The sequence below is a fragment of the Parvibaculum lavamentivorans DS-1 genome, assembly GCF_000017565.1.
Lineage (GTDB): Bacteria > Pseudomonadota > Alphaproteobacteria > Parvibaculales > Parvibaculaceae > Parvibaculum > Parvibaculum lavamentivorans.
The window spans coordinates 2192443-2304679 of the sequence record NC_009719.1 but is presented as its reverse complement, the minus strand read 5'-3'; the positions used below and the strand labels follow the sequence as shown (position 1 = coordinate 2304679).

120 protein-coding genes and 1 other RNA gene (1 of these 121 cut by a window edge) are annotated in these 112237 nt (G+C 62.2%); 52 read left to right on the top strand and 69 right to left on the bottom strand.

What is annotated here, in order from left to right; all coding sequences use genetic code 11:
• Positions 1-98 precede the first annotated feature (98 nt).
• The 16 genes from pal to PLAV_RS10675 form a co-directional block, all read right to left on the bottom strand.
• Positions 99-599 carry a peptidoglycan-associated lipoprotein Pal gene (gene pal, locus PLAV_RS10745; RefSeq protein WP_012111041.1) on the bottom strand — a complete coding sequence of 167 codons (501 nt, stop codon included), beginning with the start codon at positions 597-599 and terminating at the stop codon, positions 99-101.
• Positions 600-943: 344 nt separating this feature from the next.
• Complete coding sequence (tolB, locus tag PLAV_RS10740) at positions 944-2236, bottom strand: Tol-Pal system beta propeller repeat protein TolB (RefSeq protein ID WP_041536626.1); 1293 nt, start codon at positions 2234-2236, stop codon at positions 944-946.
• Positions 2237-2308: 72 nt separating this feature from the next.
• On the bottom strand, positions 2309-3142 hold the full coding sequence (locus PLAV_RS10735) for a hypothetical protein (RefSeq protein WP_012111039.1): 834 nt from the start codon (positions 3140-3142) through the stop codon (positions 2309-2311).
• A 9-nt stretch (positions 3143-3151) separates the two neighbouring features.
• On the bottom strand, positions 3152-3610 hold the full coding sequence (tolR, locus tag PLAV_RS10730) for a protein TolR (protein ID WP_012111038.1): 459 nt from the start codon (positions 3608-3610) through the stop codon (positions 3152-3154).
• 4 nt (positions 3611-3614) lie between these two features.
• Positions 3615-4340 (bottom strand): protein TolQ, encoded by a 726-nt coding sequence (tolQ, locus tag PLAV_RS10725; protein WP_012111037.1) that lies wholly within the window; start codon positions 4338-4340, stop codon positions 3615-3617.
• 239 nt (positions 4341-4579) lie between these two features.
• Positions 4580-5056 carry a YbgC/FadM family acyl-CoA thioesterase gene (locus tag PLAV_RS10720; RefSeq protein ID WP_012111036.1) on the bottom strand — a complete coding sequence of 159 codons (477 nt, stop codon included), beginning with the start codon at positions 5054-5056 and terminating at the stop codon, positions 4580-4582.
• Complete coding sequence (gene ruvB / locus PLAV_RS10715) at positions 5053-6111, bottom strand: Holliday junction branch migration DNA helicase RuvB (RefSeq protein ID WP_012111035.1); 1059 nt, start codon at positions 6109-6111, stop codon at positions 5053-5055. Before ruvB ends, PLAV_RS10720 begins: the two co-directional genes overlap by 4 nt.
• Positions 6108-6725, bottom strand: coding sequence for a Holliday junction branch migration protein RuvA (gene ruvA / locus PLAV_RS10710; RefSeq protein ID WP_012111034.1), 618 nt, complete (start codon positions 6723-6725; stop codon positions 6108-6110). The genes ruvB and ruvA overlap by 4 nt, the downstream gene beginning before the upstream one ends.
• A complete protein-coding gene (gene ruvC, locus PLAV_RS10705; protein WP_012111033.1) occupies positions 6722-7249 on the bottom strand; it encodes a crossover junction endodeoxyribonuclease RuvC in 528 nt (175 codons plus the stop codon). Before ruvC ends, ruvA begins: the two co-directional genes overlap by 4 nt.
• A gap of 103 nt (positions 7250-7352) precedes the next feature.
• On the bottom strand, positions 7353-8099 hold the full coding sequence (locus PLAV_RS10700) for a YebC/PmpR family DNA-binding transcriptional regulator (protein ID WP_012111032.1): 747 nt from the start codon (positions 8097-8099) through the stop codon (positions 7353-7355).
• A gap of 356 nt (positions 8100-8455) precedes the next feature.
• Positions 8456-9481, bottom strand: coding sequence for a glycosyltransferase family protein (locus PLAV_RS10695; protein WP_012111031.1), 1026 nt, complete (start codon positions 9479-9481; stop codon positions 8456-8458).
• A gap of 6 nt (positions 9482-9487) precedes the next feature.
• Positions 9488-10300, bottom strand: a complete 813-nt coding sequence (locus tag PLAV_RS10690; protein WP_012111030.1) for a TIGR00282 family metallophosphoesterase — start codon at positions 10298-10300, stop codon at positions 9488-9490.
• Positions 10297-10896, bottom strand: a complete 600-nt coding sequence (locus PLAV_RS10685) for a 5-formyltetrahydrofolate cyclo-ligase (RefSeq protein ID WP_012111029.1) — start codon at positions 10894-10896, stop codon at positions 10297-10299. Before PLAV_RS10685 ends, PLAV_RS10690 begins: the two co-directional genes overlap by 4 nt.
• Positions 10897-10923: 27 nt before the next feature.
• A non-coding RNA gene (gene ssrS / locus PLAV_RS19350) (6S RNA) lies at positions 10924-11080 on the bottom strand.
• 66 nt (positions 11081-11146) lie between these two features.
• Positions 11147-11506 carry a cell division protein ZapA gene (locus PLAV_RS10680; RefSeq protein ID WP_012111028.1) on the bottom strand — a complete coding sequence of 120 codons (360 nt, stop codon included), beginning with the start codon at positions 11504-11506 and terminating at the stop codon, positions 11147-11149.
• A 25-nt stretch (positions 11507-11531) separates the two neighbouring features.
• Positions 11532-11798 (bottom strand): DUF4164 family protein, encoded by a 267-nt coding sequence (locus PLAV_RS10675; RefSeq protein WP_012111027.1) that lies wholly within the window; start codon positions 11796-11798, stop codon positions 11532-11534.
• 320 nt (positions 11799-12118) lie between these two features.
• On the opposite strand from PLAV_RS10675, the gene tkt reads away from it, so the two are divergent.
• From tkt to PLAV_RS10620, 11 genes are all read left to right on the top strand, one after another.
• Positions 12119-14173: a transketolase gene (gene tkt / locus PLAV_RS10670; RefSeq protein ID WP_012111026.1), complete on the top strand. Its 2055-nt coding sequence runs from the start codon at positions 12119-12121 to the stop codon at positions 14171-14173.
• A gap of 23 nt (positions 14174-14196) precedes the next feature.
• Positions 14197-15204, top strand: a complete 1008-nt coding sequence (gene gap, locus PLAV_RS10665) for a type I glyceraldehyde-3-phosphate dehydrogenase (protein WP_012111025.1) — start codon at positions 14197-14199, stop codon at positions 15202-15204.
• A gap of 18 nt (positions 15205-15222) precedes the next feature.
• Complete coding sequence (locus PLAV_RS10660) at positions 15223-16431, top strand: phosphoglycerate kinase (protein ID WP_012111024.1); 1209 nt, start codon at positions 15223-15225, stop codon at positions 16429-16431.
• Between the two features lie 33 nt (positions 16432-16464).
• A complete protein-coding gene (locus PLAV_RS10655) occupies positions 16465-17484 on the top strand; it encodes a class I fructose-bisphosphate aldolase (protein WP_012111023.1) in 1020 nt (339 codons plus the stop codon).
• An 86-nt stretch (positions 17485-17570) separates the two neighbouring features.
• A complete protein-coding gene (gene thiE, locus PLAV_RS10650) occupies positions 17571-18242 on the top strand; it encodes a thiamine phosphate synthase (protein WP_012111022.1) in 672 nt (223 codons plus the stop codon).
• Positions 18239-19312 carry a tetratricopeptide repeat protein gene (locus PLAV_RS10645; RefSeq protein ID WP_012111021.1) on the top strand — a complete coding sequence of 358 codons (1074 nt, stop codon included), beginning with the start codon at positions 18239-18241 and terminating at the stop codon, positions 19310-19312. The genes thiE and PLAV_RS10645 overlap by 4 nt, the downstream gene beginning before the upstream one ends.
• A 127-nt stretch (positions 19313-19439) precedes the next feature.
• Complete coding sequence (gene efp, locus PLAV_RS10640) at positions 19440-20003, top strand: elongation factor P (RefSeq protein ID WP_012111020.1); 564 nt, start codon at positions 19440-19442, stop codon at positions 20001-20003.
• Between the two features lie 10 nt (positions 20004-20013).
• Positions 20014-20817, top strand: a complete 804-nt coding sequence (locus PLAV_RS10635) for an inositol monophosphatase family protein (RefSeq protein WP_012111019.1) — start codon at positions 20014-20016, stop codon at positions 20815-20817.
• 140 nt (positions 20818-20957) lie between these two features.
• Positions 20958-21389: an OmpA family protein gene (locus PLAV_RS10630; protein ID WP_041535955.1), complete on the top strand. Its 432-nt coding sequence runs from the start codon at positions 20958-20960 to the stop codon at positions 21387-21389.
• A gap of 31 nt (positions 21390-21420) precedes the next feature.
• Positions 21421-22383 carry a hypothetical protein gene (locus PLAV_RS10625; RefSeq protein ID WP_012111017.1) on the top strand — a complete coding sequence of 321 codons (963 nt, stop codon included), beginning with the start codon at positions 21421-21423 and terminating at the stop codon, positions 22381-22383.
• A 6-nt stretch (positions 22384-22389) separates the two neighbouring features.
• On the top strand, positions 22390-23406 hold the full coding sequence (locus tag PLAV_RS10620) for a peptidoglycan -binding protein (protein ID WP_012111016.1): 1017 nt from the start codon (positions 22390-22392) through the stop codon (positions 23404-23406).
• A 1-nt stretch (position 23407) separates the two neighbouring features.
• Here the strand turns inward: PLAV_RS10620 and PLAV_RS10615 are convergent, their stop codons facing one another.
• Positions 23408-24499, bottom strand: a complete 1092-nt coding sequence (locus tag PLAV_RS10615; protein ID WP_012111015.1) for an SMP-30/gluconolactonase/LRE family protein — start codon at positions 24497-24499, stop codon at positions 23408-23410.
• Positions 24500-24518: 19 nt separating this feature from the next.
• Positions 24519-26369, bottom strand: coding sequence for an ABC transporter transmembrane domain-containing protein (locus PLAV_RS10610; protein ID WP_012111014.1), 1851 nt, complete (start codon positions 26367-26369; stop codon positions 24519-24521).
• A 316-nt stretch (positions 26370-26685) separates the two neighbouring features.
• On the opposite strand from PLAV_RS10610, the gene rpmE reads away from it, so the two are divergent.
• Positions 26686-26907 carry a 50S ribosomal protein L31 gene (gene rpmE / locus PLAV_RS10605; RefSeq protein WP_012111013.1) on the top strand — a complete coding sequence of 74 codons (222 nt, stop codon included), beginning with the start codon at positions 26686-26688 and terminating at the stop codon, positions 26905-26907.
• 71 nt (positions 26908-26978) lie between these two features.
• On the opposite strand, the gene rcdA is transcribed toward rpmE, so the two are convergent.
• Positions 26979-27569, bottom strand: coding sequence for a protease adaptor protein RcdA (gene rcdA / locus PLAV_RS10600; RefSeq protein WP_012111012.1), 591 nt, complete (start codon positions 27567-27569; stop codon positions 26979-26981).
• A 359-nt stretch (positions 27570-27928) separates the two neighbouring features.
• Positions 27929-28129 (bottom strand): DUF1192 domain-containing protein, encoded by a 201-nt coding sequence (locus PLAV_RS10595; RefSeq protein WP_012111011.1) that lies wholly within the window; start codon positions 28127-28129, stop codon positions 27929-27931.
• 97 nt (positions 28130-28226) lie between these two features.
• Here PLAV_RS10595 and PLAV_RS10590 point away from each other — a divergent pair, with 97 nt between their 5' ends.
• From PLAV_RS10590 to PLAV_RS10580, 3 genes are all read left to right on the top strand, one after another.
• Entirely contained in the window at positions 28227-29225 is a 999-nt protein-coding gene (locus tag PLAV_RS10590; RefSeq protein ID WP_012111010.1) for an NAD(P)H-quinone oxidoreductase, read from the top strand.
• A gap of 104 nt (positions 29226-29329) precedes the next feature.
• Positions 29330-29890 carry a lipid-binding SYLF domain-containing protein gene (locus PLAV_RS10585; protein WP_012111009.1) on the top strand — a complete coding sequence of 187 codons (561 nt, stop codon included), beginning with the start codon at positions 29330-29332 and terminating at the stop codon, positions 29888-29890.
• A 187-nt stretch (positions 29891-30077) separates the two neighbouring features.
• A complete protein-coding gene (locus PLAV_RS10580) occupies positions 30078-30806 on the top strand; it encodes a DUF1013 domain-containing protein (RefSeq protein WP_012111008.1) in 729 nt (242 codons plus the stop codon).
• A gap of 280 nt (positions 30807-31086) precedes the next feature.
• On the opposite strand, the gene PLAV_RS10575 is transcribed toward PLAV_RS10580, so the two are convergent.
• The 3 genes from PLAV_RS10575 to PLAV_RS10565 form a co-directional block, all read right to left on the bottom strand.
• Positions 31087-31917 carry an SDR family NAD(P)-dependent oxidoreductase gene (locus tag PLAV_RS10575; protein WP_012111007.1) on the bottom strand — a complete coding sequence of 277 codons (831 nt, stop codon included), beginning with the start codon at positions 31915-31917 and terminating at the stop codon, positions 31087-31089.
• Between the two features lie 196 nt (positions 31918-32113).
• Positions 32114-32560, bottom strand: a complete 447-nt coding sequence (locus PLAV_RS10570; RefSeq protein WP_012111006.1) for a PaaI family thioesterase — start codon at positions 32558-32560, stop codon at positions 32114-32116.
• Entirely contained in the window at positions 32557-32991 is a 435-nt protein-coding gene (locus PLAV_RS10565) for an SRPBCC family protein (protein ID WP_012111005.1), read from the bottom strand. Before PLAV_RS10565 ends, PLAV_RS10570 begins: the two co-directional genes overlap by 4 nt.
• A gap of 65 nt (positions 32992-33056) precedes the next feature.
• Between PLAV_RS10565 and PLAV_RS10560 the strand changes: the two genes are divergently transcribed.
• Both PLAV_RS10560 and PLAV_RS10555 read left to right on the top strand, forming a co-directional pair.
• Positions 33057-33524: a MarR family winged helix-turn-helix transcriptional regulator gene (locus tag PLAV_RS10560; protein ID WP_012111004.1), complete on the top strand. Its 468-nt coding sequence runs from the start codon at positions 33057-33059 to the stop codon at positions 33522-33524.
• 55 nt (positions 33525-33579) lie between these two features.
• Entirely contained in the window at positions 33580-34602 is a 1023-nt protein-coding gene (locus PLAV_RS10555) for a zinc-dependent alcohol dehydrogenase (protein ID WP_012111003.1), read from the top strand.
• A 138-nt stretch (positions 34603-34740) separates the two neighbouring features.
• Here the strand turns inward: PLAV_RS10555 and PLAV_RS10550 are convergent, their stop codons facing one another.
• On the bottom strand, positions 34741-36642 hold the full coding sequence (locus PLAV_RS10550; protein ID WP_143710313.1) for a propionyl-CoA synthetase: 1902 nt from the start codon (positions 36640-36642) through the stop codon (positions 34741-34743).
• A gap of 130 nt (positions 36643-36772) precedes the next feature.
• Here PLAV_RS10550 and PLAV_RS10545 point away from each other — a divergent pair, with 130 nt between their 5' ends.
• Positions 36773-38401 carry an acyl-CoA synthetase gene (locus tag PLAV_RS10545; protein ID WP_012111001.1) on the top strand — a complete coding sequence of 543 codons (1629 nt, stop codon included), beginning with the start codon at positions 36773-36775 and terminating at the stop codon, positions 38399-38401.
• Between the two features lie 83 nt (positions 38402-38484).
• Here the strand turns inward: PLAV_RS10545 and PLAV_RS19345 are convergent, their stop codons facing one another.
• Positions 38485-38664 (bottom strand): YdcH family protein, encoded by a 180-nt coding sequence (locus tag PLAV_RS19345; protein WP_012111000.1) that lies wholly within the window; start codon positions 38662-38664, stop codon positions 38485-38487.
• 135 nt (positions 38665-38799) lie between these two features.
• Here PLAV_RS19345 and PLAV_RS10535 point away from each other — a divergent pair, with 135 nt between their 5' ends.
• Entirely contained in the window at positions 38800-39432 is a 633-nt protein-coding gene (locus PLAV_RS10535) for a UbiX family flavin prenyltransferase (RefSeq protein ID WP_012110999.1), read from the top strand.
• Positions 39429-39635, top strand: coding sequence for a YdcH family protein (locus PLAV_RS10530; protein WP_012110998.1), 207 nt, complete (start codon positions 39429-39431; stop codon positions 39633-39635). Before PLAV_RS10535 ends, PLAV_RS10530 begins: the two co-directional genes overlap by 4 nt.
• 5 nt (positions 39636-39640) lie before the next feature.
• Here PLAV_RS10530 and PLAV_RS10525 read toward each other — a convergent pair whose 3' ends face one another.
• Positions 39641-40372 (bottom strand): GGDEF domain-containing protein, encoded by a 732-nt coding sequence (locus PLAV_RS10525; protein WP_012110997.1) that lies wholly within the window; start codon positions 40370-40372, stop codon positions 39641-39643.
• Between the two features lie 243 nt (positions 40373-40615).
• Between PLAV_RS10525 and PLAV_RS10520 the strand changes: the two genes are divergently transcribed.
• The 9 genes from PLAV_RS10520 (at position 40616) to PLAV_RS10480 (ending at position 48945) form a co-directional block, all read left to right on the top strand.
• Positions 40616-41062: an RrF2 family transcriptional regulator gene (locus tag PLAV_RS10520; RefSeq protein WP_012110996.1), complete on the top strand. Its 447-nt coding sequence runs from the start codon at positions 40616-40618 to the stop codon at positions 41060-41062.
• Between the two features lie 62 nt (positions 41063-41124).
• Positions 41125-42150, top strand: a complete 1026-nt coding sequence (locus PLAV_RS10515) for a sulfate ABC transporter substrate-binding protein (RefSeq protein ID WP_012110995.1) — start codon at positions 41125-41127, stop codon at positions 42148-42150.
• A gap of 170 nt (positions 42151-42320) precedes the next feature.
• Positions 42321-43613: an OprO/OprP family phosphate-selective porin gene (locus PLAV_RS10510; RefSeq protein ID WP_168713193.1), complete on the top strand. Its 1293-nt coding sequence runs from the start codon at positions 42321-42323 to the stop codon at positions 43611-43613.
• 24 nt (positions 43614-43637) lie between these two features.
• On the top strand, positions 43638-44486 hold the full coding sequence (gene cysT / locus PLAV_RS10505; RefSeq protein WP_012110993.1) for a sulfate ABC transporter permease subunit CysT: 849 nt from the start codon (positions 43638-43640) through the stop codon (positions 44484-44486).
• Between the two features lie 9 nt (positions 44487-44495).
• Positions 44496-45329 carry a sulfate ABC transporter permease subunit CysW gene (gene cysW / locus PLAV_RS10500; RefSeq protein WP_012110992.1) on the top strand — a complete coding sequence of 278 codons (834 nt, stop codon included), beginning with the start codon at positions 44496-44498 and terminating at the stop codon, positions 45327-45329.
• A gap of 49 nt (positions 45330-45378) precedes the next feature.
• Positions 45379-46431: a sulfate/molybdate ABC transporter ATP-binding protein gene (locus PLAV_RS10495; RefSeq protein ID WP_041536617.1), complete on the top strand. Its 1053-nt coding sequence runs from the start codon at positions 45379-45381 to the stop codon at positions 46429-46431.
• A gap of 172 nt (positions 46432-46603) precedes the next feature.
• Positions 46604-47143: a 5-(carboxyamino)imidazole ribonucleotide mutase gene (gene purE / locus PLAV_RS10490; RefSeq protein ID WP_012110990.1), complete on the top strand. Its 540-nt coding sequence runs from the start codon at positions 46604-46606 to the stop codon at positions 47141-47143.
• Positions 47143-48252, top strand: a complete 1110-nt coding sequence (locus tag PLAV_RS10485) for a 5-(carboxyamino)imidazole ribonucleotide synthase (protein WP_012110989.1) — start codon at positions 47143-47145, stop codon at positions 48250-48252. The genes purE and PLAV_RS10485 overlap by 1 nt, the downstream gene beginning before the upstream one ends.
• A gap of 57 nt (positions 48253-48309) precedes the next feature.
• Positions 48310-48945 (top strand): PAS domain-containing protein, encoded by a 636-nt coding sequence (locus tag PLAV_RS10480; protein ID WP_012110988.1) that lies wholly within the window; start codon positions 48310-48312, stop codon positions 48943-48945.
• Here the strand turns inward: PLAV_RS10480 and PLAV_RS10475 are convergent.
• Positions 48942-49637: a COQ9 family protein gene (locus tag PLAV_RS10475; RefSeq protein WP_012110987.1), complete on the bottom strand. Its 696-nt coding sequence runs from the start codon at positions 49635-49637 to the stop codon at positions 48942-48944. The two genes, PLAV_RS10480 and PLAV_RS10475, sit on opposite strands and share 4 nt — an antisense overlap.
• Complete coding sequence (gene def, locus PLAV_RS10470) at positions 49630-50253, bottom strand: peptide deformylase (RefSeq protein ID WP_012110986.1); 624 nt, start codon at positions 50251-50253, stop codon at positions 49630-49632. Before def ends, PLAV_RS10475 begins: the two co-directional genes overlap by 8 nt.
• Positions 50254-50438: 185 nt before the next feature.
• Between def and rpsU the strand changes: the two genes are divergently transcribed.
• Positions 50439-50660 carry a 30S ribosomal protein S21 gene (gene rpsU / locus PLAV_RS19965; protein ID WP_012110985.1) on the top strand — a complete coding sequence of 74 codons (222 nt, stop codon included), beginning with the start codon at positions 50439-50441 and terminating at the stop codon, positions 50658-50660.
• A 64-nt stretch (positions 50661-50724) separates the two neighbouring features.
• Here rpsU and PLAV_RS10460 read toward each other — a convergent pair whose 3' ends face one another.
• The 16 genes from PLAV_RS10460 to PLAV_RS10390 form a co-directional block, all read right to left on the bottom strand.
• Entirely contained in the window at positions 50725-50910 is a 186-nt protein-coding gene (locus tag PLAV_RS10460) for a hypothetical protein (protein WP_012110984.1), read from the bottom strand.
• Positions 50907-52067 carry a PepSY-associated TM helix domain-containing protein gene (locus tag PLAV_RS10455; RefSeq protein WP_012110983.1) on the bottom strand — a complete coding sequence of 387 codons (1161 nt, stop codon included), beginning with the start codon at positions 52065-52067 and terminating at the stop codon, positions 50907-50909. Before PLAV_RS10455 ends, PLAV_RS10460 begins: the two co-directional genes overlap by 4 nt.
• A gap of 22 nt (positions 52068-52089) precedes the next feature.
• Positions 52090-54294: a TonB-dependent receptor gene (locus tag PLAV_RS10450; protein ID WP_012110982.1), complete on the bottom strand. Its 2205-nt coding sequence runs from the start codon at positions 54292-54294 to the stop codon at positions 52090-52092.
• A gap of 173 nt (positions 54295-54467) precedes the next feature.
• On the bottom strand, positions 54468-54944 hold the full coding sequence (locus tag PLAV_RS18965) for a GNAT family N-acetyltransferase (protein ID WP_012110981.1): 477 nt from the start codon (positions 54942-54944) through the stop codon (positions 54468-54470).
• A 1-nt stretch (position 54945) separates the two neighbouring features.
• Positions 54946-55296, bottom strand: a complete 351-nt coding sequence (locus PLAV_RS10440) for a DUF6614 family protein (protein ID WP_012110980.1) — start codon at positions 55294-55296, stop codon at positions 54946-54948.
• A 4-nt stretch (positions 55297-55300) separates the two neighbouring features.
• A complete protein-coding gene (locus PLAV_RS10435; RefSeq protein ID WP_012110979.1) occupies positions 55301-55678 on the bottom strand; it encodes a DUF4345 family protein in 378 nt (125 codons plus the stop codon).
• A 102-nt stretch (positions 55679-55780) separates the two neighbouring features.
• Complete coding sequence (locus PLAV_RS10430; RefSeq protein ID WP_012110978.1) at positions 55781-57187, bottom strand: NAD(P)(+) transhydrogenase (Re/Si-specific) subunit beta; 1407 nt, start codon at positions 57185-57187, stop codon at positions 55781-55783.
• A gap of 13 nt (positions 57188-57200) precedes the next feature.
• The gene (locus PLAV_RS10425) at positions 57201-57518 is read right to left on the bottom strand and encodes a proton-translocating transhydrogenase family protein (RefSeq protein ID WP_012110977.1); all 318 of its coding nucleotides are present in this window, start codon (positions 57516-57518) and stop codon (positions 57201-57203) included.
• Positions 57518-58651 carry a Re/Si-specific NAD(P)(+) transhydrogenase subunit alpha gene (locus tag PLAV_RS10420; protein WP_012110976.1) on the bottom strand — a complete coding sequence of 378 codons (1134 nt, stop codon included), beginning with the start codon at positions 58649-58651 and terminating at the stop codon, positions 57518-57520. The genes PLAV_RS10425 and PLAV_RS10420 overlap by 1 nt, the downstream gene beginning before the upstream one ends.
• 127 nt (positions 58652-58778) lie before the next feature.
• Positions 58779-58922, bottom strand: coding sequence for an aa3-type cytochrome c oxidase subunit IV (locus PLAV_RS19340; protein WP_012110975.1), 144 nt, complete (start codon positions 58920-58922; stop codon positions 58779-58781).
• 151 nt (positions 58923-59073) lie between these two features.
• Positions 59074-60600, bottom strand: coding sequence for an amidohydrolase family protein (locus PLAV_RS10415; protein WP_012110974.1), 1527 nt, complete (start codon positions 60598-60600; stop codon positions 59074-59076).
• Between the two features lie 80 nt (positions 60601-60680).
• Complete coding sequence (locus PLAV_RS10410) at positions 60681-61649, bottom strand: alpha/beta fold hydrolase (protein WP_012110973.1); 969 nt, start codon at positions 61647-61649, stop codon at positions 60681-60683.
• On the bottom strand, positions 61646-62089 hold the full coding sequence (locus tag PLAV_RS10405; protein ID WP_012110972.1) for a PaaI family thioesterase: 444 nt from the start codon (positions 62087-62089) through the stop codon (positions 61646-61648). The genes PLAV_RS10410 and PLAV_RS10405 overlap by 4 nt, the downstream gene beginning before the upstream one ends.
• A 48-nt stretch (positions 62090-62137) precedes the next feature.
• Positions 62138-63523: an ABC1 kinase family protein gene (locus PLAV_RS10400; protein ID WP_012110971.1), complete on the bottom strand. Its 1386-nt coding sequence runs from the start codon at positions 63521-63523 to the stop codon at positions 62138-62140.
• The gene (locus PLAV_RS10395; protein ID WP_012110970.1) at positions 63520-65364 is read right to left on the bottom strand and encodes a M3 family oligoendopeptidase; all 1845 of its coding nucleotides are present in this window, start codon (positions 65362-65364) and stop codon (positions 63520-63522) included. The genes PLAV_RS10400 and PLAV_RS10395 overlap by 4 nt, the downstream gene beginning before the upstream one ends.
• A 123-nt stretch (positions 65365-65487) precedes the next feature.
• Entirely contained in the window at positions 65488-66327 is an 840-nt protein-coding gene (locus PLAV_RS10390; RefSeq protein ID WP_083762559.1) for an OmpA family protein, read from the bottom strand.
• Between the two features lie 359 nt (positions 66328-66686).
• Here PLAV_RS10390 and PLAV_RS10385 point away from each other — a divergent pair, with 359 nt between their 5' ends.
• Positions 66687-68222: a sigma-54-dependent transcriptional regulator gene (locus PLAV_RS10385; protein WP_012110968.1), complete on the top strand. Its 1536-nt coding sequence runs from the start codon at positions 66687-66689 to the stop codon at positions 68220-68222.
• Positions 68223-68674: 452 nt separating this feature from the next.
• Here the strand turns inward: PLAV_RS10385 and PLAV_RS10380 are convergent, their stop codons facing one another.
• The 5 genes from PLAV_RS10380 to PLAV_RS10355 form a co-directional block, all read right to left on the bottom strand.
• The gene (locus PLAV_RS10380; protein ID WP_202943979.1) at positions 68675-70513 is read right to left on the bottom strand and encodes an AAA family ATPase; all 1839 of its coding nucleotides are present in this window, start codon (positions 70511-70513) and stop codon (positions 68675-68677) included.
• A 53-nt stretch (positions 70514-70566) separates the two neighbouring features.
• Positions 70567-71076, bottom strand: coding sequence for an ABC-three component system middle component 5 (locus tag PLAV_RS10375; RefSeq protein WP_041535949.1), 510 nt, complete (start codon positions 71074-71076; stop codon positions 70567-70569).
• Positions 71073-72269, bottom strand: a complete 1197-nt coding sequence (locus PLAV_RS10370) for an ABC-three component system protein (protein ID WP_012110965.1) — start codon at positions 72267-72269, stop codon at positions 71073-71075. The genes PLAV_RS10375 and PLAV_RS10370 overlap by 4 nt, the downstream gene beginning before the upstream one ends.
• 321 nt (positions 72270-72590) lie before the next feature.
• Positions 72591-72947 carry an HVO_A0114 family putative DNA-binding protein gene (locus tag PLAV_RS10360; protein WP_012110964.1) on the bottom strand — a complete coding sequence of 119 codons (357 nt, stop codon included), beginning with the start codon at positions 72945-72947 and terminating at the stop codon, positions 72591-72593.
• Entirely contained in the window at positions 72944-73225 is a 282-nt protein-coding gene (locus PLAV_RS10355; protein ID WP_041535947.1) for a toxin-antitoxin system TumE family protein, read from the bottom strand. Before PLAV_RS10355 ends, PLAV_RS10360 begins: the two co-directional genes overlap by 4 nt.
• A gap of 426 nt (positions 73226-73651) precedes the next feature.
• Between PLAV_RS10355 and PLAV_RS19660 the strand changes: the two genes are divergently transcribed.
• The gene (locus tag PLAV_RS19660) at positions 73652-73810 is read left to right on the top strand and encodes a hypothetical protein (RefSeq protein WP_168713192.1); all 159 of its coding nucleotides are present in this window, start codon (positions 73652-73654) and stop codon (positions 73808-73810) included.
• Between the two features lie 31 nt (positions 73811-73841).
• On the opposite strand, the gene PLAV_RS10350 is transcribed toward PLAV_RS19660, so the two are convergent.
• Complete coding sequence (locus PLAV_RS10350; protein ID WP_012110962.1) at positions 73842-74720, bottom strand: ion transporter; 879 nt, start codon at positions 74718-74720, stop codon at positions 73842-73844.
• A 166-nt stretch (positions 74721-74886) separates the two neighbouring features.
• Here PLAV_RS10350 and PLAV_RS10345 point away from each other — a divergent pair, with 166 nt between their 5' ends.
• The 5 genes from PLAV_RS10345 (at position 74887) to PLAV_RS10325 (ending at position 78326) form a co-directional block, all read left to right on the top strand.
• On the top strand, positions 74887-75129 hold the full coding sequence (locus PLAV_RS10345) for a hypothetical protein (RefSeq protein ID WP_041535946.1): 243 nt from the start codon (positions 74887-74889) through the stop codon (positions 75127-75129).
• A gap of 88 nt (positions 75130-75217) precedes the next feature.
• Complete coding sequence (locus PLAV_RS10340) at positions 75218-76357, top strand: PAS domain-containing sensor histidine kinase (protein WP_012110960.1); 1140 nt, start codon at positions 75218-75220, stop codon at positions 76355-76357.
• Entirely contained in the window at positions 76354-76998 is a 645-nt protein-coding gene (fixJ, locus tag PLAV_RS10335) for a response regulator FixJ (protein ID WP_012110959.1), read from the top strand. The genes PLAV_RS10340 and fixJ overlap by 4 nt, the downstream gene beginning before the upstream one ends.
• A 72-nt stretch (positions 76999-77070) precedes the next feature.
• Positions 77071-77475: a response regulator transcription factor gene (locus tag PLAV_RS10330; RefSeq protein ID WP_012110958.1), complete on the top strand. Its 405-nt coding sequence runs from the start codon at positions 77071-77073 to the stop codon at positions 77473-77475.
• Between the two features lie 122 nt (positions 77476-77597).
• On the top strand, positions 77598-78326 hold the full coding sequence (locus PLAV_RS10325) for a helix-turn-helix domain-containing protein (protein WP_012110957.1): 729 nt from the start codon (positions 77598-77600) through the stop codon (positions 78324-78326).
• Positions 78327-78346: 20 nt separating this feature from the next.
• Here the strand turns inward: PLAV_RS10325 and PLAV_RS10320 are convergent, their stop codons facing one another.
• The 7 genes from PLAV_RS10320 to PLAV_RS10290 form a co-directional block, all read right to left on the bottom strand.
• Entirely contained in the window at positions 78347-78982 is a 636-nt protein-coding gene (locus PLAV_RS10320) for a GNAT family N-acetyltransferase (RefSeq protein WP_012110956.1), read from the bottom strand.
• Between the two features lie 161 nt (positions 78983-79143).
• Positions 79144-79740, bottom strand: a complete 597-nt coding sequence (locus tag PLAV_RS10315) for a hypothetical protein (RefSeq protein WP_012110955.1) — start codon at positions 79738-79740, stop codon at positions 79144-79146.
• Between the two features lie 115 nt (positions 79741-79855).
• Entirely contained in the window at positions 79856-81640 is a 1785-nt protein-coding gene (locus tag PLAV_RS18960) for a bifunctional helix-turn-helix transcriptional regulator/alpha/beta hydrolase (protein WP_143710201.1), read from the bottom strand.
• Positions 81641-81765: 125 nt separating this feature from the next.
• Positions 81766-83526, bottom strand: coding sequence for a bifunctional helix-turn-helix transcriptional regulator/alpha/beta hydrolase (locus tag PLAV_RS18955; protein WP_012110953.1), 1761 nt, complete (start codon positions 83524-83526; stop codon positions 81766-81768).
• Between the two features lie 71 nt (positions 83527-83597).
• The gene (locus PLAV_RS10300) at positions 83598-83855 is read right to left on the bottom strand and encodes a DUF2312 domain-containing protein (protein WP_012110952.1); all 258 of its coding nucleotides are present in this window, start codon (positions 83853-83855) and stop codon (positions 83598-83600) included.
• Between the two features lie 116 nt (positions 83856-83971).
• Positions 83972-84274 (bottom strand): DUF1244 domain-containing protein, encoded by a 303-nt coding sequence (locus PLAV_RS10295; RefSeq protein ID WP_041535945.1) that lies wholly within the window; start codon positions 84272-84274, stop codon positions 83972-83974.
• Positions 84275-84294: 20 nt separating this feature from the next.
• Positions 84295-85134 (bottom strand): N-formylglutamate amidohydrolase, encoded by an 840-nt coding sequence (locus tag PLAV_RS10290; RefSeq protein ID WP_012110950.1) that lies wholly within the window; start codon positions 85132-85134, stop codon positions 84295-84297.
• 20 nt (positions 85135-85154) lie between these two features.
• On the opposite strand from PLAV_RS10290, the gene PLAV_RS10285 reads away from it, so the two are divergent.
• Together PLAV_RS10285 and pyk are read left to right on the top strand one after the other, a co-directional pair.
• Positions 85155-86498: a glycerate kinase type-2 family protein gene (locus PLAV_RS10285; RefSeq protein WP_012110949.1), complete on the top strand. Its 1344-nt coding sequence runs from the start codon at positions 85155-85157 to the stop codon at positions 86496-86498.
• The gene (gene pyk, locus PLAV_RS10280) at positions 86482-87912 is read left to right on the top strand and encodes a pyruvate kinase (protein ID WP_012110948.1); all 1431 of its coding nucleotides are present in this window, start codon (positions 86482-86484) and stop codon (positions 87910-87912) included. Before PLAV_RS10285 ends, pyk begins: the two co-directional genes overlap by 17 nt.
• Positions 87913-87946: 34 nt before the next feature.
• Here pyk and PLAV_RS10275 read toward each other — a convergent pair whose 3' ends face one another.
• The 5 genes from PLAV_RS10275 to ykgO all read right to left on the bottom strand — a co-directional run bounded on the left by PLAV_RS10275 (position 87947) and on the right by ykgO (position 91633).
• Positions 87947-88918: an alpha/beta fold hydrolase gene (locus PLAV_RS10275; protein ID WP_168713191.1), complete on the bottom strand. Its 972-nt coding sequence runs from the start codon at positions 88916-88918 to the stop codon at positions 87947-87949.
• Between the two features lie 107 nt (positions 88919-89025).
• Complete coding sequence (locus PLAV_RS10270; RefSeq protein WP_041536603.1) at positions 89026-89607, bottom strand: tetratricopeptide repeat protein; 582 nt, start codon at positions 89605-89607, stop codon at positions 89026-89028.
• Positions 89608-89644: 37 nt separating this feature from the next.
• Positions 89645-90700 carry a saccharopine dehydrogenase family protein gene (locus PLAV_RS10265; RefSeq protein ID WP_012110945.1) on the bottom strand — a complete coding sequence of 352 codons (1056 nt, stop codon included), beginning with the start codon at positions 90698-90700 and terminating at the stop codon, positions 89645-89647.
• Positions 90701-90806: 106 nt separating this feature from the next.
• The gene (locus tag PLAV_RS10260) at positions 90807-91418 is read right to left on the bottom strand and encodes an HAD family hydrolase (RefSeq protein WP_012110944.1); all 612 of its coding nucleotides are present in this window, start codon (positions 91416-91418) and stop codon (positions 90807-90809) included.
• An 89-nt stretch (positions 91419-91507) separates the two neighbouring features.
• Positions 91508-91633, bottom strand: coding sequence for a type B 50S ribosomal protein L36 (gene ykgO, locus PLAV_RS10255; RefSeq protein WP_012110943.1), 126 nt, complete (start codon positions 91631-91633; stop codon positions 91508-91510).
• Between the two features lie 309 nt (positions 91634-91942).
• Here ykgO and PLAV_RS10250 point away from each other — a divergent pair, with 309 nt between their 5' ends.
• From PLAV_RS10250 to PLAV_RS10235, 4 genes are read left to right on the top strand one after another with little or no spacing between them, the layout of a single operon-like run.
• The gene (locus PLAV_RS10250) at positions 91943-93436 is read left to right on the top strand and encodes a sensor histidine kinase (protein ID WP_012110942.1); all 1494 of its coding nucleotides are present in this window, start codon (positions 91943-91945) and stop codon (positions 93434-93436) included.
• A complete protein-coding gene (locus tag PLAV_RS18950) occupies positions 93433-93912 on the top strand; it encodes a response regulator (RefSeq protein ID WP_012110941.1) in 480 nt (159 codons plus the stop codon). Before PLAV_RS10250 ends, PLAV_RS18950 begins: the two co-directional genes overlap by 4 nt.
• A 30-nt stretch (positions 93913-93942) precedes the next feature.
• The gene (locus tag PLAV_RS10240) at positions 93943-94938 is read left to right on the top strand and encodes an alpha/beta fold hydrolase (protein WP_083762556.1); all 996 of its coding nucleotides are present in this window, start codon (positions 93943-93945) and stop codon (positions 94936-94938) included.
• Positions 94935-95135 carry a hypothetical protein gene (locus tag PLAV_RS10235; RefSeq protein WP_041535944.1) on the top strand — a complete coding sequence of 67 codons (201 nt, stop codon included), beginning with the start codon at positions 94935-94937 and terminating at the stop codon, positions 95133-95135. Before PLAV_RS10240 ends, PLAV_RS10235 begins: the two co-directional genes overlap by 4 nt.
• Positions 95136-95144: 9 nt before the next feature.
• On the opposite strand, the gene PLAV_RS10230 is transcribed toward PLAV_RS10235, so the two are convergent.
• Positions 95145-96494, bottom strand: a complete 1350-nt coding sequence (locus tag PLAV_RS10230; RefSeq protein WP_012110938.1) for an MFS transporter — start codon at positions 96492-96494, stop codon at positions 95145-95147.
• Between the two features lie 97 nt (positions 96495-96591).
• Complete coding sequence (locus tag PLAV_RS10225) at positions 96592-97380, bottom strand: glutathione S-transferase family protein (protein ID WP_012110937.1); 789 nt, start codon at positions 97378-97380, stop codon at positions 96592-96594.
• Positions 97381-97544: 164 nt separating this feature from the next.
• Between PLAV_RS10225 and PLAV_RS10220 the strand changes: the two genes are divergently transcribed.
• The gene (locus PLAV_RS10220; RefSeq protein WP_012110936.1) at positions 97545-98780 is read left to right on the top strand and encodes an acyl-CoA dehydrogenase family protein; all 1236 of its coding nucleotides are present in this window, start codon (positions 97545-97547) and stop codon (positions 98778-98780) included.
• Here PLAV_RS10220 and PLAV_RS10215 read toward each other — a convergent pair.
• Positions 98777-100219: a hypothetical protein gene (locus tag PLAV_RS10215; RefSeq protein ID WP_012110935.1), complete on the bottom strand. Its 1443-nt coding sequence runs from the start codon at positions 100217-100219 to the stop codon at positions 98777-98779. The genes PLAV_RS10220 and PLAV_RS10215 overlap by 4 nt on opposite strands.
• 171 nt (positions 100220-100390) lie before the next feature.
• Here PLAV_RS10215 and PLAV_RS10210 point away from each other — a divergent pair, with 171 nt between their 5' ends.
• Both PLAV_RS10210 and PLAV_RS10205 read left to right on the top strand, forming a co-directional pair.
• Positions 100391-101416 (top strand): alpha/beta hydrolase, encoded by a 1026-nt coding sequence (locus PLAV_RS10210; protein WP_012110934.1) that lies wholly within the window; start codon positions 100391-100393, stop codon positions 101414-101416.
• Positions 101409-101801, top strand: a complete 393-nt coding sequence (locus PLAV_RS10205) for a helix-turn-helix transcriptional regulator (protein ID WP_012110933.1) — start codon at positions 101409-101411, stop codon at positions 101799-101801. The genes PLAV_RS10210 and PLAV_RS10205 overlap by 8 nt, the downstream gene beginning before the upstream one ends.
• Positions 101802-101806: 5 nt before the next feature.
• Here PLAV_RS10205 and PLAV_RS10200 read toward each other — a convergent pair whose 3' ends face one another.
• Both PLAV_RS10200 and PLAV_RS10195 read right to left on the bottom strand, forming a co-directional pair.
• Entirely contained in the window at positions 101807-103591 is a 1785-nt protein-coding gene (locus PLAV_RS10200) for an arylsulfatase (RefSeq protein WP_202943978.1), read from the bottom strand.
• An 11-nt stretch (positions 103592-103602) separates the two neighbouring features.
• Entirely contained in the window at positions 103603-104685 is a 1083-nt protein-coding gene (locus PLAV_RS10195) for a glutathione S-transferase family protein (RefSeq protein WP_012110931.1), read from the bottom strand.
• A 123-nt stretch (positions 104686-104808) separates the two neighbouring features.
• Here PLAV_RS10195 and PLAV_RS10190 point away from each other — a divergent pair, with 123 nt between their 5' ends.
• Complete coding sequence (locus PLAV_RS10190; protein ID WP_012110930.1) at positions 104809-105480, top strand: nitroreductase; 672 nt, start codon at positions 104809-104811, stop codon at positions 105478-105480.
• A 3-nt stretch (positions 105481-105483) separates the two neighbouring features.
• Here the strand turns inward: PLAV_RS10190 and PLAV_RS10185 are convergent, their stop codons facing one another.
• Positions 105484-105843 carry a hypothetical protein gene (locus PLAV_RS10185; RefSeq protein WP_012110929.1) on the bottom strand — a complete coding sequence of 120 codons (360 nt, stop codon included), beginning with the start codon at positions 105841-105843 and terminating at the stop codon, positions 105484-105486.
• A gap of 158 nt (positions 105844-106001) precedes the next feature.
• Between PLAV_RS10185 and PLAV_RS10180 the strand changes: the two genes are divergently transcribed.
• Genes PLAV_RS10180 through PLAV_RS10170 form a run of 3 tightly spaced genes read left to right on the top strand, consistent with a single transcriptional unit; the run spans position 106002 to position 108266 of the window.
• The gene (locus tag PLAV_RS10180) at positions 106002-106415 is read left to right on the top strand and encodes a Zn-ribbon domain-containing OB-fold protein (protein WP_012110928.1); all 414 of its coding nucleotides are present in this window, start codon (positions 106002-106004) and stop codon (positions 106413-106415) included.
• Positions 106416-106419: 4 nt separating this feature from the next.
• Positions 106420-107562, top strand: a complete 1143-nt coding sequence (locus tag PLAV_RS10175) for a thiolase C-terminal domain-containing protein (protein ID WP_012110927.1) — start codon at positions 106420-106422, stop codon at positions 107560-107562.
• Between the two features lie 17 nt (positions 107563-107579).
• On the top strand, positions 107580-108266 hold the full coding sequence (locus tag PLAV_RS10170) for a VOC family protein (RefSeq protein ID WP_012110926.1): 687 nt from the start codon (positions 107580-107582) through the stop codon (positions 108264-108266).
• 40 nt (positions 108267-108306) lie between these two features.
• On the opposite strand, the gene PLAV_RS10165 is transcribed toward PLAV_RS10170, so the two are convergent.
• Complete coding sequence (locus PLAV_RS10165; protein WP_012110925.1) at positions 108307-109692, bottom strand: DUF1329 domain-containing protein; 1386 nt, start codon at positions 109690-109692, stop codon at positions 108307-108309.
• 142 nt (positions 109693-109834) lie between these two features.
• Between PLAV_RS10165 and PLAV_RS10160 the strand changes: the two genes are divergently transcribed.
• Positions 109835-112174: an efflux RND transporter permease subunit gene (locus PLAV_RS10160; RefSeq protein WP_041535943.1), complete on the top strand. Its 2340-nt coding sequence runs from the start codon at positions 109835-109837 to the stop codon at positions 112172-112174.
• Between the two features lie 53 nt (positions 112175-112227).
• Positions 112228-112237 carry the 5' end (the start) of a glutathione S-transferase family protein gene (locus tag PLAV_RS10155; RefSeq protein ID WP_012110923.1) on the top strand. 599 nt of this gene lie beyond the right edge of the window, so only the first 10 of its 609 coding nucleotides appear in the window; it begins with the start codon at positions 112228-112230; its stop codon lies beyond the right edge, outside the window.

The window sequence follows — 112237 nt, the reverse complement described above, 5'->3', positions numbered from 1 at the left end:
ACGGCGCGTAAACAGCGGTCGTCATTGAACAAAAAGCGCCCTTCCGCGAGGCGGAAGAGCGCTTCATTGTTTCGCAAAACCGGATCTTGACGAACGGTTTAGCTCGCGGCGCCGGACGCTACGACCGTCACAGCGCGACGGTTCTGGGCCCAGCAGTTCTCGTTCGAGTCGAGGCACACCGGACGCTCTTTGCCGTAGGACACGGTGTTGAGACGGCCGCCATCGACGCCGAGGCTCACGAGGTAATCCTTCGCGGAGTTGGCACGACGGCCACCCAGCGCAAGGTTGTACTCGCGGGTGCCGCGCTCGTCGGCATGACCTTCGACGGTGAAGGTGAGGTTCGGGTAGAGCTGCATCCATGCAGCCTGACGCTGCAGGGTCGCACGGGCTTCGTCGCTCAGCGAGGACTGGTCCGTGTCGAAGAACACGCGGTCGCCAACATTGGCAACCAGGTCTTCCTGCGAACCAGGCGTGATCTGGCCGGAAGAAGACGAAGACGGATTGGCGTTGGCAGAATCATCGGTCGAGCTGCACGCGGCCAACATCAGAAAAGCAGCAGCCACAGCGGCGAACCGCAGGCCAGCATTCGGGGACTTCATTCGGGTGATCTCCTTTTGATCTCAGCGGCCATGGCGCCTCAGCGCTCAATTGATTTGACACTCTCGCACGTGCGGCCCCCGCAGTAAAACCGGGCTCTTCCCGATTACCCCGGAGGCGTGCCATGCATAAAACTTTCCCGAACCCGAATTCGTTCCGGTCCGGAACACGTCGCCCGCAATTGGCCGACGCTGGGGGTTGCTGTACCGCAACACGATATTAGCCACACCACCGAAGAATAGACAAGAACCAACGATAACACGGCACTTTTCGACCAAGGTCACGTGACATTTTTACATCATGCGACAAAGCAAAAACCGGGCTTCAGGCGCAACCGGCCCCGTTTCTACTGTATCCGCGGCGACCAGGCCGGGTCCGAGGCAAACGTCGGCGTTGGCGACGGGCGCTCGTTATATCCGGTAACATCGACCGACCAGAGGCTTGGCCCGCCCTGTGCGCCCCGCGTTTCACGGAAAAACATCAGAACACGGCCATTGGGAGCCCATGTCGGCCCCTCATTGTGGAAGCCATCCGTCAGCACGCGTTCGCCGGTACCGTCGGGCCGCATGACGCCAATCACGAACCGGCCGCCTGTTATCTTGGTGAAGGCGATGAGATCGCCGCGCGGCGACCAGACGGGCGTGGCATAGCTGCCCTGCCCGAAGCTGATACGGCGCTGATTCGAGCCACTCGCATCCATGACGTAAATCTGCTGCGAACCGCCTCGGTCCGATTCAAAGGTAATCTGCCGGCCATCCGGCGAATAACTCGGCGCCGTGTCGATGGCCGCCGTATTGGTGAGACGCACAACCTGGCGGCTCCGGAGATCCATGGTGTAGATGTCGGAATTCCCGCCGCGTTGAAGGCTCATGATGATGCGCTGTCCGTCCGGCGAAAAACGCGGCGCGAAGGTCATGCCGGGAAATTCGCCTACCACTTCCTGCTGCCCCGTCTCGATGTCGAGGACGTAAACTCGCGGCTGGTTGTTCCGGTAGGCGAGATAGGTGATTTCCTGGGAGTTGGGGCTGAAGCGGGGGGTCAGCACAAGCTCGTTGCCGCGCGTCAGCATGCGCGGGTTGTGCCCATCCTGATCCATGATCGTGAGGCGCTTCACACGCGCGTTTTTAGGTCCCGTTTCGGATACATAGACAATACGCGTGTCAAAATATCCATCCTCGCCCGTGAGCCGCTTGTAGATCGCATCGGAAATAAGATGTGCGACGCGGCGCCAGTTATCGGGCGTGGTGAAAAACTGTAGACCGGTAAGCTGCTGCTCGCCGAGCACATCCCAAAGCCTGAACTCCACGCGGAGACGGCCATCGGCTTCCATTCGCGTCTGCCCCGTCACCAGCGCCTGGGAATTGATGACGCGCCAGTCGCCGAAGCGCGGCTGGACATTGATGTCGGAAACTTTTTCGATGAAAGACGCTTTCGGCAAGGGCCGGAAGAGTCCCGAGCGCTCCAGATTGTTGCTTATGACAGCCGACATGTCGGCGCCGACAGACCCTTCACCGACAAAATCGGTGATGGCAATCGGCAACGGATCGACGTTGCCCTGGGTAATGTCGATCTGCAGTGCCGCCCGCGCCGGCAAAGCGAAAGCCACCGCCATGACCAATGGCAGGATGAGCTTCGACATGAGACTCTGAACCGCGTTTCCGCGCCGGACCGTCTGAACATCCATCATTGCATCTTCTCCCGGAGGTGGGGCCTAGCCGCCCAGCATTTCTCTTGGATCAAAATTGAGATCTATCTCACGCCAACTTGTGTATTTCTCTGCCGGCATCTTGAAAGGCTGGCAAAGCCGGATCGCACGCATCGCAGAGTCGGCGGCCGCCCTATAGTAGCTTCCACCCGTGACAAGCTTCGTCTTGTCCCGCAGTTCCGGCGGTGCGGCGAGCGATCCATCCTGGTTGAGATAGACCTTGATCTTGACGATCAGCTGTTCCGCATCGGGCGCGCCCGCCGGAACGCTCCAGCAGCGCCGCATTTGCACCTTGAACGCATCGATTTCGCTCATCGTCAGCGCGGCGCTCGGATCGTCGGTAACCGGCGAATCGAATTCTTCCTCGGCCTGTTCCTGCGGCTGCGGTTTCGACGACGTATCGGGCGTCTTGTCGAGCAACGCGGCTATCTGGTTCGGATCGAAAGCCTTTTTCGGCTCCGGTTGCTTCTGCGGAGGCTTCGGTTTTTCGACTTTCTTTTCCACCGGCTTCGGCGGCTCTTTTTTTTCAGCCTCCTTGTCCGGAATAGGTTCGACCTTTTCCTCGGGCGGAGGCGGTGGTGCCGGCGCGGGCTGCGGCTTCGGCTCGGCCTTCGGCTTTTCCGGTTCGACGGGCTTCGGCGGTTCCGGCTCTTCGACGGGTTTCGGCTTCTCGGTTTTCTGCAACCGTTTCAGGTTCGTCACCTCGTCGATCGTCACAAGCTCGACCGGCAACGCGCGCGTCTGCACCAGAGGCAGTTCCTCCGGAGAGGGGAACGCCACAAGCGCCAGCGCCACGACCAGAAAATGTGCCGCGACAGAGAGAAAAACCGAATTACGCATTCTCGCCGCTTAATTGGCGCCCGGCTTCTTCGCCGGCGCGGTGTCCGTCTCCGTTACGAGACCGACCTTTGAAAAACCCGATGAGCTTATACGGCCCATCACGTCCATGACCTTCCCGTAACTGATCCCGCTATCCGCGCGCACGAAGATGCGCTGCTCGTAGCCATTCTCCGCGATCGCCAGAAGTTGCTCCACCAGCGCATCCGCTTCGACCTGCGTTTCCTGCACGAAGATCGTTCCCTCACCGTTGATCGTGATCGTGAGCGGTTCGTTGTCGCCGGAAATGGGCGCTGCCTGTGTCTTCGGCAGATCGACGGGCACACCCACAGTGAGCAACGGCGCCGCCACCATGAAGACGATAAGGAGCACGAGCATGACGTCGACGACCGGCGTCACGTTGATCTCTGACATAGGCTGGCGTGCAAACCGTCCACGCCCAGACTTCTTGCCTCCGACGGACATCGCCATTGGATCAGCCTCTCTCGTCGAGCTGCCGTGAGAGGATCGCGGAGAATTCATCCGCGAAGCTCTCCATGCGCTGACCGATCCGCGACGACTGATTGGAGAAGCGGTTATAGGCGACGACGGCGGGAATAGCGGCAACGAGACCGAGAGCTGTCGCGAACAGTGCTTCCGCGATGCCCGGTGCGACCACCGCGAGATTTGTGTCGCGGCTGATCGCAATCGACTGGAAGGAATTCATGATGCCCCAGACCGTACCGAACAGGCCGATGAAGGGTGCCACCGATCCGACCGTCGCCAGAAAGAGAAGCCTGCTTTCGAGGTTCATCATTTCCCGGCTGATCGTGACCTGCATCACCTTGTCCACCCGCTCCTTGAGCCCGACAAAGGAACTTGCCACGACATCCTGCGAGCGGCGCCATTCCCGCATCGCGGCGATAAAGAGCGCGGATAGCGGATGCTGCGGGCGATGGCCCATTTCCTGATAGAGCTCATCAAGCGACCGGCCCGACCAGAAAATCCGTTCAAACTGGTCGGCGCGGCGCTCAACGCGCGCGAAACGCCACCATTTGTCGAAAATAATCGCCCAAGACCAGACGGAGGCGAAGAGCAACCCCAACATGACCAGCTTGACGACAAGGTCGGCGCGCAGAAACAAGCCCCACATGGAAAAATCCAGCGGGACGGCGTCAACCGTGGTTTCTGTAATCACCTGTGTAGTGGTGACGGGATCCATTTACTTGCCTCTCCGTGCTCTCGGACGCAATGCAGGGAGCGGCACATGACAGGCGCGGCTTAAGCAGCCGGGGTCCTACCCGTTGCGCCCCACTGTTGCATGTGTGCCCCCAAATTGAGGCCGAAGTTAGTCGTTCAATTATGTCATTACCGTGGCACAGCCTCGGATTCGGGTCGCGGACTCAAGAGCTTAGCGATCAGGTGTTGCAGAGCGGTTACGGTAATGGTGCCAGGAGCACGTCACCCCGGACCGGCGGCCGAAGCCACCACCAAAGGAGCCAAGGCCTCTCGTACAGCGGCTGGCAGCCGGCGCGGCCGTCCACCCACATCAAGCACCGCGGCAAGCACGCGAGCACGCCAGATCACGTCGGGAGCGTCGCCGCTCAGGCGCCAGATCTCCTGTTCCGCCTCAATTCGCGCGCCGCTCGCCCTGACATAGCGCGTATGCACCTCAAGCCGCTCGTCAATACGAGCCGGTTTGAGGAAATCGATCTCCATACGATGGATGGCAAAGGCGACGGGGTCTTCGCCCTCGAAAAGGTCGGTGTGATGAACGCCGGCGAGGCGCAGAAAATCCGATCGCCCCCGTTCCGCGAATTTCAGATAATTGGCGTGGTAAACGATACCGGAAAAGTCGGTGTCTTCGTAATAGACGCGGATCGGCAGCTTGTGCACCTGCCCCTCGATCCGGCCGGCAAGATCAGGCCAGTTGCTCATGCCGACCCATTCTCCTCATCGCCATCGAACAACCGGGCCTGCCCCGGCTCGCCTGACCGCCCGGCAGGTAGGGCAACGCCGATATGCGCAAAGGCAGCCGGTGTCAGCGTCCGCCCTCGCGGCGTACGGTTTACGAGACCCTGCTGAATAAGATAGGGCTCGATGATCTCCTCGATTGCATCTCGCGGTTCCGAAAGCGAGGCGGCAATTGTTTCCACTCCAACCGGCCCCCCGGAAAAGCTGACAGCGATGCAGCGCAGATAGCGATGATCCAGCGCATCGAGGCCGAGCTCGTCAACTTCCAACCGTTGCAACGCCTTGTCCGCCGCCTTTGCATCGATCGACTTCACACCTTCGACAGATGCAAAGTCGCGCACGCGGCGAAGAAGCCTTCCGGCGACACGCGGTGTGCCCCGCGCCCGGCGCGCAATTTCGTGTGCGCCATCCGGTGTCATCGCAACGCCAAGTACACTTGCTCCACGCCGCACGATGCCTTCCAGCTCTGCTACTTCATAGAAATGGAGGCGCACCGGAATGCCAAAGCGGTCGCGCAAAGGTGTCGTGAGAAGACCTGTGCGTGTCGTGGCGCCGATCAGTGTGAACGGCGCCAGTTCGATCCGGACGGACCGCGCTCCCGGCCCCTCGCCGATGATGAGATCGAGCTGAAAATCTTCCATTGCCGGATAAAGAATTTCCTCGACCGCCGGAGAGAGACGATGAATTTCGTCGATGAAGAGCACGTCGCGCGGCTCTAGATTTGTGAGCAGAGCCGCAAGATCGCCAGCCTTTGAGATTACCGGCCCGGAAGTCGCCCGGAAGTTGACGCCAAGTTCCCGCGCAACGATCTGTGCCAGCGTTGTTTTGCCGAGGCCGGGCGGACCGGCAAACAGCACATGATCGAGCGCCTCCGCCCTGGTCCGCGCGGCTTCGATAAAGACCGCAAGATTTTCCCTGGCGCGGGCTTGGCCAACGAAGTCGGAAAGAACCTGCGGCCGCAGCGAGCGCTCCAGTTCGTCTTCCTCGCGCTTCGCCGCCCCGACGATGCGATCCGTCATCGCGCCAGCTCCTTCAGACCATGACGGATCAACTGTTCGGTGCTGGCCGCATCATCCAGTCGCTTCGCTGCGGCTGCGACCGCGCCCATTGCCTGCGCCTGCGGATATCCGAGATTGACGAGTGCAGAGACAGCGTCCCGTGCCGGCGCGGAGACAGACGAAACGGCCTCGCCATTGACGCCAACTTCAAGTGCGGCTGAAAGGCCCATGCTGTCAGGCACCTTGTCTTTCAGTTCTGTCACAATCCGCGCAGCGACCTTAGGCCCTACACCTGGCGCCGCCGATACGGCTTTCTTGTCATCGAGTGCAATAGCACGGGCGAGGTCTGCAGGTGCCAGCGTGCCAAGCACGCCGAGCGCAACGCGGGTGCCGACACCTTGTACCGCGAGAAGCAGTCGAAACCATTCGCGCTCACTGTCGGTCGTGAAGCCGATCAGTCTTATAGCTTCATCGCTGACTTTGGTTTCGATCGAGAGCGTGACGGCGCCTCCGGCCGGTGGAAGATTGCGCAATGTCCGGCTGGAGCACGTAACGTGATAGCCAACGCCCCCCACGTCGATGACCGCCCAGTCCTCCCCTGTCGAGTCGACGATACCTCTGAGCTTGCCGATCATCGTCCGGCTCCTGCCCGCAGCAGCGCCGCGGCGATGCGCTCATTCGCAGAGCCCGAATGCGCATGGCAAATCGCCAGCGCAAGCGCATCGGCCGCGTGCTCGCTGCCGGCCTTCGCGCCTGGCAGCAGCATCTCGACCATCAAACGAATCTGGCTCTTGTCGGCATGACCGGCGCCGACGACGGACTTTTTCACATGGTTTGGTGCGTATTCCGCCACGGCGAGTCCCGCCCGCGCCGAAACGAGAAGCGCGATGGCTCGGGCCTGTCCGAGTTTCAATGCAGCCGACGCATCTCTGGCGACGAAGGCTTGCTCCACTGCCGCAGCGTCGGGCGCATGTTCATGGATGACCTGCACCAGCCCCGCTTCGATCTGCACCAGACGTTCGGCAAGGCTCAGCCGCGCGTTGGAGGTGATTGTTCCATTGGCGATGTGAGTAAGCCTTGAACCGGATATCCCTATCACACCCCAACCCGTGGCAGTGAGGCCGGGATCGATGCCGAGATATGTAAGCGAAACCGGCATGATCGGAAGGTCCTGCAGACCGGCACGCCCCCAAAGCTGGAGACCTGGCCCGTCGGGTTCAGTCATGTCCGGAAGCTGGAGCGTGACGCGCCGGGCAATTACCTCAGGCGGACATCTTCTCCATCAGCGAATCGGACATCTCGAAGTTCGCATAAACCTGCTGCACATCGTCGTTGTCGTCCAGCGCTTCGAGCATTTTTAGGACGGTCTCGGCCTTTTCGTCTTCGAGTGCGATCGTGTTTTGCGGCTTCCAGACGATGCGGGCCGCCCGCGCCTCGCCGAATTTCGACTCAAGGCCTTGCGCCACCTCATGCAGTGCATCGGGCGCACAATAGAGTTCGTGGCCTGCCTCGCCCGACTGGCAATCATCGGCTCCCGCCTCGATCGCGGCCTCGATCATGTCATCGGCACTGGCGGCGTCTGCCGGATATTCGATGAGGCCGAGCCGGTCGAACATGAACGAGACGGCGCCCGTTTCGCCGAGATTGCCGCCATTCTTGGTGAAGATCGACCGCACTTCGCCTGCCGTGCGGTTGCGATTGTCGGTCAGGGTCTCGACGATGACACCGATGCCGCCGGGCCCAAAGCCCTCGTACCGCACTTCTTCGTAGTTTTCTCCACCCTGGTCCGAGCTCTTTTTGATCGCGCGCTCGATATTGTCCTTGGGCATATTCTCGACACGGGCGGCCTGGATCGCCGCGCGCAACCGCGGATTGTACTCAGGGTCAGGCAGGCCCATCTTGGCCGCCACGGTAATTTCCTTGGCCAGCTTAGCGAACAGCTTGGAGCGCTTCTTATCCTGCGCGCCCTTGCGGTACATGATGTTCTTGAATTGTGAGTGGCCGGCCATTCCGCCTCCAAACGCCTAAGGACACGCTGAATTTCGGCGCCTTTATAGAAGCCGTCCCGGTCAAAATCCAGTATGCCGGATTGCGCAACCAGATACACGTATAAAGTGTGTGAACAACAATACACCCTTTTAACGTGTGTTTAACAAATCGCCGTCAGACTGCTCCCTGTCGCCGGAACCAAACGGAGGTCGCCCAACCTCCTTCACACCACCGGCGGCATTCGAAGTACCGGTCCGCGGTCTTGCCCAGTTCGCGCACCGGTCCGCCGACGCTGCCTAGCGAAGGCAAGCCGCCCCGTCCCCGCCGCCTCCACCCACCTCGGCTGCGCATGGACGGGGCGATGCTTTTCCAGAGGTCAGCGGTGAACTTCCGTGGGCCAGGCGTAATCTTCCGAAAGCGGGCGCCTCATCGCCACATCCTCTATGTAGCGCGCCACCAGCCGCTCGCTGAAAAAAGCGTGGTAACGCTCATACCCATTGCGGGCGATGCGCTGCCGCTCCCCATCGTTTTTCAGAAAGTAACGCAGCTTGTCCGCCAACTCGTCCAGATCGCGAAAAAAGACGAATTCTTCATCGGAGAAAATTTCGTCATAGCCTGTCGACCGCGCCACGAAGACGAGAAGTCCATTTCCGGCATATTGCGCAAAGCGATCGGACGAATAGAGATAATGATCGTCGGCCCGGTTGATGTTCAGCCCCATCTTCGCGGATGAAAGCGCCTCCAGATAATCGCGGCCCTGCAGATAGGGCCTGCCTTCGAGACCATGGAACGAATATCGCGCTTCGGGAACCCGCGCCTCTATGTCCCGCATCATCTGGCCGCGCCAGGGCGTCGTCCGCTCTGTGCCTATCGTGCACAGAAAATCGAACGGCTGATCCTCGCGCGCAAATCCCTTCAGCGTCTCTATGGAAGGATCGGCAGGGTTGGGAATGAACGCCACGCCATGCGTGGAGGTCGCAAATTCCTTCAGCCTCTCTCCGGCGGTCGTGATGAAGGTCGTATCCGCAACCTCGGCGAACCGCTTGATGCGCGGCGGGTTCTCGGGGAGGAAAATCGGATCGAGATTGACGACAGAAACGCTTAGCCCCGGAATTCTGCTGCGTATCTTGCGCACCGTGTCGTTGGATATTCTGTCGGCATGAAAAAGAATGAGGAGATGGGGTTCAAAATTATCGCAAAGGTCGACAAGGCGGCTGTTTGCATATGCATCGCCCCCCCGGCCGATGCCCCATCGATGCACTTCGCGCGCCACATCCCGGTCACTGAACGGCATGACATGATGCCCGTTGCGAATGAAGCCGTTGGTGAGCTTCCGCACCGTCGCGTAGTAGTTCGCGCCCGCCCGTTTCTCGTTATAGTTTCCTGCAATGACGATCCGCATGGGCAGTCAAACCTCCGGCAGGACCTGCTTGAGCCGTCCGCCGATGCGAACCGGCTCTATGCGTGTCGCCAGCCCGCCGGCATCCGTCTCCACGAAGACTCCGCAAAGTGTTGCCGGACCGAGAGCGGGCTGAAAACGTCCGCTCGGAATACGCGTGGTAAAGCGGTTGAGCGGCTCGTCCTTCTCCATGCCGATGACGGAGTTGTAGTCGCCGCACATGCCCGCATCCGTCTGATAGGCCGTGCCCCCCGGAAGCACCTGTGCATCCGCCGTCGGCACATGGCTGTGCGTGCCCACTACAAGCGAAACACGCCCGTCGCAGAAATGACCCATCGCCATTTTTTCCGACGTCGCCTCGGCATGCATATCGACAATGATCGCATCCGCGCCCTCGCCCAGCGGACAAGCGGCAATCTGCTTTTCCACGGCCTCGAACGGACAATCGAGTGCTTCCATGAAAACCCGGCCTAGCGCATTGACGACGAGGACGCGAGCGCCTGAGGCAGCCTCGACAAGCGTTGCGCCGCGGCCGGGCGTGCCTGCCGGATAGTTCGCGGGCCGGATGAGGCGCGGCTCGCGCTCGATATGGACGAGTGCCTCGCGCTGATCCCACGAATGATTGCCGAGGGTGATGACATCGGCTCCGGCATCGAAGATGTCGTCGCAGATCGCGCCGGTAATGCCGAAGCCGCCGGCTGCGTTCTCTCCGTTGATGACGACGAAATCGAGCGCGAGCTCTCGGCGAAGGACCGGCAGTTCCGCAACAAGCGCGTCACGTCCGCTCCGCCCCACGATATCGCCCATGAATAGAAGCTTCATGCCTGTCCTCTGGAAGACGCGCTGCCAAAGGCCTGCGCCCCTTTTTCCGTCACGACCCAATCGAGCCGTTCATCGAATTGTTCCTCGGGGAGGTCTTGGGCTTCCTGTGCGGAAAACGCAACCCCGACCGCCAGCACACCTGCCCTGTCCTCCCGTAGCGCCGCCAGCGTCCGGTCATAATAGCCGCCGCCATAGCCGAGGCGCCGGCCGACACTATCGAAGGCGAGGAGGGGAACAAGCACGATATCCGGCCGGCAGACCGGCGCATCGGGCTGGGGTTCCCTCGTTCCGTGAGCGCCCGGCAGCAGCACATTGCCGGCGCGCCAGCGATGGAATACCAGCGGCTCATTCATGGCCGCGACGCGAGGCAGCGCGCAAACGTGGCCTTGAGCGGAAAGACGTTCAATGAGTTCGGCCGGGTCTGCTTCGCCCATCATCGCGACATAACCCGCAATGCAGCTTCCGGTGGAGAGCGGGACATGGCGCAGGAAATGGCGGGCAATAAGGCCCGGCGCCGATGCCCCCAACGCGGCACTGGCCACGTCGCGCCGCTCCCGCGCCGCCCGCCGGGCAAGCTGCTTCGCTTCGGCCTTCATGAAACATAACCGGATAAATCGGGAGAAAGTGGGTCCGCCACGGCCGTCGGAACTTCGTTCCCCGGAGACCTACTAACGTAGGTGGGCGCCGTGTGAAGAAGACCACAGTCTCCCTCAGGGACAGCTCCCTTGAGGACCGTAAGGCCCCGAGAGTATGTGTTCCTAACGCGCCGGGCAGATCCCGTGACCATTCTATGTGGTCCAATGCCGGTGCAGGTCAAGGCCGCCTCGCAGGAACGGCGAAAGAAGATCACGCGGCCTCGATGCGTTTGGCCAGATCCTCGATGCGGCGGGCGGCAGTATCCAGCACTTCGGCGAGCGATTCCTCAGCCTCCCGCGTCCGCTCCTGCGCGGAGGCACGTGTGCCGGACAGGCTCTCGATTTCCTGTTCGAGAAGCTTTGTCTTTTGAAGGGCGTCCGACAGTTCATCCGCGACAAGCAGCCCCGCCATCAGCAGGAGCCGGGCGTCGCCCACCTGCCCGACTTCCTGAGCCAGGCTGACGACATGCCGGTTTATGTGGCTTGCCAGTTCCCGCACATGGGCTTCCTCGCCATCGCCGCAGGCGACGGAGTAGGATCGATCATTAATGGAGACCTTGACCTGTCCCATGCTTTTTCCTTTCCTGCCGGCCTGTTCAGCTTTCGGCGAGGACCTCGCGAATCCCCTCGATAGCATCGGCCAGCGTCTCGGACGCTCTTTCGTTGAGCTCGTTGAGCCGCCGTGCTTCCGACTTCAGCTGATCGAGCTCCTCCGCCAGCTCAGCCCTGTCTTCCTTCAGGGTTTCGACCTCCTCCTGAAGCCGCTTGGCCGCCTGTGCCCGCAGCACCTGCCGATTGATGGTGGCCTCCAACCGGTCCAGCGCGCTTGAGAAGCGGTCCATCGAAGCGTCGAGTTTGCTCATGCTTTATCCGGCTCTCTTGTCGTGGCCATCCGATCCATCGGAATGGCCGACACTCTCTCTGCGTCAAGATAGGCGCGCGTATGAAATCAGGTCAACGCCGACCCTGGATGCCGCCCCGCCCGGCCCTGCGCAAGCGCAATCGGATATGCGCGAAAACGGGGCCAAAGCGGCTATTCCGGCATTGACTCCCGGGGGTCCCGTGGTCATTGTGGCGCCGCTCTCGGGAGGGCCCGATTTGAGCCTCAGCGCGGCTTTCGCCCGGCGCGGACAACCCGCGATCTCCTGCCCGCTCAGCGCCCGTCTGGGCTATAGAGTGACACATGACGCCAACAGACAAGTCTGCCCTCGCCGAGAAGGCAAAATCCTCCGCCGCCGCCGACAAGGCGCCCGGCGCATCCCATGACGCCATGGCAAACGCCATCCGGGCGCTCGCGATGGATGCCGTCCAGAAGGCCAACTCAGGCCATCCCGGCATGCCGATGGGCGCAGCCGACATCGCAACCGTCCTTTTCACGAAGTTTCTCAAGATCGACCCGCGCCAGCCCGATTGGCCGGATCGCGACCGCTTCGTGCTCTCCGCTGGCCATGGCTCGATGCTTCTTTATGCCGTGAATTATCTGCTCGGCTATGAGGATATGACGATCGAGCAGATCAAGAACTTCCGCCAGCTCGGCGCCATCACTGCCGGCCATCCCGAATATGGCCATGTAGCGGGCGTGGAGACGACCACGGGCCCGCTCGGACAGGGCATTTCGACGGCCGTGGGCATGGCGCTGGCCGAGCGCCTGCTCGCCGCCCGTTTCGGCGATGAGGTCGTCGACCATTTTACCTATGTACTGGCATCCGACGGCGACCTGATGGAAGGCGTGAGCCACGAGGCCATCGGCCTTGCGGGCCATCTGAAGCTTTCCAAGCTCATCGTTCTCTATGACGACAATGAAATCACCATCGACGGCGCGCTTTCGCTGTCGGAATCGGGCGATGCACTGAAACGCTTCGAGGCCGCCGGCTGGAATGCCGTTCGGATCGACGGCCACAACCCCGCCGAGATCACGGCAGCTATCGAGAAGGCCCAGCAAGCGGACAGGCCAAGCCTTATCGCCTGCCGGACCGTCATCGGCTATGGCTCGCCCAATAAGCGCGGCAAATCCTCTTCTCACGGTTCGCCGCTCGGCGAGGAAGAGATTTCGCTCGCCCGCGAACTGCTGCATTGGCAGGCCGAGCCTTTCGTCATTCCAAGCGAAACCCTCGACGCCTGGCGCATTGCAGGTTTGCGCAACGTTAAAGCGCGAAAGGGCTGGGAAGACCGGCTCGCGGCGCTTCCGGCCGAAAAGCGGATCGATTTCGAGCGCCGCATCGCTGGCGACCTACCGGCCGAACTCGGCAAGGCGATCTCGGCCTTCAAGCAGAAACTCGTTGCCGAAAAGCCAAAATGGGCGACCCGCAAGTCGTCCGAAGAAGCGCTCAACGTAATCAACGCCGCCTTGCCCGACACGATTGGCGGCTCGGCGGACCTCACCGGCTCCAACAATACGCGTTCGAAGGGCCAGCAGCCGGTAACGGCCGAGGATTTCTCCGGTTCGTTCATCCATTACGGTATTCGCGAACACGGCATGGCAGCCGCCATGAACGGGCTGGCGCTGCACAAGGGCTTCATTCCCTATTCGGGCACCTTTCTCGTCTTTACCGACTATTGCCGTCCGGCCATTCGCCTCTCGGCCCTGATGGGCCAGCGCGTCATCTATGTAATGACGCATGACAGCATCGGTCTCGGCGAAGACGGCCCGACGCATCAGCCGGTCGAGCATCTGGCAAGCCTGCGGGCGATGCCGAACCTTCTCGTCTTCCGTCCGGCGGATGCCGTGGAAACGCTTGAATGCTGGCAGCTTGCGCTGGAATCGGCGGACGCCCCGTCGATCCTTGCCCTGTCGCGCCAGAACCTGCCCGCCATGCGTATCGAGAACTCCGAAAAGAACCTCTGCGCGCGCGGCGCCTACGAATTGGTGGCGGCTTCTTCCAAGGCAAAGGTTTCGCTCCTCGCGACCGGTTCGGAAGTTGAAATTGCCGTCGCCGCGCAGCAGATGCTGGAGAAGGAGGGCATTCCGGCCCGCGTCGTCTCCATGCCCTGCCTCGATCTCTTCGACCTGCAATCACCCGATTTCCAGAAGGAAATGCTCGGCGAAGGTACGGTGAAAATCGCGATAGAAGCCGCGGTTCGCTATGGTTGGGACCGTTACATCGGCCCTGATGGCGACTTTATCGGCATGACGGGCTTCGGCGCTTCGGCACCGGCGCCGGAACTCTACAAGCACTTCAACATTACACCCGAGGCGGCCGTTGCAGCGGCGAAAGCACGCCTCCAGGAAAAGTCCTAACTCACGCTCAGGAGACAGAAGAAATGGCAGTGCGCGTTGCGATTAACGGATTCGGTCGGATCGGGCGCCTTGTGCTTCGCGCCATTGCGGAATCAGGCCGCAAGGACATCGAAGTCGTAGCGATCAACGATCTTGGCTCTGTCGATGCGAACGCCCTCCTGCTGAAATATGACAGCGTGCACGGCCCCTTCCCCGGCAAGATCAAGACGACGAAGTCGACCATGGATCTCGGCCGCGGTCCGATCAAAGTGCTCGCCGAACGCGATCCCGCGAAGCTCCCCTGGAAGGACCTCGGCGTCGATATCGCGCTCGAATGCACGGGTCTCTTCACCGCCCGTGAAAAGGCGGCGGCGCACCTCACGGCGGGCGCCAGGAAGGTGCTGATCTCTGCACCGGGCGAAAATTCGGATCTGACGGTCGTATACGGTGTGAACCACTCGGCCCTGAAGAAGAGCCACAAGGTCGTCTCCAACGCCTCCTGCACCACAAACTGCCTCGCCCCCGTTGCTCAGGTCCTTCACAAGGCCTGTGGCATCGAACAGGGCTACATGACGACGATCCACGCCTATACGGGCGACCAGAACACCGTCGATACGCTTCACAAGGACCCGCGCCGGGCCCGCGCCGCCGGCGTCTCCATGATTCCGACATCTACTGGCGCCGCCAAGGCCGTCGGTCTCGTGCTGCCGGAACTCCAGGGCAAGCTCGACGGCACGTCGATCCGCGTACCCACTCCGAACGTCTCGGTGATCGACCTCGTCTTCACGTCCAAGAAAAAGACTACGGCGGAAGAAGTGAACGCCGCCATCATCGCCGCCGCGAAGGGCCCCTTGAAAGGCATTCTCGCGACGACGAACGAGCCGAACGTCTCGATCGACTTCAACCATAACCCGGCCTCCTCCACCTTCGATCTGACGCAGACGCAGGTGATCGACGGCAAGCTCGTGCGCGTGCTGAGCTGGTACGACAATGAGTGGGGCTTCTCGAACCGTATGGGCGACACCGCTGTCGCCATGGGCAAGCTTCTCTGACCGGAGCCGCGTGCGTTCATGGCCGACTACAAGACGCTAGACGACCTCTTCGCCGCCGTCGGCCTGGACGGTCTCCGGATTCTCATCCGCGCAGACCTCAACGTGCCCATGCAGGACGGCAAGGTTTCGGATGCGACGCGCCTTGAGCGCGTCGCACCGACCTTGAAAGAGCTGGCCGGCAGGGGCGCACGTGTGATCGTGCTCTCTCATTTCGGACGCCCCAAGGGCGCGCCGGAAGCCAAATATTCTCTCAAGCCGATTGCCGAGGCTTTGAGCAGCGTTGTCGGCAGCAAAGTCGGCTTCGCCGAAGACTGCATCGGAGACGTGGCGTCGCGGGCCGTTGAGGCCATGCAGCCGGGGACCATTCTTGTTCTCGAAAACACGCGCTTTCATGCGGGCGAGGAAAACAACGATCCGGCATTTGCCAAGGCGCTGGCGAGAAACGGCAATGTCTACGTCAACGACGCCTTTTCCTGCGCCCACAGGGCTCACGGCTCGACCGAGGGCATCACGCATTTTCTGCCCTCCTATGCCGGCCGTGCCATGGAAGCGGAACTCGCCGCGCTCGACGCCGCTTTGGGCAACCCGAAGCGCCCCGTTGTCGCCATCGTCGGTGGCGCGAAAATCTCAACCAAGATCTCGCTGCTCGGCAATCTCGTAAAAAAGGTCGATGCGCTGGTCATCGGCGGCGGCATGGCGAATACGTTCCTTGCCGCTCAGGGCAAGAAGGTCGGCAAGTCACTCTGCGAGCCCGACCTGTTCGATACCGCGCGCCACATCCTCGCGAATGCCCGCGCGGCCCATTGCGATATCGTTTTGCCGACGGATGTCGTGGTCGCCGCCGAGTTCAAGGCAGGCGCCGCGTCGAAGACGGTATCGGTAGACGCCGTGCCGGACGACATGATGATCCTCGATGTGGGGCCCGACACGGTCACCCATCTCGCCGGACGTTTCGAGACCGCAAAGACTGTCGTCTGGAATGGCCCGCTCGGCGCTTTCGAGGTGCCGCCTTTTGACCGCGGCACCGTGGAAGCCGCGCGCATCGTCGCGATGCGCAGCAAACAGGGTGAACTGATTTCCGTCGGTGGAGGCGGCGACACCGTGGCCGCCCTCAACGAAGCGGGTGCCGCCGAGGATTTCACATATGTTTCCGCCGCGGGCGGCGCGTTTCTCGAATGGCTGGAAGGCGTTGAACTGCCGGGTGTCGCGGCGCTGAGCCGCGGATAACCACGTTAAGACTGGTATCAAGAGGATAGACACATGACTGAGACGCTTGAATCGATTGCACAGGCGATGGTTGCGCCGGGCAAAGGCATTCTGGCCGCCGACGAAAGCTCCGGCACGATCAAGAAGCGCTTTGACAGCATCAAGGTGGAATCGACGGAGGATACGCGCCGCGATTACCGGGAGATGCTGTTTCGTACCGACGAGGCGATGCGGAACCACATTTCGGGCGTGATCCTTTACGACGAGACAATCCGCCAGAAGGCGAAGGACGGCACGCCGCTCGTCGACCTTATCAAAAAGGCCGGCGCCATTCCGGGGATCAAGGTCGATGCGGGCGCGAAAGATATGCCCGGCTTCCCCGGCGAAAAGATCACCGAAGGTCTCGACGGGCTCGATGCACGGCTCGCGGAGTACTACCAGCTCGGCGCCCGCTTTGCGAAATGGCGCGCCGTCATCGACATCGCCGACGGCATTCCGACGCGGACCTGCCTCGAAGCCAATGCTGAGGCTCTCGCGCGGTATGCGGCGCTTTGCCAGCAGGCAAAGATCGTTCCGATCGTGGAACCGGAAGTGCTGATGGATGGCGCACACGATATCGACCGCTGCTTTGAGGTAACCGAGGAAACCTTGCGCATCCTCTTCGACCGTCTCGGCGCGCACCGGGTAAATCTCGAAGGCACGATCCTGAAGCCGAACATGGTGATTGCCGGCAAGAAGTGCGGAAAGCAGGCGAGCGTCGAGGAAGTGGCCGAAAAAACCATTGCCTGCTTCAAGCGGACCGTTCCCGCCGCCATTCCGGGCATCGTCTTCCTTTCCGGCGGCCAGTCGGACGAGGATGCGACAGCGCATCTGAACGCGATGAATGCCATTGGCGGCTTCCCCTGGAAGATGTCCTTCTCCTATGGCCGCGCATTGCAGGCGGCTCCGCTGAAAGCATGGAGCGGCAAGCCGGAGAATGTTCCCGCCGGCCAGAAGGCATTCCTGCACCGCGCAAAAATGAACGGCCTCGCAGCGCTCGGCGACTGGAAGAGCGCCCTGGAAAAAGCCGCCTGAAGCCGGCATTACAGATACCGCAGACGCCCCGCTCGCCCGCGAGCGGGGCGTTTTGTTTTTGGCCCGCATCAAGCTAAAACACCTTCATGTCAGACCCAGATCAGCGCCCCGCCTGCCGCCTCTATCTCATAACGCCGCCTCGCTTCGAGCCGCGCGCCTTTGCCGACACCTTCAAGGCTGCGCTCGACGCCGGAGACGTGGCCTCCCTGCAGCTGCGCCTGAAGGGCGACAACGAGGCTCCGCCCGCCGCCGACGATATCCGCTATGCGACCGAGATACTGATGCCGCTGGCGCGAGAGCGCGACGTTGCCTTCATCATCAACGACCGTCCCGATCTTGCCGCCGAACTCGATGCGGACGGTGTTCATGTCGGACAGGACGATATGAGCTGCAGAGAAGCCCGCAAGCTTGTGGGTCCCGACAGGGCGGTGGGCGTCACCTGCCATTCGTCACGACACCTGGCTATGGAAGCGGGAGAAGCAGGCGCGGATTACGTGGCGTTCGGTGCCTTTTACGAAACCGACACAAAAATCCCTATAAGTAAGGCCGAACCTGAAATCCTCACCTGGTGGGCGAACCTCTTCGTCCTGCCATGTGTCGCAATCGGAGGCATCACGGTGGCCAACGCCGCACCGCTCGTTCGCGCCGGCGCAGATTTCCTGGCTGTATCTTCCGGCGTATGGGCGCACGAAGATGGTCCGGCGGCCGCCGTGCGGAAGCTGAACGTCATTATGGCGGAAGAGAGTGCTGCCCGATGAGACGGTTTTTGGTGGCATTGTCATTTGCAGTTGTCATGCCGCTCATCGCAACATCCGTCGCCGCCCAGGTAGCCCCTTCGCCGCGCGCCGAACGCACCGCAGCCGCCGACGACAAGATGGGCCCGGCGCTCACGGCCTACCGCGCGGGACAGTTCGAAGCCGCGCGGCTTGCCGCACTCCCCTTGGCCCGGCAGGGCAATGTGACGGCCCAGCTCATGCTCGGCTCGATCTACAACAATGGGGAAGGCATTGAGGCCGATCCGGAAGAGGCTGCAAAGTGGTTTGCCGAAGCAGCTGCCCAGGGCAATGCAGGCGCTCAATACGCGCTCGGCATGCTCATGGAATATGACCAGATCGCCGCCGGCAGCCCCGAAGCCGCGCGCCGTTACTTCGCAGCGGCGGCGGAGCAGGATCATCCCGCCGCCCAGGCCGAACTCGGCATGATGTATACGACTGGACATGGCGGTCCGAAGGACCTTGAGCGCGCGGCCAGCCTGTTCGAAAGCGCGGCGAAAAACGGCAATGCGGACGCGCAATATTATCTTGGCACCCTCTTTGCCGCAGGGCGAGGCAAGGAGAGAAACCTCGACGAAGCCGCGCGGCTCTTTACCCTCGCGGCAGACCAGGGGCACCCCCAGGCCGCCTATCAGCTTGGGCTGATGCATCAGGAAGGCATTGCGGTTGAGAAAAGCGCCGGCAAGGCCGCCCGCCATTTTGCTGCGGCCGCGGCCAAGGGCGTGCCCGGTGCCCAGACCTCGCTGGGGTTCGCCTATCTGGGCGGCGAGGGCGTCGAGCGCAACGACACGCTGGCGGCGAAATGGTTCGCCGAAGCAGCGATGCGCGGCGATCCGCTGGCACAGGACCGCCTCGCGCGCCTCTATTTCCTTGGCCAGGGCGTGGCACGGGATGTCGCAGCCGCACTCCTCTGGCTGTCGCTCGCGGAACGGGGCGGCTTTGAGGACGACACGCTGCGAAATGCGATGGAGCCCGAAATAACCCCGGAAATCCGCGCCAAGGTCGAGGCCGACCTTGCCAAATGGGAAGCTGGCCGCCCCCCGGCAGCCAACTGAGCGGCTCTTCCGGCCCCGAACGGCGCGAATTGCCCTGTGCATCCGCGGCGCATGATGTTATCAGAGCGCCGGTCAGGGCCTCTGAACGGCCCCGCAATTCAGCAATTTTTCCACAACCGAGCGTCCCATGAAGATCAACGGCAACGAAATCCGTCCCGGCAATGTTATCGAGCATGAGGGCGGCCTTTGGGCGGCAGTCAAAGTGCAGCATGTGAAGCCCGGAAAGGGCGGCGCCTTTGCGCAAGTGGAACTGAAGAACCTGGTCGATGGCCGCAAGCTGAACGAACGCTTCCGTTCCGCCGAAACCGTGGAGCGCGTGCGCCTCGAGCAGAAGGACTATCAGTATCTCTACGAGAATGACGGGATGCTGACCTTCATGGACAATGAGACCTACGAGCAGATCGAACTCTCGAGGGAATGGGTCGGCGACCGCGCCGCCTTCCTGCAGGACGGCATGAAGGTGACGGTTGAAAGCCACGAGGGCAAGGCGCTGGGCATTTCGCTTCCCGACCAGGTTGTGCTCGAAATCACCGAAACCGAGCCGACCGTAAAAGGCCAGACCGCGACTAGCTCCTACAAGCCCGCGCTCCTTGAAAATGGCGTACGCGTCATGGTGCCCCCTTTCATCACCACCGGCGAACGGATCGTGGTCGACACGAACGAAGTCACCTATCTTCGCCGCGCCGACTGAGCCGAGCCGCATGTCCCGCCACACCCCTTCAATGGCCGTCATGGTTGCAGCCGCCCGCAAGGCCGCGCGAGGACTTCAGCGCGACTTCGGCGAGGTGGAAAACCTTCAGGTATCTCTGAAGGGCCCCGCGAACTTCGTTACCGCCGCCGACAAGAAGGCCGAAAAGGTCATCTTCCAGGAGCTTTCCAAGGCGCGGCCGGGCTACGGCTTCCTGATGGAAGAAGGCGGTGTCGTAGAGGGCGCGGACAAGTCGCATCGCTGGATCATCGACCCGCTCGACGGGACGACGAACTTCCTGCACGGCATTCCGATGTTCGCGATCTCGATCGCACTGGAACGCGAGGGGCAGCTGGTTGCAGGCCTCGTCTACAATCCGATATCGGACGAGATGTTCATCGCCGAAAAGGGCCAGGGCGCTTTCCTGAACGACCGTCGCCTTCGCGTCTCGGCACGCCGCGAAATGGACCAGGCGGTCGTCGCGACGGGTATTCCTCATATCGGCCGTCCCGATCATGAGCGCTTTTCGGTCGAGCTCAACGCCGTCATGAACGAAGTTGCCGGGATACGCCGCATGGGCGCCGCCTCGCTCGACCTCGCCTATGTGGCGGCGGGTCGCTTCGATGCCTATTGGGAAGCAAACCTCGCCGCCTGGGATATTGCCGCCGGCATCGTCCTCGTGCGCGAGGCGGGCGGCTTCGTGGCCGACTTCAATGGCCGCGATGACATGTTGAACACCGGCGGCATTGTCGCCGGCAACGACATGCTGAGCCGCAAGCTGGGCGACGTCCTGAAAAAAGCCCGCAAACCCGCCTGACCGCACGGCAAGTCTGATCTCCACACAGCCCGAATTCTGCCCGATTCACGGCCTACAGCCAAAGTGTCGAGGCCTGTTCCCATCGTGCGAACATGCCTAGACTGGCAACAGGATTGCCCGGGGCAGCTACGGATGACGGAATGACCTTCAATACCGGGAAAGCGCCCGCCGCTCGCGGCGCGGCGACATTGCTCGCATTCGTGTTGCTGCTTGCAATCGGCAACGGAGCCAAGGCGGCGGAAGCGCCCCTGGCGCCGCCGGAACAGGCCCTGCTTCGCATCATGTTTGAACCGGATGAATCCGCGCTCAGCCAAGGCGCGCGCGACAAACTCGTCGCCTTCGCCAAAGATTTCACCAGCAGAAGCGGCCGCCTGGAGCTGAAAGCCTATGCCGGACCGCCACACGACAAATCCTCAGCCGCGCGGCGCCTGTCGCTGCGGCGGGCGCTATCGGTCCGTCGGGAACTCATGGCCAGCGGTATTGTCGTGGAACGCATTCAGGTGCGTGCGTTGGGCGGCACCTCCGACAGCGGCCATCCGGACCGCGTCGATATCAAGCTTTTCGGCGGCTGACATACCGCCGCTCTGACAGGGGCAAAGACGTATGGCGAAGGACTACAAGGACGGCTTCGGGCTTTCTCAACCGCGAACTTACCTGACGAGAATGTTCCTCTTCATCATTCTCGCCTGCTTCGTGGTAGCGATCCTCTATCGGCAAATCGAGATCGCCTTCCTCGCCAATCCGGGACTGAACGGTCTTATCCTCGGCGTGCTCGTCATCGGCATCCTCTATGCCTACCGCCAGGTACAGGCGATCGGCCCCGAAGTCCGCTGGGTGAACGATTTCCGCCGTGCCGATCCGGGCCTTGCCCCGCCTCCGCCGCCTCGCCTGCTCGCGCCCATGGCAACCATGCTCGGCGACCGCAAAGGCCGCATGCAGCTCAACGCCATGTCGATGCGCTCGATCCTCGATTCGCTCGGCTCGAGGCTCGACGAACAACGCGAAATATCCCGCTACATCATCGGCCTCCTCATCTTCCTCGGCCTTCTCGGCACCTTCTGGGGCCTGCTGACAACGGTGACCTCGGTTGCCGGCACGATCCAGGGCCTCAGCGTCGAAACGGCGGACCCAGCCACCGTCTTCGCCAATCTCAAAGCCGGCCTCGACGGCCCGCTGCGCGGCATGGGCACGGCCTTCTCGTCTTCGCTGTTCGGCCTGGCTGGATCGCTCCTGCTCGGCTTTCTCGACCTGCAGGCGGGCCAGGCTCAAAACCGCTTCTACAATGAACTCGAGGAATGGCTTTCCACCGTGACCAATCTCGGCGAGATCGACCCCTCTGGCCCCGCCCTGCTGAACGAGACGGCACGCCGCCTGCGCAGCATCGAACAATCCCTGTCGAGCGGAGAAAGCCCCTCCAGCGCCTCCCTGATGGCGCTGACGGGCCAGATAACGGCGCTGACCGAGCAGATGCGGAACGAGCAGCAACTCATCCGCCAGATGGCGCAGAACCAGCAGGGCTTGCAGCCGGTTCTCGAGGAAATCGCCCGCCATCTGCGCGAGGACTGACGCATCATGGCGCTCTCAAGCAGACGCATTCGAGGACGCGCTCCCAGCGCGGATTACTGGCCGGGCTTCGTCGACGCCATGTCGAGCCTGTTGCTGGTGCTCATCTTCCTCCTGACCATCTTCATGATCACGCAGTTCTTTCTGAGCCAGCTGGTCAGCAACAAGGATTCCGCGCTGGAGAACCTGCGCAGCCAGATCGCCGAACTCGTGAACCAGCTCGCCCTTGAACGGAGCGAGAAGGCCGATCTGCAGGCAACGATCCTGTCGCTGCAGGACTCGCTCGCAGCGGCGACCGCAGAAAAAGACCGGCTTGCCAGCCTCGCCGACGATGCGTCCGGCACGCGTGTCGCTGAACTCGAAGGCAAGCTGGCCGAGGAACAGAAACTTTCGAGCGAGGCACTATCTCAGGTTGAGCTTCTGAACCAGCAGATATCCGCGCTCCGCCGCCAGCTCGCAACACTGGAAGCGGCGCTTGAAGCCGCCGAACTGAAAGATCGCGAGCAACAGGTTCAGATCGCCGATCTCGGCCGCCGACTGAATGCCGCTCTCGCTCAGAAGGTGCAGGAGCTGGCGAAATACCGCTCGGAATTCTTCGGGCGCCTGCGCGCCATTCTGGGCGACCGTCAGGACATCGAGATCGTAGGCGACCGCTTCGCCATGCAATCGGAAATCTTCTTCGAGTCAGGTTCCGCGGACATCAACCCATCGGGCAAGGAGCAACTGGACAAGATAGCGACAGCAGTGCGCGAGATTGCCGCCGAGATTCCCGACGATATCCCTTGGGTCTTGCGCGTCGACGGTCACACCGACGCCAACCCGATCGCGACGGCGCAGTTTCCATCGAACTGGTATCTCTCCAGCGCCCGCGCCATCGCCGTCGTGAACTACCTGGTAGAACGAGGCGTGCCGCAGAACAGGCTCGTCGCAGCAGGCTTCGGGCAATATCACCCGTTGGCCGATGGTCGTGGCACTGCGGAAAACCGCCGCAATCGCCGTATCGAATTCAAGCTGACGGAGCGTTGATCTAGTAGGCGCGAATTTCGGACGACTGGTCGCACACAAGCAGCTGCGGCTCGAAGACCTGACCAAGCAACATCTTGTCGCCATAGCCCGCGGCAGTGCTTATCCCCGAGATTTCCTCGCCGAAATTGAGGTAGATGGTGCCTGCTTTCTTTTCGCCGGGTTCGATCCGCACGACCTGGCTCGGCGAAAGCTCCGCCGGGTCGGATGCATGCGCAAGGAAGTCGAGCAGCTTCGGATGCGCGCCGATCAACAGCGTGCCGTCGGGCAGCACGTCGATGTTATCCACGCCGGTGCCGAGGCGAACATGATCGAATGGCGTCAGGTTCCCCGTTTCAGTGTCACGCTTGTAGATATTGAGGCTCATGCCGAGTGTCGAGGCGACATAAAGCGTCGCGCCATCGGGACTGACATTGACGCCGTTCGGATAGGAGAGCGTATCCGCCGCGATGCGCGCGGCTTCACCGTCGAAATAGACCACATTGGCATTCCGCAGCAGCAACGCATCGTCGAGCATCCTGCTTATGCCGCCGGAGCCATGATCGTTGGTGGCATAGAAGCTGTCCGTGCCGACACCGACCACATCGTTGAGCGACACAAAGAGAGGATCAGTGACGCTTCTCGCGTGCGAGAGCGAACCGTCTTCCGCGACGTCGAATATCTCGACCGCTTCGCCGCCGCCCGCAGGATGATTGACCGCGAACAGCCGAAGCGCGCCGCTCTCGCCCATATAGAGGCTGATGCCATGGGGACGAAAATCCGCCGGCATCGGGGGGGTCACCGGATAAAACGCCCACTCGGCTTCCGGCTGCTTGAGGTCGATGACATAGATGCCGCCTCGAACGCCCTGCCCGCCCGGCGCGCCGGAACGGACCGCGCGGCGATCATAGGCCGAGATATAGGCAAGGCCGCGCTCATGATCGATCGCGATATCCTCGGGGCCCGGCATCGCTTCGATGGCACGGCAATCGGCTGCAATTTCCTGCCGGATACCGGTGAAATATCCGGACGCCGACAAAAAGCGCCAGGTAAGCACGCTGACGATCACAACCAGCGCGAGCACCACATAGCCCGCGATCTGCCAATGCCTGGACATCACTCCCCCCGATAGATTGTTAAACGGCAGCACCGGCATTCGCCCGCGCGTTTTCGTCGAGCATATCCCGATCACCTGCGAATTGCAGCCGCGCGAGGCGGGCATAAAGTCCACCCTGCCTGACAAGCTCGTCATGCGTGCCCGAGGCGACCACGCGCCCCTCTTCCATCACCACGATGCGATCGGCCTTCAAAACGGTGGCGAGACGATGCGCAATAACCAGCGTCGTCCGGTCCGCCATCAGACCTTCCAGCGCCTGCTGCACAAGTGTCTCGCTTTCGGCATCGAGCGCGCTCGTCGCCTCGTCCAGAAGCAATACCGGTGCGTTGCGGAGAATGGCACGGGCAATGGCGATGCGCTGCCGCTGACCGCCGGAAAGCGTCACTCCGCGCTCGCCCACCTGCGTCTGATAGCCATCGGGCAACTGCATGATGAAGTCATCTATCCGCGCCGCCCGCGCCGCCGCGCGCACTTCATCCTCGCTTGCTTCGGGACGGCCATACCGGATGTTCTCGACGACGGTGGTGCCGAACACGACCGTCTCTTGCGGCACCACGGCGAGGCGGCCGCGAACGTCGCGCGGCTCCGCATCTCGGATATCCACACCATCGAGCCGCACATGACCCGACTGCGGATCGTAGAAGCGCAGGAGAAGCTGGAAGACAGTGCTTTTGCCCGCGCCCGAGGGTCCAACAAGCGCAACCGTCTCACCGGGCGCCACCGCAAGCGAAAAGCCGTGCAAAGCCGACACATGAGGCCGTGTCGGATAGGCGAAAGTGACATTGTCGAAGGCGATTTCGCCGCGCGGTGCCGGCAAGGCCTGAGGCTGCGCGGGGGCGGCGATTTCCGGTTCGACGTCGAGCAGCTCCATCAGGCGCTCCGTCGCGCCCGCCGCCATCTGAATATCGCCCCAGATTTCGGAGAGCGCAGCGAGGGCCGAGGCCGCAAACACCGCATAGAGGATGAATTCGAGGAGCTCGCCGCCTGTCATCGTCTCGGCCAGGACCGCATTCGCGCCGACCCAGAGCACGCCGACGACGCTGGACAAGCCGAAGAAAAAGATCAGGGCCGTAAGGATGGCTCGGGCAAGAATGCGGGAGCGTGCGGTATCGAAGGCGCTCTCGACCGTGCTGCCGAAGCGCTCATTGTCGATCGGCTCATGAGTGAACGCCTGGACGATCTGGATGGCGTTGAGGCTTTCCGTTCCGAAGGCACTGGTATCGGCCAGCCTGTCCTGCGCGGAGCGGGAAAGCCGCCGCACCCAGCGGCCGAACACGATGAGCGGCAGAAGAATGGCGGGAATGGCAAGGAGGACGAGGCTGGAAAGATAAGGGCTCGTCGCCGCCATCATCGCGCCGGCGCCGAAGAACAGAAAGATGTTACGGAGCGCGATCGAGGCGGATGAGCCCACAACCGTCTTGATGAGCGTCGTATCGGCGGTAAGACGCGAGAGAACCTCACCTGTCCGCGTTACTTCGAAGAATGCCGGCGAGAGCTGCAGGACATGTTCGTAAACCGCGCGCCTTATATCCGCGACCACACGCTCCCCGATCCAGCTCACGAAGAAGAAGCGGGCGGCGCTGGCGACGCCGAGAACGAGCGCAACGAGAACAAGTGCAATGAAATACTGGTCGACGAAGGCGGCGCTCTCGCGATTGAACCCATTGTCGATCAGGCGTCGGCCGGCCATTGGAATGGCGAGCGTGGCGAGCGTGGCGAGGACAAGCGATACAAGGGCGAGGGTCAGCATTCCCCGGTAATGCACAAGGAAAGGCATCAAGCGGAGGATAGGCCTCACGGCCTTTGCGGGCTTGCGCCGCTGCGCTTCTTCCTCGATGGCCTCGACGACCGGGTTTGATATATCGCTCATGCGCTTTCGCCGGTTCGTGCTGCGGGAGGGCACCCTATCGCTTTAAGGCCGCCCGGGCATATTTTTCGCGCGCGGCTGGTATAGCAACCTCCGCCTTGCCGGGGCAACGCCGGGAGCGGGCGGAGACTGCGGCATCTTCGCGCGAAACGGCCCCGAGGCGGCATAAGGACGGTGGAGACTGGCCTTGCCACAGCAACGGGGCTTCGCTATAAGCCCCCATTCCGGCAGCGCAGCCTCCGATTGCGGGGGCTTTTGCGCGCCACTTTCAAGGACACCGACGGCCCCTGACCGGGCCTCCTTCAGGAAGCCGTAAGCCATGAAGAAAGACACGCATCCCGATTACCACTTCATCACGGTTCAGATGAACGATGGCTCCACCTACAAGACCCGCTCGACCTATGGGTCGGAAGGCGACACGCTGGTGCTCGACATCGACCCGACAACGCATCCGGCATGGACAGGCGGCGGTCAGCAGATCCTCGACCGTGGCGGCCGCGTCAGCCGCTTCAAGAAGAAGTTCGGCTTCATCGGCAGCTAGGCTCAGCGCCACAAGACATGAAAAAGCCCCGCATTGCGGGGCTTTTTTGTTGTCCGGATATGTGAACCGGCTCAGTCCGGGCGTTTTCTGCGACGGCCGAACTCGCGGCGCGACACATCCGTGGCGAGGTTCTCGCGGAAAAAGAGCTCCACCCGCCGTAACTGCTCGGCAAGCGGATGATCCTGCGCTATCGGAGAGACACCTTCGCGCAGACGGGCATCCAGACGCTCGACACGGGCATAAAGCCGTTCGGAGCGCCCGATCAGCTCCTGCAATGGCTGCGGCAAGGTATCCACGCCGTCGAAGCGGGGCTGGCGCGCAATTTCCTTGGTGGCGAGGCGGTATTTCTCGGAATTGGCCTCTTCGGCGCTCATTTCGCCTTCATGCACGGCCTTGCGGACCAGCAACCAGGAGGCAACCTGCATCAGCCGCGTGGTGAGGCGCATGCTTTCTCCCGCATAGGCAAGCGACGCCTCGCGGGGGAGCCCGCGGGCAGCCTGGCGGCCCGGACCGTCCAGATAGGCCGAGGTTTCCTCGACCAGACGCATCCCCTCATTGTAGGTGCGCTGAAAAAGCCCCGAGGCCATGAATTCCGCAAGCGTGACGCACTCGGCGCCCGCAAAGGCGACTTCTTCGCCATTCTCGATTTCGTGAACACTCATCCCGCGATTCCCCATCCCGTCCTTGATCCCGCCGCGGGCTCCTGCCCCAAAGCGGCACATACAGGGTCTTGAGGATCAATATCCGTGCCACTGAAACGGGCAGGGACGGGACGATGGCTGGGAACAACAAAAAAGAGCCGCGGGGATGCCCGCGGCTCAAGTTCTAACAGGGAGGCGTCAAACAGAGTGGATAGGAGCCACTCAGAAATCCAGAAGACTGGATTACGCAAGGTCACCCTAGCGCCGCCATTCTTAACAGGAAGTTAATCTTGTGGCAATTTGACGCGGGCACCAGATCGCGCGACAGCGCCTGAAGACCGCCACAAAAAGGATGTTTTCCAAGAACTTACCGGAATTGACTATTTTTTGAACACCGCCTCCGCAGCGGAGAGCGAGCCTTGCTTTCGGGCCAGATAGTCCCGAATTCGGGCAATCTCACCCTCCAATGCGCTGATTCGGTCCTTCAGCTCCTCGATGCCGAGAAGACTCAGATCTTCCTTCGCCAAAGCTGTGAGAGCCTCGCCGCGCCGCTTGCGCGGCTCCAGATCGTCACTGTCCATCCTGCCTCTCCTTCGCTCGCCGCCTGCGGTTGCCAGTGTGCGGAGCGCAGGCTAGACCTGCAACCCGGCCCGCGCCCTGAAATCCTCCGAGGTGCCTATGACGACGCTCCCCAAAACCATGAAAGCCATAGCCATCCGCGAACCGGGCGGCCCTGAGGTGCTGGAATTGCGCGAGATCGCGACCCCGGAGCCGGGCCATGGCGAAATCCTCATCAAGGTCGCGGCTGCCGGCATCAACCGCCCCGACACGATCCAGCGCATGGGCCTCTACCCGGCGCCGCCCGGCTCCCCCGAAACGCCGGGTCTCGAGGTCGCGGGTGAAGTTGTTGCGACGGGACCCGGCGTGACGATGTGGAAAGCGGGCGACAAGGTCTGCGCGCTGGTCGGCGGTGGCGGCTATGCGGAATACTGCCTCGCACATGAGGCGCATGCCCTGCCCGTACCGCAAGGCTTCACGATGACGGAAGCAGCGGCGCTGCCGGAAACATTCTTCACGGTCTGGACCAACGTCTTCGAGCGCGGTGCGCTGAAACCCGGCGAGACGCTTCTCGTGCATGGCGGTTCGAGCGGCATCGGCACGACGGCGATACAGCTCGCGTCGCTTTTCGGCTCGACCGTGATCGCAACAGCGGGCTCCGCCGAGAAATGCGCGGCGTGCGAAAAACTTGGCGCGCATGCGGCGGTGAATTACCGCGAGCAGGATTTCGTGGCCGAAGCAAAGCGGCTGACGGATGGACGCGGCGTCGACGTCATTCTCGACATGGTGGGCGGAGATTATATTGCGCGCAACATTCAGGCCTGCGCGACAGATGGACGGATCGTCTCCATCGCCTTTCTCAATGGATCGACGGCGGAAGTGAATTTCATGCCGGTCATGCTGAAACGGCTGACGCTGACCGGCTCGACATTGCGGCCGCGCAGCATCGAGGAGAAGGCGGCGCTGGCATCGGCACTCAAGACGAAAGTGTGGCCCCTACTCGATGCCGGTCGCGTAAAGCCGCAGATCGACAGCGTTTTTCCGCTGGCGGATGCAGCAAAAGCCCATGCCCTTATGGAAAAAAGCAGCCATATCGGCAAGATCGTATTGACGGTCTGACGCGAGGTTCCCGACTTACGGAACCTTCTTTTCCCTGAACCGTAGTTACGGCAGGCGGCAAGGAACGCCGCCGGACGATTTTCATTACACAGGGATCACACAACATGGCCACAACACGGCGCAGCCTGATGGCAGTCCTCTTCGCAGCCGCGGCGCTGGTTTCACTGGGAACCATTGACACCGCAAAGGCCGCAACGGCGGAAGATCTCAACACCGAAGCGCAGCACGCGCTCGACAAGCTCTACAAGACCAACTCTGTCGCCAAGGACATCTCCGAAAAGGCAGAAGCCATTCTCGTCTTTCCGAGCATCGTGAAGGCCGGCCTCGTTTTCGGCGGCGCCTATGGTGAAGGCGTGCTGATGGAAGACGGCAAGGTCAACAATTACTACAACTCCGTGACCGGTTCCTGGGGTCTGCAGGCCGGCGCCCAGTCCTACGGCTATGCGGTTTTCCTCATGAATGACGAAGCCGTGAAATATCTGAAGGACTCGCATGGCTGGGAAGTCGGCGTTGGCCCGACGGTGGTCGTGGTTGATGAGGGCATCGCCAAGAACCTCTCGACTTCGACGCTGAAAGAGGACGCCTATGCGTTCATTTTCGACCAGTCGGGCCTGATGGCCGGCGTGAGCATCGAGGGCACGAAGATCACCGAGATCAACCGCTAACCCTCGGATACCAAACATCAAAAGGCCGGAATTCCTCGGGATTCCGGCCTTTTTCACATTTCGTCCGCACCCGCTCATTCCCGCTTTCAATGACCGGCTTTTCGCCTTATATAACGGCCTAATCCACTCATCGATGGACATGAAAGCGGTTTATCCGGGAAGCCCCGGGTGGATCAGAGGAACCGACATGACCCAACCCCTTATGCCCAAGGCGACGGCCGTCTGGCTCGTCGAGAATACGTCGCTCACTTTCGATCAAGTGGCGGATTTCTGCGGCCTTCACGTGCTGGAAGTGAAGGGGATCGCCGATGGCGACGTGGCGCAGGGCATCAAGGGCATGGACCCGGTGGCCTCCGGCCAGCTCAGCCGCGCGGAAATCGAACGCTGCCAGAAAGACCCCTCGACCCGGCTGCAAGTCTCTGAAAGCAAATACAAATTGCCGCCCATGCCGGTGCGCAAGGGGCCCCGCTACACCCCCGTTTCGCGCCGCCAGGACCGCCCGGACGCCATCGCCTGGCTGCTCCGCAACCACCCGGAACTGACCGATGCGCAGGTCTCCAAGCTCGTCGGCACGACCAAGCCGACGATCCAGTCCGTGCGCGACCGCAGCCACTGGAACTCACCGAACATCAAGCCGGTCGATCCCGTAACCCTCGGACTCTGCACGCAAATCGAACTCGACGCGGCCGTCCAGAAGGCTGCCCGCAAGGCCGAACGCGAACGCAAGAAGGCGAACAAGGCCGCCGGCACCTCGGAAACGCTGCTGCCCGCGAGCGAAACGACGGCACCCGTCCACGCCACCATCGCCCAGCCGGACAAGAAGCCGGAAGTGGACGAGGAGAAAAGGACTTACGACGCCGACAGCGTTTTCGCGAAGCTCAAGGACGTCAAGATCGACGAGGAGAACGAGGAGTAATCCCCGCCTCTTTCGCACCGACTGTCACAATTCAAAAGGCGCGGGAAACCGCGCCTTTTTCGTTTCGGGCTTCGACTGTCACCGGACTGTTATGAAACTGTCACAAAGAGGGATTTCTATCCGTCTGTGTACGGAGCGATACGCGGATTTGGAAAAATTATCCCCGCCCTCTCCCGGCCGCCCCGCCCATGGATCCCGGCTTTCGCCGGGATGACATTTGAGAGGGAGACTTGGGGGATAAATAAATTTGCGTCTGGCGCCACGAAAACTTGTCCCCGCCCTACTCCTTCTTCTCCTCGCCCTTCTTTTTCGCCATCGGCAAGGCCGTGTAGTTGAGCGAGAGGCGGCCGCCATCGGCGTAGACGGTCTGGCCGGTCATGTAGCTGGCGCCATCCGAGGCGAGGAAGACGGCGATGGAGGCGATTTCCTCCGGCTGGCCGACGCGGCCGAGCGGCGTGCGCGACAGGAGCATCTTGTTCGCGCCCGGGTTCTCATTGACGTTGCCGGCCATCGCGGTCTGGATCGTGCCCGGACCGATGGCGTTGACACGGATGCCGTAGGGCGCGAGCGAGAGCGCCATGGCTTCGGTGAGCTGCTTGATGCCGCCTTTCGACGCCGAATAGGCGGCCTGCGCGGGGATCGCGACGACGGCGTTGATCGACGACATGTTGATGATGGTGCCGGGCGCATGGCCTTCCTCGATCTGCGCGACCATGCGCTGCGCCACCGCCTGGCCGACAAGGAAATGGCCCTTCAGATTGATGCGGATGACGCGATCGAATTCTTCTTCCTCAAGCGTCAGGAAATCGCTGCCCTTCGAGACGACGCCGGCATTGTTGACGAGGATGTCGACCTTCTCGAAAGCATCGCCCGCCGCGCAGACGAGATTGCGCACATCGAGACGCTCGCCGACATCGCAATAGCGGAAGATCGCCTCGCCGCCACCTTCCACGATTTCGGCGGCGGTCTTCTCGCCCGTCTCTTCCTCGACATCGGCGATGACGACTTTCGCGCCTTCATTCGCGAAGGCATGCGCTATGGCGCGCCCGATGCCGCTGGCGCCGCCGGTGACGATCGCGACCTTGCCGCTGAGTGTATTGCCGGAAGCCATGAGGATACTCCTTGTCGCCCGAAGGGGGCCGCCCAAAGGGGGTCGCCGGAAGCGGGCGTTATAGCACCTGCGCCGCGCCCATGGGAACGCGCGGCTTGTGCGGGGGCGTATTGTTTGTTGAGGGGCATATATGGGGAGAAGGAGGGGGAAAACGAGGGCGTTCTCCCACGCCCGGTGCCTTGTTCCGCGGCCCGCTTCACCGCCGGACCGAAAAACTCCCCGTCGCAAAGGCGTGAAGCTGTCCGTCGGGACCGACGAGGCGTGCTTCCGCCAGCGCGCGCGACCGCCCGAGATCGATCACCCTGCCCTCCGCGCGGACCGTTCCCACGTTCAGTTTGACGCCGCGCAGATAATTGATGTTGAGGTCGGTCGTCGCATAAGGCGTACCGGGATCGAGACATGTCTGGAGCGCAAGCGCCATCGCGCCGTCGAGCAAGGTCGCGACATAGCCGCCATGAACGGTGCCGAGCGGATTCTGATGATCCTCCGACGGGTCGCCCGCCAGCACCACGGCACCCGGATCCGCCGACACGCCGACAAGCCCGAGCGTCTGGCCAATGCCGCGCCCGAAGCCGCCGCCGGCAAAAACGCTCCGGATAAGCTTCAGCCCCGCTTCGCTGTGGTTCGGGATTTCGGCGTTCATGCCAGCACCGCGCGTTTCATGGCCTCGATGGCACCGCCGAACCGGGCTTCGATCCGTGTACGTTCGGAAGCGCGTTTCTGCGCATCCATCGACGACTGGTCGTAAACGAGCGTGTAGACGATCGTCGCGCGCGCCTCACCACGCCCCTCGCACGCAACGGTGCCATGATAGAAAAAGGGCGCCATGGGGCCTTCGGTCTGGGCATAGGTATAGGAATATTGCGTGGCCCCGATCATCGGCTCGATAATGGCGTCGCCGACAAGACGAATGCTGCCTATGCCGCCATCGCCGGACTGAGCGACGCACGGAACGCCGAGCCACTTATCGAGATCGAAGAAACCTCCGACAATGGGCCATACCTCGCCCACCGGCCGGTCTACATCGCCCCTGATCTCGATGACCGCATAGTCGGCCCCTCTCTGCTCGCTCAAACCACTCTCCACTTCAATGCACACCGGGCTTTCTTTCGCCCTCCGCATCGCGCTAAAAATAGGCGATGACTCAACCACCCAGACTCACTCGCGTCAACAGAGTTGACCTAAAGGCTATCGATCCGCTCGATCCCAGCCTCGAACTCATGTATTTCGGCCTCAAGGGCATGACGCGCGAGGCCGATGAACTGCTCGCAGAGCACGGAATGGGCCGCGCCCATCACCGCATTCTCTTCGTCATCGCGCGGTTCGACGGCATTTCGGTCGGGGCGCTTCGCGACAATCTCGGCATCAGCGCCCAGGCCCTTCATCGCCCGCTCAAGCAGCTGCAGGAACGGGGCTTCGTGGCCGTCAGCCGCAATCCCACCGAGCACCGCTCGAAGGGACTTCACCTGACCGAGAGCGGCCGCGCGATAGAACATGCCGCCTCGGAAGCGGAGCGCGATGTGATGCGCGAGGCCTTCCGCCGCGCCGGCAAGACCGCCGAAAAGCATTGGGCCGAGGTGATGAAGGCGATCGCCACCAACGCCTGACTTTAACATCAACAATATTGATGTATGATGCGCCCGTCAACCCAAGGGGATCATCATGCAATCACTCATCTATGCCGCGCCGGGCAAGCTCGAATGGCAGGAACGACCCGCGCTTGCACTCGCCGGGGATCTCGAAGCCATCGTCCGGCCCATCGCCTCGACCACCTGCGACCTGGACCGCCGCATCCTTGCGGGCGCGACGCCATTCGCACCGCCTTTCGCCATCGGCCACGAAGCGGTGGGCGAAGTGCTGGCGGTCGGAGACAAGGTGCGCCGTGTGCGCCCGGGCGATGTCGTCGTCATTCCCTGGCACATCAATTGCGGCGTATGCGGCCCGTGCCGCGCCGGAATGCCCGCGCATTGCGAAGCGCATCCGGGCCTCAGCGGCTATGGCGTTTCGATCGGCGGCGACTGGGGCGGACTCTTTTCAGAGGAAGTGCGCGTGCCCTATGCCGATGCCATGCTGCAGCCGCTTCCAGATGGCGTCGATCCCGTCGCGGTAGCGAGTGCGAGCGATAATCTGACCGATGCCTATATCGGCGTGACGACCGGGCTTGCGCGCCACCCCGGCGCGCCGGTGCTCGTGATGAGCGGCGTCGAAAGCCTCGGCCTGTTCGCCGCCGAACATGCGCTTGCAGCCGGCGCCAGGCATGTCGACTTCGTCGATGCCGATGAACGGCGGCGCGAAGCGGCAAGGGAATTGGGCGCTCGCCCGCATCTCTCGCTGCCCGAGGCTTTCACGCGCGCCTTCCCCGTGGTCATTGGCGCGACCCGCGACGCCCTCGCCTTGCGCGCGGCGATCTTGTGTCTCGCGCCCGGCGGACATTTGTCGAACCTTTCGATATTGCTCAAGGACCCGGAAATTCCCTACTGGGACATGTATCTGCGCGGCGTGTCGATGTCGTTCGGCCTGCCCAATGTCGGCCCGCATATTCCGAAGGTGCTCGAACTTGCGCGTTGCGGGCACATACATCCCGAGCGGCTCGTGACGGTCTACGATGCCGGGGAGGCGGCGAGCGCATTGCTCGAACCGGCGATCAAGCCGGTTCTCGTTCGGGAGAGGCTGATGGGCTCCTGACCTGTGGCGATAGCGGATATAAATACTGTGTCATCCCGGCGAAAGCCGGGATCCATCTGACTTGCGTATTTTTGTCATCCGCCCATGGACCCCGGCTTTCGCCGGGGTAACATTTTTATTTGAGGGACGCCCTCTCCCCTACCGCGCCAGTTCCCGCTCCAGCACCGTCTTGATCTCGTCGAGGATCGCCGGGTCGTCGATGGTGGCGGGCGTGGTCCATTCCGCGCCATCGGCGATCTTGCGCATGGTGCCGCGGAGCACCTTGCCGGAGCGGGTTTTCGGGAGGCGCTGGACGACCATCGCTTTCCTGAAGGAGGCGACGGGGCCGATCCGTTCACGGATCAATTGTACGGCTTCCTGCTCGATCTCGGCAGCGGGGCGCGCGACGCCCGCATTGAGGACGAGGAAGCCGACCGGGACCTGACCCTTCATCGCATCCGCGATGCCGATGACGGCGCATTCGGCGACGTCCGGATGGGCGGCGAGGACTTCCTCCATGCCGCCGGTGGAGAGGCGGTGGCCGGCGACGTTGATGATGTCGTCGGTGCGGCTCATCACGTAGAGATAGCCGTCTTCATCAAGGAAGCCGGCATCGGCCGTCTTGTAGTAGCCGGGATAATCCGCGAGGTAGCTTTCGCGGAAGCCTGCCTCGTTTTCCCAGAGCGTCGGCAGGCAGCCCGGTGGCAGCGGCAGCTTGACGACGATGGCGCCGGTCGTGTTCGGCCCGACCTGTTTGCAGGCTTCGTCGACGACATGGATTTCATAGCCGGGCAGCGGCACGGAGGGCGAGCCGTGCTTCACCGGCAGCCGCTCGATGCCCATCGGGTTCGAGACCATCGGCCAGCCGCTTTCGGTCTGCCACCAATGGTCGATGACCGGCCGCTGCAACGCCTGCTCCGCCCACTGGATCGTGTCGGGATCGGCGCGCTCGCCCGCGAGATAGAGCACCTCGAATTTCGTGAGGTCGTATTTGCCGACGAGTTCGGCCTTCGGGTCTTCCTTGCGGATGGCGCGGAAGGCTGTGGGCGCGGTGAAGAGCGCCTTCACGCCATGCTCCGCGATGATGCGCCAATAGGTGCCGGCATCCGGCGTGCCGACGGGCTTGCCCTCGAAGAGGATGGTGGTGCAGCCATGAAAGAGCGGCGCATAGACGATGTAGGAATGGCCGACGACCCAGCCGACATCGGAGGCCGCCCAGAACGTGTCGCCGGGGTCGATGTCGTAGACATTTTTCATCGACCATTTGAGCGCCACCATGTGGCCGCCATTGTCGCGGACGACGCCCTTGGGCTTGCCGGTGGTGCCGGATGTGTAGAGGACATAAAGCGGGTCGGTGGCGGCGACGGACACGCAATCGGGCTTGTTGTTCGCGGCGGCGGCCTTGTCCATCTCCGCCTTCCAGTCGAAATCGCGGCCCGGGATCAGCGGCGCTTCTTCCATCTCGCGCTGGAGGACGATGCAGGCGGCGGGTTTGTGCGCGCTCATCTCGATCGCCTTGTCCATGAGCGGCTTGTAGGCGATGACGCGGCCGGGCTCGAGGCCGCAGGAGGCAGACACGATGAGCTTCGGCTTGGCATCGTCGATGCGGGTCGCGAGCTCCTTCGCCGCGAAGCCGCCGAAGACGACCGAATGGATCGCGCCCAGCCGCGCGCAGGCGAGCATGGCGACGGCGGCCTGCGGCACCATCGGCATATAGATGAGGACGCGGTCGCCCTTCGTTATGCCGTGGGATTGGAGGACGCCCGCGAAGGTCGCGACCTTGTCGAGGAGTTCGGCGTAAGTGAATTTTTTCACGCGGCCGAGCATGGCGCTGTCATAGATGAGCGCGGTGCGGTCGCCATGGCCCGCCTTCACATGGCGGTCGAGCGCATTCCAGCAGGAATTGGTTTCGGCGCCGACGAACCAGCGGGAGAGGCCGTTTTTCTCTTCGAGGATTTTATCGGCGGGCTTGAACCAGTCGATCTCCTTCGCCGCCTCCGCCCAGAAGCCTTCCGGATCGCGCTTCCAGGCGTCGTAGGTGTCCTTGTAGCGTCCCATGATGCGCTCCCCGTTTTTGTTTGTTGGGGAGGTTTTAGCACGGGTGGGGGGAGGATTCATGCCCCCACCTTGCCGCGCCCCCGCCCCCTTAGTAACGTCGGCGGAACGCTCCCCTTCTCCGCGCGAGGCTCCAATGACGACGAACCCCTATGAAACCGACCTCGACCGGAATGCGGCGAACCATCAGCCGTTGACGCCGATGAGTTTCCTGAAGCGGGCGGCGGAGGTTTATCCGGGGAAGCTCGCCGTGGTGCATGGGAGCATCCGCCGCGACTATGCGGAGTTTTATGCGCGCTGCCGGAAGCTCGCCTCGGCGCTCAGCGAGCGGGGCATCGGGCTTGGCGACACGGTGGCGGTGATCGCGCCGAACATTCCGGCAATGCTGGAACTGCATTATGCCGTGCCGATGATCGGCGCGGTGCTGAATACCATGAACATCCGCCTCGACGGCGCCATCATCGGCTTCATGCTGGATCATGGCGAGGCGAAGGCGCTGTTCGTCGACCGCGAATTTTCCGCGCTCGGCAAGGAGGCGCTTTCCAAGGCGAAGGTGAAGCCCTTCGTGATCGACATCGACGACGCGGAATATGACGGGCCGGGCGACAGGATCGGCGAGGCGGAATATGAGGATTTTCTCGCACAAGGCGATGCGAAATTCGACTGGTCGCTGCCCGCCGACGAGTGGCAGGCGATCAGCCTCAATTATACGTCGGGCACGACCGGCAATCCGAAAGGCGTCGTCTTCCATCATCGCGGCGCCTATCTGCTGGCGATGGGCAATATCGTGACGGCGGGCATGACCGGCAATTCCGTCTATCTCTGGACGGTGCCGATGTTCCATTGCAACGGCTGGTGCTTCACCTGGTCGATGAGCGTCATCGCGGGCACGCATGTGTGCCTGAGGCGCGTGACGGCGGCGAACATCTTCAGCGCCATCGCGGAACATGGCGTGACGCATATGGCGGGCGCGCCGACCGTGATGAGCTTTCTCATCAATGCGACGGAGGAGGAGAAGAAACCGCTGCCGCACACGGTTTCCTATTTCGCCGCCGCCGCGCCGCCGCCCGCCGCGACCATCCGCAAGCTCGAGGCGGAAGGCTTCAACGTGATCCATGTCTATGGCCTCACCGAAACCTACGGCCCCGCAGTGGTGAACGCCTGGCACGACGAATGGGACGAGCTGGAAGTGAATGCGCGGGCGCAGGTGAAGGCGCGGCAGGGCGTGAACTATCCCGTGCTCGAAGGGATTTCCGTGCGCGACCCGGAGACGATGGAGGAAGTGCCGCGCGACGGCGAGACCATGGGCGAGGTCATGTTCCGCGGCAATGTGGTGATGAAGGGCTACCTCAAAAACCCGAAGGCGAGCGCGGAAGCCTTTGCCGGCGGCTGGTTCCACTCGGGCGATCTCGGCGTCTGGCATCCCGACAATTATATTCAGCTCAAGGACCGCTCGAAGGACATCATCATTTCCGGCGGCGAGAACATCTCCTCTCTCGAAGTCGAGGACGTGCTCTACAAGCATCCCGACATCATCGAGGCGGCTGTCGTCGCGCGGCCGGATGAGAAATGGGGCGAGACGCCCTGCGCCTTCATCACGCTCCGCAAGGGCGCTTCGCTCACCGAAAAGGACGTGATCGCCTATTGCCGCGAACACCTGGCGCATTTCAAATGCCCGAAGACGGTGGTTTTCACCGACCTGCCGAAAACCTCCACGGGCAAGGTGCAGAAATTCAAGCTCAGGGAGCAGGCGGGGGAGCTTTAGGGAGAAGATTGCATCGCGCCCCTGAAATGCAAAACGCCGGGCACATGCGCCCGGCGTTCGACCTCTTGTTTCGGACCTTGCGGTCAGGCTGCGTCTCTCGTGCCGTTCAGCCTTTCAATCTCTTCTTTCAATCGCAGTTTCTGCTTTTTCAGTTCGGCTATATGAAGGTCGTCGCTGCTGGGGTGATGAACCTGACTGTCGATCTCCTGTTCCAAAGCCCTGTGGCGATCACGAAGTTCGGCAATATGAGACTCCAAAGCCATCTCGTTTCGTCCTTTCGTTAAGCCTCCAACGCCAAAAATTGTGACTCTTTTTTTGCGGCTTGTCGAACGCTTCCGGGCGTATCGGAAACCCAATCCTCTCGCAAAAACCGCCGCCGCCGTGTATTGCTTAGGGTTATGAACAGGACGGACAAAAAGCCGCGTCTAATCGTGGGAATATCGGGGGCTTCGGGCGTCGCCTATGGTGTGCGTGCGCTTGAAATCCTTAATTCTCTCGGCGTCGAAACGCATCTCGTCATAACCCGCGCGGCGGAAATGACGCTCGGCTATGAGACCGGGCTGAAGGTCAAGGATGTGGAAACGCTGGCGCACACGCGCTACCGGATAGAGGATATCGGCGCGGCGATCGCGAGCGGCTCGTTCAGGACGCTCGGCATGATCGTGGCGCCCTGCTCTATCCGCACCATGTCGGAAATCGCGACCGGCGTAACCTCGTCGCTGCTGACGCGGGCAGCCGACGTGGTGCTGAAGGAGCGCAGGCGGCTGGTGCTGATGGTGCGCGAGACGCCGCTTCACACGGGCCATTTGCGGACGATGACGCAGCTATCGGAAATGGGCGCGATCATCGCGCCGCCGGTGCCGGGGCTTTACGCGAAGCCCGCCTCCATCGACGAGCTGGTGACGCAGACGGCGGCGCGGGCGCTCGACCTTTTCGGCCTTGAGGCGGACGGGACGAAACGCTGGGGCGAGGATCTGAAGGACGGGCGGCGCAGCCCCGTCGCGCAGAAGACGCGGCGGCCGAAGAAATGACGGAACGGGAAGAAGAAGAGCTGCGTCAGATGCTCGGCACGCTGAAGCAGGAGCATCGCGACCTCGACGCCGCCATCTCCGCGCTGGAAGCGATGCCGATGCCCGATCACCTGCAGATCAAGCGGCTGAAAAAGAAGAAGCTGCACCTGCGCGACCGCATCCAGGAAATCGACGACCTGCTGTTCCCGGACATCACGGCCTGAGGGCCTCAGCCGTCGCGGCGCTTGGCTTCGTACATGGCCTTGTCGGCGCGGGCGAGCGCATCCGCAGGCTCGTCCTCGCCGGTGAAGGCGACGGCGCCGACGGAAATCGACAGCGGTATCTCCCGCCCGCCATGGTGGAGCGGAGCCGTGGCGACGAGGGAGGCGAGAGAAGCGGCCTTGGCCTTGGCAGTGGCCTCGTCGGCGCGGGCGAGAATGAGTCCGAGCTCGTCGCCGCCCAGCCGGCCAAGCACATCGCTTTCGCGCACATTGTCGAGCACGAGCTTCGCGAGATGATGAAGCGCCGCGTCGCCCGCCGCATGGCCATGGGCGTCGTTCACCTGCTTGAAATTGTCGATGTCGAAATAGACGAGCCCGGCCGGCTCGGCATAGCGCCGCCCATAGGCGATGACGCGGGAAAGCTCGCGCACAAAGGCACGGCGGTTGAGCACCGGGATGAGCGGGTCGCGATCCGCCAGTTCCTCGCTCTCGCGCAGCCGCTCGCGCATCGCCGAAACCTCGCGGCGCAACGTATCGACCTCCGCCATGAGCTGCATCAGCGCATCGCGAACGGCGGGCGTCACCTCGGCTTCGGGAATGCCCATGATGGTGGCGCTGTCGGAAACGGTGCGCCCGCCCGAAACGGCGGCTCCCGCCCGCGCTTTCTCACGCTCACGCGCGGAGAGGGAAGAGGAGCCGCTCACGGGCTTGGTATCGCCAATCTTCATGGGTTCGTTCATCGCCTTCTGGCGGGCCTTCCGGCATGATTCTCGGCTCAAAATGCCATTGTTCGCCGCAAAGCGCCATGCGGGCGGTGAGGCGGCGGCTTTCTATCTTGCCCCGAATCCGGCTTTAATCCGGTGAGACAGAGGGATGATAACACGTAATTTTGGTGTTATTGTTTTTCTGCCTGTGAGTTTCTTGTAAAAAAACCTGTTGACGGGACGTCCTGTCCGCTCATACCCTATCTAACAGATAGACAAATGTTATCGCAAAAAGCCAAATACGCGCTGAAAGCCATGATCGCACTGGCAACCCAGGAGGAAGGTGACTTGCTTCAGGCGGCCGACATAGCGGAGCGGCAGAATGTGCCCCGGAAGTTCCTCGAGCTGATCCTGCTCGATCTCCGGAAGCACGGTCTCGTCCGCAGCCAGCGCGGCAAGTTCGGCGGCTATGCACTGGCCAAACCGGCCGATGCGATCACGTTTGGACAGGTTATTCGCATCATGGACGGGCCTTTGGCACCCATCCCCTGTGCGAGCCTTACCGGCTACCGGCGTTGTGCCGACTGCCGGGACGAAAAATCCTGCGCCGTCCGCCGGACGATGCGGGAGGTACGCGACGCGGCGGCGGCGATCCTCGACGGGACCACCATCGCCGATGCGCTGGGTGCCGGCGCTCATGAAGCGAGGGCGGCAATCGGCGCTTAGGCTGAAAAAATTTTGAGCTGAAACACTACTAATTTGATCGACAATATGTAATGGAGGCTGACGTGACTTTTTCAGATTTGACCAAACGCTCCGCCGTTCTTCTGGCAGGCATTTTCCTGCTGCTCGCCATGACCTTCGAGGTCCGGGCCGAAACCACGCTTCTCAACGTGTCCTACGACCCGACGCGCGAGCTTTATCGCGATTTCAACGCGGCCTTCGTGGAGCATTGGAAGAAGGAAACCGGCGAGACCGTTTCCATCGAGCAGTCGCATGGCGGCTCGGGCAAGCAGGCCCGCGCGGTGATTGACGGGCTCGAAGCCGATGTCGTCACGCTGGCGCTGGCCGGCGACATAGACGAGATCGCCGATGCGACGGGCAAGCTGCCGAAGGACTGGCAGAAGTCCCTCCCCTACAACTCATCGCCCTATACCTCGACCATCGTCTTCCTCGTTCGCGACGGCAACCCGGAAGGCATCAAGGACTGGGACGACCTGGTGAAGCCGGGGATCGAAGTCATCACGCCGAACCCGAAGACCTCGGGCGGCGCGCGCTGGAACTACCTCGCGGCATACGCCTATGCGCTCGAACATTCCGGCAATGACGACGCGAAGGCGCGCGAATTCGTCGGCAAGCTTTTCAGGAATGTGCCGGTGCTCGACACGGGCGCGCGCGGCTCCACCACCACCTTCGTCCAGCGCGGCATCGGCGACGTCTTCATTTCGTGGGAGAACGAAGCCTTCCTCGCCCAGAAGGAATTTCCCGGCAAGTTCGAGATCGTCGTGCCGACGCTCTCGATCCGCGCCGAGCCGCCCGTCGCAATCGTGACCGGCAATACGGACAAGCGCGGCACGACCAAGCTCGCCCGCGCCTATCTCGAATATCTTTATTCCTCGACCGGCCAGAACCTCGCAGCGAAACATTTCTATCGCCCCGTGAAGCCGGAATTCGCCGACAAGGAAGACCTCAAGCGTTTCCCGACCGTGAAGCTCGTCTCGATCGATGATGTCTTCGGCGGCTGGGTAAAGGCGCAGCCCGAGCATTTCGGCGACGGCGGCGTGTTCGACCAGATTTATCAGCCGGGCCGTTAAGCAAACCGGTTCCTTTTTTGATCACCTGAAAATTTTGGGGGCAACCCACCATGCGTAAATACCAATTGAATATATCCACGACTTTTAAGTCTGCCCTTTTCGCGAGTACGGCGCTTGCGGGCGCCGTACTCGCCGGGCCGGCCTTCGCGGGCGAGCCCGTGGAGAACCGCGTGCAGAAACTCGAGGCGACCATTCTCGAGCTTCAGCGCGAGCTGCAAACGGTCAAGGATGACCAGGCAATCGCCGCCGCGAAACCGGCGCCTGAATCCCCCGTCATCTTCAAGGGCGGTCCCGCCTTTGAAGCGGCGGATGGAAGCTGGTCCTTCAAGGTGCGCGGCCGCATCGAGGCGGATGCCGCCTTCTACAACAAGAGCGGCGGCAACAGCCCCATCGATTTCAACAACGGCACCGAGCTTCGCCGCGCCCGCATCGGCGTCGACGGCAAGGTACTGAATGACTGGCTCTATCGCCTCGAAGCGGATTTCGCCAAGGCGAGCCGCAACGACAGCGCCAGCAGCGAAATCGACGTGAAGGACGCCTATATCGCCTTCACGGGCATCGAGAACACCCGCATCACCGTCGGCCAGCACAAGACGCCGAACTCGCTGGAGCAGCTCGTCAGTTCGACCGACCTCGTCTTTACCGAGCGTCCGCTCGCCGTCGAGGCGTTCAACCACCGGCTCACCGCCGGCGGCGACTTCAAGGCCGGTGTGTCGGTCGGCTATACCGGCGAAAACTACACGCTGACGACGGGTCTCTTCGGCGCCAACTTTGCCGCCAGCAGCGACAGTTCGGCACTGGGTGCGGCCAATGACGAAGGCTGGGGCGTGCATGGCCGCGGCACCTTCGCGCCCATCCAGGAGAAGGGCAAGGTGCTGCATCTCGGCGCCTCGGGCTATTGGCGCGACGCCGGCGGCCAGAACGGCTTCGGCGGCACGAGCGTCCGTTTCCGTTCGGGCCCGGAAGTCTCCGCCGTGGACAACACGCGCCTCGTCGACACGGGCAATCTCGCCGCCGATACCTACACCTCGGCCGGCGCGGAACTTGGCGGCATCTACGGACCCTTCCATGCCCAGGCCGAATATCTCGTCGCCTCCGTCGACCAGACGGCGGGACTGCCGAGCCTCGATTTCGACGGCGGCTATGTGCAGCTCGGCTATGTACTGACCGGCGAAAGCCGCAACTACAAGAACGGCCTGTTCTCCCGCGTGAAGCCTGCCAACCCCTTCTCGCTGAAGGGCGGCGGCGCGGGCGCCTGGGAAATCGCCACCCGCTTCAGCACCATCGATCTCAATGACGATGCGCTGCGCGGCGGCTCGCAGGACAATTACACCGCCGCACTCAACTGGTATCCGAACGAATATATCCGCGTCGGTGTCGACTATGTCCGCTTCGATGCGGAACGGAACGGCATCACGACCGAAGGCGACGCCGTCGTCAGCCGCATCGGCGTGGCCTGGTAACGGACGGTCGAGGGAGGTCGCATCATGACTGTTCTGTCTCTGCCGAAGCGGTCTCCCTCGGTGCTGCCGGGCTTCGGCCTGACCATGGGGCTGACGCTGACATGGCTAAGCCTCATCATTCTCATTCCGCTTGCCGGCGTCTTCATCAAATCGGCGGGCCTTGGATGGGATGCCTTCCTCGCGCTTGCCACCGACGCGCGCACGGTCGCCGCGCTGAAGCTCAGCTTCGGTGCGGCGCTCATCGCCGCCGCGATCAACGCGGTGTTCGGGCTGCTCGTCGCCTGGGTGCTGGTGCGCTACGACTTTCCGGGCCGCCGCATCGTCGATGCCGCGATCGACCTTCCCTTCGCGCTGCCGACCGCCGTGGCCGGCCTCGCGCTCACCGCGCTTTATGCGCCGAACGGCTGGATCGGTTCGCTGATCGAACCGCTCGGCCTCAAGATCGCCTATAGCTCGGCGGGCGTCGTCATTGCGCTGGTCTTTATCGGGCTTCCCTTCGTGGTGCGCACCGTGCAACCCGTGCTTGCCGATTTCGACAAGGAGCTGGAAGAGGCGGCGGCGACGCTCGGCGCCACGCGGTTCCAGACCATAAGCCGCATCGTCTTTCCCGCGCTCATGCCGCCGCTTCTCACCGGCTTTGCGCTCGCCTTCGCGCGCGGCGTCGGCGAATACGGCTCGATCATCTTCATCGCGGGCAACATTCCCTATCGCTCGGAAATCGCACCGCTGCTGATCGTGATCCGGCTGGAAGAGTTCAACTATGCGGGCGCGACGGCCATCGCCGCACTCATGCTTGTCATTTCCTTCGCGCTGCTGCTCGTCATCAACCTGCTGCAGGCGTGGAACCGCCGCCGCATCGGCCTTGCCGGTTAGGAGAGCATCATGCAGACCGATGAAAGCCGGACTGTAAAAACCGCACTTATTGCAACGAGCTTCGTCTTTCTCGGCCTTGTGCTGATATTGCCGCTTGCCTCCGTCTTCACGGAAGCCTTCCGGCGCGGCGCCGAACCTTTCTTCGCCGCGCTCGTCGAACCGGATGCGCTCTCCGCCGTCTGGCTGACGCTTTTCGTGGCGGCGATCGCGGTGCCCGCCAATCTCGTCTTCGGGCTCGTTGCCTCATGGGCGATCGCGAAGTTCGAGTTCAAGGGCAAGTCGTTTCTCATCACGCTGATCGACCTGCCCTTCTCCGTCTCGCCGGTCATCTCGGGGCTCGTCTATATCCTGCTCTTCGGCTCCTACGGCTTCTTCGGGCCGTGGCTGATCGAAAACGGCATCCAGATCGTCTTCGCGGTGCCGGGCATCGTGCTTGCCACCATCTTCGTCACCTTTCCCTTTGTCGCGCGCCAGCTCATTCCGCTGATGGAGCAACAGGGCACGGGCGACGAGGAGGCCGCGCTGTCGCTCGGTGCGTCGGGCTTTCAGACCTTTCGCAAGGTGACGCTGCCCAACGTCAAATGGGCGCTGCTCTACGGCGTTCTTCTCTGCAACGCGCGCGCGATGGGCGAGTTCGGCGCCGTCTCCGTCATATCGGGTCATATCCGCGGCAAGACAAACACCATGCCGCTTCATGTGGAGATCCTCTACAATGAGTACAATTTCGTTGCCGCCTTCGCGGTTGCCTCTCTCCTGGCTTTCCTCGCCCTCGTCACCCTCGTCCTCAAATCGCTCCTCGAATGGCGGTACGGTGGTGAACTTGCCGCGAGCGGGCGCCACTAATTCGCGGCATGACAGGGACGATGCGCGCACTCGCCGCGCGCCGGTCCGCATCGATGTCGAGGAACTTGGCAAGAGCTATGGCGACTTCGCCGCGCTGGATAATATCTCGCTGACGGTACGCCCCGGCGAATTGCTGGCGCTGCTCGGGCCTTCCGGCTCCGGCAAGACGACGCTGCTCCGCGCCATCGCGGGCCTGACCGCGACGGAGGAAGGCATCATCCGCTTCGACGGCGAGGACGCGACGTCGCTCTCATTGCGCGAGCGCCGCGTCGGTTTCGTCTTCCAGCAATATGCGCTTTTCCGCCACATGACCGTCTTCGACAATGTCGCCTTCGGGCTGCGCGTCCGTCCGCGCGACGAGCGGCCCCGCACGGGCGAGATCGCGCGCCGCGTGCGCCGCCTGCTCGAACTTGTGCAGTTGCAGGGACTTGAGACGCGCTTTCCGAGCCAGATTTCCGGCGGCCAGAGGCAGCGGGTGGCGCTGGCGCGCGCGCTTGCCATCGAACCGACCGTGCTGCTGCTCGACGAGCCCTTCGGCGCGCTCGATGCGAAGGTGCGCAAGGAACTGCGAAGCTGGCTGCGCGAGCTCCACACCGAAACAGGCCTCACCACCATCTTCGTCACCCACGACCAGGAGGAGGCGCTGGAGCTTGCCGACCGCGTCGTCATCATGCGCGCCGGCAGGATCGAACAGATCGGCACGCCCGCCGAAATCTACGACGAACCGGCAACGCCCTATGTCTGCGAATTCCTTGGCGGCGTCGCCCGCTTCGACTGCACGGCGAAGGACGGCGAGGCGGAAATTCTCGGCGGGCTCTTCCCCGTCGGCAATGGCGATGGCGACTATTCGGGACCGGCGCTCGCCTATGTCCGGGCGCATGAGATCGAGGTCGTCTCGCGCGAGCAGGCGGAAGGCGTGCCGGCCGTCATCCGCGCCGTCCGCCCCTTCGGCCCGGCCATCACGGTCGAGCTTTCGATCGAGGGCCATCACGACCGCATCGAGGTTTCGGTGCCGCGCGAGCTCTATGACGGCGGCGAAATCGCGGTCGGCCAGGGCATCTTCGTGCGCGCCATGTCGGCCCGGATATTTCCAAAGGATTGAGAGACAGCGACGGCCGGCGGCGGCAAGAAAGGACTGAATCGGAGGAAAAGGGCCAGGCGCGCCCCCCTCCCCGCCTTCCTTGCCAACTCGTCTCCCATGCCTATACTCCCTCGCTTTCCGAAACCGGCGGGCCCGCGAGGGCGCGCCAGATGGTGGGGCGGCGGAAGGCAGCATGGCAGCGAAAAAGCCGGACGCGAAGCGGGCGAAAGCCCCCGCGAAATCCAAAGGGAAGCCGCTGGTCGGCATCATCATGGGCAGCCAGTCGGACTGGCCGACCATGCGCCATGCCGCGGACGCGCTCGACGCGCTGGGCGTGCCCTATGAAGCGCGGATCGTCTCGGCCCACCGGACGCCGGAGCGGATGTTCGACTATGCGAAATCGGCCAAGGGTCGCGGCCTCAAGATCATCATCGCGGGCGCGGGCGGCGCGGCGCATCTGCCGGGCATGACGGCCTCGCTGACGCCGCTGCCGGTCTTCGGCGTGCCCGTGCAATCGAAGGCGCTGTCGGGCGAGGACAGCCTGCTCTCCATCGTGCAGATGCCGGGCGGCATTCCCGTCGGCACGCTCGCCATCGGCGAGGCGGGCGCGAAGAATGCCGGGCTGCTCGCCGCCGCCGTGCTGGCGCTGTCGGACGAGGCGCTGGCAAAGCGGCTCGATGCCTACCGCGCGAAGCAGACGGACTCGGTGGGGCTGAGCCCGGAGGAGCGCTAGTGGCGACCATTCCACCCGGCGGGACCATCGGCATTCTCGGCGGCGGCCAGCTTGGGCGGATGCTGGCGATGGCGGCGGCGCAGCTGGGGCTCGCCACGCATATCTATTGCCCGGATGAGGAATTGCCCGCGGCGGATGTGGCCGGCGAGGTCACGCGCGCGGCTTATGACGACGAGGCGGCGCTGGTGCGCTTTGCCGGGAGCGTCGAGGTCGTCACTTATGAATTCGAGAATGTGCCGGCGGAGACGGCGCGCATTTTGAGCGAGCGCGGCATCGTGCGGCCTGGGCCGCTTGCGCTGGCGACGGCACAGGACCGCGTGGTCGAAAAGAATTTCCTCGTGAGCCACGGCATCGCGACCGCACCCTTCGCGGATGTGGCGGACGAAGCGGGCCTGCGCAGCGCCATGGAAGCGATCGGCACGCCGTCGATCCTGAAGACGCGGCGCTTCGGCTATGACGGCAAGGGACAGGCGAAGATCGCATCGGCGGCGGACGCGCTTGCCGCCTATGACGAGATCGGCCGCGCCCCCGCCATCCTCGAAGGCTTCGTGCCCTTCGAACGGGAAATCTCCGTGATCGTCGCACGCGGGCTCGATGGACGGACGGCGGCTTACGATCCCGTCGAGAACATCCACAAGAACCACATTCTCGACCGCACGCTGGCGCCCGCCGCGCTGACCAGGGCGCTTTCCGACGAGGCCTGCGCAATCGCGGCGCGCATCGTCTCCGAACTCGATTATGTGGGCGTGATGGGCGTCGAGCTGTTTCTGCTGCCGGAAAGCGGAAGCAAGAGGCGGCTGCTCGTCAACGAGATCGCGCCGCGCGTCCACAATTCCGGCCACTGGACGATGGATGCCTGCGCAGTGAGCCAGTTCGAGCAGCATATTCGCGCGATCTGCGGCTGGCCGCTTGGAAGCCCGGCGCGCCACTCCGACGCGGTGATGACCAATCTGATCGGCGAAGAGGCGGCGGATTGGGCGCGGCTCGCGGCGACGCCGGACACGGCCCTCCATCTCTACGGCAAGCGGGAAGCCCGGCCCGGCCGCAAGATGGGCCATGCGACAAGGCTTTACCCGCTCGGAACACGGCCGCCGGTTACGCCTTCTTAACCCTGAACGCGCACTCTAAAGACGGAGAAACGCGCCGGCGGAAAAGAAAGGGCTCCCATGAACAGGGGCCGGGCCGAAACCTCGATGGCAGAAGAAGCGTGGGGCAACGCCCCTGAGCTGCAACGCTTTCTGCGCGATGTGGCGCCAAGCGCGGGAGAACGCGCGACCGTGCCGCTCCTCGGATCACGCGCCCAAACCGAAATTTTCAGATACTGGTGCAGCCTGCCGCGACCCGGCGGGATACCCGATGCGTCGGACTTCGATCCGCTTGCCGTGATCGGCTGCCTGCCGGACATCGTCGTCTTCAGCATGCGCAGCCCGACGGACATTCACCACCGGCTGGTCGGCACCGGCCTTGTGGGCCGTCTCGGCTATGATGCGACGGGAAAAAACCTGCTCGATCTGGTGGCCGAGGATTATCGCGCGCAATGCAGCCGCAACATGCATGAAGTGGTTTGCCGGCCCTGCGTCTGGCAGGCGCGCTACAGCAGCCATTATACGTCCGGCCGCATCTCCTATGTGCAGAGCATCTATCTGCCGCTGCGGGGCCCGGCGGGCCAGCCGGCCCGCATCGTCAGTCTGCATTCGCCGGAAGACCCGAGAAGTTACCACGCACCGACGGACAAGCCGCTCTTCGGAAGCGAGGTCGAGCGGATCGTCTGGATCGATGTCGGATATGGCGTGCCGGACTAGCCGTTGCGATAACGCAGCCGCCCGAGCAGCGCGAAGGGATCCGGCAGTTTCGCGGCAACGCCTTTAACCGTCGCCTTTGCCTTTTCGAAACGCATCACATCGTCGATACGGCGGTCGAGAAACGCCCAGGTATTCGCGAAGCCTTCGGAATCATCCGCAAACCAGTAGAGCGTGACCGATGAGAAGACGCCGGCAAGCGTTGCGCGCTTGGTATAGAAGTTGAAATCCGTGGAAGTATCGCCAACGGCGCGCCAGATCGCATCGACCGTGCGATAGAGCGAGCGCGGCCCATGCGTGCCCGAAACCGGCAGCGCGAGCAGCGTGACGGCGCGGCGCATGGCCTCGCGGTAGAGAATGTCGACCTCCATGCGTGTGCGGACAGCGAGCGTGATGCGCTCGCGGATTTTCAGCGCCGCGATGTCTTCCTTCGCCAGCATCTCGGCCATGCGGCGGTCGCCATCGGCGAGAAAGTAATCCACGAGATCGACGACGCCATCGGGAAAGGCGAGACGCATTTCACCGTGCGATATGCCGGCCGCTTCCGCAGCTTCCTTGAGGAGGCGCGGCGTCCAGCCGTCAAAGGCGACATTGGGAAGCGCGGCGGCGAGGATTCTCGCGCGCGCGGCTTCGAGGTGGTCCGCCTTCGCCTTGCCGGCGCCCGGGCGCTTCGGCTTCGCTGCTGTCTCAGGCATGGGCTTTCTCCTGTTCTTCTGTCGTCTCGCCCTCTCCTACCCCGCCTTCTTCCGCCTCGGCTTTTTCCGCCCGCGCGGCGAGCCAGGCGCGGGCCTCGCTCTCGAAGATGAGTTCGGCGAGGTCGTCCATCCGCTGCGGATAGAGGATGCCGTCGAGGTGGTCGCATTCATGCTGGATGACGCGGGCATGGAAGCCCCTGGCGCGGCGCTCGATCAACTCGCCATTGAGGCCATAACCCCGGTAGCGAAGCTCGGTATGGCGCGGCACGGAGCCCCTAAGCCCCGGCACCGAGAGGCAGCCCTCCCAGCCCTTTTCCATCTCCTCTGTCAGGATCTCCACCTCGGGGTTTATAAGGACCGTGAGGGGGGCCGTGTGATCGAAAGCCTCCGTCTCGTCCACCCCTTCGGGCAGGCGGCTTTCCGGTGCCTGGAAGACGACGATCCGCCACGGCTCATAGACCTGAGGGGCAGCAAGCCCCGCCCCATTGGCGTCGATCATGGTCTCGATCATGTCGCGGACAAGCGCCTTCACCTCCGGGGCCGTGGGGTCCGGGACGGGGCGGGCGATTCCCCTCAAAACGGGGTGTCCCATGCGGGCGATCTTGCGTATGGCCATATAGGGAATATGAGGCCCGGAGCGGCTGGCGGCAACGGGGCCGGGCGCCGCAGGAGCCGGAAACAGGCGCTTTTCGGGGCCTGAAGGTGGACAATCCCCCCAAGCTTTGATAGATAAGCGGCTCTCTGGCGGGACCGGGACCGGCTTCCGCCGCTAACCTATTGAATCGAAAACAGGATCAGCTCGTGCAGGTACTCGTTCGCGACAACAACGTCGACCAGGCCATGAAGGCTCTGAAGAAGAAACTTCAGCGCGAAGGCGTGTTCCGCGAAATGAAGCTCCGGAACTTCTACGAGAAGCCCTCCGAGAAGCGCGCCCGCGAAAAGGCCGAAGCCATCCGCCGCGCCCGCAAGCTCGCGCGCAAGCGCGCCCAGCGCGAAGCCGGCATCGTCACCGCCAAGAAATAATCCCCCGGTCTTCCGGGTTCTGGATAAAGCGCCCCCGGTCTCCGGGGGCGTTTTTCGTTTGAGGTCAGCTCCGCCGCCAGATCAGCGCCCAGACGATGGTGAGGGCGGGCACGAGAAGGGCGAGCCAGGAGACGGCATCGCGCCAGCCATCGCCCAGCAGCGCCGCGACAAGCCCCACAATCGTGAAGATCGCGAGCACCAGGGGAATAGCGAATATTTCCGTGAGCGTGTAGCGCCGCGACCGCGTCATTCGGCGGCCCCGCCTTCCGGCAGCAGGCCGTTGCGGCCGGCGGCGCGGCGCGCGGCGGTGCCCGGGGCTGGAAGCGAACGGCGGGCAAGCCAGAGATAAAGCCCGCTGCCAAGCACGACGATGGCCGCAATGTCGAGGATCGCCCAGAGGATCTTCATCGGCATGCCGCCATAATCGCCGAAGTGAAGCGGCTGCGACAGGCGAAGCATTGTCATGTACCAGGGCATGGAGCGCATTTCGGTGAGCGCGCCTGTCTGCGCGTCGACCAATGCCGGAGTGAGCAGCTGCTCGGTCGCGGGCGTCGCGCCGCGCAGCCAGACCGCATAGTGATGGTTGCTGCTGAAGCGCACACCCGGGAAGGCGACGAATTGCGGCCTTGTGCCGGGCGCGGCGGCCATGGCTGTCTTCACCGCCTCATCGAGGGAGGCGAGGTCTTGCGGTACGGGCTTGCCCTCATAGGGCGCCACCATTTCGGCAAGCTGGTCCATGCGCCAGAGATCGACCAGCGGCGTCGACAGCGTGTTGACGACGCCTGTGAGGCCGACAACGCTCGCCCACATCAGCGTGACGACGCCGATAAGATTATGCATGTCGAGCCACTTCGCCCGGTTGTTCCGCGTGACGCGCACCGTGCCGAAGGGAAGCTTGCGCATGAAGGGCGTGTAAACGACGACGCCCGAAACGATGGCGATGAAGAAAAGCGTGCCCATGAAGCCGAGGAAAAGCTCGCCGGGCAGGCCGAGGAACATATCGACGTGAAGCTCGAGGATGAAATGCATGATGCCTTCATCGTCCGGCGTCCGCACCGGCACGGCGGTACGCCGGTCGATCGAGATGAAGTTCATCTGCTCGACGCCGGCCGTGACAGTGGGGCCGGTGGTCACATTCACCACCGGCTGGTCCTCGTCGAAGCTCATGAAGAGCGGAACCTCGCCGGGAAATTTCGACGTGGCCGTGACAAGCGCATCGTCCAGCGTTTTCCACGGTGTGCCTTCCGGCACCTCCGGCAGCACCCGCTCCCCTTCGAGAAGCGTGTCGATCTCCTCGTGGAAAATGAGCGGCAGGCCGGTGATGCAAAGCATCAGGAGAAAAGCGGTGCAGACAAGGCTGGTCCATTTGTGGACGAGATACCATGCCTTGACTGCGCCGCTACTCATTGTCGTACTCCGGAAAAGGGCGTCAGAATTCCGTCGAGACGGAGAACTTCGCCGTCAGCGGATCGCCCATGGTGAGGTAACCCGCGATGTCGGCGGAAGCCGCCGCCCAGTAGGATTCATTCGTCACGTTCTCGATGAAGAGATTGAACGTCACGGGCTGACGGTCGAAGTTTGCCGTATAGCGGGCTCCGATGTCGAGGCGAGTCCAATCCGATATTTTCTGGGTATTGGCGTCATCCACATACTGGCTGTCGGTGTGGAGCACACGCGCCAAGGCCGTCATGCCGGGCAGGAACGGCATGTCCCACTCCGCACCCAGATTGGCCTGATAGTCAGGCACACCGCGCACCTGATTGCCATCGTTTGCGCCACTCGCGGTCGATGTCAGCTCTGCATCGAGGAAGGTAATGCCGCCCAGCAGCCGGATGCCCTCGGCCGGCTCGCCGAAGAAGTTGAGCTCGACGCCCCGGTTACGCTGCTCGCCATCGACCCCGAAAACGGAATTGCCGCCACCTACCGGCGTCAAAATGCCCAGAGGCTTTTCCGTTTCAAAATAGGCGGCGCCGAAGCCAACCTTTCCGAGATCGACCTTGCCGCCGAATTCGTACTGAACCGAGGTATAGGGCGCGAAAATTTCGCCCGGATTGAGAACGCCCGCCGTTGTCGGCGCCGTCGGTCCCTGCGCGAGACCTTCAATACGGTTTGCGTAGACGGTCACCTGTTCGGTGAGATTGACCGCCAGTCCGGCAACGGGGGAAATTTCCGACTCGTCATAGCTGCTGGTGACGGCACCCGTCGTGCGGTCATAGCCTTCCGTCTGGATGCGCTGATCACGCAGACCGAGCGTCAAATGCACCTTGTCGTCCAGGAAGACGATGGTGTCCGAAAGGAAGGTGCTCGTGAGTTCGCTATAGCTAAACAGCGGAAGATCGCTGAAGCTGCCTGACCGGGTGCCCCCGGCAGGCCGGGGAAAGAGTACCGGGTCGTAGATATTGGTCGGCGTGCCGCCAGTGAACTCGAAAGAGTTATAATTCTTCTGTTCCAGCCATGACGCACCGAGGTTCAGGTTGTGCCGCAGCGGCCCTGTCTCGAACTCGAAGCGAAGGCCGCCCTGACCCGAATAGACCGTATCTTCGCGCGGCACCGTGAAACGGCTCATCGTTGCCGTGCCGTCGCTCGCGGAAACGCGGGGCGTTGAACCATCGCTATCTTCGCGCATTTCGCGGGCGCCGAAACCGGCATAAGCCGTAACAAAATCCGTGATGTCATATTCGCCCTGCAACAGGGCGAAGGTGTCGTGCATGTCGTAATAGGCCCACTCCTGAGCATAGTTGTGGTCGGAGTCGACCGGCTCAGGTACGGCAATACCGCCCGCGAGCTGCACAACGGTGCGGCCCTGCTCCACAAGCTGGCGCTGCGAGGCGGCATCGAGGCTGAGACGCAACCGTTCGCCCCGGTAGTCCAGTGCGAGGGAGCCCAGCAGGTACTGCCGGTCTTCATTTTCGATAGCCGTCTCGCCGTCGCGGCCAGCCACGTTGATCCTGATACCCCATGCATTATTGGCGCCGAAACGCTGGCCGACATCCGCATGTGCGCCGAACTGGCTGTTCATGGAGTAGCTGCCGGTGACGCGGCGAATGGGCACGTCGGTAGCGCGTTTCGGTACGAGATTGATGCTGCCGCCGGTGCCCGAGCCGCTGGGCGGCGCGCCGTTGAGAAAGGCGCTCGCGCCTTTCAAGACTTCCACGCACTCATACATCGTCGTGCCGACAATCTGGCGCGGAGAAATGCCGTACATGCCGTTGAAGGCGATGTCTTCGTTGCTGAGCGGAAAACCGCGAATGACAAACTGCTCGCCGAAAATGCTGAAGCCATAGCCTGTCCGGACGGAGGGATCGTTCGCCACCACGTCGCCGATCGTTTCCGCCTGCTGGTTGCGGATCAGCTCTTCCGTGTAGGACGTAACGCTGAAGGGCACGTCCATGATGTCCTGATTGCCGAGGACGCCGATACGAGCGCCCGCGGCGACCTGGCCGCCGGCATAAGGCGCCGGGAGAGCATCCTTGTCGCTTTCAACTTTGATGGGCGCAAGCTCGACAGCCGCATCGCCGGCCTCTTCCTGGGCCAGGGCCGGCATGGCGGCAAGCGCCGCGGTGCTGACCGACGCGAGAAGGATGGTGCAGAGAACCCGGCTTCCGCGCGGCTTCATCCCGGACAAAAAAGACATGATTTCGATTACCCCACATGTACCGCCAGCCCCCGTGAGGGAGCGCATAAAACCATGGCGAGCAATAAGGCAAATGCGAATCAATATCAACATTAGTGAGAATGAGACGCAATTTTGTTGGCGGACCGTCGCCAAATTGCCTCTTCGGCCTTCTTTTGTGCGGGTGGGGCAGCCTAGAGCCGCTTCGACATCAGCCGCTCATAGTTGCGGTAGCCGGCTTCCCGGTAGATGCGCTGCGCGCGGGCATTGCCTTCCAACACATAGAGCCTGATTTCGCCGATGCCCGAGGCCTTTGCGTGCGTCTCCGCCGCGTTCAGCAGCAGCTGGCCGATCCCCTGACCGCGCGAGGCCTCATCGACGCTGATATCCCAGATCATCGCATGGCGGCGATACTCCGGCCGCACGAAGGCGCCGGGGTCTTCCTCGAATGTGTAGCAGATGAAACCGGCGACGCGGCCTTGCGCCTCGGCCACCAGCATGACGCCGCCCTGGGCCTCGATCTGGCCTTCGACCCAGGCGAAATGCTCGGCCGCGGCGGAGGCATCCGCACGGTTTTCCTCGATCTCCGTCTCGAAATCATTGAGCGCACCCATAAGGCGGATAAGCGCGGACCGGTCCCCGGCGCGCGCCTCACGGATAATCGGCGTCATGTCAGAAACGCTCCTCGCCCTTCTCGCGCACCGGATCCGGGAAATCCCTGTAGAGAGCGAACTGGATATTCCGCACCAGCGAGTTGACGCCGTGATGCTCCACCTCGACGGGCTCCGCGCGGGTCGCGACCCAGTTGAAGGCACTGTCGAGCTGGGTCATGTCGGTCACTTCGATCATGAAGTGAAACTCGCCAAGCTCGCGCGGCCCGAGGCCGAGCTTCTTGCGCGTGAGCCGCCAGCCCTCGATGACGCCCTCCCCTTCAAGAAGCTCCATATAGCGCGTGAAAGCATCCGCGAAGTCGATGTCGCGGACACCCGGCTTCAGGTCGCACCAGCCGTGATAAATGTCCATGGATTCAGCTCCGGCTGAGGGTCCTGGCGGCGAAGACGGCAAGCACCACCATCGTGAATTCGACGACGAGCGGCGTTGCAATGCCTTCCGGCGCACCGTCGACGGCAATGCCGACAAGACGGCCGAGAAAGGCGAGACCGTAAAGCGCCGCCGCCCCGAGCAGCCAGTGCGGACGGCCACCGAAAAGTGCCAATCCGCTCGCGAGCGCGCTGGCAAGAAAGAAAGCACCGATATCGGCGCGAAGCGCATTGAGCCCGATGGGCGAAAGCGCCCCGAGGCCAAGCCCCTCAGCCGTCTCAGCGGGCGACAGAATCATCATCGCGCCCATCGCGAGCGAAAAGAGCCCCACCAGCACTGCAGCGATACGAGCTATCCAGATCATTTTTGTTTCTCCCCTCTTGATGCCCGCCCAAACGAAACGGGCGGTGCCCATCTTGAGCACCGCCCGCCTGTTTCGTCCAGCCGGAACCTTGCGCGGTTCGGCTCAGAGATTCTTGACGATTTCCTCGACCATCTTCTTCGCATCGCCGAAGAGCATCATCGTGTTGTCGCGGAAGAAGAGCTCGTTCTCGACGCCCGCATAACCCGAACCCATGCCGCGCTTCACGAAAAGAACCGTCTTCGCCTTTTCGACGTCGAGCACGGGCATGCCGTAGATCGGGCTCGCCGTGTCGGTCTTGGCGGACGGGTTCGTGACGTCGTTCGCGCCGATGACGAAGGCGACATCGGCCTGGGAGAACTGGTTGTTGATGTCTTCCAGTTCAAACACTTCGTCGTAAGGCACACTCGCTTCGGCGAGCAGCACGTTCATATGTCCCGGCATGCGGCCCGCGACCGGGTGAATGGCGTAGGAAACCTTGACGCCTTCGGCCTTCAGTATGTCCGCCATTTCACGCAGCGTGTGCTGCGCCTGCGCCACCGCCATACCATAGCCCGGCACGATGATGACGGAGCCGGCATTCTTCATGATGAAGGCCGCATCGTCCGCCGAGCCCTGCTTCACGGGACGCGTCTCGACCGCGCCGCCACCCGCCGACGACGTATCCGCGCCGAAGCCGCCGAGAATGACGCTGATGAAGGAGCGGTTCATGCCCTTGCACATGATGTAGCTGAGGATCGCGCCCGACGAGCCGACCAGCGCGCCCGTCACGATGAGCGCGAGATTGCCAAGCGTGAAACCGATGCCTGCCGCTGCCCAACCGGAATAGGAGTTCAGCATCGACACCACCACCGGCATGTCGGCGCCACCAATCGGAATGATGATCAGGAAACCGATGATGAAGGAGAGGATGGTGATGGCGAGAAAGAGCTCGGTCGTCTGGTTGGCCGGATCCGCGACGATGTAGCCGATGCCGCCGACGATGGCGAGCGCCAGCGCCGCATTGATGACGTGACGGCCGGGCAGCATGATCGGTGCACCCGACATGTTGCCGTTGAGCTTTGCGAAGGCAATGAGCGAACCGGAAAAGGTGATCGCGCCGATGGCGACGCCAAGCCCCATCTCGACGAGGTTCGCGCCGTGGATCGCGTGAAAGGCACCGATGCCGTAGGCCTCGGGCGCGAGGAACGCCGACCAGGCGACGAAGACCGCCGCGAGACCGACCAGCGAATGGAAGGCCGCGACGAGCTGCGGCATCTGCGTCATGGCAATGCGGCGCGCGATGATGGCGCCAATGCCGCCACCGATGGCGAGACCGACGACGATCAACGTCCAGGTGAGCGTATTCTGCGCCTGCAGCACGGTCAGCGTGGTGACGATCGCGATCGTCATACCGATCATGCCATAGGTGTTACCCTGACGGGAGGTCTCGGGCGAGGACAGGCCACGCAGCGCGAGGATGAAAAGAACCGCTGAAACGACGTACAGCAGAGCCGCTATATTGGCTGACATGTTCGTGGCCCTCTCAGCGCTGCTTTTTCTTGTACATGGCCAGCATCCGCTGCGTGACCAGGAAGCCGCCGAAGATATTGACGGCGGCAAGGACCACGGCGACGAAGCCGAAAATCTTGGAGAGCCAGCCCCCCTCGCCCGCCTGCGCGACATCCAGGCCGACCGCGATGAGCGCGCCGACGATGATGACGGAGGAGATGGCGTTGGTAACGGACATGAGCGGTGTGTGGAGCGCGGGCGTCACGCTCCAGACAACGTAGTAGCCGACAAAGATCGCGAGCACGAAGATCGCAAGCCGGAAGATGAATGGATCGATTGCGGCCGCTTCCATCAGTTGTCTCCCTCGCGGAACGACGGATGCACAACCTGACCGTCCCGGGTCAGGCACGTGCCCGTGATGATTTCGTCTTCCCAGTTGATCGCCAGGGCTTTCGTTTCCTTGTCGATCAGGGGAGTGATGAAGTTGAGCAGGTTCTTGGCGTAGAGCGCGGATGAGTCGACCGCGAGCTGGCCGGCGACATTAGTATCGCCGATGATCGTGACGCCGTGCTTCACGACGCGCTTGCCGGCTTCGGAGAGCGGGCAGTTGCCGCCACGCTCGACCGCGAGATCGACGAGGATCGAACCCGGCTTCATCGACTTCACCATCTCTTCGCTCACAAGCTCCGGCGCCGGACGGCCCGGGATGAGCGCGGTGGTGATGACAATGTCCTGCTTCTTGATGTGTTCGGCGACGAGAGCGGCCTGGGCGCGCTTGTACTCGTCGCTCATTTCCTTGGCATAGCCGCCGGCGGCGTCGCCGCTCTCTTCCGATTCGACCATGATGAAAGTGCCGCCAAGGCTCTGCACTTGCTCCTTGGTGGCGGAGCGCACATCCGTCGCCGAGACGATGGCGCCGAGACGCTTCGCCGTCGCGATCGCCTGCAGGCCCGCGACGCCGACGCCCATGATGAAGACACGCGCGGGCGCGATGGTGCCCGCCGCCGTCATCATCATCGGCATGGCGCGGGTGAAGGCCGCCGCCGCGTTGATGACCGCCTTGTAGCCTGCGAGGTTCGACTGCGAGGAGAGCACGTCCATCGACTGCGCGCGCGTGATGCGCGGCATGAATTCCATCGCGAAGGCATTGATACCGGCGGCGGCATACTTCTGAAGCCGGGGCTTGTCGTCCCAGGGGCTGAGAATGGCGGCAAGCATGGCGCCGCGCTTCATCATGCCGATCTCTTCATCGGAGGGCGCACGCACCTTGAAAACGAGATCGGCATCCTTCAGCGCTTCGGCTGCGCTCGACGCGATGGCCGCGCCCGCTTCCTGGTACACCGCATCGGCGATCGAGGCGTGCTCGCCCGCGCCGGTTTCAACGACGATATCGATTCCGAGCGCACTCAGCTTCTTCACCGTCTCCGGCGAGGCCGCCACGCGTGTTTCGCCGTCGAGCCGTTCCTTGGGGATCGCAAGTTTCATGGACCGTCGCCTGTTCTCCGGGCGACCGCGAAAACCGCAGCCGCAAAATGCGAATAAGAATTATTCGAATATGAAGCGTTGAGGGCTGAATTCAAGAACGAATTTTCCGCAGCCGCTCCGAGGACGCCTACAGGAGGAAAATCGCCATCAGGACCAGCAAGAGCGCGACAAGGATCGTGCCCCATTTGGACGCCGTGATGAAACTGTCATAGGTGCCGAGATGAAGCTTCACATCCATCTCTTCGCCCCAGCCGTCCTGCTTCTCTGCCATGGTACCTCGCCCGCTTGTGCCGCTCGTTAAGGTCGTTTTGAGCGAGGCGGACTATAGCAAACGAACCGCTCGCGGCAAGCGCCGCGACCCGGTGGGCTTGTACCAAATCCCTGCAGCTTCATGTGCAATTTCGCACAAAGGCGAGCAGCGTTCAGGTAAAGGCGCGGTGCGGCGGGGTGCCGTCCGGATACATAAAGCCATAGCGCGTGTGGGCTGGATTCGCGCCCTCGCGAAGATAGCCCTCGCGGCGCTTTGACATCCTGTCATCCTTCATGCTCTGCCAGGCCTCCTCAGGGTCGATGCCGTAAAGCCGGGCATTATTGCCGCCAAAGATCGCCGCTTTCACCGGCCCGTGGGCAGCACCCAGCGGCGCAAAGCCATGCGCTTTCTGCATTTCCTCCGGAATTTCGAGCCGCCGCAAACCCTCGATCTGCCATTGGGGCGAACCGGTCCAGACCGCATCGGTGCCCCAGCAGACACGCTCCGCGCCCAGCCCCTTGACCAGAGTTCCCATGACCGCGGCGGCGATACGCGGTTGGGCAACGACGTTGACGGCAAATATCTGGCCGAGATCGCCATAAACATTGGTGACGCCGTATTTCTCCGGAATTTCAGCAAGATCCGTCGTCCACTCGATACGGCCCGTCTTCTCGAACTGATCGAGAGCCACGGACGGATCGCTGCCGACAAAGCGATAGGCCGAGTGGTAGATGATGAAGTTGAGATCGGGCCAGTCCTTCGCCGCCTTGCCGACATCGGAGACATCGGCATAGGCGCGAAGATGCGGAAACTCCTTTTCGGTCGCCGGATTGAACAACCCCTTGTGAACGCAGATGTTCTTCACACCAGCCTTCAGGCATTTCTCATAGGCTTTATAGGTGAGGTCCTCGTCATCCATGCGCCACGGGTGGCGGCTCAGATCCTTGTGGGTGTTGTCGCCGATCGTGTAGCCCTTCACGGAATCGGGCTTGAGTTCCAGCGCGGCGTCGAGATCGTCGAGCCAGCCGGGATAGCCCGGCGTGAATATGGCGTGGGAATAGAGCCGCTTCGATCCCGATTGCGAATTTACTTTCTCACGCGCTTCCGCCATCTGCCTGTTGGTGAGAAACCAGTCCTCCGGCACTTCCGAAGGCGCGCTCGAGATCAAAGCAACCTTCGTATCGCTATCGAGGAAAACTTCCTTGATATAATTCTCGTATTTCAAATCCTCGATGGTCTGCTCCCCTGCGGAGAGGGCGTCGTTCCAGCCCGCCTTTCCCACAGCCTCCCGCATGCGCACAAAACTTGTAAGCCGCGTATCGTCGCGCAGGAAATGCGTGTGCATGTCCATGATGAACTGATCGCGGAGCGAAACCGCGCGCGCCGCCGCAATGTCGGGTGTCGCCGCTTCAGCCGCGCTCACGGAAAAGAGCGGGCCATAGACCTGGTTCATCGCCAGGAAGGAGGCCGCCATACCGGACGCAGTCTGGAAAAAACGGCGGCGCGAGATGCCCTGCTTCGCGGCCAGATCACCGGCCATGCTGAGGAGCCGTGCTTCGACTTCGCGCTGCTCTCTTGTCTGCGGCGAGGGAGGAAATTCGTCGCTCGAGACGATCTGCATGGGGATCGGTGTCGCATTCCGCGCAAGTTCGGCGGGGACCAGTGTGGCGATTTCCTCGTCGGAAAGCTGTCGGCCCATGGGTTCGTCCTCCCTTCCTCGGCGATGCTCCCCGCGAAAAGGGTCCCACCGGAGGCGCGAGGTGTCAAACCTCGGCCGTCTTATTCACCGAAAGGTGATGGCAGAGGTCCGGTCGCCGCCTTGCGGGAAGGAGCGGAATGGTCCCAATCGGCGAGCAACGCACGGAGCGCCGCAACAAACGCGAGCGGCTGATCGAGCATGACGTGGTGCCGGGCCTGCGGGATCTCGATCACCGGCGCGGAACTGCCGAGCAGGCTGAACATGTAGTCGCCGATTTCCGCCGGCAGCAACACGGAGAATTCACCGCGCATGATCGCGATGCGGCAGCGCGTGGCGGCAAGCCGCGCGCTCATGTCACCTATATCGAAACGCTGCCAGATTGCGGGATCGAACTTCCATGTCCAGCCGCCTTCGACTTGCTTCAGCGAGTGGCGCGCGATGTAATCGACAATGTAGTTGTTCTCGCAGGGCTGCGGCGGCGCGAGACGGAAGCGGCCCATCGCCTCTTCAAGCGTCGGATAAATACGGTGTGGACGGAATTCGCGGTCCGGCGGGCCGCCCGGCCTGTCCGGCGGATTGACAGGGCTGTCGACAATGACCGTCCCCGCGAGACGGTCGCCATACAAAGCCCCTGTCAGGATGGTTATGAAACCGCCGAAGGAATGCCCGACAATGATCGGCGGCTCCTCGCCCTTGAAAAACCCTGCATCTTCGCAAACCGCAATCTGCTCTTCGGCGAAGGCTTCGATTGTGTATTTGTCGTGCCAGCCGCTATCGCCCATGCCCGTAACGTCGATGGCGGCGACGGAATATTCACGTGCGAGGAACGGCGCGACGAAAGACCACCAGCGCGCATGCGCGCCATTGCCGTGAACGAGAAGAAGACCCGGTTTGGACGGATCGCCCCACCGAAGATAATGCACCCGGACGCCATCCACCTCGACATGGCGGCTTTCCGGCTCGACGGCGATTGCGCGCGAGAACCAGCCGGGCGGCACAGTGATGGAGGGCCCCTCCTCGTCGCCCGGCGCCAGCGTGAAGCCGCTCATTTGGGCGGCCTTTCGCCGAGTGCCTTGAAGACGCCGGTGCCGGACATGATGGTACGGTCGCCGCACCAGATGCGCCCTTGCACCGTGAAGAAATCATCTTCCGCGCCGACGACCTCGCCAGTGCCTTCCACCCACTCGCCGATCTTCGCACCGGACAGGAAATCCGTCAGCAGGCGCACCGTCACCCAGTAGCGATGGGTGCTCATGGTGATTGCATGGCCAAATGCCATGTCGGCGAAAGCCATCAGCATTCCGCCATGGCAATTGCCCATGCCATTGGTGTGATACTCCTGCACGAGGAAGGCGCGTGTGTAGCCGCCATCCGTCTCGATCTTCTCGTAGAGCGGCCCGATCTGACGGCCGAAACCATGGAACCAGTTGAGGTTCGTGTAGCCCTCGGGCAAGGCGATCGTGTTTTCTTCGAGGAGATCGTCGGTCATGAGCGGGCCTTGCCTGATCCTGGGATACGCAAAAAGGAAGGATGCCGCTCAGGCAGCGAGCGGAACGCCCGCCTTCTTTAGCGCGGCGCTCTGGCGCTTGTCGAGCATCGTGGCATCGAAGTCCTCGATGGTCTCATTGAAAAGCCTGTGAAAATTGAGTTCTGCGCCGAGATGCAGGAAGACCGAGCCGAGGCCGATGGCGGCGCGGTCCATGAACACGAATTCGCGCGGCGGCGTAACGGGGCCGAGTTCGCGCAGACGCTTGTGCACACTGAAGGCTTCCTTGCGGCCATATTCGCCCGGCCCGATACCGTCGGCCACGGAGCGCACCCGGTTGTCGAGCAGCGGCGCATAGATGAAGCCCGCCCACACATTCAGCACATCTATGAGTTCATTGGAGAGATTGCGAAAACCCCAGCGCTCATAAGCGGCGGCTGCCCGGTCGCGATCATTTGTTTCGAGCGAACGATAAAGCTCGACCACACCCGCGACGAATGCCGGCGGAAAAATGCGGATGCAGCCATAGTCGAGGAGATTGATGCCGAGATCCTGTCGCACCGTGTAGTTGCCGAGATGAGGATCGCCATGGATGACGCCGTAATGGCTGAACGGCATCCACCAGGCGGCGAACATGGTCTCCGCGATGCGGTTTCTATCTTCGAGCGGATGGTCGCGGAATGAGAGAAGCGGCTTGCCCTCGAGCCAGCTCATGGTGAGGAGACGCTTCGTCGAGAGCTGGCTATAGACGTCCGGTACGTCGATCCGCGCATCATCGGCAAAGATGTCCGCATAGAGCCGCATATGCGCGGCCTCACGCTCGTAGTCGAGTTCCTCCCGCAACCGATCGCCAATCTCCTTGTACATTTCACGCGTGTCGATGGCGCTGTCCATCCGGCGATGAATCGAAAAGATGAGACCCAATTGCTTCAGGTCGGCATCGACCGCGGATTGCATGTCCGGATATTGAAGTTTGACGGCAAGTTTCTCGCCATCGTCCGTTGTCGCGCGATGCACCTGCCCGAGAGAAGCGGCCGCCGCCGCTTCCTTCTCGAAGGTGCCGAACCGTTGCTCCCAGCCGGGCCCGAGCTCCGCGCGCATCCGCCGCTTGACGAATGGCCAGCCCATCGGCGGCGCAGCGGACTGGAGCTCGGCGAGCTCTGCTGCAAACTCGGCAGGCACAGCTTCCGGGATGGTCGCGATCATCTGCGCGACCTTCATGATAGGCCCTTTGAGGCCGCCCAGGGCCGATTTGAGCTCCCGCGCCGTGCGCCCATCCGCCTGGTCGAGCCCGAGAAGCCGCGCACCTGCCATACGCGCCGCGATGCCGCCGACACCCGCGCCTACCTGCGCATAACGCTGCACACGGCGGCCAAGACTATTCGCCTCGTTGTCGCGAGGCTTCGGCGGATCGTCGCGCGGCGGCTCATTGCTCATTCCATCGCCTCAAGCTCGTCGATGAAGCCGCGGATCATGGAGAGACCCTTGTCCCAGAAGGCAGGGTCGCTCGCATCGAGCCCGAACGGAGCGAGCAGTTCCTTGTGGCGCAACGTGCCGCCGGCGGAAAGCATTTCGAAATAGCGTTCCGCGAAACCTTCCTGTGCCTGCTCGTAGACCGCATAGAGCGAGTTCACGAGGCAGTCGCCGAAGGCATAGGCGTAGACATAGAACGGCGCATGTATGAAGTGAGAGATGTAGCACCAGTAGGTCTCGTAGCCTTCGCCGAGATGGATGGCCGGACCAAGGCTCTCGCCTTGCACGTCGAGCCAGATCCGGCCGATATCTTCCGATGTCAGTTCGCCTTCCCGGCGCGCGGTGTGAACACGGCGCTCGAACGTGTAGAACGCTGTCTGGCGGACAACCGTGTTGAGCATGTCCTCGACCTTGGAGGCGAGCATCGCCTTGCGGCGTTCCTTCGTCTGCGCTCCGGCGAGAAGTTTGCGGAAGGTGAGCATCTCGCCGAAGACACTCGCCGTTTCGGCAAGCGTCAGCGGTGTATCGGCCATGAGCGGACCTTGCTTCGCCGCGAGCACCTGGTGAACGCCGTGACCGAGTTCATGCGCAAGCGTCATCACGTCGCGCGTCTTGCCCTGGTAATTGACCAGCACATAGGGATGTGCGCTCGGCACGGTCGGATGAGCGAAGGCGCCGGTCGCCTTGCCCGCCCGCATGGGCGCATCGATCCAGCCCTTGTCGAAAAACTGACCGGCGATCTTCGCCATGTCCGGCGTGAAGCCGCGATAGGCGTCGAGTACTGTATCCCGCGCCTGATTCCAGGGGATCACTGCATCGTCTGAATGTGGCAAAGGCGCATTGCGGTCCCAATATTCCAGGCGATCGAGACCGAGCCATTTGGCTTTCATCGCATAGTAGCGATGCGAGAGATCGGGATAGGCGCGCCGCACTGCATCCACCAGCGCCTCCACGACTTCCGGCTCCACGCGATTGGCGATATGCCGCGATTGCGCGATGTCGTCAAAACCGCGCAGGCGATCCTCGATCTCCTTGTCCTTTGCAAGCGTATTGGTGATGAGCGTGAAAAGCGGCGTGTTCGCCTTGAAGGTCTTCGCAAGCGCATGCGCCGCTACTTCGCGCTTCGCCGCATCATGGTCAGAAAGAAGATGCAGGGCACCTTCGACCGTCAGCGTCTCGCTATCGACTTCGAATGTAAGCCGCGCCATCGTTTCGTCGAAAAGGCGGTTCCATGCGGCATGCCCCGTCAGGCTTTTCTCATGCAGAAGCGTTTCGAGCTCATCGGAAAGCTGATAAGGCCGCATCGCGCGCAGGTCGCGCAGCCAAGGCGCGTAGTGGCCGAGCGCCGGATCTTCGAGAGCCTTAGCCAGCACGTCGTCTTCAACCCGGTTCAGTTCGAGAGCGAAAAAGAGAAGGTCCGTCGAAATCGTGGTGATCTGGCCCTGCATGTCGCCATAGAACTTGGCATAGGCCGGATTGACGCTGTCCTGCGCATAGAGAAGCCCGGCAAAGGAGATCAACCGGCCGAGCTTGTCCTCGATCTCTTCATAGGCCTTCAAGGCCGCGGCAATCTCCTTGCCGCCCTCGGGCGCCGCTGCCAGCGCGCCGATGCGGCCCTTGTAGAGCTTGTTGAAAGCCGCCGCCGCCTCCGCCGCCCACCGGAGATCCGCTTTAACTTCAGGCGCATCTGGTGCCGAATAAAGATCGCCCAGGTTCCAGACCGGCAGCTCGCCCAGCAATTCCTGCTGATCTTTTGCGTTACTCACGGATGAGGCAGGGGCAGAAACGGGCTTGAGACGCAGCATTCGGACACTCCATGGGAAGGTTCTCGAACTTATATCGCGCGTCCGCCCCCGTCATTCAACGGAGCAAAAGAAAAGGGCCCCAGCCTTGCGGCTGGAGCCCTGATCTTGGCGTCGGTTACTGCGTTAGCAGCCGGCAACCACCGCACGGCGGTTGAGCGGCTCACGTACGCCGTCTCCCGTCTGCACGGCAAGCTCGGTCTCGCCGCGCGAAACCGCGCTGCAGAGTTCCTTGCCCTGGGCCGTCAGCGCGTTGGACACGGAGTCCGCACGGCGCTGGCCGAGTGCCTGGTTGTAGGCACTGCTGCCCGACGTATCGGTGTGACCGATAACCGAGAGCGGGCCGGTCGTTTCAGCGACGATCTGATCGATCACCGACTGCGCTTCCGGTGTCAGGTTATACTTGTCGAAACCGAAATAGATGGTCCACGGACCGGACGGCGCCTGAAGGGCGCAAGCCGTGAGCGCTTCGTAGAACGCGGCCTTCTCGGCTTCCACGCGATCCGGCTGTACCGGGCCGCCTTCGCCGCCGAAGTAGGAGCCGTTCACGCCGAGCTTGTTGTCGCTCGCCTGTTCGACCCAACCGTCGTAGTAGCGCTGCGCCTTGGCGCATTCACAGCCGCGATCGGTGCGGCCGCCATTGTCCAGTGCGGACATCAGCTTGGAACGGGCGTCCTGCAGCTCAGGCAGATCGCTCGAAAGAACCCCTTTGGTGGCGGGGTCGAAAGGAAGAACGGTTTCGCCAGCAGCCGCAGCGCGGCCCTTGGCAACGATCGTGGCCGTATCGACCCAGTTGCAATCGACATAGGCTTCCGAAGTCGCCCTGTCCTGATATTCGCGAGCCAGGCAAGCGTTGAAGGAATCACCCTGAATGTCTTCATGCAGGTACGATTCGGCGGTCCATGTGCCGCAACCAGCCAGCACAAGGAAAGAACCCAACGCTATTAGCCGGGATATCATTTTCATCCCAATCTCCGTCGTTATTTCGCTTTGCCCCCCGACGATACGACGGGTGGCCCGGACCCCACCGGTAAGCCCTCATAAGCCCAATTTCATCGCACGGAACCGCAGAAACCATCAACCCGTATCAGAGGAAACAACGCAGTTCTGCGCTATGCGTCACATGTCGGCAACACTGTTGCGCGGCGGAATCGGTGGGATATGTGACCAAATGAGGATCAAAAGGCGAATGTCCCAGCATGTGTCACCACAGGGCGATTATTGGCCTGCGGATTAAGGGCCCCTTTACCAATACGGCCCAATATGGGGCAAAAGCGGGGTTATCCCCGGCCCTTTATTGCGATTTTCTGCTACCGAGGAACAGGATGACCCAGGCCATTCTTATTGTGGATGACGATCCGGCGCAGCGGCGGATCCTGGAGGAGGTCGTCAACCGTGACGGCTACCGAGCCATCCCCGTGGATGGCGGCGAGGCGGCACTGGCCTATCTCGAGGGGCCCGGCGGCGCGGAAATCTCGCTGGTGATTCTCGATCTGGTCATGCCCGGCATCGACGGGATGGAGGTGCTGAAGCGCGTCCACCCGAACAAGCCGAACCTGCCCGTGATCGTGCTGACCGCCCATGGCGGCATCGAAACGGTGGTGAACGTGATGCGCGAAGGCGCCTCCGACTTCGTGGTGAAGCCGGTCAGCCCCGAACGCCTCCACGTCTCGATGCGCAACGCCCTCAAGGTGAACGCGCTGACGGGCGAGATCAGCCGCCTCCAGAAACGCAAATCCGGCCAGCTCACCTTCGCCGACATCATCGCGCCGAGCGCCGCCATGGCACCGGTCATCCGCCTCGGCAAGCGCGCCGCGCAATCGAACATCCCGATCCTGATCGAAGGCGAGTCGGGCGTCGGCAAGGAACTGATCGCCGCCGCCATCCAGGGCGAAGGCGACCGCGCCGGCAAACCGTTCGTGACGGTGAACTGCGGCGCGATCCCCGAAAACCTCGTCGAGAGCATCCTGTTCGGCCATGAAAAGGGCGCCTTCACCGGCGCGTCCGACAAACATGCCGGCAAATTCCAGGAAGCCTCCGGCGGCACACTCTTCCTCGACGAGATCGGCGAACTGCCGCTCGACATCCAGGTGAAGCTGCTGCGCGCGCTGCAACAGGGCGAGGTCGACCCCGTCGGCTCGAAGAAGCCCGTCAAGGTCGATATCCGCCTCATCTCGGCAACCAATCGCGAGATGCTGCAGATGGTGAAGGAGGGCCGCTTCCGCGAAGACCTCTATTACCGCCTCAACGTCTTCCCGATCCATGTGCCGCCGCTGCGCGAGCGCAAGGACGACATCCCCGAACTCGTCGCGCATTTCATCCGCCGTCTCGCGGCGGAAGAAGGAAAGCCGGTCGTCGGCATCTCGCGCGACGCGCTCTCGATGCTCTGCGCCTATGAATGGCCGGGCAATGTGCGCCAGATCGAAAACACGATCTTCCGCGCCATCGTGCTTTGCGACGGCGAGATGCTCGAAGTCTCCGACTTCCCGCAGATCGCCAGCATGGTGGACGGCTACCAGGAAGCGGCCATGCCGCGCGCGGCCGCCACCACCGCCACCCATGCACCGCACGCCATCGGCGAAGCGGCGGCGACGGATACCGGCGCACCGCTTTACGCAGCCCAGCCGCAACAGACCAACACGCTGGCGGATTTCGCCCGCTCGAACTTCTCCGACGGCATCTCGATCACGGATGAAGCCGGCAATGTCAGGAAGCTTGAAGACATCGAAGCGGAAATGATCCGCCTCGCCATCGACAAGTACAAGGGCCACATGACGGAAGTCGCCCGCCGCCTCGGCATCGGCCGCTCGACGCTCTACCGCAAGGTGCGCGAAATGGGCCTCGAGGTGCGCGAGAACTGAACGAACCTTCTCTCCTTCGTCAGACGGGAAACGGCGCGGCGCAATCCGCGCCGTTTTCTTTTGCGGCAAGCGGGGATAAAGCGGGTTCGGAGAGGCCACTGTCATCGAACCGTCACGAGACTGTCACATTGATCCGCAGGCGGACTTATCTCCGCTTCGTGAGGCATTTTCCGACGGACACTTCCCGGACTGAGTGGCCCCCGAGGGGGCCACCGTCAGCGAACTGCCATGAGACTGTCATATTGATCTGTAAACGGACTTATCCCCGCCGCGCGAAGCCCTTCCGGACGCTCCCGGAGCCGGCACAGACACCGCCCGCAAGACTTGTCCCCACCCTCCCCGGCCGCCCGCGCCCCACTTGTCCCCGCTGTGGCGCGAACACCATGTGGCGGGAATGTCTGTGGCGAGGGGGATACAGGGGGATAAGTTAATCGTTATCCTCCATCCGTTTCTTAGCCGACGGAAAGAGTACGGTTCTCGTGAGTGTAGTGCGGCCCGATTGCGTATTTATCTTCATCGAGAGATGGGTTGAACATCGAGGTTGTGAAAATAATTTGGTGGTCCAACTCCGCATCTTCCGAAGCCCGCAAAATGATCTCTTGGAAATTATGGCTCCGGTTCTGCTCCATCCCTTTGTCTTCGATGTTATCGAATAAGACAAAACGCGGATGATAGAATTTCTTATCCTGCGTAGCTGCCAGCAGGAGCGAGAGAATGACCGCATTCTTTACAATGACATTGCTGCTTTCGGCAAAATTCAGCTCGCCATCGACAAGGACAGAATTGTCACCAAAATTAACGGCCACGCTCTGAGCATTCTGGAACTCATCTTGGCGATCCAAATCTTGTTTCAGAATGGCTTTCGCGGTTTCGGAAACACGTGTCAGCGCCTGCCTTCTGCGTTGCCCGCTGGCGACTTCCAAGGCTTTCTGGCGATCCTTCAGGCTGTTGATCTGCTCCTGCAAAGCAGCCTTTTCGTCGCTAAGCGATTGTATCTCAAGGGCTCTTTCCCGAAGCCGCGTCAACTCTGATAGCTCACGGTCAATCTGGCCGAGGCGCTGATAGCGCTCGGCGACAAAACTATCACGAGGCGAGATACTTATCTCATACCTGACGGTGTATTCGGAAAGCTCTGCTTGGTAATTAAGGCGCAGCCGACGAAGCTCGCGCTCCATGTTGGCAGAAGAACGCTTTTTCTCCTCTAGGAGCTGTCGGGATTCCCGTATCTGTATGTCCAAATCCATCTTGATCTGGAGATAGCGGGAGCGCTCATGCTCGGGATCAGTCTTGGTGCCGCACAGCACGCAATGTTCCGGCCCTAGGCTATCAGACAGCGGTGCGAGGCATGCTGGGCAATGGGTAAAGTCGATATTCCCAACGATGTCTGATGAGGTTTGCGCTCGTGGCAATTTTTCCGCCAGATCTTCCAGATATTCGAGAAAGTTGGTGAGATCGGCAACTTCAAGTTCGTTGATGTGAAGATTTTGTTCATTCAACGCAATCTGCTTGCGGTAGTTCCGCAGCTCGTCGGCTGCTTTCTTTTGTCCCGCTATAAACTCCTGAGCACGACCGGAATCGAGAAGCTCGTCAACGTTGTCAATCTCCGTTGCCAATCTGTCGTATTCAGCGATCATGTTGACCACGCGGCTATCAATTGTCTCCACCCGCGAAAGCGCTTCATCCGGTGGCAGCACGCTCAAAAGGGCCGTATACTGACGGTTCTTTTCATCAAATTGTTTATCAAGCTTGCGCAGATTGAGTTCTATCTCATACAGCTCATATACGCTGAGCCCGCAAACGAGATCACCGACCGCTTCACGGATTTCGCGCGTATCGAACGGTTCAAATCGGAAAAGAAATGCCGCCGGCGTACGCTGGTCCGAGTAAAGTAACCGCATCAATTGGTTCATGGTGATATTGGCAGCTCCTTGGCTTTGCGCTTCAGGAATACCTGATGCGCGAAACAGAACCTGTGAAAAGCTCTCTCGGCTTTCCGACCTGCGGATAGGATAGGTTTCCCATCCGTCTAGCCCATGTTGCTCCGCATCCACCATTGGACCAAAGAAGACGTGCATTGGGGTTTGCGCACGGTCAATCTCCCTGCGGAGCGTCAGCACGCCGCCTTGTGTCGCGACTTCGGCCTGCACTTCATCGCAGTTCGCGGCCACCGTCTTCCAGTTATCAAACTCTCCGCCGAGGATATAAAAAATGAAATCGGCAATTGTGGATTTGCCGGAGCCATTCTCTCCCCTGATTATATTGACGCCGGCATGAAAGCTCTGGTCGTACACCGACGCTCCTTTCAGAAGCACTCGAAGACGCCTGATATGAAAATGAGAATAGCTCAACGGACCACCCTTCTTAGACCAGTGCTCCGACGCAAAGCACCAATGTCAGTGTCTGCAAGCGCAAACGAACGCGCGATGAATTTGGCGACTTGGCTTTCGGCGTCGCCAAAGAGTGGTACGAACCGATCTTCAAAAAGCTCAAAACCTGCGGCAGAGGCCGCTACCGCACCTTTCTCAAGCTTCGGTAAATCAATTAGGCCTTTGCCCGTTAGCGTTCTGAACGCTTGGCGCTGAACCTCGTCCATTTTCTGAAACAGGATCGGAGGAGACGGATAGCTGATGAAGGCTTTCTCCGGACGCGGGATTCCAAGTCCGGTAAATTCCTTCCGTACTTCGCGAGTCATGTGCGTCTTGTGGAGGAGTGGGGGATTGGCGAGATAGAAATCGGCGATGAACAGCCGCTCCGGTGACGGCGCAGCATCCGTGCTCCAAAAGCTTAGTAGTCCGCCAATCCGCCGGATTGCGTCGTAAACATCAAGCTGCGGGTACCAGAGACGGCTGCTCATGCTGCGTCCCACTGAATGTAACATTGCTCAGTGAGAAAGTAGAGCGCCTGCAAAATCGCGGTCGGGCTCAAATGATCCTTTCCTGTACCGCTGCACAATGGATCAATGACATGCACTTGCAGAGCAGCCGCAATTTCTTCGTCGGTCGCGCCCTTGCAGATTTTTCCGCCGTAGACGTGCGTAAAAAAACGTTGCTCGACTGCGGCCAGCACCGCATCGCTTTTAGTTTTGGCGTCGGTATGTAAGCCCAGCTTGTAATAACGCTGCGCGAATTTATTCTGGAGGCTGTTGGCTTTCTGATATTCGTGTTCTCGCCCCGCATCGATCAGCTTTTGCAGCAGGTCTCGACGATCCGATTCGGAACTTGTGCCATAATCGTCCGAGGCGAATGAATCGAGAGCGCCGTCTTCACCCGCCGACATGGAACACTGCTGCAGAACAGCCTTCAAGTGACGGCACAATGAAACGTAAATGAGATCGGTCCGTTTTGCCGGTTTGCAAATTGAGATGTGATCAGCATCGACCGCCACCGGCCTCGTGGCTCCGACCCCCGGGTCAGCGCTGTCTTCTGGAACGATCACGCTAGAGCCTTTGGTCTTATATTTTTCATAGTAGGCCACGGTTGCGATACCCGCACCGTTCGCGAAGTCGCGATAGGCTTGGTTGAGACTAGTCAGATAGCCACTATCGTTGCTTAAAAGGTCCACATGCGTGGAAGAAAGCCGCGGTACAATAAGCTTTACCGCCGAAGCCAGTGAGGCTCCCTTGTGCGGCGTTGCCATGAAGACGGCGAGACGGGTTTGCGCAGCAATCGCTTGCCAATCCCTGTCAGCACATTCGTTGGATGCGCGGAGCATTTCTTTGACAAGGATGCCGCCAAGACTGTGGCCGACTAAGGCAATCGGTCTAGCTCCGATACCGTTGGCGGCAAGATGCTCTAGCATATTGCCTGCCCGCTCGTGGAGATTCATCTCCTTCTTGGCCCATTTTCCGAAGATGCTAGAAGGGTATCCCAGAGCGTATACCGACACCCCCTCTAGCTCTTCGCACAGCCATTTGGGCCAGTATTCCTGTTCAGGTCCTCCGGAAGTCCAGGTTTCGCGAGGGTCGCCAGTGAGGCCGTGAACAAACAGCACATCGAGCCGGGGCTCTCCGCCAGCGCACACTTTAGAGAAGTGTGGACCATCAGACATGGAAATAGCCTTGGCGAACTATCGCCAAGACCTCCTTGCCGATGTGAAAAACGCCCACGGCGGAACTACCCATCGCAAAGCGATGGCTGCCAAGCCTTTTCAGTCGCAAAACTTGCAAGTTTGCCCCCACCCAATCCCCAAGCACAATCATTGCTGGTAACCGCTGCTCGTGCAACCTCCTGAAATTCTGTTGAAAAGCAGCATTCGGGCTGAAGCGCACCGCCTGAGAGCAAGGCATTTGCGACGGCGGGTCGTTCAAACGGTAACAAAGCGGCCCCGTCGTTACCGAACTACACACGAAAATTCACGCCCGGCCTTTTTTCACGCCGCCTCAATATCCACGTCCAGCCGGATACGATCATAGGGAAAGCTCACGCCTTCTTCCGTGCGGTCGATCATGCCGCAATTGATGAGGGCGGTTATGTCGCCATGGACGGCTTTCACGTCGCGGCCGATGCGGCGGGCGACTTCGCGCATGCTGAGCGGGCCCTGGCCCGCGAGGGCTTTCACGACTTCGAGGCGTGCGGGCGAGAGGACGCGGTGCATGTCTTCATAGGAGCGGAAGATCAGTTCGTGGCGGGGCTTCACGCGCTTGCCCCCACCCGCTTCCTTCCAGGCTTGCAGGAAGCCCGACTTCATGTCGGAGAAGTCTCCGATCCTCACTCGCAACGTGGTCATTCGAGCATCCTTTCGACATCGGCGGAAAAGTCGGCAAGCAGCGTCTCGGGATCGACGAATTCATAGGGCTCTTCCCGCTCGCCAATATGGCGGTGATCGCCCTTGCCTGCCTCGTTATCGTAACGCAGGACGCATTCGTCGCTTATCACGAGCGCAAGGCGGTACTTGAAGGAATGGGAACTGCCCTTGAGCGGCGCGGGCAGCTTCCAAAGTACCGCCTCCGCGAAAGCGTCGTCGCGGAAATATGTGCGGGCGCGATAGAGCAATTCTGCTTTCACGTTGGTCAGGATGACAACACTGGGGAGTGTTGTCAAGAACTACAACACTTAGCTGTGCGGCGAAGGTGTGTTGGGTGCGGGTAAGCCGGGGATGATCTGAAGGCCCCTCACCCTTCGCCTCGCTGAGCCCGAGGCTCGCGAGGTCTTTCAGGTTTCTTCGGCGAGAGCATTGGCCAGTTGGTGCCGAACATGACGCGGTTTGCGCCGATGGTTTTCATGTAGTCGGTACGTCTTTGAGACAGGGAAAGGCGGCTGAAACTTTTTGCCTCCGAAACGGTTTTTTATGGGCGCGCCTCTTGCCGTTCCGGCGGGGGCTTCCCATCTGTTTGTTGCGAATTATTCGCAACTAGACCATAACGTTCTTCTCCGGCCCTTTGGCGGCATGTTTCCGCGAGGGCCGGCGTCACGATCACGCGAGGTAGCCCCATGTCCATCTCAACATCCCTCAGAGAGGCGTTCAGCCGGGAATTGTCTCTGGACGAAATGCTGGCGGACCCGATCGTGCGGATCGTGATGAAACGCGACGGCGTGCGGGAAGGCGATATCCGCGCGCTGGCGGAGCGGGCGGCGGAAGGCCGGAGATAGGGCGGAGAGAGGCCTGAGATAGGCCGGCCCGTCAGCGTGCCGCTTTTTCTTCCAGCAGCTTTTTGATCTCGGCGATCTCCGCGCGCATGGCGCGGACATCCGCCGCCGTCGCCTCGCGCTCGGCATGCGCCCGGCGCTCGATTTCGGCGCGCTCGTCGCGGGCGCGGGCGTCGCGCGCGTCCTGGGCGGCGTTCTGCTCCTCGTCATGCAGCGCCTGCATCGAATTCACGATGATGGCGATGAAGAGGTTCAGCACCATGAAGCTCGTCATGACGATGAAGGGAACGAAGAAGATCCAGGCGTAAGGATAGACCTCCATCACCGGGCGCACGATGCCCATCGACCAGCTTTCCAGCGTCATGATCTGGAAGAGCGAATACATCGAGCCGCCGATGGTGCCGAACCAGTCCGGGAAGCTCTGGCCGAAAAGCTTGGTTGAGAGGACGGCGCCGACATAGAAGACGAGAAAGAGCACGGCGATGATCGAGCCCATGCCGGGCAGCGCGCCGAAAAGCGCGGCGACCACCTTGCGGAGCGACGGCACGACGGAGAGAAGCCTGAGCACGCGGAGGATGCGGAGCGCGCGGAGCACCGAGAGCGGCCCCGCGGCCGGCACCAGCGCGATGCCGACAATGATGAAGTCGAAGACGTTCCAGCCGTCGCGGAAGAAGCGGAGCCGCGCGGCGACGAGCTTCAGCGCGATCTCGATGACGAAGATCGTGAGCGCGACGCGGTCTATGGCGACGAGGAGGGGGCCGGCCGCTTCCATCGCCGTGGCGGAGGTCTCGAGGCCGAGGGTGACGGCGTTGACGAGGATGACCGCCGTGATGAAATTCTGGAACCAGGACGCCCCGACAAGCGAGGCGATGCGCGCGCGGAAACGGCCCGGTTCGGTTTCGGTGACGGTCATGAACGCCCTGCCCTCGATGTGACGGAAATCCCATGGCCGAGATAAGCGAGGGCGGAGCGGGATGCAAGCGCGCGGAACATGACCTCGATCAATGAAGGCTTCCCGCCTCTCTGGCAGGCTGCCCTTCATGAGGGCAAGGGCGCCCCCGCCGCTTGAGGAGGATGACATGAATGCGCGCGTGACCGCTTTTCTTCCCGGTCTCGTTTTCACGGCACGCGATGCCGAAAAGCCGGGCGCACCGCTCCTTGTGCCACTCTGGGTCGCGCTGGGCATTGCCGGCGGCGCGGCGCTGCTGCCGGTCTATGGCGGGTCCGCATGGGCGCTGCCCGCCCTCGCCTTTCTCGTTCTCTGCCCCCTCGCCGTCGCCGGCGTGCTGCTGGCCGAAGGAGCCGACGCACCCGCCGAGTGAACGCGCCACCCGCGGACCCGATATGGGTTGGCGGCTCCGGTCACCGGGAGTACCCTTGAGGAAGGGTTTGAAGACCGGGCGGTGAGCGATGGATACCGGCATGGACATGCCGTTCAAGGACGCGGAGAACGCGGCGCTTTTCCGCATGCTGATTGCGACGGCGGTGGATGGCATCATCGTCATCGACGCCGCCGGTAATGTGCGGCTCTACAACCAGGCCTGCGAGCGCCTGTTCGGCTATACACCGGAGGAAGTTCTCGGCCGCAACATCAAGATGCTGATGCCCTCGCCTTACCGCGACGAGCATGACGGCTATCTCAGCGCCTATCACAAAACCGCCAACCGCAAGATCATCGGCATCGGCCGCGAGGTGATGGGTCAGATGAAGGACGGCTCGACCTTCCCCATGTATCTCTCCGTGGGAGAGGGCGTCTTCGAAAACCAGCGCATCTTCGTCGGCATCATTCACGACACATCAGAGCGCCACTTCGCCGCCGGCCGCCTGCGGGAAGTGCAGGAAGAGCTTGTCCACGTCTCGCGTACGAACGAAATGGGCCAGATGACCTCGGCCCTCGCGCATGAGCTGAACCAGCCGCTCACCGCCATCATGAATTATGTCCGCGCGGCGGCACGGACGATCGAGGGGCTCGACGATCCGGCTGCAATCCGCGCGCGTGAACTCATCGACAAGGCCGCCGAGCAGACCGGCCGCGCCGGCCAGATCATCCGGCGGCTGCGCGATTTCGTGGAGAAACGGGAAGCCTTCCGCGCCGAGGAAGACCTGAACCAGACGATCAGGGAGGCGATTGCGCTCGCCCTGATCGGCGCCTCGGACAGCAATGTGAAGGTCGCTGTCGATTTCGACCCGAACATTTCCCCTGTCATCATGGACCGTATCCAGATACAGCAGGTCGTCGTCAATCTCGTCCGCAACGCCGTCGAGGCAATGCAGAGCGTCGAGCGGCGCGAAATCCTCATAAAGACGGGAACGGACGAACCCGGCTATATCTACGCGTCCTTTGCCGATACCGGACCAGGACTGCCGGAAGAGGTGGCGAGCCGGCTGTTCCAGCCCTTCGTCACGACCAAGGAGAAGGGAATGGGCATCGGCCTCTCGATCTGCCAGACCATCGTGAAAGCACATGGCGGCCGCCTCTGGGCCGCGCGCGACGGAAGCGACGGCACCACCTTCCGCTTCCGTCTGCCCGCAGCGGCGCAGAACCTATGAAGACGGATGAAACAGTCTTTGTCGTCGATGACGACGCCGCCGTGCGCGACTCGGTCAGCGCGCTGCTGGAATCCGCCTCCTTTCGCGTCGAGAACTTCGATTCGGCTGCTTCCTTCCTGGCATCCCGGGCAACGGAGCGGCCGGGCTGCCTCGTCGTCGACATAAGAATGCCGGATATGGACGGGCTCGAACTTCAGGAAGAAATGGTCCGCCGCCAGATCGCACTGCCGGTGATCGTGATGACAGGCCATGCCGACGTGCCGCTTGCCGTGCGCGCGATGAAAGCAGGCGCGGTCGATTTCATCGAAAAGCCGTTCAACGACGAGCTGTTGCTCGACAGCGTGGCCCGCGCGCTGGAAGCCGGCCGCCAGCAGCGCGACGATGCCGGCTTTGCCAAAGCGGCCAAGCACCGCGTCGCCGGCCTCACCCAGCGCGAAAGGGAAGTGCTGGAACATCTGGTCGCCGGCAAGGCGAACAAGATGATCGCCTATGACCTCGACATATCGCCCCGGACCGTCGAGGTGCATCGCGCGAACCTCATGGAGAAGATGCAGGCAAGAACACTCTCCGACCTCGTGCGCATGGCGCTTGAAGCCGGTGTGCGCCTGGCAGGCAATGCCAGGCAGGCCGGACCTAGGTAAACTACGTATTGGGCACCGCGTGCCGCCTCTCTATTCTCTCCGTGGGCAAGGTTCGTCGCCACGGAGGCGGCAGTGAAGAGTTTTCAGACCGCGACAATCTATGTAGTCGACGACGACGATGCTGTGCGCGATTCCATGCGCGCGCTGCTGGAATCGCATGGCCTGACCGTGCGGGACTATTCCTCGGCGCTTCATTTTCTGAGCGATAACGACGACGACCTTCGCGCAAAAGGAAGCATCCATGGCTGTCTTTTGCTCGATCTGCATATGCCGGGCATGAATGGCGTCGAATTGCTGGAACGGCTGAAGGAGATGGAAAATCTTCTCCCCGTGATCGTTTTCACCGGCCGCGCCGACGCCGTGTTGCGGAACCGCGTGATGCAGGCTGGCGCATGTGCGCTGCTTGAGAAGCCGGTAAACGAGGATGACCTGAAGCGGGAGATCGGCCGCACTCTCCGCGGCAAGGCCCTGGACTGATCCCGCCGCAAACGGCCTCTAAGTGTATCTACGGATTTTGCACGTGGTTCAGGCGTGACAGGATTTCCTCATGGCAGAAGGCAGAGGCCGCCAGGCCGGACGCGATGCAGGAGGGGTTCCGAATGTCTATCACCGCCATCCAAGCTGTTTCTCCACGGTCCATCCACCGCTACGCCGCCGGGGCACCAGCCGCGCGCCAGAGGCCGGAGGCTGACGGCCGGGGGAACATCTCTCTGCTGCGGAGCAGCGACACGACACTGAAGTTCGAACGCAACCAGACGATATACAGCGAGGGCGAACGCGCTCTGTTCTCCTACCGGGTGGTGAGCGGGGCGGTGCGGCTGTGCAAGATCTTTTCCGACGGCCGCCGTCAGATCTCGGATTTCTGCCTTGCGGGGGACTTCTTCGGCTTCGCCTCGCCGGACGATTATACGCTGACCGCCGAGGCCGTGAACGACACGATCCTCGTCCGCTATTCTTCCGGACAAATCGACTGTCTCGGACAAACGTCGCCGGATCTTCGCGATCAATTGATGGCCCTTCTCTATCGCGGTCTTTCCGATGCCCGGAACCATCTGTTCATGCTCGGCCGCCAGACCGTCAAGGAGCGCGTGTCCTCGTTCCTGCTCATGATGCTGGAGCGTCAGGGCTGCGCGGGCAGGACGGGCGACCGGCTGGATCTGCCGATGGGACGGCAGGACATAGCTGACTATCTCGGCCTGACCATCGAAACGGTATGCCGCGCACTGAGCGACCTGAAGCGCGCCGGCGTCATCTCGGCGCCGAGCAAACGCGCAATCATCGTGAAGAATGCCGGCCTCCTTCGGGCCATGGCATTGGGTGAAGCCTGACTTACTTTCCACCCGCCGCATCAGACGAGATGTTTCACCATTCGGATATGGGAAGGCACGCCGTGTGAGGCCGCGATTTTCGGCACGGCGCTTTCCACCAGCCTCTCCAGCCCCATGCGCTCATAGAAGCGCAGTGCCGGATTGACCGAGGCAACATCGAGATGGAGCGAGGCGCAGCCAGCCTTGCGTGCCCGCTCATAGCAATCGACCAGAAGCTTCTCGCCGATGCCCCGCCCGCGCGCTTGCGGATGGGCGGAGAGAAAAAGCAGATACCAGGCATCGTCCGGCACATCGGGAAAGAGCCATGGGATATGGCCCGCAACGGAAGGGAGATGGGCGATGAGGTCCGGCCCCGCCTTTTCCGCCATCGCGATCATGGCCGTGCCGAATTCCTGCTCATAGAGGCTTTGCGGGAAACCGAGCGCGATGCCTGCGAGATTTCCATCATGGAGCGCCGCCCTGGCGTGAACATGGGAGAAGGCACCGCCCTGCTGCTGCCATTGAAACCCGGTGATTTTCAGGAAGGCTTCGAAGTCCCGGTCATAGAGACAATCGAAAACATAGGAGCCGGTGTCGTAGATGAGCCGGGCGGCGAGATCCGGTTCGCCGGGCCCTGCCTCTGCCAGCACGATCGTATCGGCATTCATGACCGTCATGAGTTCGCTCCCATTTTTTTGCCGGGGCGAAACTAGCACGGGGGAGCCTTGCGGGCTCCCCCGTTATCCGCTGACAGCCTAGGGGTGTGCGTCCGGGTGAACGCCTGAGACAGCCAGCGGAATGCCCGATGGAAACGTCTCTTGCGGGAACCGGGCGCGCCCTAGCAGCCCTTGCCGGCCGCTATGCCCGCCAGCACCTGCATGCGGACCTGCGCCTGCTGGCTCTGTACCTGCGCGGCCTGACGCTGCTGCTGGTTTGCCGAATCGACAGCGGAACTGGCCTGAATCGCATTGACGGCGGCGCCACCGCCAAAATAGCCGCCGAAGGTCTGGGCAAGGCCGATGCCGATGCTCGCAACCTGCGAGGTGGTGGCGGTGTTGTCGGCCTTGGCGACGATTTCGTTCATGCTTGCCATTTCGGCGGCGAGCTGCGCACAGCTCTTCTGGCCGTCATCCGGCTGGGAGGCGGCGATCGGCGCATTGGCGCCCGGCGTCGCGATAGCGGCGGCAAGACCTTGCCCGACGGCACCGGCCACCGCCTGGTTGGCAAGCGCCCCGCCGGCGGCCGCCTGCGCGGCATTGTAGTTGAAAGCGCCCGCTGCGCCCGCCTGGGCGATAGCGGCCTGCTGGATGGCCTGCTCCTGCGGCGTCGGGACATAGGCGCCCGGTATCGCGGCCTGCCCGCCCGCGCCCGTTGTCTGGCAGGCAGACAGCATGAGTGCGGCGGCGAATACGGCGCCCGCGGCGATCTTCTTCATCGGATGTTCCCCTTTTCAAGCAGCCCGGCACCCCATGTCCGGGTCTTGAAAGGAGTCGTAGCGGGCGGGATCGGCCGTCTGAATAGTGCAAACGCACCAAGCGGCGAAAAATCCCTCAACCCCGGATCAGGCGCTCGAAGATCTCCGGGTAGTGCTTGTTGATGAAACAGTGACCGGCGCCGGGGAAAACGCGCATCTCGTCCGGCTCAAGGCCGACTTCCTTCAGGCGGCGGCGCAACTCGTCAAGCGGCACCACACCATCCTCTTCGCCATGCCAGACGATGATGGGCGCCGTGATGCCCGCGAGATCGAGCGAAACGCCGTCGAGATAAAGCTGCGATTCACGAAGAAGGCCTGCATAGGTATGCGCCACCGTTTCCATGGTGGCGCGGACCATTGCCTCGTGGAGGCTGGGCGTTGCACGGATGAACGCCACATCGGCGGGCGATTGCTCGAAGAATTTGAGAACGAGCGGCCGGATGAAGGCGCGCGACATCTTCGCCCGGAGAATATAGAGCGTGGAATCGAGGAGCCAGGGATAGCGGCGCAGATTGTTGAAGAAGGCGCCGAGCATGCCGAGCGGCTTTGTGCGGCTGCCTTCGGGAACGCCGAGGCGCGGCGAGGTGAGCATCAGAAGCTGGACGCGGGCGCCGAGATGCGCGGCGGCGGCGAGCGCGAAAGGCGATGCCGAAGACCGCGCGACGAGACGGAAACGCTCCAGACCGATTTCGTCCACGAAGAAGGCGAAGTCCCGCGCGAAGCTTTCAAAAGTGAGATCGGGATCGGCGGTGGAGGCACCCGTGCCCGGCCGTTCGACGGCGATGAGCCGGACGCCGTGGCTCACCGCCTGCTGCGTCTCGACCGGCCAGAGATAGGAACTGCTGACGGAACTCGGGAACATGACCACCGGCACGCCGCCCTTTGGGCCGTAATCGCGGTAAGCGAGCTTGCGGCCATCCGGCAGCGTCACGAAATCGAGCGGCACTTCGCCAGGCGCGGACGGCTCGAAATGATCGGCGATGCCGCCGCTTGCGGTGCGGATATAGGACGCGAGCTGCGACAATTCCGTCAGATGACGGATGAGATCGCTCTGACGGTTGACGCCGAGCTTCTCGAAGACGCTGCGAATCTGATTGCGCGCGGTGTTGACGGAAATGCCGAGCTCGGCGGCCGCCTCCTTCAGAGAGAGCCCATCCTTCAGCCGCGCGGCGAGGCGGGCTTCGGCCGGTGTGAGGCCGAAGGTTTCGCGGTACATGCGGCTCGCATCGGCCGCGGCGTCGCGGTCCGGCGCAACAAAGGCGATGGCGCCCTTGCGCGCTTCCGGCGGAAGGGAAAGCCGGCGGCGAAGCGGCTCGGGCAGGTTCGCCTCGGCGACGATATAGCCGAGCACAGCCTCCTCGCCATCCTCAAGCACGAGACGCAGCAGCGCGGGCCCGGCCGCTCCTTCCGCGACCGAGGCGGCAAGCGCGCGAAACCGAGCGGCGTTTTCCGGATCGTTGAAAACGAGGCGCTCGCCGCTATGGAGCGGCTTGCAAAGCGGGCCGAGCATGACGCGCGCGGCCTCGGAAAGATCGGCGATGCGGAGATCGCGTCCCAGGATCATGTGGCAGTAGCTGGAGGCGCGGTCTTCCGGCGGCGTCTCGTGAAGGCGGCGCGCAAGTTCTTCCGCGCGGCCAAGATGCACACGAACATCGTCCATCAGCGCGCCGATATTTTCGTCGTCGCCGCCGGCGCCGATGCCGTCGAGCAGGGAGGTCATTTCCTCCCAATTGTCGGGGTCCGTTGCATAGGCGTAGACGGCGTCGAGCGCCATGGCGATATCGGGGCGGACAGAACCGGGCTGCCGCGCGGATGCCGCACGCTGCAACTCCTCATCTTCCACCGATTTCACCCCGGACACGCCACGCCCCTGACAGAGACTTGCCGGAACACCCCGTCCCGCCCGTGGCACTTTAGGCCGGAAGTGAGAGAGCCGGAAACCTCAAATGAGGGCAATGAATGTCACGCACCGCAAAAAGATTGCAGTTAATGCTTATCATTGAGGAGGCTGGTCAGCACGTCACGGAAATGTGTGAACAGAACCATATGGCCATCATCCGGCATCGGATGGAATGCCTCCACCGGCATGTTCCGCAGCATACGCTGCACATCCTCGGCCTTGTTCATTTCATCGCGAAGCCCGTGCCAGACGAGAACCGGACGCGCGAGGCCGGAAACATCGACCGGGGTTTCCTTCGCATAGAAGTTCAACTCGCCGACAAGGCCCTTATGCGTCTTGTCGAGCGCCTCGACGAAACTGTCGGTGAAGCAATCGAGAAGACTCGTATCCGCCTCGAAGACCAGACGGTCCGGTTCCGAGTTTTCGAGGAAGTTGCGGATCATGGGCCGGAAGAGACGGCGCGACCGCTTGGCGCGCATGATGGAAAAGACGGCCTCGAAGAGCCAGGTGTGGCGGCGCAGCCCGCCGAAGAACTGATGCATGCTGCTGACGGGAGCAAGGTCCGCGCGGAAAGTGAGGCGCGGCGTTGCCAGCGCGACGCGCGTGACGCGCTCGCCGAGAACGGACCCGGCGGCGAGCGCAAAAGGCGCACCCGACGCCCAGCCAAGCACCGCGAAGCGCGCAAGGCCCAGCGCGTCGGCGACATGGCCGAGATCATGCGCGAAGGAAACATAGGAACAGTCGGGGTCGGGCGTCGACAGGCCGATGCCGGGACGCTCGACGGAGATGAGGCGCACGCCGCAATCGCCCGCGATGACCGCTTCCCGCGGACGCATCAGGCTCGACTGCACGAGCGGATGGAGAATGACGACCGGCATGCCGTCCGGCCTGCCGAGATCGCGCAGCGCGATGATGCGCCCGTCCGGCAGCGTAACCATGCGCCGTTCGGCGCTGGTGACTATTGCCTTGCCGCGAGCGGACGGCGCGCCCTGCATGCTGGCGGCGAGCGCGGCGAGCTCGGTCAAATGGCGCACGAGATCGCTCTGGCGGTTGACGCCGAGCTTGTCGAAAATGCTGCGGAGCTGATTGCGCGCGGTATTGACCGCGATGCCGAGCTCGCCCGCCGCTTCCTTCAGCGTCAGCCCGAAACGAAGCCGCGCCGCGAGCCGCGCTTCAGCCGGTGTGAGACCGAGCGCCTTGCGGAAAATCTCCGGCGCTTCCTCCATATCGTCCTTGTTGGCGACGATGAGCGCGCAGAGCGGACGGGGCCCCTCCTCATCCGCATCCGCCGCGCGCAGCACCGGCGAGGTGAGCCGCGCGCCGGGAACGAGGTAACAGGCAAGGCGCGTCTCGCCATCCTCTCCCGCGAAACGCAGAAGGACGGGAGCCATGTCCGCGTCCTTTTTCAGATCGTCCAGCGCGCGGCGGAATATCGCCGCATGCTCGTCTTCGCGGAAAGAGAGACGCTTGCCGGTTTCGACGGCGGGCGAGATTGCATCGAAGACGGCGCGGCCACCGGCATTCGATGCCATGACGCGCCGGTCCGCATCGAGGAGGAGCAGCGCATAGGCGATGTCGGCTTCATGCTCCGCCGCGCCGTGAAGCCGCGTCGCCAGCGCGTCGGCGCGGCTCAGATGCGATATCAGCGAGGACGCGATCTCACGGCTGTCGCGCGGCGCATCGGACCGAAAACTGTCATGGTCGAGATGAGCGAGAAAGCCGATCAGGTCTTCCCAGTTGTAGCGCGAGGCGGCATAGCTGTAGACGGCATCCACCGCGTCGCCGAGACGCGAGGGCGCGGCCTCTTCCGGCACCGTACCCGGACCCTGACGCGCGTCGTCGTTCACCCCTGACCCCCCGTTAGCACGGCATCAACGGGGACAGTATGGACGATACGGGGGCCTGTGCGGAAGAAGTCTCAGGCCATGCCCAGCGCGCTGAGGTAAAGTTCCAGGATCGCTTCCTGTTCCTGGCGCTCGGCCTTGTCCTGCTTGCGGATACGCACGACCTGACGCAGCGTCTTCGTGTCGAAGCCATTGCCCTTCGCTTCGGCATAGACTTCCTTGATGTCGTTCGCGAGCGCCGCTTTTTCCTCTTCGAGGCGCTCGATGCGCTCGACGATGGAACGAAGCTGGTCATGCGCGACGCCTGTATTGGGGGTATTGCCGTCCGCCATGATGCGTCGCTCCAATTATGCAGGTACATGAGTGAGGGTCGCGACGATAGTGCCGCGGGCAGGCGGCGGCAATATGCGCCGGCGAGAAAGCTGTGGATAGTCGGGAAGAGCGGCGCTTACCCGTGGGATTTTTTCTGCGCTTCGGCGAAGGCGGCAAGTTGTTCGGGCGTCGCTTCGGGCTGGTGCTTCGCCTTCCACTCGGCGAAAGGCTCGCCATAAATCGTCTCGCGCGCCTCATCCTTCGATATCTCGATGCCTTTTTCAGCCGCCGCCTCCCGGTACCAGTCCGCCAGGCAATTGCGGCAGAAGCCGGCAAGGACCATCAGGTCGATATTCTGCACATCCGTCCGCGCGCCAAGATGCGCGACGAGGCGGCGGAAAGCGGCGGCTTCGAGCTCTGTCTGCGTGGCTTTGTCCATGAGGCGTCCTCTCTCGTGTCTCATTGCGATATGGGGAGGGCGGGATCGGCATGCGAGCCGAAATGCCGGATAGCGCGAAGGCCGGGCATGGCGCAGATGGGACCAAGATGGCGCGCGTAACGCGCCGCCCATGCCGCCTGCCCTTCTTCCGTCTCTATCAGGTCCTGCCGGATTTCGATAAGCGCGTGGGGCAGCCCGTGCATCGTCGCGTGACGATAGAGGCAATCATTCTTGAGACGGCCCGTATAGGGCTCGTTGTCGCCGACGACGATGTCGCCATCCTCGCGCAGCGCGGCCATGAGCGGCACGGGCAGGCGGCCGTCCTTGTCCCAGAGAATGCCGGTATGCCAGGGGCGGATATGGGCGCGCCAGCGCGGCGTGAAGCTGTGGACGGAGATGAGGACGGGAACGGTATCCGCCGCCCGCGCCCGCGCGATCATGCGCTCCACGGCATCGTGATAAGGCGCGTGGAAGGCGGCGATGCGATGCGCGAATTCCACGGCGCCTCGATGCGCATCGACATCCCGGTTGCCGGGAATGACCGCACCGTCGGACAATTTCATGACGATGGTCGGATCGTCCTCGCCCCGGTTCAGATCGACGAGGAGGCGCGAATAGCGCCCGAGCACGGCCGGGCAATCGAGTAGCGCCGAGAGGTGCCGGGCGACACCGGCGGCACCGATATCGAAGGCGATATGGCGCTCGAACTCCGCCGCCGCGAGGCCAAGGCTGCCATAGCCCTCCGGCAAGGCATTGGAGGCATGGTCGCAAAGGACGAGAAAGCCCGGAGAACCGCCGGGGTTCACCAATTCGAAAGGCTGTGACCGAGAATTTTCCGGCTGAAGTGACAGATCGCGCATTCGCGCATTATATCTGAAGGATGGAAGCGCGGGACGAGGAAACACGGGCGCTGCTGAGGCGCCTCTACGATGCGGCGGTAAAGGATGCATTGCCCGCATCCTGCCTGCCGCCCCATCTGCCCAAACCGCCGGCGCCGGGCGAAGGCCGCCTCGTCATCTTCGCGATCGGCAAGGCGGCGGCCTCCATGGCGGCGGTGGCTGAAGATTATTACGACAGGGAATTTCCGGGCACCCATATCGAGGGACTGGCGCTGACGCGCTACGGCCACGCGCAGCCGACGCGCCATGTGGAAGTGCTGGAAGGCGGCCACCCCGTACCTGACGCGGCAGGCGAAGCGGCGGCCAAGCGGCTTCTGCGAATGGCCGAGTGGATGGGGCCTGAGGATTTCGCACTTGTGCTGCTCTCCGGCGGCGCCTCGTCGCTGACGGCACAGCCGATACAGGGCATCACGCTTGATGACGAGATATGGCTGACGCGGGCGCTGCTCGCCTCGGGCCGTCCCATCGGCGACATCAATTGCGTGAGAAAACACATCTCGCGGATCAAGGGCGGCAGGCTCGTCGAGACGATCCACCCTGCCCGTTCGCTTACACTGGCGATCTCGGATGTGGCGGGCGACGACCCGAGCACCATCGCCTCGGGACCGACCGTGCCCGACACGACGAGCAAGGCGCGCGTCATGGCGATCATCGACGCGTTGCGGCCGCCGGTCTCGGAGACGCTTCGGGCCGCAATCGACGCCGCGCCCGAGACGCCGAAGCCGGGTGCGGAGATATTCGCTCATGCCAGCTACAAGCTGATCGCAAGCGGCACCGGCTCGCTCGGCGCGGCAGCGGCCATTGCTCGCGCCGAGGGCTACGACCCCGTGGCGCTGGGCGACGCCATAGAGGGCGAAGCGCGGGAGCTGGCGGCCGAGCACGCCAAGCGCGTGTTTCAGGCGCGGGCCGAAGGACGCCGGGTCGCCATCATTTCGGGCGGCGAAGCCGGCGTGACATTCGGCGATGGTGAGAAAGGCGGCCGTGGCGGCCCCAACCAGGAATACGCGCTGGCGCTCGCCATAGCACTCGATGGCATGGCGGGCGTCACGGCGCTTGCGGGCGATACGGACGGGATCGACGGCGGTTCGGGCGAGGCGGATGACCCTGCGGGGGCCATCATAACGCCAGACACGCTTGACCGCGCCCGCGCGGCAGGGCTCGATGCGGCGGAAATGCTGGAACGTCACGATTCCGGCACGTTTTTCGCGCAGCTTGGCGATCTCGTTAAGACCGGGCCGAGTTACACGAATGTGAACGATTTTCGGGTCATACTGGTCGAGAACACTGAGACAGACAGGAGCGACCAGGTTGATTCGCCGCCGTAACGTCAAGATCATCGCGACACTTGGCCCCGCTTCCGACACGCCGGAGATGATCCGGAAGCTGTTCGATGCCGGTGCCGATGTCTTCCGCCTCAACATGAGCCATCTCGACCATGCGAACCTGAAACGGGTTCACGCAGCCGTGCGGCAGGTGGAGGAAGATTGCGGCCGGCCCATCGGCATTCTCGCCGACCTGCAAGGACCGAAGCTCCGCGTCGGCGAAATGACCGGCGGTTCGGCGATGCTGGAAAAGGGCGCGCGCTTCCGCTTCGACATGAACAAGGCGCCCGGCGACAAGACGCGCGCGCCGCTGCCGCATCCTGAAATCTTCAACGCCGTGTCGGCCGGCCAGACTCTGCTGCTCGACGACGGCAAGATCCGCGTGCTCGTGAAGGCCAAGGCGAAAGATCACATCGACACCGAAGTCATCATCGGCGGCAAATTGTCGAACCGGAAGGGCGTGAGCTTGCCCGACACGCTGTTGCCGATGGCGGCAATGACCGAGAAGGACCGGCGCGACATCGACATGGCGCTCGAACTCGGCGTCGACTGGGTGGCGCTCTCTTTCGTGCAGCGCCCCGAAGACGTTGCCGAAGCCCGCAAGATCGCACGCGGCCGCGCGGCCGTGATGGCGAAGATCGAGAAGCCGCAGGCGCTCGGCCATCTCGAGGAAATCATCGACATTGCGGATGCCATCATGGTGGCGCGCGGCGACCTCGGCGTCGAACTGCCGCTCGAGCAGGTGCCGGGCTGGCAGAAGCGCCTGACGCGCGCGGCGCGACGCTCCGGCAAGCCGGTTGTGGTCGCCACACAGATGCTGGAATCGATGATTTCCTCCGCCACTCCGACACGGGCGGAAGTCTCCGACGTGGCGACGGCTGTTTTCGAGGGGGCGGACGCCATCATGCTGTCGGCGGAATCGGCGGCGGGACAATATCCCGTTGAAGCCGTCACGATGATGGACAAGGTGGCGCAATCGGTTGAGGGCGACCCGACCTATCCCGGCATCATTTATGCGCAGCGCGCCGAACCGGAAGCCACGGGCGCCGACGCCATCAGCGCCGCCGCGCATTCCGTTGCCGACACGCTGAACGCGGCGGCAATCGTCTGCTGGACGAATTCCGGCTCGACGGGCCTCCGCGCCGCGCGCGAACGGCCTCTCTTTCCGATCATCGTGCTGACGCCCGTGCCCGCAACGGCACGGCGGCTGGCGCTGGTCTGGGGGCTGCACTGCGTATTGACGGAAGACGCCAAGGACCTCGACGACCTGTCGGACCGCGCCGGGCGGATCGCCTTCTCGGAAGGTTTCGCGCAACCGGGGCAGCGCATCGTCGTGACGGCGGGCGTGCCGCTCGGAACGCCGGGTGCAACCAACATGCTGCGTGTTTCCTTTGTGGGACGGCGCGACCGCGATTGAGAGGCTCCGCTTCCGCGGGAAACCTTTCTCGCAGCTACTCGGCTGCCAGCGCCTCTTCCACCGATCCATCCGCATGGATAGTCGTCATGCCGGCGCGCACTCGCTCGCCGCGCGCGAGACGCAGCACCGCGTCCACCACGATGTCGCGCCGCACGTAGTGCGGCATGTGGCCGGTGCCCTTGAGCTTGATGAGCTCGGAGCCTTCGACCGCATTGTGGAACGCATAGGAGTGGAGCTTCGGGGAGACTGTGTGATCCGCATTGCCGGTGACGATGATGACAGGCACCGAAATGCTCTCATAGCGTGTGCTCATTCGCGCGAGGTTTTCTTTCAGGTTCGACGTATCCTCGCTGTTGGCGCGGAATTCATGCGGCCGAAAAAGCAGCGGCAGCGCCGTCTTGCTCGTGTAGTTTTCCGGCGGCGTGTCGGGATAAAAATTGCTTTTCACGCCTTCCTCCACCAGCAGCTTGCCGGCGGGCTCGACGAGTACCTGCATGAACAGCCAGCCGATGGCGGGCGTACGGACGACCGAGTGATACCAGGCAACACCGCCGGGCCAGGGATAAAGCGCACCCGACAGAGGCAGAATACCGGCCGTGTCTTCAGGGAAGTCGAGTGCATAGGCCGCCGCAACCGCGCCGCCCCAGCTATGGCCGAGGATCACCGGCCGCTCCACGCCGAGCCGCGCCAGCGCCTCGCGGATCGCACGCGCCTGAACGGCGGGATTCGAGATATCCGGATGCGAGGTGCGGTCGCTCCAGCCATGCCCCGGCCGGTCGATGGCGATCACGCGTGTATGGCGCGAAAGGGATTCCATCAGGCTCAGTTCCATGTCGCGCAGATTGCCGCTCGCGCCATGAATGAGAACGACGGATGCGACACCCGGCGGCGCGACGCCCTGTTCGGTATAATGAAAACGCGCGCCGGAAAACTCGCCGCCGAGTTCCACGAATAGATCGGGCGGCCACATCGTTGCGGCAAGCGCCCGTGGCGCGGAGTAGCTCACGAGACCTCCGATAACGAGAAGCGGGACAAACAAGGATGGAACGCGCTTGAGAAAGGCCATGCGACGGGTACGAATGCCGGCGGCAAACGGTTCACCTTCGCGCGCATTCAGATGCCCCTGCCCTCGACATCCAGCTGGAGCGGCTTGATGCGTGCATCGCCGTCGCGCAGCCAGGGATTGAGCGCAAGCGCGCGACGATAGGCATCGAGCGCGCCTTTCTTGTCGCCGAGTTCCTCCAGGAGGATGCCGAGCCCCGCCAGTGCCTCGAAATGACGAGGCTCGAGACGGAGCGTCTGCTCAATATCGCGCAGCGCCGACGAATAATCCTCGCGGATGTAATGAATGGTTGCGCGCTTGTTCCATCCCTCCGCGAAGCCGGGCGAGAGGACCACCACCTCATCGAAATAAAAATGGGCCCGGTCATAGTCCTGCTCATGCAGCGCATCGAGCCCGCGCTGCATGAGCAGGTCGATGCTCGGACTGCCCGACTGCAGCCAGAAGGACTGGATGGCACTTTCGACCGCACGGCCTTCCGTCTCGTCCTTGGCGGTGCGGAGCCGCTCGAAGAGACTGTCGAGCACGGCCTCGCGCGTTTCTTCGCCCGCCGCCATCTCCGCTGCATGGATGGCCGTCGCCGCCGGAGAAAGGCCCGGCAGCAACAGGAGGCAGATGAGCAGGCGTTTGATCATGCCGCCGATGATAGGGCGAGAGCCCGCCGCCGCCAAATCAGCCGTTGAGGTCCTGCCGGGTGCAGCCCTCGAATTCCGTGATGAAATCGGCCCCGAATACCGAAGACGGCGTCTGGAAACCAGGCTGCGCATCGCCGGCGAGCACCCGCCGGACGATCTCGAGGCCGGTCATTGCCGTCAGCGTGTAGCCTTCGGGCGTTTGCAGGCGCGACTGGACGCGCGCGCCCTCGGCATTGACGGCCTCGCCGAAGAGAACGGCGAAGCCTTCGCGGCGCTGCTCGTCCGTCGGCCCTTCGGGTTGCTGTTCGATGCGCTTTTTAAGCGCCCGCTGCATCGGCCCCCGGCTCATTACCCAGCGCATGAAGGCGCCGAGCTTTGCCATTTGCTCGAATTGCGGATTGCTCTCGAAATAGACGGTGATGTCCCGGATCTTCGTGGAGTGCCAGGCGGTGGAGACATCGCCCCACCCGATCGCGATCGACGGCTTGGCGCCTTGTCCGAAATCGATCTCGCGGCGAAGCGGCTTCTTTGCGGAGACAATGCGGCCATCGCGACGGATGCGCGTGCCCTTGCCGATGCTTTCGACGCCGGTCTTGGCGGTGCCATGCGACATGTGACCGAGACCGGAAATGCCGAGCGTGAGCTCAACCGCATCCGGCATCCGCGTCTTCATGTGAGCGGCAAGACAATCGCTCGGCACGACATCGAAACCGACGCCGGGCATCAGCATGACGCCAGCCTTCTGCGCCGCCTCGTCGCGCGCGGCACAGGCCTCGAAAACATCGATCTCGCCGGTAATGTCGAGATAATGCGTGCCGGTGCGCAGACACGCCTCCACCATCGGCTTCGATGTTTGCGAGAAGGGACCGGCGATGTGGAGCACGACATCGACCTGGGAGAGCCCGGCATCGAGCGCCTCCGGCTCGTCGAGCGAGATGGCCTGATACTCGAAGCCATGCTGAGCGGCGATGGATTTCAGGCGGGCTTCGTTGCGGCCGGCCAGCAAAGGCTTCATGCCGAGTGTCTTCGCGGTGCGCGCCACAAGTTTGCCGGTATAGCCGGTGGCGCCATAGATCATGAACCGGTCGCTCATTCGGGAAATCCTTTTGCATCGCCTGAACGGAATCCCGGCTGCCGGGACGGCCCTATTAGGCCGCGACACGGGCCCGCACGCAAACCCAATGAATTCGCCGCTCCGGCTAAATCAGCCCATGACCGCGCAATGCACCTTCAAGGCCATCCGCCCCGGTGAAGATATGCGTGTGGAAGCCGAGCGAGGCGGCTGTTTCCACATTGCGGGCCGAATCGTCGATGAAAAGCGTGCGCGAGGGGTCGATCCCCGCGCGGCCGATCAATATCCGGTAAATGCGGGGATCGGGCTTGAGAATGCCTTCGTCGCCCGAAACGACCGTCTGCTCCAGAAGCAGAAGCTCAGGATAGCGCTCGCAAAGCGCCGGAAAGACGGGGGACGGCATGTTGGTGAGCCCGTGAAGGGCGATACCGCCGGCCTTCAGGCCGCGAAGCAGGGCCGCCGTGCCCGGCACACGATCAGGCGTCATCTCAAGATAGCGGGCGCCCCAGAGGTCGATGAGATCTGCATGGGCCGGATGCCGCGCCTTGAGTCCGAGCGCATTATCGGCAAAGGGCACGCCGCGATCATGCTCGATATGCCATTCCATGGTGCAGACATTGGCGAGAAAAGCCTCCATCTCTGCCTCGTCCGGGAAGATGGAACGGTAGAGATGGCGCGGATCCCACTGGATCAGCACATTTCCGATGTCGAAAACAACGGTATCGAGCTTTTCGCCCATACTGCCCCCACAAGCAGAAAGGCCGCATACCTTCCGGCAGCGGCCTCCAACTCAAGGCGGCGCACCCGGAAGGGCCGCCTGACGCGCATTCAGCCCTGGCGGGCCTTGAAGCGGCGGTTTGTCTTGTTGATGATGTAGACGCGGCCCTTGCGGCGCACGAGACGGTTGTCCCGGTGCCGATTCCGGAGCGATCTCAATGAGTTACGGATCTTCATGGCTCAACCTCGGATCGGGCCCGCGGGCGGGACGAACTGCCTGCCCCGCCTCCGGCCCGATGCCGGAACGCCCTTTAAGTTGGCGCGGAAACTAAGCGGGCGGTCATGCGGTGTCAACCGGCAAACCCCGCTTTTTTTGGCGGTTTCAGCCTCTTTCCGATGCCTCCCCGCCAGGGGGGTAAATTGCGCCGCTGACAACTTGGTATCTTTCCAAAAGAGCCGGAATGTCCTATTTCCAGAACAGTATTTCGGAAATGGCAATTTCGCTGCCAAGGATCCTGGATTCGCGGCGGCGGGGGTAAAGCAGGAATGACCGGGCTGGGTCTGTCCATGCGCGTTTTCGGCGCCAGAGACGCCGATACGGACGATATGAGGCGGGTGAACGCGGCGTTGATGACGCTCGCGTTCCTGCTGCTGTTCGGCGCCAGCGCGGCCGCGCTGATGCTGGCCGACCGCGCGCGGACGAATGCCGAAGCGGTATCTCAAACAATCGAAGTGCGCGCCGACCTCCTTACCATCCTCAATCTGCTTCAGGGCACGGAAACCGGCCAGCGCGGCTTTCTGCTGACACGCGATTCGAAGTATCTGGAGCCCTACAACGAGACGCGGTTCGAGATCGGCGAGAAGCTGACAGCACTTGAGGCGCGGGTTGCCGATAATCCTGGTCAGCAGAAGCGCATCGAGGCGCTCCACGACACAGTCCGCCAGCGCATTGCCATCCTCGACGGCACGATCGCCATGGCGCGTGAAGGGGACTTCGAGGGCGCGAGCAAAATCGTCGGGAATGACCGCGGCAAGGCGCTGATGGATGAGTCCCGCAGGCTGGTGGATGAGGCGATTTCCGAAGAGAACGCGCTTCTCGCTGCACGCCAGGAAAGCGCGACCCGCTCGCATACATGGCTGTTCACGGCGCTTGTCGGCGCGCTCGTCGCCTCATTCATCCTTGCTTTCCTGGCGCTGCAACTGACCCGCCGCCAGTTCATGAACATGAAAACGAGGCGCGACCAGCTACTGCGGCTGAACGAAGAACTGGAGAGGCGCGTCGCCGAACGGACCGCCGACCTTGAAAGGGCCCGCGAGCTTGCCGAAAGCGAAGCAGGCCGCGCCGAATATGAACGGGGACGCGTGGAGCTTCTGTTGCGCGACGTCACGCATCGTGTCGGCAACAACCTCGCTATGGTTTCATCGCTGTTGCGCATGCAGCAGTCGAAAGTCAATGACGGGGAAGCCCGTTCGGCACTCGAAACCGCGCGCGGTCGCATTCAGACGATCAGCACCGCGCAACGCCGCCTCCGGCTGGGGGCCGACCTGCAATCCACCCGCGCCGATGAATTGCTTGAAGCCGTGGTTTCCGACCTTGCCGATTCGACGCTGGAGAACGGCACGCTCACCATTGTGAGCGACTTTCAGCCGCTCATTGTAGCCTCACGGGACACCACGACACTTGCGGTGGTGCTGGGTGAGCTAGTATCAAACGCCATCAAGCACGCCTTTCAAGGCCGAAGCAGCGGCGAGATCAAAGCCTCGTTCACGCTCGGCCCCGATGGCATTCCCCTACTTGCCGTCATCGACGACGGGATCGGGATGGAGGCGGCGACGTCCGGCAAACCGGAGCACCCCGGCCTCGGCACCACGATTATCGATAACCTCTCGCGCCAGTATGGCGGCGAAATCAAGAGACACACCAACGAAGCCGGCGGCACATCGATCTTCATCACGTTGCCCAAGCTTCAAGTCAAACACCCGGACCCGGTTTCCGAACCTCAGAATTCTATCTCCGAGACCAAAGGCACCGAACAATGATCGTTGAGAAGCTGAATCGCCGCCGCACCTTCAAAATGAATGTCCTGTGGTGGATGACGGGCCTAGATGGCGGCTCGAAAGGCGGGGCAGGTGGCGAAAAGGCTCCATCACCGGGGCTGCCGCTTTCCGGCAAGACGGTGCTTGTGGTCGAGGACGAGTTTTTCGTCGGACTTGAGATCGCCCAGACGCTCGAAGCGGCGGGCGCCGATGTCATCGGCCCGGCCCGCTCGGTAGAAGAGGCGGAAGAACTGCTCGGCGGCGGCACGCTCGATATGGCGGTGCTCGATGTCGATCTCGACGGCCAATATTCCTTCGACCTCGCGCTCGCCCTTCAGCAGCGCGGCGCCCGCGTCGTCTTCGCGACAGCACATGCAGACGATAGCGGTCTCTTCCGTGGCCCCATCGCCGCAATTCCCCGCATCGGCAAGCCGACTACCGCGCGCGCCCTGTTGCGCACCCTTCTGCCGCTCTCCTGAGCGCCGCAGAAAACCTGTAAAGCACATGCAATGAGTATCACGAAAGAAGCGGGAGACTGGATGACGGAACCCGCCGTCGCCACCTTGCCCGAGGAAGACATCATTCTTCATCGGCCGCAATGGTTCCGTCAGGCACTGGCCGCTCCTTGCGAGAGCCACCGCCTGACGGTCGATGGAAGCGCCATTCACTACCTGCGCTGGGGCAACAACGACCCTGAAAGACCGGGCCTGTTGTTCGTGCACGGCAATGGCGCCCATGCCCGCTGGTTCTCCTTCATCGCACCGCTGCTGACCGAACACTACAATGTCGCCTCGATGGATCTGGGCGGCATGGGCGACAGCGACTGGCGGATCGAATATACGCGCGAGACATTCGGCCGCGAGATCGGCGAAGTGGCGCTGGCGGCGGGGCTCGGCCCGAAGCCCGTCATCGTCGGGCATTCATTCGGCGGTTTCGTGTCGCTTATGGCCGCGCACCAATATGGCGACAGGCTCGGCGGATTGATTCTCTGCGACTTCACAGTGCGTCCGGCGAGCGACCCGCATGAGTGGTTCCTGAACGGCCCCGAGCGGCGGCCGACCAAAATCTACAAGAGCTTCGAGGAAGCGAAGTCGCGCTTCCGTCTGGCACCGCTGCAACCCTGCGCCAACGGTTTCATCCTCGATTACATCGGCCCCCTGAGCCTGCGCGAAGTGAAGGCGGGAGAAACACGCGGCAAGCGAACCTTCGAGGAAAGCGGCTGGACCTGGAAATTCGATCACTCGATTTTCAACGGGCTGCGCATGGGCGCCGACCACGCGGAAATCTACGCAAATCTCGCCTGCCGGGGTGCAACCATGTTCGGGCTCAACAGCAAGGACTACGATCCAGAAAAGCTGAACTTTCTGCGCCGCCTCGCGCCGGAGAAACCCGCCTTCACCGTTCCCGGCGCGCAGCACCACATCATGCTCGATCAGCCGCAAGCTTTCGCCACCGCCATTGGCGCGACCATGGCGCAATGGCAGGCCGAAGGTGCCTTGAAGTGACCCTCGCGCTCACGCTCACCATTCTGGCGGTGAGCGCCGTGAGCGCGGGTTTTTTCATCTGGCTGGAAAAGAAGCCGGTCGAGCCGGGGCGCATCCGCCTTCTGCCGACGACGACGCTCCTCTTTGCCTGCATCATCGTCGCCGTGGTGATGCTGGTGCATCTTGTGACGCTGATGGGCGGGCATACGGGGCGCTAGGCCTGGCGGTTAGTGCAGCCCGATCTCCTCTTCCTCCTCGTCGACCAGGCCCGTATCGCCGCTGCGCAGATTTTTCAGCACCGGATGAAAGATCGCGAAGGCGAGGATCATCACCATGAGGCCGATGCCAAGCATGAAGGGCGCCGAGTGCAGCAGGTAGAAGAGCGGGATACCGATGGCGGGATTGAGGATGTGGCCGGTGGCCGCAGTCGAGCCGATGAGGCCTGCGACCGCGCCCTGATCCTTCAGCGAAACGGAGAGTGACGCGCCGGCGGACAGGCCGGAGCGCAGGAAGCCGAAGCCGAGACCGGCAAGCGCCAGCGCCGAGACAAGCACGCCGTAGGAGCCGCCGAACACCAGCATCGCGAATGAAAGGATCATGGTGACAGCACCCCAGCGCAGCAGGAATTGCACCGAGAGGTCGAACCGCTGAATGAGGCCGAGCTGCGCGACGAGGGTCGCCATCGCCATGGCCATCATGCCGACGCTGACAAGCTGCGTGGCTTCCGACCCCTGCATGCCGAGCTCCGCCATCAGATAGAAGGCGAAGAGCTGCATCATGATCGACTGGCTGAGGCTGAGGATCACGCCGATGACGAGCCAGGGCATGACATTGGGCGCGCTCCACTTCAACGCGGCCTGCTTTTCCTGTTTCTCCGAAAGCATCTTCTTTGGCCGCGTACGCTCCGGCAACAGGATCCAGATCGCTATGCCGCTGACAAAGGCCAGCGCACCGACAGCGAAGAAAGGTGCGAGGATGTGGATTTCCGCGAAGGCTGCGGCGATGCCGGGGCCGACGACCGTTCCGAGACCGAAGGCGGCGCCGATTTGCGCGATGCTTCCTGCCCGCTCGGCCCGCGTGGTGCGGTCTGCGACATAGGCCTGCGAGGCGGGCATTGAGCCGGAACCGAAAATACCGAAGATCGCCCGCGCACCCATGACCAGCGGGAACATCAACACCATCGAAATCCAGTGCTGATAGCCGGCCAGCAGCACAAAGCCGACAAGCGAAGTAGAGAAAGCGAAACCGAAAACGCCAATCAGGATGACTGGCTTGCGGCCCATGACGTCGCTGCGGCGGCCCCAGAAGGTGCTGGTGAGCACCCAGAGCGCGGCGGAGAGTGAAAAGATCATCGTCGTTTCGAACTCGGACATGCCGAGATCGGCGGCGATGGGGGGCAGGACGGCGAAGACGAGTGTCTGGCCCATGCCGACCGAGAGCAGGCAGACGAAGAGGATGAAGAAGGCGCGCTTGCGCTCCTGCGGCGTAGTCTGCCTGTCGGGATCGGAGGGACGCAGAGGCCGGTTGGCGGCCGGTGCAGCGGTTTCCGCCGTTCTGATATCTTCGTCTTCCGCCATGAGGTGGGGCCTTCCGACAAAACCGCCCTCTTGTGGGAGGCTGCCCTTCCTTTACGTCAAACGGTGACGGCTTTCCAGCCCGGCGAGCCCTGCGGGCTTACTCGGCGGGGTGTCTGAGCGCCAGCACTCGCTTCGGCCTGTGACGGTCGTACATGTCCCGCACCCAAGAGGCGCCGGGATGAGCCGCCCAGCGCGACAGCCAGGCCTCGACCCGCGGCGGGCGCGGCACCGGCAATTCCATATCGGGGTGGGAAGGTGCACAGGCAGGCGCGAGAAGCGCCGCAGCCGCAAGATCGGCGACGGTGAAGCTGTCGCCCACCATGTAGCCGGTGGACGCTGTTTGTGCCGCCACCCTGTCCAGGGCCGACTGCGTGGCGTGGAATGCTTCCTCCGTCGCACCCGGCCGGTCGAGACCCATCTGCCGCCTGATCAGACCGCGCGCGACACCGAGCGTAGCGCGGTAGAATATGCGCGAGGGCAGCGATTTGCCGGAAGCAAAGATCGCGCAGAGATAGGCCGGCTCATGCACCAGCTCCGAAAAGAAAGCCCGACGAACTTGCGGGCCGACTTCGGTATCGAAAAAGGATTGAACGGCCAGCACAGCATCCTTGCCTTGCGGGCCGGCAGGATAAAGCGGTGACGCCGGATAACTCGCTTCAAGCGCATCGATGATGGCGGCTGAGCCGGTAACGACCAGGCCGCCAACTTTCAGGACCGGCGTTTCCGTGGCGCCTGTCATTTTTCGGATCGCGACAGCGTGCGGACCCGGCAGATAATTCAGACGCCAGTGCGGCAGGCCTTTGTAATCGAGCGCCCAGCGTACCTTTTCATTGTAGTGCGAATGCGAAAACTGGTGCAGTTCCAGCTCGCTCTTATCCTCGCCCATATGCCGTCCCTCTCGTCCTGAGGCCCTAATATGCCATTTAAAGACGAAGGATGACCTAGCGAAAAGCAGGAGAAATAACGGCAATTTGACAGTGCCGCTCGCCGCAACGCCTACTCTCTCGCAAAGACATTGGCTTAAATCGAATGAGAGACCGGGAGAAGATCATGGAGCTTGGCTACAGCGTGGCCGATGCCGCCTTTCGCGACGAGGTGCGAAACTTTCTGGACGAGAAGCTGACACCGGAGCTGCGTGCCACGGGCAAGCGGATGACAAGTGTCTATGCCGATTATGAAACGACCATGACCTGGCACAAGGCGCTTTACGAAAAGGGCTGGGTCGCGCCGTCATGGCCTGTTGAATATGGCGGGTGTGACTGGTCTGTAATCCAGCACTACATTTTTTCGAGCGAACTTTCCGCCGCCGGCGCGCCCTCGCTTTCGCCGATGGGCCTCGGCATGTGCGGACCGGTGCTCATCGGCTACGGCACACCCGAGCAAAAAGCCTATTACCTGCCGCGTATCCTCAACGGAGAGGATTTCTGGTGTCAGGGTTATTCGGAGCCGGGCTCGGGCTCCGACCTCGCCAGCCTGCAGATGAGCGCCGTCTCCGATGGCGACGACTTCATATACAACGGCCAGAAAATCTGGACGACGCATGCGAATTACGCAAACCGGATTTTCAATCTCGTCCGCACGTCGAAGGAGGATATCCCCCAGCGCGGCATCACCTTCATCCTGATAGACATGGACATGCCTGGCGTGAAGGTCGAACCGCTGGTGATGCTGTCGGGCGAGCACATCCAGAACCAGATCTTCTTCACGGATGTGCGCGTGCCGAAGATGAACGTCGTCGGCAAGGTGGGTGATGGCTGGACGGTGGCGAAATATCTGATGCAGTTCGAGCGCGGCGGCCATGCCTATGCGCCGGGCCTGCACACGCGGCTCAGCCGCATTGCCCGGATGGCGGGCGAGGAAAGCGGCAATGGTGGCGGACGGCTGATCGACGACCCGGATTTCGCAACCAAACTCGCTGAAGCGTCGGTGGAAATTTCCAGCCTCGAATATACCGAACACCGCATCATGTCGGCGTTGAGCCATGGCGAGGCACCGGGCGCGGAATCCTCGCTGTTGAAAACGCGTGGCACCGAAATCAGCCAGCGCGTGACGGAACTGGCGCTCGAAGCCGTGGCCTATTACGCCCTGCCCTTCCAGCCGCATGCGACGGCGCCGGGAGGCCCCGTGCCGGGCGCACCCTCCATCACGCCGAACGAAACACCGGTCGGCCCCGATTATTCATGGCCGGTGACGGCGAAATATCTCAACGACCGCGCCGGCTCCATCTATGCGGGCACCAACGAAATTCAGCGCAACATCATGGCGAAGGCCGTGCTGGGACTCTAGAAACTGAATCGCGTTCGGAGCATTGCGCCGGCATAATCGCTGCGCTCAAGATCGAGCCGTGATGGGCCTACGCCGTCTCGCGTCACTACCGGCGTATTGCCGATGGCACCGTAGAAACCATCTATGTCGAACTGGATCGGGCTTTTCGCACCGACCGTAACTCCGGCATTCAGCGTATAGCTGAAGGTCGTATCGTCGTTCGACATCTGCATTGTCTGCCGCGCGAAGCCGGTAAAGTCGAGACTGTCCGAACCTTTTGCATCGTTGAACTCTATCGAGCCGGTGACGCCCGCGCGCAAGAGAACCGGCGAACGCTTCACGGGCGCGAGGAACTGCGCGCCAAAAACAGGCCCCCAGGATTCGACCTTTACGTCGGTATTGTACTCGAAGTCGCGCCCATAGCCCGGAATCGAGCCCGCGAAGCGCTGGTCGATATTGCCTCTCGTGTAGTTGAGACCGATATAGGGCAGGAGACCGAAGGGAGGACCGTCCTCGTCATCCTCGCCATCGCACCAGAACTCATCTGACAACTTCAGGCGGATGGAGGTGTGATCGTAATCGAGCCGGTAGTCCGAATTTGCTACGAGATTGAGACCGCCCGCATCCGCGAGCGAGAAACCGGCGCCGGACGGACCGTCGCCAGTGCCGGGAATAAGGAGAGTTGCGCCATTGGGATCAAAAGCGCCGGTGTTCCGGTCGATCTCGACATCGGTATAGGTAAGTCCGACATTGAGCTTCAGCTTGCCGCCAAAGCCGTCACCAAGCCCATATCGCCCAAGGCCTATGCTACCGCCCAGATGAAGAGACTTCGTCTGCTCGTTACCTTCGAAATTGTAGCCGGTATTGAGATTGGGGACGCCGCCCATCTCCGTGCCGAGAAAACGGTAGGAGGGGAGAGAAAGCCGCGTACCCGCGATACCGGCTTCGAGCGTCGCATCAAACTCGGGCTGATAGCCGATCCTCATTTTCTTCTTGTTCTGGTCGCAATCCGGATTCTCCGGCAGGCGGATCAGCGCCTCATGCATATAGCGGATACGCGGGTCCGTATAGGGATCCCGTCCCGCATCCTGAAGTGCCTTTGCTTCGGCATTGGCGCCATCCTGCAACTGCTGCCTGTAGCGGCGATAGCGCTGCCGATGATCGTCCCGCGCTTCACCGCCTTGCGCGCACCGGTCCTGTTCCCGTTCTATCTCGGCAACAAGCTCCTCGGGACCGTAGGTGGAGGGTGCGAGATCGCCGGCAGGGCCAGGGGGTAGTTCATCGAGGATGGATTCCGGACCGTCAGCCGCCGTCTGCATTCGCAGGCTCGGCGGCGTGAGGTTCGGGTCGCTGTCCGGGCCGAAGGCGGCGCAGCCGGGAAGCAAGAGCGCCGACACCGCCGGAAGCAGCCAAAACCCGAGCCTGACCGCGCCACGGCCTGCGAAAACACCACCTCTCATGATACCCCTCCCACGCCCATACGCCCCAGCCCTGCGCCGTGCGATGCTTCACGATAGGGAGAGGGCGGATCCGGAAATCATCAAAATTGGTGATGCGCCGCAGGTTTTAACGGCATACTGGGAAGAGACTGTTGCTTGCCATTCGCCACCCCGCAGCAGGGATATGCGCTCATGACAGCTCGGACACTCGAATTTACGGAAGCAGCAGTTCGGTCCTTACCGCCCGTAGCGAAACCGAGCTGGCGCGGTCGCATGTTCAACGCGGCCTTCGGTATTGTCGGCAGCCCACTTACGCCCCGTATGAGGGATGGAGCTGCCAGCTTCGACATCGCCACCGCGCGACCGGTCGTACACCGCGCCGAAAGCCTCATGACATTCGCACCCCGCGGCATGCAGGTTGAGCAGGCAGCCTGCGCACCTGTGGCTGCCGACTGGATTACGATGCCGCAATCCGAAGCCGGGCGGATCATCCTCTTTGCGCATAGCGGGTCTTTCATCTTCGGCCGCTCGCGGCTGCACCATGCACTCGCGGCACGCATCTGCCAGCAGGCCCATGCATCGGCACTGGCCGTCAACTACAGCCTGGCGCCTGAGCGCCCTTTCCCCGCAGCACTCAACAACCTGGTGACGGCCTATGAGTGGCTGCTGGCGGAAGGCATCTCGCCCGGGCAGATGCAGATCCTGGGTGATAGCGCCGGCGGCGGCATCGTACTTGGCGCGTTGATAAAACTGCGCGACAAGGGCTTACCCATGCCTGCCGCCATGACGCTTCTCGCGCCGTGGGCCGATCTCACTCTCTCCGGCCGCTCGCTGCTGACGAATGCGCGCAAGGCGTCGCTCTCCAACAATATTGAAATGATGATGATATGCCGCGAGCTCTATCTGCAAGGGCACACGCCCGCCGACCCCCTGGCCTCGCCTGTCTTCGCCGATCTTTCCGGCCTGCCGCCCGCGCTCATCCAGGTAAGCTCTTCCGACATACTTCTTGATGACGCCGTGCGCATTGACGAAGCGTTGCATCGCGGAGGGACGGAAACGGAATTCCGCCTCTATCCCCCAATGCCGCATGGCTGGCAGCGCCTTGGAGCACTGCTTCCTGAATCCCGTCGTGCATTAACGGAGATCGCGGTCTTCATCGATGGCAGGTTTGAGGCCGCAACCCGGGCCGAACGCTCGCAGGACCAGTACCATGTCTGATGACGACCCGCGCCGCTCTGTCTATGCGGGCGCGCTTGGCCATGACAGTGCGCATGTACGCCGCCGCATAAAACAGATAAAGCAGTGGGCCTTGCTGCACGCAAACAGCTTCGTGGACGAAATGCTGACGGCGAATCCGCGCCTCGAATGGGCGATGCCGGAGGCTGGCCGCACGGCCGCGCCGGAAGACTACGAACTCGCCTTTAACCTCACACGAGCCGAAGCCGAAATCGCGGTGGCTTTTGCACGCGGCGAGAGATTGGCCGACATCGCAATAACACGCGGCAGCAGCATCAACACGGTGCGCACGCATTTTGCGCACATAAAGGACAAGCTCGGTGTCAGCACGCAGACTGAGGTCTTGCGCGAGCTCATGAAGGTCTGATGCCCCTAGACGCGGAGCTTTCGCCAGAGGTTTGGGCCGAAGCGGATACCGGACCAGACAAGCCCGCCAAGCACCAATAGCGCGAGGACAGCGAGGCCCGGCCAGTTCTCCCGGACCTGATCGTGGATGCGGTTGGTGGTGAGCTGCGCCGTCTGGTCGTATCCCTCCGGCACTTCGCGCACGCCGACACGCGCCGCGTATGCCTCGTACTCCGCCATCATCTCGGCGAAAAGTTCGGGCTCGTCCTGCGATATATCATTCGTCTCACCCGGATCGCTCGCGAGATTGTAGAGATACCACTGCATATCGCCGTAGGGCCGCGCGTTGCGCACCAGTTTGTAACTGCCTCGGAAAATCGCGGCATTACCTGCCGCCTCGATACCGACGACATCTTCTTCGCCATAGACGCGTGCAGCCTCACCGCGCAACAACGGCGCCAGCGATTTGCCGGTCATTGCCTGCACCGTAGTGCCCTCGAAATCCCGGGACGCCCCTATACCCGCAAGTTCGAGAATGGTTGGCGCGATATCCGTGATGTAGCTGAAGGCATCCGTCATCCGTGCAGGGGAGATGCCGTCGCCTGCGAAGATCAACGGCACCCGCAAGCCGCCCTCGCCCGCCTGCATCTTGAAGAAGGCGCCGGGCGAAGCCGCCGCGCTGGCAAACTCCGGTCCTATGAAGACATATGAGCCCTTCTCGCCCAGCGTTTCGATGTCGCGGTTGTAGCCGGTCCACCACAGCCATTGCCGAAAGCCGGGCGTTGCCAACGGATCGCCAGGCTCGGGTCCATTGTCGGAAAGCACAATGAAGATCGTGTTTTCGTACTGGCCGGTCTCCTTCAGATATTCGACCAGCCGCCCGACATGAAAATCCATCGCCTCGAGCATCGCCGCATTCACGGACATGCTCTTTGCGAGCATTCGTTTTTCGTCCTCACTCCGCGCACTCCAGTCGCGAAGTCCCTCGGGCATTGGTCCGAGTCCCATGCCGCCCGGCAGCAGCCCGCGCTCGACGACGGCACGGAAGCGCGCTTCACGCAGCGCGTCCCAGCCTTCATCATAGACACCTTCATACTTTTCGACGAATTCGCGCGGTGCCTGCAGCGGAATGTGGATCGCCTGAAAGGCCACATAGGAGAAGAACGGACGCCCTTCGTCTTTGTCCTCCTCCAGATATTCGATCATCTTGTCGATGAGAAACTCGGAGGAGTAAAAATCTTCCGGCAGATCGGTAGGTTTGCCGTCCTCGTACCAAGGCGCGTCGTCATAGATCGGCAGATAGGATTTCTTTTCCCAGTTGTCGGCGCCTGACGCTTCGAGCGCGAAGGAGCGATCAAAGCCGCGTGCTGCGGGATGCGCCCCTTCGCCATGGCCGAGATGCCACTTGCCGGTCATCATAGTGCGGTAACCGGCCGCGCTAAGCCGGCTCGCCACCGTCACCACATCATCGGCCAGGCGGCCGAGATAGCCGGGCTGGCCGCGATGTTCTAGCGGCGCCGATTCCGGCAGATTGCCGATACCGGCGAGATGGCTGTCGACACCCGTCATCAGCATGGCGCGCGAGGGCGCGCAGATGGGTGAGGCGTGGAAGTTCGAGAACAGCGTACCCCTCGCCGCCAGTGCATCGATATTCGGCGTCTCGATCTCGCTGCCGTAAACGCCGAAATCGCTGAAGCCCACATCGTCCGCAAGGATCAGCACGATGTTGGGCCGCGCTTCCTGCGCCTGCGCGGAGAGAGCGATGAAAGGCAGCATGACCGCCGCCAGCTTCGAGCTTTTAAAGATGTTCATCCCCATGCCTCTTATCCTCTTGCGGTCCGCCATTGCCGGTCGACCGGTTTTGCCGGCGCCGCCGGCATCGGCGCGGTATGTATGGCCGGCGCGCTCAGAATTTCCTGTGGTCCGCCCAACGCCGCATCGACCCGCGAACGGGCTTCGGTGTCGAGTGCGGCATATGCATCGCGCAGAGCCGCCAGGCAATGAGCGCGGTAGGGATTGACGGGCAATTGCCAACCCACCCCTTCGACCGCATAGGAGACATGACGGGCGCCGCGCCTCAACGCTTCATCGTTCGCCGCCAGATAAGGAAGGTAGGCGGCGCATGCTTCTCTGAGGATCGGCGCCAGATCGGCGGGAACGGCATCGGGCAAAGGCGCGCCCGCGAAATCCGCCGGCGCCAGCGACCACATCCGTGCCACCCAGGCAAGCACATGCGGGGCGCGGGCGCGCATGATGGCGGCGGGCGTCGGATCGCTGGCGAAGTGGCGGAACATGGAGCCGAAGAAGCCGAAATCCGCTTCCACCGGACGCTCTCCTATGAGAAAGGGACGCCGCGCGAAGACAGCTTCAAGCGCATCGAGTGTTTCGAGATAAAGCGCTTCGATCTGCGGCGCGGTTTCCTTGGTCACGCCATCCTGCGAGAGATAGACGCGGCGCTGGCGCTGCAGGATCAGTCTCCGCCTGAGCCAGAACGGCAGTTTCAGGTCGCGCATCATCGTGCAGGCAATGGCGGCACTCATCAGCCTCATGTCGTCGGGAAAATGCCAACGGTAATAGAGCGCCGGCCGCCACAACCACTCGTCACCATAGTCCTCAAGCAAAAGACTGATGAAATGGGTAGCGGGATCGCGCGGCGACAAGGCGGGCGCGGCCCCCGTGCTTTCGAAATGCCGGATAATCCGCGTCGTATCGGTGAGCCATGTGCCGTCAGGCATTTCAAGTTGCGGCATCTGGGCGATGCCAGTCGCCCGCGCCGCGCGGCGGAAAGACGCCATGTCCATTTCCGCGAAACGATAGGGAATACCCTTCGCGCGCAGATAGGCTTCCATCTTGCCCGTGAAATAGGAAAGGCTGAGGCCGTGCACGATGATCGGCTGTTCGGGCATAAGGGCTTTTCTGCGGCCGGATTATTATGACATTTATAATGTCAATATATCAGCCCCGTCGCAACCGGCAAGCCCATGTGCTACCACTCCCGGCAAAGAAATCATCTTGCCGGAGACCTTCCCATGGACCTCGACGAAGCGCTCAAGGCGCGGAAATCCGTTCGCGCGTTCAAAGCCGATCCCGTACCGCTCTCTTTGGTGAACGAAATTCTCGAGCTTGCGCGGCACTCGCCATCAGGCACGAATATCCAGCCATGGAAAGTACATGTCGTAGCGGGCGACGTCCGCAGACAGCTGGAGGCCGAGGTGCTCGCGCATCGCGACACGAAGCCCGCCGATGCCGTCGCTGAATTTCCGCGCACGTCGAAGCGCAAGGAGCCCTACACCACCCGCATGCGAACACTGGGCAAGGCAATGTACGGCCTGATCGGCATTCCGAAAGGCGACGAGGCGGCGAACTGGCGCCAATGGGGCCGCAACTATCAGTTCTTCGACGCGCCTGTCGGGCTCATCTTTACGATCGACAAGGACCTCGATGCGATGAGCTTCCTCGACATCGGGATTTTCATGCAGTCGATCATGCTGGCGGCGAAGTCTCGCGGCCTGGACACCTGCTCGCAAGGTGCATGGAACAATTTCTGGACGGTAACGCGGCGTGTTTTGAGCGTGCCGGACGACGAATACATCATCTGCGGCATGTCGCTCGGCTATGCCGACGAGACCTCACCGGTGAATACACTTGTCGCCGAACGCGAGCCGGTGGCCAGCTTCGCGACATTTCACGGCTTCGAATGAGGCTCAGAAGCGCGGGTGGCCGAGAGGATGCACGGGCCGCGCGCGGTCGCCCGTCATTGCAGCCTGACCGGCGGGGAGCGACGGATTGAAGTAGAAGCCGTTGGACACGAAGACCAAGGTCCTCGTCGCGCCGACGCCGCCCGTGAAGCCCGCCGTATCGACGGAGCCGGTCAGATCGTCGGCATCTTCCGGTGTCTCATCGCCCGCCCAGGGATCGATCCAGCTTATATTGTCCGCATGTGGCTCGGCGCCCGCGAGTTCATCCGGCGCCCAGGGATCGACCGAGCGCAACTCGCCGGCGGAGGCCGGAGCTGAAAAACCCGCCGTCACGAGGCTCACCAGAATGAAAAGACGCAGGTTCATAATCTTCTCGCGCTTGACGTTTCATTTTGAAACATAAGCACGCGGAGGCTCGAAATCAACGCTGCAGAACCGCAGAATTCCGCCAGCTTGCCAAAGCCCGCCGCCCGGCTATCCTCCCCGCCAACGATATAAAGGCAATGATAAACAGGGAGACCCCGATGGCGGAATATAATCGCCCGCTGCCCTTGCCCACGCCCGAAACCCGGCATTTCTGGGAAGGCTGCAGGCAAGGCGAACTGAAACTGCAGCGCTGCAAATCGTGCAAGGAAAGCTACTTTCCTCCCCGCCCCTTCTGCCCCGCCTGCGGCTCGCGCGATGTGGAAGTCTACAAGGCGAGCGGCAAGGCGACACTTTACAGCTACGTCATCAACCATCGCCCGAGGCCCGATTTCGGTGAAGAACCGCATTCGATTGCGGTGGTCGAACTCGCCGAGGGCCCGCGCATGATGACCAACATCGTGGACTGCCCGCAGACGCCGGAAGCGCTGCAACTCGACATGGCGCTCGAAGTCACCTTCGAGCAGGCCAACGAGGAAATCAGCCTGCCGAAGTTCAAGCCGGCGAAAGGGTGAAACGATGAAACAGAAATCAGTGGCCGTCGTCGGTGCCGCCGAAACGACAGAGATGGGCAAGATTCCGGATATGTCGCAATTGATGCTGCATGCGGACGCGGCATTGAACGCGATGCGGGATGCTGGACTGACGGCAAAGGACATCGATGGTGTGGCGACGGCAGGCGACAGCCCGGTCGAAATCGCCCATTACCTCGGCATCACGCCGACATGGGTGGACGGCACAAGCGTCGGTGGCTGTTCCTTCATGTTGCATGTCCGCCATGCGGCGGCCGCGATCAACGAGGGCCTGTGCAACACGGTGCTCATCACCCATGCGGAGAGCGGCCGCTCACGCGTCGGCGCGCGCAAGTTCGGCCGCGACCCGGCCAGCCAGCAGGGCCAGTTCGAAGTGCCCTACGGCATCACCAATCCGCCAACCATGTTCACCATCCCCGCGCTTCGCTACATGAAGCAATATGGCGTGACGGAAGAAGACGTGGCTCACGTTGCCGTGGTGCAGCGCGAATGGGCGGCGATGAACCCGCGTGCCTCCTTCCGCGACCCGATCACCGTCGAGGATGTGCTGAACTCGAAGATGATCGCCTGGCCGTTCCGGCTGCTGATGTGCTGCCTGGTAACGGATGGCGGCGGCGCGCTGATCCTGACAAGCGCGGAACGCGCAAAGGATTTTCCGCAAAAGCCCGTCTACATTCTCGGCACGGGTGAAAGCTGCGAAACACCGATGATCAGCCAGATGGAAGACTTCACGACATCGAAAGCCTTTCGCGTCTCCGGCAAGAAGGCATTCGAGGAAGCGGGCATCAAACACAGCGATGTCGATCATCTGATGATCTACGATGCCTTCGCTCATCTCCCCATCTACGGGCTCGAAGACCTGGGCTTCTGCGAGCGGGGCGAAGGTGCGGCCTTCATCCGCGAAGGCAATACGAGGCCGGGCGGCAAACTGCCGCTCAACACAAATGGCGGCGGTCTCTCCTACATGCATTCAGGCATGTACGGCATGTATGCGCTTCAGGAGAGCGTGCGCCAGATGCGGGGCATTGCACCGGCACAGGTGCCGGGCGCGAAGATCTCCATCGCGCATGGCGTCGGCGGCATGTTCGCGGCATCGGGCACCATCGTCTTTTCGAACGAAGCACCCTGAACAAAGGAGAGGCCGGCATGGACCTCGCGAAACCGCGCATCGATGTCGGCCTCTTCACCACCAATCTCGAACCGATGCTCGACTTCTGGCAGAACGAAATCGGCCTGCCCTTCGACCATCCTCTGCCGCTTGGCGGCGGCCTGCAGCAGCATCGCCATGACCTTCTGGGATCGGTGCTGAAAATCAACCACGCGCGCAACGCGCTGCCCGACGCATCGCCTTCCGGCTACCGGGAATTGCTGATCGCGCGCGAAGGGTTGCTCGGGCCCAAACGGCTGACCGACCCTGACGGCAATCTCGTGACGCTGGTGCCGTCCGGCACCCACGGTATCGAGCGGATCGGCATTCGTCTCGGCGTCCGCGATGCCGCCGCGCATCGCCGCTTCTATGCGGTCGCCCTCGGCCTGCCCGACGTGCCGGAGCGGGGCGGCGACAGCTTTATATGCGGTGACAGCGTGATCCTGTTCGACGAGACGCCGGATGCAAGTGGCGATGCGATCTTCGAAGGCCCCGGCTTTCGCTATATCACCATCCAGATAAGAAACGTGGACGAGGAACATGCCGCCATTCTCGCCCACGGCGGCAAGGAAGGCCGCGCGCCGCAAACGCTCGGCAAGGTGGCGCGCATCTCTTTCGTCCGCGACCCCGACGGCAACTGGATCGAGATGTCCCAGCGCGCCTCGCTTGTAGGCGCGCTGGACTAAGTCTCAAGGACGCGCGCAACTAAGCACGCTGAATTGGGCCTCAGCGCCGGTTGAGGCGCCGCCGCAACTCATCGGAGACAAAGTTTCCGTCCTGAAGATGGGCTGCATCGAAGTTGATGCCGGCCTCCTCATTCTTGAGATTCTGAATCACGTAGCGGCCTTCGGTAAGATCGTAGACCACATCCGACGAGTTAAAACATGTCGGCACGTCATGATACTGAATGATGTGCGCTTCCTGCACGCGCCAGAGGCCGCCACGAGCGTCGTAAAGCTCGCCCGCCACCATGTTATATCCATCTTCATCGAAATAGGCGGTGCGCCGGCTGTAGACGTGGCGCTGTGTGGGCTTCAGCGAAGCTTCGACAGCCCACACCCGATGTTTTTCGTAACGCACGAGATCCTGATTGATGTGCCCTGAGTGGACGATGTCGTCATATTTGTATTCCGGCGAGCTCAGCTTGTAGGAATTATAGGCGACATAACGCTCTTCCACGCCCGTCACCATCCAATTGAAGCGGTCGAGAGGACCGCTGAAGACGTCGAAACTGTCTGCGGTCGACAAGGCATCCGAATAAATCTGCGGCGTGTCATAGGCTGCCGCGCTTGTCCGCTGTACGCGCGGCGAGGCGAGCCCGCCGCTGCTCGTGTATTGCCATGAACGGCGCTCATTTCGGGCCGGATCGACAACTTCGTGCACCAGAAGCAGCTGACCGGCGCGGCGCGCCGGCGCAAGCGTCTCCTGAATATATCGGAACGAGGTATTTTTGAGCTGGTCAAAGCTGGAGATGTAAGGCGAAGAATAATCGAAAATCAGGTCGTCCTGCACCTTGACCGACGTATACGAGCCGCTGCGCGTTGGCGCCGCCGACACGAAAGCACGGGAGACCTTGTAGCCGCGGTAACGGAGATTGTGATTCCAGACGATTTCATAGGCGTTGAATGGAATTGGGAACGGCGTACCGTGCAGCACGTTGGATAGGCTGTCGCCATCGCCGCCCAGCGACCCCTCTTCGGCATTCTTCCGAATGGCGGAATAGACTTCATCCGGGAATGCGCATGTCCGGCGGGATTGATAGACATTGAGCTTGTAGTCCGGGTAGGCGGCGAGCATCGCGGCCTGGCCCGGCGTGAGCATCGCCGCATGCTCGGAGATATTGTCTTTGGTGATCGTGAACAGTATCGGATCGTCTGCGAACGGATCTGGATAGTGGCCATTAGCGCTTCTTGGCGCATTGGCAGGCGAGGTCGAGAGCCCGCCGCTCCATGCAGGAATGGACCCATCCGCATTTCCCGCCTTTTCCGCACCCATGGGCGTCAGATCATTGCCGAGACGCGCGGCCTGCTGCGAGGGAACGCCGGCAACGGCGCTCCCGAGAAGCGACACCGACACAGCAGCCGATGCCCAGATACACTTTGACAAACGCATGGATCATCCCCCCAAATGATAAGTCTCTTTTACTAATCTTGGATCAAAAGCCGGAGAGCCGCCACCTATTTGAGAAAAGCTTTCGGTGGACCCAGGAATGAGGGGGTATTCGCTCCGGGGAAGCGGTACGGGGGGGAATTTCGTGAACGCGGTAGAGTTCGTCGTCTTCAAGGCGAGAGCGCCCATTCTCGTGGCGCTAGCGCTGTTTACCTTGGCAATGGGCTATTACGCCGTGCAATTGCGCATGGAGGCCGGCTTCCTGAAGCAGGTGCCCACGACGCATGAATACGTTCAGACCTTTCTTGAATATGAAAACCAGGTGCCGGGCGCCAATCTCGTCCTGGTCTCGGTAAAGGCGCGGGAAGGAACGATCTGGACAGCCGCTTTCATGAAGCGGCTCCATGACGTGGCCGAAGAGGTAGCTTTTCTCCCCGGCGTGCGGCGGACCACTGTGCGCTCTCTCTGGGCGACCACCACCCGTGTGACGGAGAATACCGAGGAAGGCATCAACGCTTATCCGGTCGTCCCGCACGGCGTCACCATTCAAACAATCACCGAGGCCGATGTCGAGATCATCCGGGACCGGGCGCTGAACGGCAAGCACAAGGGATTTCTCGTTTCCAACGATCACCGCGCCGCCCTCGTCATGGCCGAACTGCAAGAAGTCGACCCCCTCACGGGTGAAAGGCTTGACTATCTCGTTCTAGCCGATGCCCTGGAAACGAAAATCCGGAAACAATACGAAGACACCGATATCGAGATTCAGATAGTCGGCTTCGCAAAATTCATCGGCGATATTGCGGATGGCGCCGGTGACGTCTTCCTCTTCTTTGTCCTCGCCTTCGTGCTGACCACGCTTGCCGTCTTCATCTATTCGCGGTCGCCCCAACTTACGTTTCTCGCTGTTTTCTGTTCGCTCGTCTCGGTCGTCTGGCAGTTCGGTCTTCTGCATCTCATGGACCGGAATCTCGATCCTCTCGCCGTGCTGGTGCCATTTCTCGTCTATGCGATCGGTGTGAGTCATGGCGTACAACAGATCAACCTGATCGGAACGGAACTGAGCGAAGGGAAAACCGCGGATGAAGCGGCAAGGGCAACCTTCCGTCGTCTGCTCATCCCCGGTTCTCTCGCTCTCATTACCGATCTCGTGGGCTTCGGGACGCTTTATCTCATTCCCATCGAAGTCATTCAGGACCTCGCAGTGATGGCCGCACTCGGTGTGGCGCTGAAGATCGTGACCAATCTCGTCATGTTGCCTCTTGTCGCCTCTTACATACCGGTGCGCGAAGACTACGCCGCGACATTCGCGAGACTGCGCCACACGCGGGAGGAAGCCATGGCGAAGGTCGGTGCGGTTGCGCGCCCTGTCCCCGCCGCCATTGCGCTTGTCGTCTTCGTGGTACTGCTCGGTGCCGCCGTCCATGAAACGCGCAACCGGCATACCGGCGATCTGACCGCCGGCTTTTCGGAACTCTGGCCATCATCGCGCTACAATCGCGATATCGCGGAAATCGTCGAGCGCTTTTCCATCTCGGCCGACGCTCTGATCGTCGTCGTGGAAACACCCCCGGATGCCTGCATCCATTACGAGACAATGCGTCTGATCGACAGATTTTCATGGGCAATGAGAAACGTGTCCGGAGTGAATTCCGTTCAGTCTCTGCCAACCGCCGCACGGGAAACTTCTGCTATTTGGCGCGAAGGCAATCTGCGTTGGATCGCGTTGCCCCGAACCGAAACCGAACTGATCCAGACGACATCGCTTTATGAACCTTCCAGCGGACTGCTGAACGAAGCCTGCACGATCCTGCCCGTCATCATATATCTCGACGATCACAAGGCGGAAACGATCGAAACACTGATTGCAGCCATCAAGCATTTCAGGTCGACCGACCCCGAAGCCATCGCCCGCGACGACGTGAACTTTCGCCTCGCCATGGGCGGGGTCGGCGTGATGGCCGCCACCAATGATGTGATCGAGGCGAACGAGCTGCCGATGCTCGCTTGGGTCTATGCGGTGATCGTGCTTCTCGTCTATCTCGCATATCGGGATTGGCGCGCCATTATCTGTTGCTGCATGCCGCTCCTGATGGCGACATTTCTCGGTTACTGGGTGATGACGGCGCTCAATATCGGTCTCAAGGTTTCAACGCTGCCGGTGCTGGTGCTCGCGACGGGCATCGGCGTGGATTATGCCTTCTACATCTACAGCCGGTTGCAGGTCTTCCTTGATGAAGGCAAATCGATGGCTGTTGCCTATGGTCTTGCCTTGCAACAGATCGGTGTCGCCGTGATCTTTACCGGCCTCACACTCGCTATCGGCGTTTCGACCTGGGCCTTTTCCGGACTGAAACTGCAGGCGGATATGGGAATTCTGCTGTCCTTCATGTTCCTCGCGAACATGGTGGCGGCAATCATCTTCCTGCCCGCGTTTGCGGTAACGCTTGACCGCCTCTTTCCGCGCCGCCTTCCGATCCGCTAGACTGCGCGAACTGAAGATGAAAAGGCCCCGAAGAGGCGCCGCAGGGAGAGATTATGCTCAAGA

Bases quoted from the DNA above. Each gene is read 5' to 3' on its own strand.
- PLAV_RS10210 (WP_012110934.1), top strand. From the start codon at position 100,391: ATGACAGCTCGGACACTCGAATTTACGGAAGCAGCAGTTCGGTCCTTA.
- PLAV_RS10270 (WP_041536603.1), bottom strand. From the start codon at position 89,607: ATGATCAAACGCCTGCTCATCTGCCTCCTGTTGCTGCCGGGCCTTTCT.
- PLAV_RS10580 (WP_012111008.1), top strand. From the start codon at position 30,078: ATGACCCAACCCCTTATGCCCAAGGCGACGGCCGTCTGGCTCGTCGAG.
- PLAV_RS10230 (WP_012110938.1), bottom strand. From the start codon at position 96,494: ATGGCGGAAGACGAAGATATCAGAACGGCGGAAACCGCTGCACCGGCC.
- PLAV_RS10415 (WP_012110974.1), bottom strand. From the start codon at position 60,600: ATGGGCCGACAGCTTTCCGACGAGGAAATCGCCACACTGGTCCCCGCC.
- thiE (WP_012111022.1), top strand. From the start codon at position 17,571: ATGTCAGACCCAGATCAGCGCCCCGCCTGCCGCCTCTATCTCATAACG.
- PLAV_RS10525 (WP_012110997.1), bottom strand. From the start codon at position 40,372: ATGAACGAACCCATGAAGATTGGCGATACCAAGCCCGTGAGCGGCTCC.
- tolR (WP_012111038.1), bottom strand. From the start codon at position 3,610: ATGGCGATGTCCGTCGGAGGCAAGAAGTCTGGGCGTGGACGGTTTGCA.
- PLAV_RS10570 (WP_012111006.1), bottom strand. From the start codon at position 32,560: ATGAACGCCGAAATCCCGAACCACAGCGAAGCGGGGCTGAAGCTTATC.
- PLAV_RS18965 (WP_012110981.1), bottom strand. From the start codon at position 54,944: ATGACGCCGATTATCCGTGAGGCGCGCGCCGGGGACCGGTCCGCGCTT.
- PLAV_RS10685 (WP_012111029.1), bottom strand. From the start codon at position 10,896: ATGAAGGCCGAAGCGAAGCAGCTTGCCCGGCGGGCGGCGCGGGAGCGG.
- PLAV_RS10410 (WP_012110973.1), bottom strand. From the start codon at position 61,649: ATGAGCGGCTTCACGCTGGCGCCGGGCGACGAGGAGGGGCCCTCCATC.
- PLAV_RS10475 (WP_012110987.1), bottom strand. From the start codon at position 49,637: ATGCCTGAGACAGCAGCGAAGCCGAAGCGCCCGGGCGCCGGCAAGGCG.
- PLAV_RS10615 (WP_012111015.1), bottom strand. From the start codon at position 24,499: ATGTCCAGGCATTGGCAGATCGCGGGCTATGTGGTGCTCGCGCTGGTT.
- ruvC (WP_012111033.1), bottom strand. From the start codon at position 7,249: ATGCCGGTTTCGCTTACATATCTCGGCATCGATCCCGGCCTCACTGCC.
- PLAV_RS10425 (WP_012110977.1), bottom strand. From the start codon at position 57,518: ATGGAAGCGGCCGCAATCGATCCATTCATCTTCCGGCTTGCGATCTTC.
- PLAV_RS10460 (WP_012110984.1), bottom strand. From the start codon at position 50,910: ATGACGCGGTCGCGGCGCTACACGCTCACGGAAATATTCGCTATTCCC.
- PLAV_RS10405 (WP_012110972.1), bottom strand. From the start codon at position 62,089: ATGACCGACGATCTCCTCGAAGAAAACACGATCGCCTTGCCCGAGGGC.
- PLAV_RS10520 (WP_012110996.1), top strand. From the start codon at position 40,616: ATGTTATCGCAAAAAGCCAAATACGCGCTGAAAGCCATGATCGCACTG.
- PLAV_RS10250 (WP_012110942.1), top strand. From the start codon at position 91,943: ATGACCGGGCTGGGTCTGTCCATGCGCGTTTTCGGCGCCAGAGACGCC.
- rcdA (WP_012111012.1), bottom strand. From the start codon at position 27,569: ATGAGTGTTCACGAAATCGAGAATGGCGAAGAAGTCGCCTTTGCGGGC.
- PLAV_RS10420 (WP_012110976.1), bottom strand. From the start codon at position 58,651: ATGAAACTTGCGATCCCCAAGGAACGGCTCGACGGCGAAACACGCGTG.
- PLAV_RS10180 (WP_012110928.1), top strand. From the start codon at position 106,002: ATGGCGGAATATAATCGCCCGCTGCCCTTGCCCACGCCCGAAACCCGG.
- PLAV_RS10395 (WP_012110970.1), bottom strand. From the start codon at position 65,364: ATGCTGCGTCTCAAGCCCGTTTCTGCCCCTGCCTCATCCGTGAGTAAC.
- PLAV_RS10585 (WP_012111009.1), top strand. From the start codon at position 29,330: ATGGCCACAACACGGCGCAGCCTGATGGCAGTCCTCTTCGCAGCCGCG.
- PLAV_RS10295 (WP_041535945.1), bottom strand. From the start codon at position 84,274: ATGGACAAAGCCACGCAGACAGAGCTCGAAGCCGCCGCTTTCCGCCGC.
- PLAV_RS10260 (WP_012110944.1), bottom strand. From the start codon at position 91,418: ATGGGCGAAAAGCTCGATACCGTTGTTTTCGACATCGGAAATGTGCTG.
- ruvB (WP_012111035.1), bottom strand. From the start codon at position 6,111: ATGACGGATCGCATCGTCGGGGCGGCGAAGCGCGAGGAAGACGAACTG.
- PLAV_RS10215 (WP_012110935.1), bottom strand. From the start codon at position 100,219: ATGAGAGGTGGTGTTTTCGCAGGCCGTGGCGCGGTCAGGCTCGGGTTT.
- PLAV_RS19340 (WP_012110975.1), bottom strand. From the start codon at position 58,922: ATGGCAGAGAAGCAGGACGGCTGGGGCGAAGAGATGGATGTGAAGCTT.
- PLAV_RS10480 (WP_012110988.1), top strand. From the start codon at position 48,310: ATGAACAGGGGCCGGGCCGAAACCTCGATGGCAGAAGAAGCGTGGGGC.
- PLAV_RS10575 (WP_012111007.1), bottom strand. From the start codon at position 31,917: ATGGCTTCCGGCAATACACTCAGCGGCAAGGTCGCGATCGTCACCGGC.
- PLAV_RS10325 (WP_012110957.1), top strand. From the start codon at position 77,598: ATGTCTATCACCGCCATCCAAGCTGTTTCTCCACGGTCCATCCACCGC.
- PLAV_RS10195 (WP_012110931.1), bottom strand. From the start codon at position 104,685: ATGCCCGAACAGCCGATCATCGTGCACGGCCTCAGCCTTTCCTATTTC.
- ykgO (WP_012110943.1), bottom strand. From the start codon at position 91,633: ATGAAGATCCGTAACTCATTGAGATCGCTCCGGAATCGGCACCGGGAC.
- PLAV_RS10190 (WP_012110930.1), top strand. From the start codon at position 104,809: ATGGACCTCGACGAAGCGCTCAAGGCGCGGAAATCCGTTCGCGCGTTC.
- PLAV_RS10340 (WP_012110960.1), top strand. From the start codon at position 75,218: ATGGATACCGGCATGGACATGCCGTTCAAGGACGCGGAGAACGCGGCG.
- PLAV_RS10530 (WP_012110998.1), top strand. From the start codon at position 39,429: ATGACGGAACGGGAAGAAGAAGAGCTGCGTCAGATGCTCGGCACGCTG.
- PLAV_RS10555 (WP_012111003.1), top strand. From the start codon at position 33,580: ATGCAATCACTCATCTATGCCGCGCCGGGCAAGCTCGAATGGCAGGAA.
- PLAV_RS10285 (WP_012110949.1), top strand. From the start codon at position 85,155: ATGGAAGCGCGGGACGAGGAAACACGGGCGCTGCTGAGGCGCCTCTAC.
- PLAV_RS10315 (WP_012110955.1), bottom strand. From the start codon at position 79,740: ATGAAGAAGATCGCCGCGGGCGCCGTATTCGCCGCCGCACTCATGCTG.
- PLAV_RS10200 (WP_202943978.1), bottom strand. From the start codon at position 103,591: ATGAACATCTTTAAAAGCTCGAAGCTGGCGGCGGTCATGCTGCCTTTC.
- PLAV_RS10455 (WP_012110983.1), bottom strand. From the start codon at position 52,067: ATGAGTAGCGGCGCAGTCAAGGCATGGTATCTCGTCCACAAATGGACC.
- PLAV_RS10595 (WP_012111011.1), bottom strand. From the start codon at position 28,129: ATGGACAGTGACGATCTGGAGCCGCGCAAGCGGCGCGGCGAGGCTCTC.
- PLAV_RS10610 (WP_012111014.1), bottom strand. From the start codon at position 26,369: ATGAGCGATATATCAAACCCGGTCGTCGAGGCCATCGAGGAAGAAGCG.
- PLAV_RS10345 (WP_041535946.1), top strand. From the start codon at position 74,887: ATGAATGCGCGCGTGACCGCTTTTCTTCCCGGTCTCGTTTTCACGGCA.
- PLAV_RS10645 (WP_012111021.1), top strand. From the start codon at position 18,239: ATGAGACGGTTTTTGGTGGCATTGTCATTTGCAGTTGTCATGCCGCTC.
- PLAV_RS10165 (WP_012110925.1), bottom strand. From the start codon at position 109,692: ATGCGTTTGTCAAAGTGTATCTGGGCATCGGCTGCTGTGTCGGTGTCG.
- PLAV_RS10450 (WP_012110982.1), bottom strand. From the start codon at position 54,294: ATGTCTTTTTTGTCCGGGATGAAGCCGCGCGGAAGCCGGGTTCTCTGC.
- ruvA (WP_012111034.1), bottom strand. From the start codon at position 6,725: ATGATCGGCAAGCTCAGAGGTATCGTCGACTCGACAGGGGAGGACTGG.
- PLAV_RS10385 (WP_012110968.1), top strand. From the start codon at position 66,687: ATGACCCAGGCCATTCTTATTGTGGATGACGATCCGGCGCAGCGGCGG.
- cysT (WP_012110993.1), top strand. From the start codon at position 43,638: ATGACTGTTCTGTCTCTGCCGAAGCGGTCTCCCTCGGTGCTGCCGGGC.
- PLAV_RS10370 (WP_012110965.1), bottom strand. From the start codon at position 72,269: ATGTCTGATGGTCCACACTTCTCTAAAGTGTGCGCTGGCGGAGAGCCC.
- tolQ (WP_012111037.1), bottom strand. From the start codon at position 4,340: ATGGATCCCGTCACCACTACACAGGTGATTACAGAAACCACGGTTGAC.
- PLAV_RS10205 (WP_012110933.1), top strand. From the start codon at position 101,409: ATGTCTGATGACGACCCGCGCCGCTCTGTCTATGCGGGCGCGCTTGGC.
- PLAV_RS10720 (WP_012111036.1), bottom strand. From the start codon at position 5,056: ATGAGCAACTGGCCTGATCTTGCCGGCCGGATCGAGGGGCAGGTGCAC.
- PLAV_RS10560 (WP_012111004.1), top strand. From the start codon at position 33,057: ATGACTCAACCACCCAGACTCACTCGCGTCAACAGAGTTGACCTAAAG.
- PLAV_RS10350 (WP_012110962.1), bottom strand. From the start codon at position 74,720: ATGACCGTCACCGAAACCGAACCGGGCCGTTTCCGCGCGCGCATCGCC.
- PLAV_RS10175 (WP_012110927.1), top strand. From the start codon at position 106,420: ATGAAACAGAAATCAGTGGCCGTCGTCGGTGCCGCCGAAACGACAGAG.
- PLAV_RS10400 (WP_012110971.1), bottom strand. From the start codon at position 63,523: ATGAGCAATGAGCCGCCGCGCGACGATCCGCCGAAGCCTCGCGACAAC.
- PLAV_RS10375 (WP_041535949.1), bottom strand. From the start codon at position 71,076: ATGAGCAGCCGTCTCTGGTACCCGCAGCTTGATGTTTACGACGCAATC.
- PLAV_RS10435 (WP_012110979.1), bottom strand. From the start codon at position 55,678: ATGATCTGGATAGCTCGTATCGCTGCAGTGCTGGTGGGGCTCTTTTCG.
- PLAV_RS18950 (WP_012110941.1), top strand. From the start codon at position 93,433: ATGATCGTTGAGAAGCTGAATCGCCGCCGCACCTTCAAAATGAATGTC.
- PLAV_RS10225 (WP_012110937.1), bottom strand. From the start codon at position 97,380: ATGGGCGAGGATAAGAGCGAGCTGGAACTGCACCAGTTTTCGCATTCG.
- PLAV_RS10635 (WP_012111019.1), top strand. From the start codon at position 20,014: ATGTCCCGCCACACCCCTTCAATGGCCGTCATGGTTGCAGCCGCCCGC.
- cysW (WP_012110992.1), top strand. From the start codon at position 44,496: ATGCAGACCGATGAAAGCCGGACTGTAAAAACCGCACTTATTGCAACG.
- PLAV_RS10655 (WP_012111023.1), top strand. From the start codon at position 16,465: ATGACTGAGACGCTTGAATCGATTGCACAGGCGATGGTTGCGCCGGGC.
- rpmE (WP_012111013.1), top strand. From the start codon at position 26,686: ATGAAGAAAGACACGCATCCCGATTACCACTTCATCACGGTTCAGATG.
- PLAV_RS10690 (WP_012111030.1), bottom strand. From the start codon at position 10,300: ATGAAGCTTCTATTCATGGGCGATATCGTGGGGCGGAGCGGACGTGAC.
- PLAV_RS10625 (WP_012111017.1), top strand. From the start codon at position 21,421: ATGGCGAAGGACTACAAGGACGGCTTCGGGCTTTCTCAACCGCGAACT.
- PLAV_RS10440 (WP_012110980.1), bottom strand. From the start codon at position 55,296: ATGGACATTTATCACGGCTGGTGCGACCTGAAGCCGGGTGTCCGCGAC.
- PLAV_RS10700 (WP_012111032.1), bottom strand. From the start codon at position 8,099: ATGGCCGGCCACTCACAATTCAAGAACATCATGTACCGCAAGGGCGCG.
- PLAV_RS10360 (WP_012110964.1), bottom strand. From the start codon at position 72,947: ATGACCACGTTGCGAGTGAGGATCGGAGACTTCTCCGACATGAAGTCG.
- PLAV_RS10735 (WP_012111039.1), bottom strand. From the start codon at position 3,142: ATGCGTAATTCGGTTTTTCTCTCTGTCGCGGCACATTTTCTGGTCGTG.
- tolB (WP_041536626.1), bottom strand. From the start codon at position 2,236: ATGTCGAAGCTCATCCTGCCATTGGTCATGGCGGTGGCTTTCGCTTTG.
- PLAV_RS19345 (WP_012111000.1), bottom strand. From the start codon at position 38,664: ATGGCTTTGGAGTCTCATATTGCCGAACTTCGTGATCGCCACAGGGCT.
- PLAV_RS10240 (WP_083762556.1), top strand. From the start codon at position 93,943: ATGAGTATCACGAAAGAAGCGGGAGACTGGATGACGGAACCCGCCGTC.
- tkt (WP_012111026.1), top strand. From the start codon at position 12,119: ATGACGCCAACAGACAAGTCTGCCCTCGCCGAGAAGGCAAAATCCTCC.
- PLAV_RS10265 (WP_012110945.1), bottom strand. From the start codon at position 90,700: ATGAGCGACCGGTTCATGATCTATGGCGCCACCGGCTATACCGGCAAA.
- PLAV_RS10185 (WP_012110929.1), bottom strand. From the start codon at position 105,843: ATGAACCTGCGTCTTTTCATTCTGGTGAGCCTCGTGACGGCGGGTTTT.
- PLAV_RS10320 (WP_012110956.1), bottom strand. From the start codon at position 78,982: ATGACGGTCATGAATGCCGATACGATCGTGCTGGCAGAGGCAGGGCCC.
- def (WP_012110986.1), bottom strand. From the start codon at position 50,253: ATGGCCATACGCAAGATCGCCCGCATGGGACACCCCGTTTTGAGGGGA.
- PLAV_RS19660 (WP_168713192.1), top strand. From the start codon at position 73,652: ATGTCCATCTCAACATCCCTCAGAGAGGCGTTCAGCCGGGAATTGTCT.
- PLAV_RS10535 (WP_012110999.1), top strand. From the start codon at position 38,800: ATGAACAGGACGGACAAAAAGCCGCGTCTAATCGTGGGAATATCGGGG.
- fixJ (WP_012110959.1), top strand. From the start codon at position 76,354: ATGAAGACGGATGAAACAGTCTTTGTCGTCGATGACGACGCCGCCGTG.
- PLAV_RS10630 (WP_041535955.1), top strand. From the start codon at position 20,958: ATGACCTTCAATACCGGGAAAGCGCCCGCCGCTCGCGGCGCGGCGACA.
- efp (WP_012111020.1), top strand. From the start codon at position 19,440: ATGAAGATCAACGGCAACGAAATCCGTCCCGGCAATGTTATCGAGCAT.
- PLAV_RS10590 (WP_012111010.1), top strand. From the start codon at position 28,227: ATGACGACGCTCCCCAAAACCATGAAAGCCATAGCCATCCGCGAACCG.
- gap (WP_012111025.1), top strand. From the start codon at position 14,197: ATGGCAGTGCGCGTTGCGATTAACGGATTCGGTCGGATCGGGCGCCTT.
- PLAV_RS10695 (WP_012111031.1), bottom strand. From the start codon at position 9,481: ATGCGGATCGTCATTGCAGGAAACTATAACGAGAAACGGGCGGGCGCG.
- PLAV_RS10620 (WP_012111016.1), top strand. From the start codon at position 22,390: ATGGCGCTCTCAAGCAGACGCATTCGAGGACGCGCTCCCAGCGCGGAT.
- PLAV_RS10390 (WP_083762559.1), bottom strand. From the start codon at position 66,327: ATGAAAATGATATCCCGGCTAATAGCGTTGGGTTCTTTCCTTGTGCTG.
- purE (WP_012110990.1), top strand. From the start codon at position 46,604: ATGGCAGCGAAAAAGCCGGACGCGAAGCGGGCGAAAGCCCCCGCGAAA.
- PLAV_RS10220 (WP_012110936.1), top strand. From the start codon at position 97,545: ATGGAGCTTGGCTACAGCGTGGCCGATGCCGCCTTTCGCGACGAGGTG.
- PLAV_RS10170 (WP_012110926.1), top strand. From the start codon at position 107,580: ATGGACCTCGCGAAACCGCGCATCGATGTCGGCCTCTTCACCACCAAT.
- PLAV_RS10675 (WP_012111027.1), bottom strand. From the start codon at position 11,798: ATGAGCAAACTCGACGCTTCGATGGACCGCTTCTCAAGCGCGCTGGAC.
- PLAV_RS10545 (WP_012111001.1), top strand. From the start codon at position 36,773: ATGACGACGAACCCCTATGAAACCGACCTCGACCGGAATGCGGCGAAC.
- PLAV_RS10290 (WP_012110950.1), bottom strand. From the start codon at position 85,134: ATGCGCGATCTGTCACTTCAGCCGGAAAATTCTCGGTCACAGCCTTTC.
- PLAV_RS10680 (WP_012111028.1), bottom strand. From the start codon at position 11,506: ATGGGACAGGTCAAGGTCTCCATTAATGATCGATCCTACTCCGTCGCC.
- pal (WP_012111041.1), bottom strand. From the start codon at position 599: ATGAAGTCCCCGAATGCTGGCCTGCGGTTCGCCGCTGTGGCTGCTGCT.
- PLAV_RS10300 (WP_012110952.1), bottom strand. From the start codon at position 83,855: ATGGCGGACGGCAATACCCCCAATACAGGCGTCGCGCATGACCAGCTT.
- PLAV_RS10430 (WP_012110978.1), bottom strand. From the start codon at position 57,187: ATGTCAGCCAATATAGCGGCTCTGCTGTACGTCGTTTCAGCGGTTCTT.
- PLAV_RS10660 (WP_012111024.1), top strand. From the start codon at position 15,223: ATGGCCGACTACAAGACGCTAGACGACCTCTTCGCCGCCGTCGGCCTG.